This is a genomic window from Scytonema hankhaensis NUACC26, assembly GCF_045865695.1.
GTDB lineage: Bacteria > Cyanobacteriota > Cyanobacteriia > Cyanobacteriales > Nostocaceae > Scytonema.
The window spans coordinates 1-115,343 of the sequence record NZ_BAACAP010000237.1 but is presented as its reverse complement, the minus strand read 5'-3'; the positions used below and the strand labels follow the sequence as shown (position 1 = coordinate 115,343).

At 40.9% G+C, this 115,343-nt stretch carries 101 protein-coding genes and 12 pseudogenes (1 of these 113 running past the window's edge); 56 read left to right on the top strand and 57 right to left on the bottom strand.

The genetic code is table 11. The features are described from left to right. Nucleotides 1-409 carry the 3' portion of a 4Fe-4S single cluster domain-containing protein gene (locus tag ACKTT2_RS38870; protein WP_407896506.1) on the top strand. 215 nt of this gene lie to the left of the window's left edge, so the window shows 409 of its 624 coding nt (coding positions 216-624); its start codon lies off the left edge, out of view; it ends in the stop codon at nucleotides 407-409. A 245-nt stretch (nucleotides 410-654) separates the two neighbouring features. Here the strand turns inward: ACKTT2_RS38870 and ACKTT2_RS38865 are convergent, their stop codons facing one another. Beyond that, nucleotides 655-807, bottom strand: a complete 153-nt coding sequence (locus ACKTT2_RS38865; protein WP_407883979.1) for a hypothetical protein — start codon at nucleotides 805-807, stop codon at nucleotides 655-657. Between the two features lie 29 nt (nucleotides 808-836). Between ACKTT2_RS38865 and ACKTT2_RS38860 the strand changes: the two are divergent. Continuing rightward, nucleotides 837-2,178 (top strand): annotated as a pseudogene (locus ACKTT2_RS38860) (transposase). Between the two features lie 213 nt (nucleotides 2,179-2,391). After that, on the top strand, nucleotides 2,392-2,604 hold the full coding sequence (locus ACKTT2_RS38855) for a hypothetical protein (protein ID WP_407896504.1): 213 nt from the start codon (nucleotides 2,392-2,394) through the stop codon (nucleotides 2,602-2,604). A gap of 103 nt (nucleotides 2,605-2,707) precedes the next feature. Here the strand turns inward: ACKTT2_RS38855 and ACKTT2_RS38850 are convergent, their stop codons facing one another. The 4 genes and pseudogenes from ACKTT2_RS38850 to ACKTT2_RS38835 form a co-directional block, all read right to left on the bottom strand. Further along, a complete protein-coding gene (locus tag ACKTT2_RS38850; RefSeq protein WP_407896502.1) occupies nucleotides 2,708-3,274 on the bottom strand; it encodes a PIN domain-containing protein in 567 nt (188 codons plus the stop codon). After that, nucleotides 3,271-3,741, bottom strand: a complete 471-nt coding sequence (locus ACKTT2_RS38845; protein ID WP_407896500.1) for a helix-turn-helix domain-containing protein — start codon at nucleotides 3,739-3,741, stop codon at nucleotides 3,271-3,273. The genes ACKTT2_RS38850 and ACKTT2_RS38845 overlap by 4 nt, the downstream gene beginning before the upstream one ends. 725 nt (nucleotides 3,742-4,466) lie before the next feature. After that, nucleotides 4,467-4,670 (bottom strand): putative nitrogen fixation protein NifT, encoded by a 204-nt coding sequence (gene nifT, locus ACKTT2_RS38840; RefSeq protein WP_407896498.1) that lies wholly within the window; start codon nucleotides 4,668-4,670, stop codon nucleotides 4,467-4,469. After that, nucleotides 4,667-4,843, bottom strand: a pseudogene (locus tag ACKTT2_RS38835) (nitrogen fixation protein NifZ); the annotation flags it as partial. The gene nifT and the pseudogene ACKTT2_RS38835, both read right to left, overlap by 4 nt. A 184-nt stretch (nucleotides 4,844-5,027) precedes the next feature. Between ACKTT2_RS38835 and ACKTT2_RS38830 the strand changes: the two are divergent. Continuing rightward, nucleotides 5,028-5,156 (top strand): annotated as a pseudogene (locus tag ACKTT2_RS38830) (nitrogenase component 1); the annotation flags it as partial. Continuing rightward, nucleotides 5,152-5,316: pseudogene (locus ACKTT2_RS38825) on the top strand (4Fe-4S binding protein); the annotation flags it as partial. The pseudogenes ACKTT2_RS38830 and ACKTT2_RS38825, both read left to right, overlap by 5 nt. A gap of 208 nt (nucleotides 5,317-5,524) precedes the next feature. On the opposite strand, the gene ACKTT2_RS38820 reads toward ACKTT2_RS38825, so the two are convergent. The 4 genes and pseudogenes from ACKTT2_RS38820 to ACKTT2_RS38805 all read right to left on the bottom strand — a co-directional run. Continuing rightward, entirely contained in the window at nucleotides 5,525-5,749 is a 225-nt protein-coding gene (locus tag ACKTT2_RS38820; RefSeq protein WP_407896496.1) for a hypothetical protein, read from the bottom strand. Nucleotides 5,750-6,110: 361 nt separating this feature from the next. Next, nucleotides 6,111-6,326: pseudogene (locus ACKTT2_RS38815) on the bottom strand (phytanoyl-CoA dioxygenase); the annotation flags it as partial. A gap of 448 nt (nucleotides 6,327-6,774) precedes the next feature. After that, nucleotides 6,775-6,966, bottom strand: a pseudogene (locus ACKTT2_RS38810) (hydrogenase expression/formation protein HypE); the annotation flags it as partial. 17 nt (nucleotides 6,967-6,983) lie between these two features. Next, nucleotides 6,984-7,131: pseudogene (locus ACKTT2_RS38805) on the bottom strand (AIR synthase related protein); the annotation flags it as partial. Nucleotides 7,132-7,222: 91 nt separating this feature from the next. Between ACKTT2_RS38805 and ACKTT2_RS38800 the strand changes: the two are divergent. Further along, nucleotides 7,223-7,913 (top strand): IS1 family transposase gene (locus tag ACKTT2_RS38800; RefSeq protein WP_407896494.1). Its coding sequence is split into 2 segments (ribosomal slippage): nucleotides 7,223-7,555 and nucleotides 7,557-7,913, totalling 690 coding nucleotides; the frame shifts between segments, so codons are not numbered across the junction. Between the two features lie 23 nt (nucleotides 7,914-7,936). Here ACKTT2_RS38800 and ACKTT2_RS38795 read toward each other — a convergent pair. After that, nucleotides 7,937-8,985, bottom strand: a pseudogene (locus ACKTT2_RS38795) (NADH:flavin oxidoreductase/NADH oxidase); the annotation flags it as partial. A gap of 718 nt (nucleotides 8,986-9,703) precedes the next feature. On the opposite strand from ACKTT2_RS38795, the gene ACKTT2_RS38790 reads away from it, so the two are divergent. The 3 genes from ACKTT2_RS38790 to ACKTT2_RS38780 all read left to right on the top strand — a co-directional run bounded on the left by ACKTT2_RS38790 (nucleotide 9,704) and on the right by ACKTT2_RS38780 (nucleotide 14,400). After that, on the top strand, nucleotides 9,704-11,176 hold the full coding sequence (locus ACKTT2_RS38790; RefSeq protein WP_407896492.1) for an amidohydrolase family protein: 1,473 nt from the start codon (nucleotides 9,704-9,706) through the stop codon (nucleotides 11,174-11,176). A gap of 202 nt (nucleotides 11,177-11,378) precedes the next feature. Further along, nucleotides 11,379-12,866, top strand: a complete 1,488-nt coding sequence (locus ACKTT2_RS38785) for an amidohydrolase family protein (protein ID WP_407896490.1) — start codon at nucleotides 11,379-11,381, stop codon at nucleotides 12,864-12,866. Between the two features lie 217 nt (nucleotides 12,867-13,083). Next, entirely contained in the window at nucleotides 13,084-14,400 is a 1,317-nt protein-coding gene (locus ACKTT2_RS38780; RefSeq protein ID WP_407896488.1) for an MFS transporter, read from the top strand. 158 nt (nucleotides 14,401-14,558) lie between these two features. Here the strand turns inward: ACKTT2_RS38780 and ACKTT2_RS38775 are convergent, their stop codons facing one another. Continuing rightward, nucleotides 14,559-15,602 (bottom strand): BMP family protein, encoded by a 1,044-nt coding sequence (locus ACKTT2_RS38775; protein WP_407896486.1) that lies wholly within the window; start codon nucleotides 15,600-15,602, stop codon nucleotides 14,559-14,561. Nucleotides 15,603-15,677: 75 nt separating this feature from the next. Between ACKTT2_RS38775 and ACKTT2_RS38770 the strand changes: the two genes are divergently transcribed. Next, nucleotides 15,678-16,172, top strand: a complete 495-nt coding sequence (locus ACKTT2_RS38770; protein WP_407896484.1) for an ureidoglycolate lyase — start codon at nucleotides 15,678-15,680, stop codon at nucleotides 16,170-16,172. A 50-nt stretch (nucleotides 16,173-16,222) separates the two neighbouring features. Here the strand turns inward: ACKTT2_RS38770 and ACKTT2_RS38765 are convergent, their stop codons facing one another. Continuing rightward, a complete protein-coding gene (locus tag ACKTT2_RS38765) occupies nucleotides 16,223-17,203 on the bottom strand; it encodes a CHAD domain-containing protein (protein ID WP_407896482.1) in 981 nt (326 codons plus the stop codon). A 395-nt stretch (nucleotides 17,204-17,598) separates the two neighbouring features. Between ACKTT2_RS38765 and ACKTT2_RS38760 the strand changes: the two genes are divergently transcribed. Then, the gene (locus ACKTT2_RS38760; RefSeq protein ID WP_407896480.1) at nucleotides 17,599-18,681 is read left to right on the top strand and encodes a DUF3616 domain-containing protein; all 1,083 of its coding nucleotides are present in this window, start codon (nucleotides 17,599-17,601) and stop codon (nucleotides 18,679-18,681) included. On the opposite strand, the gene ACKTT2_RS38755 is transcribed toward ACKTT2_RS38760, so the two are convergent. After that, entirely contained in the window at nucleotides 18,671-19,075 is a 405-nt protein-coding gene (locus ACKTT2_RS38755; protein ID WP_407896478.1) for an NIL domain-containing protein, read from the bottom strand. The genes ACKTT2_RS38760 and ACKTT2_RS38755 overlap by 11 nt on opposite strands. Before the next feature lie 154 nt (nucleotides 19,076-19,229). Here ACKTT2_RS38755 and ACKTT2_RS38750 point away from each other — a divergent pair, with 154 nt between their 5' ends. Continuing rightward, nucleotides 19,230-19,820: a thioredoxin family protein gene (locus tag ACKTT2_RS38750; RefSeq protein WP_407896476.1), complete on the top strand. Its 591-nt coding sequence runs from the start codon at nucleotides 19,230-19,232 to the stop codon at nucleotides 19,818-19,820. A 361-nt stretch (nucleotides 19,821-20,181) separates the two neighbouring features. Here ACKTT2_RS38750 and ACKTT2_RS38745 read toward each other — a convergent pair whose 3' ends face one another. Both ACKTT2_RS38745 and ACKTT2_RS38740 read right to left on the bottom strand, forming a co-directional pair. Next, nucleotides 20,182-22,980 carry an MHYT domain-containing protein gene (locus ACKTT2_RS38745; protein ID WP_407896474.1) on the bottom strand — a complete coding sequence of 933 codons (2,799 nt, stop codon included), beginning with the start codon at nucleotides 22,978-22,980 and terminating at the stop codon, nucleotides 20,182-20,184. Nucleotides 22,981-23,540: 560 nt separating this feature from the next. After that, nucleotides 23,541-26,237 (bottom strand): MHYT domain-containing protein, encoded by a 2,697-nt coding sequence (locus ACKTT2_RS38740; protein WP_407896472.1) that lies wholly within the window; start codon nucleotides 26,235-26,237, stop codon nucleotides 23,541-23,543. Between the two features lie 658 nt (nucleotides 26,238-26,895). Here ACKTT2_RS38740 and ACKTT2_RS38735 point away from each other — a divergent pair. The 6 genes and pseudogenes from ACKTT2_RS38735 (at nucleotide 26,896) to ACKTT2_RS38710 (ending at nucleotide 32,927) form a co-directional block, all read left to right on the top strand. Beyond that, nucleotides 26,896-28,284, top strand: coding sequence for a 3' terminal RNA ribose 2'-O-methyltransferase Hen1 (locus tag ACKTT2_RS38735; RefSeq protein WP_407896470.1), 1,389 nt, complete (start codon nucleotides 26,896-26,898; stop codon nucleotides 28,282-28,284). A gap of 78 nt (nucleotides 28,285-28,362) precedes the next feature. Then, nucleotides 28,363-29,127, top strand: a complete 765-nt coding sequence (locus ACKTT2_RS38730) for a tRNA(His) guanylyltransferase Thg1 family protein (protein WP_407896468.1) — start codon at nucleotides 28,363-28,365, stop codon at nucleotides 29,125-29,127. 220 nt (nucleotides 29,128-29,347) lie between these two features. Further along, nucleotides 29,348-30,394, top strand: a complete 1,047-nt coding sequence (locus tag ACKTT2_RS38725; RefSeq protein WP_407896466.1) for an RpnC/YadD family protein — start codon at nucleotides 29,348-29,350, stop codon at nucleotides 30,392-30,394. 35 nt (nucleotides 30,395-30,429) lie between these two features. Beyond that, entirely contained in the window at nucleotides 30,430-30,681 is a 252-nt protein-coding gene (locus tag ACKTT2_RS38720) for a hypothetical protein (RefSeq protein ID WP_407896464.1), read from the top strand. Between the two features lie 198 nt (nucleotides 30,682-30,879). After that, nucleotides 30,880-31,572, top strand: a pseudogene (locus ACKTT2_RS38715) (AAA family ATPase); the annotation flags it as partial. Between the two features lie 77 nt (nucleotides 31,573-31,649). Further along, nucleotides 31,650-32,927, top strand: coding sequence for a tyrosine-type recombinase/integrase (locus tag ACKTT2_RS38710; RefSeq protein ID WP_407896462.1), 1,278 nt, complete (start codon nucleotides 31,650-31,652; stop codon nucleotides 32,925-32,927). 437 nt (nucleotides 32,928-33,364) lie between these two features. Here ACKTT2_RS38710 and ACKTT2_RS38705 read toward each other — a convergent pair whose 3' ends face one another. The 11 genes from ACKTT2_RS38705 to ACKTT2_RS38655 form a co-directional block, all read right to left on the bottom strand. Beyond that, complete coding sequence (locus ACKTT2_RS38705; RefSeq protein WP_407896460.1) at nucleotides 33,365-33,976, bottom strand: SprT-like domain-containing protein; 612 nt, start codon at nucleotides 33,974-33,976, stop codon at nucleotides 33,365-33,367. Between the two features lie 441 nt (nucleotides 33,977-34,417). After that, nucleotides 34,418-35,251, bottom strand: a complete 834-nt coding sequence (locus ACKTT2_RS38700) for an adenine nucleotide alpha hydrolase family protein (RefSeq protein WP_407896458.1) — start codon at nucleotides 35,249-35,251, stop codon at nucleotides 34,418-34,420. Between the two features lie 61 nt (nucleotides 35,252-35,312). Beyond that, complete coding sequence (locus ACKTT2_RS38695) at nucleotides 35,313-35,534, bottom strand: hypothetical protein (protein ID WP_407896456.1); 222 nt, start codon at nucleotides 35,532-35,534, stop codon at nucleotides 35,313-35,315. Nucleotides 35,535-35,619: 85 nt separating this feature from the next. After that, complete coding sequence (locus ACKTT2_RS38690) at nucleotides 35,620-36,087, bottom strand: hypothetical protein (RefSeq protein ID WP_407896454.1); 468 nt, start codon at nucleotides 36,085-36,087, stop codon at nucleotides 35,620-35,622. Next, on the bottom strand, nucleotides 36,084-36,236 hold the full coding sequence (locus ACKTT2_RS38685; RefSeq protein ID WP_407896452.1) for a hypothetical protein: 153 nt from the start codon (nucleotides 36,234-36,236) through the stop codon (nucleotides 36,084-36,086). The genes ACKTT2_RS38690 and ACKTT2_RS38685 overlap by 4 nt, the downstream gene beginning before the upstream one ends. A 102-nt stretch (nucleotides 36,237-36,338) precedes the next feature. Beyond that, nucleotides 36,339-37,388, bottom strand: coding sequence for a hypothetical protein (locus tag ACKTT2_RS38680; protein WP_407896450.1), 1,050 nt, complete (start codon nucleotides 37,386-37,388; stop codon nucleotides 36,339-36,341). Between the two features lie 51 nt (nucleotides 37,389-37,439). Then, entirely contained in the window at nucleotides 37,440-37,748 is a 309-nt protein-coding gene (locus tag ACKTT2_RS38675; protein WP_407896448.1) for a hypothetical protein, read from the bottom strand. A gap of 6 nt (nucleotides 37,749-37,754) precedes the next feature. Further along, entirely contained in the window at nucleotides 37,755-39,626 is a 1,872-nt protein-coding gene (locus ACKTT2_RS38670; RefSeq protein ID WP_407896446.1) for a hypothetical protein, read from the bottom strand. A 284-nt stretch (nucleotides 39,627-39,910) separates the two neighbouring features. Further along, entirely contained in the window at nucleotides 39,911-41,164 is a 1,254-nt protein-coding gene (locus ACKTT2_RS38665) for a hypothetical protein (RefSeq protein WP_407896444.1), read from the bottom strand. 30 nt (nucleotides 41,165-41,194) lie between these two features. Further along, nucleotides 41,195-42,007 carry a hypothetical protein gene (locus ACKTT2_RS38660; RefSeq protein ID WP_407896442.1) on the bottom strand — a complete coding sequence of 271 codons (813 nt, stop codon included), beginning with the start codon at nucleotides 42,005-42,007 and terminating at the stop codon, nucleotides 41,195-41,197. Between the two features lie 24 nt (nucleotides 42,008-42,031). After that, nucleotides 42,032-42,535, bottom strand: coding sequence for a hypothetical protein (locus ACKTT2_RS38655; protein ID WP_407896440.1), 504 nt, complete (start codon nucleotides 42,533-42,535; stop codon nucleotides 42,032-42,034). 196 nt (nucleotides 42,536-42,731) lie between these two features. Between ACKTT2_RS38655 and ACKTT2_RS38650 the strand changes: the two genes are divergently transcribed. From ACKTT2_RS38650 to ACKTT2_RS38565, 18 genes are all read left to right on the top strand, one after another. Next, nucleotides 42,732-43,382, top strand: a complete 651-nt coding sequence (locus ACKTT2_RS38650) for a hypothetical protein (RefSeq protein WP_407896438.1) — start codon at nucleotides 42,732-42,734, stop codon at nucleotides 43,380-43,382. A 56-nt stretch (nucleotides 43,383-43,438) separates the two neighbouring features. Then, a complete protein-coding gene (locus tag ACKTT2_RS38645) occupies nucleotides 43,439-43,687 on the top strand; it encodes a hypothetical protein (protein ID WP_407896436.1) in 249 nt (82 codons plus the stop codon). Next, on the top strand, nucleotides 43,669-44,055 hold the full coding sequence (locus tag ACKTT2_RS38640; RefSeq protein WP_407896434.1) for a hypothetical protein: 387 nt from the start codon (nucleotides 43,669-43,671) through the stop codon (nucleotides 44,053-44,055). The genes ACKTT2_RS38645 and ACKTT2_RS38640 overlap by 19 nt, the downstream gene beginning before the upstream one ends. Next, nucleotides 44,052-44,786 (top strand): hypothetical protein, encoded by a 735-nt coding sequence (locus ACKTT2_RS38635; protein ID WP_407896432.1) that lies wholly within the window; start codon nucleotides 44,052-44,054, stop codon nucleotides 44,784-44,786. Before ACKTT2_RS38640 ends, ACKTT2_RS38635 begins: the two co-directional genes overlap by 4 nt. Nucleotides 44,787-45,278: 492 nt before the next feature. Beyond that, a complete protein-coding gene (locus ACKTT2_RS38630; protein WP_407896430.1) occupies nucleotides 45,279-45,887 on the top strand; it encodes a hypothetical protein in 609 nt (202 codons plus the stop codon). Further along, nucleotides 45,842-46,264, top strand: coding sequence for a hypothetical protein (locus ACKTT2_RS38625; RefSeq protein WP_407896428.1), 423 nt, complete (start codon nucleotides 45,842-45,844; stop codon nucleotides 46,262-46,264). The genes ACKTT2_RS38630 and ACKTT2_RS38625 overlap by 46 nt, the downstream gene beginning before the upstream one ends. 51 nt (nucleotides 46,265-46,315) lie before the next feature. Then, nucleotides 46,316-47,044 carry a hypothetical protein gene (locus tag ACKTT2_RS38620; protein WP_407896426.1) on the top strand — a complete coding sequence of 243 codons (729 nt, stop codon included), beginning with the start codon at nucleotides 46,316-46,318 and terminating at the stop codon, nucleotides 47,042-47,044. Continuing rightward, nucleotides 47,041-48,306, top strand: coding sequence for a hypothetical protein (locus ACKTT2_RS38615; protein ID WP_407896424.1), 1,266 nt, complete (start codon nucleotides 47,041-47,043; stop codon nucleotides 48,304-48,306). Before ACKTT2_RS38620 ends, ACKTT2_RS38615 begins: the two co-directional genes overlap by 4 nt. Then, on the top strand, nucleotides 48,291-48,641 hold the full coding sequence (locus tag ACKTT2_RS38610; RefSeq protein ID WP_407896422.1) for a hypothetical protein: 351 nt from the start codon (nucleotides 48,291-48,293) through the stop codon (nucleotides 48,639-48,641). The genes ACKTT2_RS38615 and ACKTT2_RS38610 overlap by 16 nt, the downstream gene beginning before the upstream one ends. Next, complete coding sequence (locus ACKTT2_RS38605; protein ID WP_407896420.1) at nucleotides 48,632-48,907, top strand: hypothetical protein; 276 nt, start codon at nucleotides 48,632-48,634, stop codon at nucleotides 48,905-48,907. Before ACKTT2_RS38610 ends, ACKTT2_RS38605 begins: the two co-directional genes overlap by 10 nt. Before the next feature lie 59 nt (nucleotides 48,908-48,966). Next, nucleotides 48,967-49,239, top strand: coding sequence for a hypothetical protein (locus tag ACKTT2_RS38600; protein ID WP_407896418.1), 273 nt, complete (start codon nucleotides 48,967-48,969; stop codon nucleotides 49,237-49,239). Continuing rightward, complete coding sequence (locus tag ACKTT2_RS38595; protein WP_407896416.1) at nucleotides 49,232-49,519, top strand: hypothetical protein; 288 nt, start codon at nucleotides 49,232-49,234, stop codon at nucleotides 49,517-49,519. The genes ACKTT2_RS38600 and ACKTT2_RS38595 overlap by 8 nt, the downstream gene beginning before the upstream one ends. Nucleotide 49,520: 1 nt before the next feature. Continuing rightward, the gene (locus tag ACKTT2_RS38590; RefSeq protein WP_407896413.1) at nucleotides 49,521-49,877 is read left to right on the top strand and encodes a hypothetical protein; all 357 of its coding nucleotides are present in this window, start codon (nucleotides 49,521-49,523) and stop codon (nucleotides 49,875-49,877) included. Further along, on the top strand, nucleotides 49,874-50,224 hold the full coding sequence (locus ACKTT2_RS38585) for a hypothetical protein (RefSeq protein WP_407896411.1): 351 nt from the start codon (nucleotides 49,874-49,876) through the stop codon (nucleotides 50,222-50,224). Before ACKTT2_RS38590 ends, ACKTT2_RS38585 begins: the two co-directional genes overlap by 4 nt. Continuing rightward, complete coding sequence (locus tag ACKTT2_RS38580) at nucleotides 50,221-50,814, top strand: hypothetical protein (RefSeq protein ID WP_407896409.1); 594 nt, start codon at nucleotides 50,221-50,223, stop codon at nucleotides 50,812-50,814. Before ACKTT2_RS38585 ends, ACKTT2_RS38580 begins: the two co-directional genes overlap by 4 nt. A gap of 226 nt (nucleotides 50,815-51,040) precedes the next feature. Then, entirely contained in the window at nucleotides 51,041-51,292 is a 252-nt protein-coding gene (locus tag ACKTT2_RS38575; RefSeq protein ID WP_407896407.1) for a hypothetical protein, read from the top strand. Between the two features lie 13 nt (nucleotides 51,293-51,305). Further along, nucleotides 51,306-52,052, top strand: coding sequence for a hypothetical protein (locus ACKTT2_RS38570; protein ID WP_407896405.1), 747 nt, complete (start codon nucleotides 51,306-51,308; stop codon nucleotides 52,050-52,052). Between the two features lie 38 nt (nucleotides 52,053-52,090). Next, complete coding sequence (locus tag ACKTT2_RS38565) at nucleotides 52,091-52,555, top strand: nucleoside triphosphate pyrophosphohydrolase family protein (protein WP_407896403.1); 465 nt, start codon at nucleotides 52,091-52,093, stop codon at nucleotides 52,553-52,555. Between the two features lie 32 nt (nucleotides 52,556-52,587). Here ACKTT2_RS38565 and ACKTT2_RS38560 read toward each other — a convergent pair whose 3' ends face one another. Then, a complete protein-coding gene (locus ACKTT2_RS38560) occupies nucleotides 52,588-52,791 on the bottom strand; it encodes a hypothetical protein (RefSeq protein ID WP_407896401.1) in 204 nt (67 codons plus the stop codon). Nucleotides 52,792-52,844: 53 nt separating this feature from the next. Between ACKTT2_RS38560 and ACKTT2_RS38555 the strand changes: the two genes are divergently transcribed. Next, complete coding sequence (locus ACKTT2_RS38555) at nucleotides 52,845-53,141, top strand: hypothetical protein (protein ID WP_407896399.1); 297 nt, start codon at nucleotides 52,845-52,847, stop codon at nucleotides 53,139-53,141. Between the two features lie 405 nt (nucleotides 53,142-53,546). Continuing rightward, nucleotides 53,547-55,397 (top strand): polynucleotide kinase-phosphatase, encoded by a 1,851-nt coding sequence (locus tag ACKTT2_RS38550; RefSeq protein WP_407896397.1) that lies wholly within the window; start codon nucleotides 53,547-53,549, stop codon nucleotides 55,395-55,397. 129 nt (nucleotides 55,398-55,526) lie between these two features. On the opposite strand, the gene ACKTT2_RS38545 is transcribed toward ACKTT2_RS38550, so the two are convergent. After that, a complete protein-coding gene (locus tag ACKTT2_RS38545) occupies nucleotides 55,527-56,159 on the bottom strand; it encodes a restriction endonuclease subunit R (protein WP_407896395.1) in 633 nt (210 codons plus the stop codon). Between the two features lie 300 nt (nucleotides 56,160-56,459). Between ACKTT2_RS38545 and ACKTT2_RS38540 the strand changes: the two genes are divergently transcribed. Beyond that, nucleotides 56,460-57,551, top strand: a complete 1,092-nt coding sequence (locus tag ACKTT2_RS38540) for a nucleotidyltransferase domain-containing protein (protein WP_407896393.1) — start codon at nucleotides 56,460-56,462, stop codon at nucleotides 57,549-57,551. 199 nt (nucleotides 57,552-57,750) lie between these two features. Here the strand turns inward: ACKTT2_RS38540 and ACKTT2_RS38535 are convergent, their stop codons facing one another. The 4 genes from ACKTT2_RS38535 to ACKTT2_RS38520 all read right to left on the bottom strand — a co-directional run bounded on the left by ACKTT2_RS38535 (nucleotide 57,751) and on the right by ACKTT2_RS38520 (nucleotide 60,161). Continuing rightward, entirely contained in the window at nucleotides 57,751-58,056 is a 306-nt protein-coding gene (locus ACKTT2_RS38535; protein ID WP_407896390.1) for an antibiotic biosynthesis monooxygenase family protein, read from the bottom strand. 27 nt (nucleotides 58,057-58,083) lie between these two features. Beyond that, nucleotides 58,084-58,827 carry an SDR family oxidoreductase gene (locus ACKTT2_RS38530; RefSeq protein WP_407896388.1) on the bottom strand — a complete coding sequence of 248 codons (744 nt, stop codon included), beginning with the start codon at nucleotides 58,825-58,827 and terminating at the stop codon, nucleotides 58,084-58,086. A gap of 185 nt (nucleotides 58,828-59,012) precedes the next feature. Next, a complete protein-coding gene (locus ACKTT2_RS38525; RefSeq protein ID WP_407896386.1) occupies nucleotides 59,013-59,915 on the bottom strand; it encodes an AraC family transcriptional regulator in 903 nt (300 codons plus the stop codon). 51 nt (nucleotides 59,916-59,966) lie between these two features. Further along, the gene (locus tag ACKTT2_RS38520; RefSeq protein ID WP_407896384.1) at nucleotides 59,967-60,161 is read right to left on the bottom strand and encodes a DUF433 domain-containing protein; all 195 of its coding nucleotides are present in this window, start codon (nucleotides 60,159-60,161) and stop codon (nucleotides 59,967-59,969) included. Nucleotides 60,162-60,445: 284 nt separating this feature from the next. On the opposite strand from ACKTT2_RS38520, the gene ACKTT2_RS38515 reads away from it, so the two are divergent. Together ACKTT2_RS38515 and ACKTT2_RS38510 are read left to right on the top strand one after the other, a co-directional pair. Next, nucleotides 60,446-60,649 carry a hypothetical protein gene (locus tag ACKTT2_RS38515; protein WP_407896382.1) on the top strand — a complete coding sequence of 68 codons (204 nt, stop codon included), beginning with the start codon at nucleotides 60,446-60,448 and terminating at the stop codon, nucleotides 60,647-60,649. After that, on the top strand, nucleotides 60,646-60,909 hold the full coding sequence (locus tag ACKTT2_RS38510; RefSeq protein ID WP_407896380.1) for a type II toxin-antitoxin system RelE family toxin: 264 nt from the start codon (nucleotides 60,646-60,648) through the stop codon (nucleotides 60,907-60,909). The genes ACKTT2_RS38515 and ACKTT2_RS38510 overlap by 4 nt, the downstream gene beginning before the upstream one ends. Nucleotides 60,910-61,073: 164 nt before the next feature. On the opposite strand, the gene ACKTT2_RS38505 is transcribed toward ACKTT2_RS38510, so the two are convergent. After that, nucleotides 61,074-61,349 carry a MoaD/ThiS family protein gene (locus ACKTT2_RS38505; protein ID WP_407896378.1) on the bottom strand — a complete coding sequence of 92 codons (276 nt, stop codon included), beginning with the start codon at nucleotides 61,347-61,349 and terminating at the stop codon, nucleotides 61,074-61,076. 256 nt (nucleotides 61,350-61,605) lie between these two features. On the opposite strand from ACKTT2_RS38505, the gene ACKTT2_RS38500 reads away from it, so the two are divergent. After that, the gene (locus ACKTT2_RS38500) at nucleotides 61,606-66,252 is read left to right on the top strand and encodes an ATP-binding protein (protein WP_500691416.1); all 4,647 of its coding nucleotides are present in this window, start codon (nucleotides 61,606-61,608) and stop codon (nucleotides 66,250-66,252) included. 191 nt (nucleotides 66,253-66,443) lie between these two features. On the opposite strand, the gene ACKTT2_RS38495 is transcribed toward ACKTT2_RS38500, so the two are convergent. The 3 genes from ACKTT2_RS38495 to iscB all read right to left on the bottom strand — a co-directional run bounded on the left by ACKTT2_RS38495 (nucleotide 66,444) and on the right by iscB (nucleotide 69,989). Beyond that, on the bottom strand, nucleotides 66,444-66,719 hold the full coding sequence (locus tag ACKTT2_RS38495) for a MoaD/ThiS family protein (protein WP_155749320.1): 276 nt from the start codon (nucleotides 66,717-66,719) through the stop codon (nucleotides 66,444-66,446). 154 nt (nucleotides 66,720-66,873) lie between these two features. Beyond that, nucleotides 66,874-68,178 carry a threonine synthase gene (thrC, locus tag ACKTT2_RS38490; RefSeq protein WP_407896373.1) on the bottom strand — a complete coding sequence of 435 codons (1,305 nt, stop codon included), beginning with the start codon at nucleotides 68,176-68,178 and terminating at the stop codon, nucleotides 66,874-66,876. A gap of 494 nt (nucleotides 68,179-68,672) precedes the next feature. Beyond that, entirely contained in the window at nucleotides 68,673-69,989 is a 1,317-nt protein-coding gene (iscB, locus tag ACKTT2_RS38485) for an RNA-guided endonuclease IscB (protein WP_407896371.1), read from the bottom strand. 201 nt (nucleotides 69,990-70,190) lie between these two features. Between iscB and ACKTT2_RS38480 the strand changes: the two genes are divergently transcribed. Beyond that, nucleotides 70,191-70,379 carry a hypothetical protein gene (locus ACKTT2_RS38480; protein ID WP_407896369.1) on the top strand — a complete coding sequence of 63 codons (189 nt, stop codon included), beginning with the start codon at nucleotides 70,191-70,193 and terminating at the stop codon, nucleotides 70,377-70,379. 1 nt (nucleotide 70,380) lies between these two features. Here ACKTT2_RS38480 and ACKTT2_RS38475 read toward each other — a convergent pair whose 3' ends face one another. Further along, nucleotides 70,381-70,605, bottom strand: coding sequence for an addiction module protein (locus ACKTT2_RS38475; RefSeq protein WP_407896367.1), 225 nt, complete (start codon nucleotides 70,603-70,605; stop codon nucleotides 70,381-70,383). Between the two features lie 641 nt (nucleotides 70,606-71,246). On the opposite strand from ACKTT2_RS38475, the gene ACKTT2_RS38470 reads away from it, so the two are divergent. The 6 genes and pseudogenes from ACKTT2_RS38470 to ACKTT2_RS38445 all read left to right on the top strand — a co-directional run. After that, nucleotides 71,247-73,802, top strand: coding sequence for a DUF7925 domain-containing protein (locus ACKTT2_RS38470; RefSeq protein ID WP_407896365.1), 2,556 nt, complete (start codon nucleotides 71,247-71,249; stop codon nucleotides 73,800-73,802). A gap of 121 nt (nucleotides 73,803-73,923) precedes the next feature. After that, a complete protein-coding gene (locus ACKTT2_RS38465; protein ID WP_407896363.1) occupies nucleotides 73,924-74,469 on the top strand; it encodes a hypothetical protein in 546 nt (181 codons plus the stop codon). A 165-nt stretch (nucleotides 74,470-74,634) separates the two neighbouring features. Further along, a complete protein-coding gene (locus ACKTT2_RS38460) occupies nucleotides 74,635-76,041 on the top strand; it encodes a hypothetical protein (RefSeq protein ID WP_407896516.1) in 1,407 nt (468 codons plus the stop codon). Beyond that, a complete protein-coding gene (locus ACKTT2_RS38455) occupies nucleotides 76,038-79,613 on the top strand; it encodes a TonB-dependent receptor (RefSeq protein WP_407896361.1) in 3,576 nt (1,191 codons plus the stop codon). Before ACKTT2_RS38460 ends, ACKTT2_RS38455 begins: the two co-directional genes overlap by 4 nt. Next, nucleotides 79,610-82,354, top strand: coding sequence for an isopeptide-forming domain-containing fimbrial protein (locus tag ACKTT2_RS38450; RefSeq protein WP_407896359.1), 2,745 nt, complete (start codon nucleotides 79,610-79,612; stop codon nucleotides 82,352-82,354). Before ACKTT2_RS38455 ends, ACKTT2_RS38450 begins: the two co-directional genes overlap by 4 nt. 22 nt (nucleotides 82,355-82,376) lie before the next feature. After that, nucleotides 82,377-82,526, top strand: a pseudogene (locus ACKTT2_RS38445) (element excision factor XisI family protein); the annotation flags it as partial. A gap of 50 nt (nucleotides 82,527-82,576) precedes the next feature. On the opposite strand, the gene pbpC reads toward ACKTT2_RS38445, so the two are convergent. Continuing rightward, nucleotides 82,577-85,003, bottom strand: a complete 2,427-nt coding sequence (pbpC, locus tag ACKTT2_RS38440; RefSeq protein WP_407896514.1) for a penicillin-binding protein 1C — start codon at nucleotides 85,001-85,003, stop codon at nucleotides 82,577-82,579. A gap of 100 nt (nucleotides 85,004-85,103) precedes the next feature. Here pbpC and ACKTT2_RS38435 point away from each other — a divergent pair, with 100 nt between their 5' ends. Together ACKTT2_RS38435 and ACKTT2_RS38430 are read left to right on the top strand one after the other, a co-directional pair. Further along, nucleotides 85,104-85,607, top strand: coding sequence for a tetratricopeptide repeat protein (locus ACKTT2_RS38435; RefSeq protein WP_407896357.1), 504 nt, complete (start codon nucleotides 85,104-85,106; stop codon nucleotides 85,605-85,607). Nucleotides 85,608-85,679: 72 nt separating this feature from the next. Next, nucleotides 85,680-85,757 (top strand): annotated as a pseudogene (locus tag ACKTT2_RS38430) (Uma2 family endonuclease); the annotation flags it as partial. Here the strand turns inward: ACKTT2_RS38430 and ACKTT2_RS38425 are convergent. The 3 genes and pseudogenes from ACKTT2_RS38425 to ACKTT2_RS38415 form a co-directional block, all read right to left on the bottom strand. Continuing rightward, nucleotides 85,747-87,369: pseudogene (locus tag ACKTT2_RS38425) on the bottom strand (efflux RND transporter permease subunit); the annotation flags it as partial. The pseudogenes ACKTT2_RS38430 and ACKTT2_RS38425 overlap by 11 nt on opposite strands. A 24-nt stretch (nucleotides 87,370-87,393) precedes the next feature. Then, nucleotides 87,394-89,073, bottom strand: a complete 1,680-nt coding sequence (locus ACKTT2_RS38420; RefSeq protein WP_407896355.1) for an efflux RND transporter periplasmic adaptor subunit — start codon at nucleotides 89,071-89,073, stop codon at nucleotides 87,394-87,396. Nucleotides 89,074-89,209: 136 nt separating this feature from the next. After that, nucleotides 89,210-89,929 carry a DUF305 domain-containing protein gene (locus ACKTT2_RS38415; protein WP_407896512.1) on the bottom strand — a complete coding sequence of 240 codons (720 nt, stop codon included), beginning with the start codon at nucleotides 89,927-89,929 and terminating at the stop codon, nucleotides 89,210-89,212. 618 nt (nucleotides 89,930-90,547) lie between these two features. On the opposite strand from ACKTT2_RS38415, the gene ACKTT2_RS38410 reads away from it, so the two are divergent. Further along, complete coding sequence (locus ACKTT2_RS38410) at nucleotides 90,548-96,283, top strand: alpha-2-macroglobulin family protein (RefSeq protein ID WP_407896353.1); 5,736 nt, start codon at nucleotides 90,548-90,550, stop codon at nucleotides 96,281-96,283. 43 nt (nucleotides 96,284-96,326) lie between these two features. On the opposite strand, the gene ACKTT2_RS38405 is transcribed toward ACKTT2_RS38410, so the two are convergent. Further along, nucleotides 96,327-96,494, bottom strand: coding sequence for a hypothetical protein (locus ACKTT2_RS38405; protein ID WP_407896351.1), 168 nt, complete (start codon nucleotides 96,492-96,494; stop codon nucleotides 96,327-96,329). Nucleotides 96,495-96,583: 89 nt separating this feature from the next. After that, nucleotides 96,584-96,820 (bottom strand): hypothetical protein, encoded by a 237-nt coding sequence (locus tag ACKTT2_RS38400; RefSeq protein WP_407896349.1) that lies wholly within the window; start codon nucleotides 96,818-96,820, stop codon nucleotides 96,584-96,586. A 273-nt stretch (nucleotides 96,821-97,093) separates the two neighbouring features. On the opposite strand from ACKTT2_RS38400, the gene ACKTT2_RS38395 reads away from it, so the two are divergent. Beyond that, a complete protein-coding gene (locus ACKTT2_RS38395; protein WP_407896347.1) occupies nucleotides 97,094-97,444 on the top strand; it encodes an ArsR/SmtB family transcription factor in 351 nt (116 codons plus the stop codon). Between the two features lie 33 nt (nucleotides 97,445-97,477). Beyond that, on the top strand, nucleotides 97,478-98,455 hold the full coding sequence (locus ACKTT2_RS38390; RefSeq protein ID WP_407896345.1) for an SRPBCC family protein: 978 nt from the start codon (nucleotides 97,478-97,480) through the stop codon (nucleotides 98,453-98,455). Nucleotides 98,456-98,653: 198 nt separating this feature from the next. Here the strand turns inward: ACKTT2_RS38390 and ACKTT2_RS38385 are convergent, their stop codons facing one another. The 3 genes from ACKTT2_RS38385 to ACKTT2_RS38375 all read right to left on the bottom strand — a co-directional run bounded on the left by ACKTT2_RS38385 (nucleotide 98,654) and on the right by ACKTT2_RS38375 (nucleotide 101,375). Beyond that, a complete protein-coding gene (locus tag ACKTT2_RS38385) occupies nucleotides 98,654-99,451 on the bottom strand; it encodes an ABC transporter permease (RefSeq protein WP_407896343.1) in 798 nt (265 codons plus the stop codon). A gap of 117 nt (nucleotides 99,452-99,568) precedes the next feature. Further along, nucleotides 99,569-100,357, bottom strand: a complete 789-nt coding sequence (locus ACKTT2_RS38380) for an ABC-2 family transporter protein (protein ID WP_407896341.1) — start codon at nucleotides 100,355-100,357, stop codon at nucleotides 99,569-99,571. 64 nt (nucleotides 100,358-100,421) lie between these two features. Further along, a complete protein-coding gene (locus ACKTT2_RS38375; RefSeq protein ID WP_407896339.1) occupies nucleotides 100,422-101,375 on the bottom strand; it encodes an ABC transporter ATP-binding protein in 954 nt (317 codons plus the stop codon). 380 nt (nucleotides 101,376-101,755) lie between these two features. On the opposite strand from ACKTT2_RS38375, the gene aspS reads away from it, so the two are divergent. Continuing rightward, nucleotides 101,756-103,054: an aspartate--tRNA(Asn) ligase gene (gene aspS / locus ACKTT2_RS38370; RefSeq protein ID WP_407896337.1), complete on the top strand. Its 1,299-nt coding sequence runs from the start codon at nucleotides 101,756-101,758 to the stop codon at nucleotides 103,052-103,054. Between the two features lie 320 nt (nucleotides 103,055-103,374). Next, nucleotides 103,375-105,303: an iron uptake porin gene (locus ACKTT2_RS38365; protein WP_407896335.1), complete on the top strand. Its 1,929-nt coding sequence runs from the start codon at nucleotides 103,375-103,377 to the stop codon at nucleotides 105,301-105,303. A 238-nt stretch (nucleotides 105,304-105,541) separates the two neighbouring features. On the opposite strand, the gene ACKTT2_RS38360 is transcribed toward ACKTT2_RS38365, so the two are convergent. From ACKTT2_RS38360 to ACKTT2_RS38310, 11 genes are all read right to left on the bottom strand, one after another. Beyond that, on the bottom strand, nucleotides 105,542-105,739 hold the full coding sequence (locus ACKTT2_RS38360) for a hypothetical protein (protein ID WP_407896333.1): 198 nt from the start codon (nucleotides 105,737-105,739) through the stop codon (nucleotides 105,542-105,544). Nucleotides 105,740-106,108: 369 nt separating this feature from the next. After that, nucleotides 106,109-106,381 (bottom strand): hypothetical protein, encoded by a 273-nt coding sequence (locus ACKTT2_RS38355; protein WP_407896331.1) that lies wholly within the window; start codon nucleotides 106,379-106,381, stop codon nucleotides 106,109-106,111. Nucleotides 106,382-106,663: 282 nt separating this feature from the next. Then, nucleotides 106,664-107,266: a cytochrome c oxidase subunit 3 gene (locus tag ACKTT2_RS38350; RefSeq protein WP_407896329.1), complete on the bottom strand. Its 603-nt coding sequence runs from the start codon at nucleotides 107,264-107,266 to the stop codon at nucleotides 106,664-106,666. Between the two features lie 143 nt (nucleotides 107,267-107,409). Further along, complete coding sequence (gene ctaD, locus ACKTT2_RS38345; RefSeq protein WP_407896327.1) at nucleotides 107,410-109,068, bottom strand: cytochrome c oxidase subunit I; 1,659 nt, start codon at nucleotides 109,066-109,068, stop codon at nucleotides 107,410-107,412. A 65-nt stretch (nucleotides 109,069-109,133) separates the two neighbouring features. Beyond that, nucleotides 109,134-110,057 carry a cytochrome c oxidase subunit II gene (locus ACKTT2_RS38340; RefSeq protein ID WP_407896325.1) on the bottom strand — a complete coding sequence of 308 codons (924 nt, stop codon included), beginning with the start codon at nucleotides 110,055-110,057 and terminating at the stop codon, nucleotides 109,134-109,136. Nucleotides 110,058-110,159: 102 nt separating this feature from the next. Then, nucleotides 110,160-110,765, bottom strand: coding sequence for a DUF2231 domain-containing protein (locus ACKTT2_RS38335; RefSeq protein ID WP_407896323.1), 606 nt, complete (start codon nucleotides 110,763-110,765; stop codon nucleotides 110,160-110,162). Next, nucleotides 110,762-111,262 carry a DUF2231 domain-containing protein gene (locus ACKTT2_RS38330; protein WP_407896321.1) on the bottom strand — a complete coding sequence of 167 codons (501 nt, stop codon included), beginning with the start codon at nucleotides 111,260-111,262 and terminating at the stop codon, nucleotides 110,762-110,764. Before ACKTT2_RS38330 ends, ACKTT2_RS38335 begins: the two co-directional genes overlap by 4 nt. A 501-nt stretch (nucleotides 111,263-111,763) precedes the next feature. Next, nucleotides 111,764-112,558 carry an amidohydrolase family protein gene (locus ACKTT2_RS38325; RefSeq protein ID WP_407896318.1) on the bottom strand — a complete coding sequence of 265 codons (795 nt, stop codon included), beginning with the start codon at nucleotides 112,556-112,558 and terminating at the stop codon, nucleotides 111,764-111,766. Further along, the gene (locus tag ACKTT2_RS38320) at nucleotides 112,462-113,598 is read right to left on the bottom strand and encodes an amidohydrolase family protein (RefSeq protein ID WP_407896316.1); all 1,137 of its coding nucleotides are present in this window, start codon (nucleotides 113,596-113,598) and stop codon (nucleotides 112,462-112,464) included. Before ACKTT2_RS38320 ends, ACKTT2_RS38325 begins: the two co-directional genes overlap by 97 nt. Before the next feature lie 13 nt (nucleotides 113,599-113,611). Then, a complete protein-coding gene (gene ycaC, locus ACKTT2_RS38315; RefSeq protein ID WP_407896314.1) occupies nucleotides 113,612-114,241 on the bottom strand; it encodes an isochorismate family cysteine hydrolase YcaC in 630 nt (209 codons plus the stop codon). Between the two features lie 199 nt (nucleotides 114,242-114,440). Continuing rightward, nucleotides 114,441-115,049 (bottom strand): Crp/Fnr family transcriptional regulator, encoded by a 609-nt coding sequence (locus tag ACKTT2_RS38310; RefSeq protein ID WP_407896312.1) that lies wholly within the window; start codon nucleotides 115,047-115,049, stop codon nucleotides 114,441-114,443. Nucleotides 115,050-115,343: the final 294 nt, after the last annotated feature.

Genomic DNA, 115,343 nt, shown 5'->3' with positions numbered 1-115,343 from the left:
TGAAAACATTCTCAGCAATCCCCGTAACACGGGTGTAACTTTCTCTGGGGGCGAACCATTTTGGCAAGCACCTGCACTAGCAGACTTAGCTCGTCAAGTTAAAGCTGCTGGGTTAAATGTCATGTCTTTTAGTGGCTTCACTCTTGAACAACTACAGTCTGAATCTGCACCGCCCGGTTCGCAAGTATTGTTAGAACAACTAGATATCCTGATTGACGGGCCTTTTGTGCAATCTCTGGCAATTAATTCTCCTGATTCCCCAGTAGCTTCAAGCAATCAAAAGGTTCGTGTATTTAACTCAACTTTGCAAGACCAGATTACTTGGGCCAGCAATCAGATAGAAGTTCATATCCTCAAAGATGGTAGCCGCATTGTTACTGGCTATCAAGGTGGATTGAAATTAGTATAAGTTAACTTAGATAACAATACCTTTGCCAATTGTGAAGAGAGGTGGTGGTAGAGAAGTGAAGTTAAAGAATCTAAGAAGTCTAGTACTAGAACATCGATTCAGTAACAGGCGATCGTAAGGTAAGTCAGTCAGCCCAGTCAAAAAAGTTGGTAAGTAATAGTTGTATGAACGAATCCAAAAGCAAAGGTAAGTTGAAGAGAATGAAAATCACATAGCTGGGTGAAGGGGGTCGAGACAATTTGCTATCAACCACCTGTTGGGGCGATAAGTTGGGTACGGCTTGCGGCTAAGCGATCGCACTTACCTGACGAGCGCTTGTGACTGAATCGGTGTTCTAGGTGAAGTGAGAAAACCTGAAAAAAGAAGAGGGCAATAGTAGTAGAGTTGTTGTTTACCACAACGACAACTCAGAAAGCAATTTTAGCCCATGTTAGAAATTCTAGCACTTTTACAATGCCTACAACCTCATGTCAAGTCAAAAACAGTGCGTCAATTGAACCAGATCGTGCAAGCAATGCTTGCGATGACAGGACTCTTAACGATGTTAGGTATTTCTCGTTGGACGGTTCAAGGCGGGAGTTACCGAAGTCTCTGCAGATTTTTGGCGACAGTGCTACCGTGGTCAATGCTGTTTTGGGCTTTTTTTCGGCAACATTTGTGGAGTCAAAATGATATTTATTTGTGAGCAGGAGATGAAGTAATTGTGACAAAAGCGGGTCAAGAAACTTCTGGGTTGGATAAATTTTTTTCCAGCTTAGTAAATCAACCTGTATCAGGGCTATCTTTCTTTACATTGTCATTAGTCAGTGTTCAGAAAAGACCTTCATTTCCCATTCTCTTAGAACAAGTGATAAAGAGCAATATAGAAAAAATTGCTCTCGCATCAAACCCAGAAGTAAAACCTCAAGAAAACCGAGGACGTGGACGACCAAAAGGTAGTAAAAATAGAAACAAAACTCAGGTGATATTTACACCGGAATTCCGGCGAATTCAGAAAATGATTCAGGCATTATTGAAGTTAATAGCAGGCTTTATGCCTCTAACCTACTTAGTGTTAGATGGTCATTTTGGTAAGAAGAATGCCCTGCAAATGACTCGCTCTGTTAACTTGCACCTAATTTCCAAGTTACGCCACGATTCAGCATTGTATATCCCCTATCAAAAAACTAACCCCAACGAGCGCTCTCGTCGTAAATACGGTGATAAAATTAATGTCCGTAACATTCCACAGGAATATTTGCGTCAAAGTCGTGTTGATGAAGATATTCAATCCGATATTTATCAAGCCACTTGACTTCATAAAGAATTTGCCCAGTCTCTCAATGTAGTTATTTTAGTGAAAACTAATCTCAAAACTCATGCCCGGAGTCATGTCATTCTATTTTCTAGCGAGCTAAATTTGGATTATAACAAAATCATAGACTACTATAGTCTCCGCTAGAAAATAGAATTTAACTTCCGGGATGCCAAACAGTTTTGGGGATTGGAGGATTTTATGAACTTAACCCAAATTGCTGTGACTAATGCTGCTAACATGAGCATTGTTTATGGTCAACTTATCCTACTGTCTGTTAGCTCAATTTCGCTCCTGTCATCCTGGTTCTGGAATTGTTGACCTCAAGGCTTTCTATCGTGGTTTTCAATATGTCTGGGAAATGTTAAAAATGCTGCCCGTAAAACCAGAGCCTATAATATTCGCCCAAATTTTTGCCAAGCTTACCTCCTTGGGTCCTATTCATCCCCTTTCTACAGAAGTTGAACCCTCGTAAATTGGCGAAGGTATTATTTTGAATAAAAATATTTCTGATGTTTCCCGAACTAATGTGGATGTCACCAAAGATCCCGTCCTCTACCAGAATAAGCTGACGATTCGCCCCACAAACAAAGATTTGAACGTAATCTCACGAGAATGTCCGCACAAATATCGGCAGTCTTTAAGATGAAAGGAGGTCAAGGTTTATCCTGAACCAACAGATCCCGTGGTGGCGTTAGCGTTTAAGCTAATTGATAATGAGTTTGGTCAACTCACTTACACTCGCCTATATTCTGACACTCTCAAACAAGGCGATCGCCTTTACAATAGTCGCACAAAAAAGCTTCTCCGCATCAACCGACTCGTGCGGATTGAAGTGGATAAGCGACAGGAACTACAAACAGCATCATCAATGGAACAGAAAACCGGGATAAGAAAATAAAGTCAAAAATCTGGGCAAAATCCCTGTCATGTATATATATAGCTGAAAGCCTTGTTTTACGTTCTTTAAGAGGTTTTGAGTGCGGTAGAAATAAGTGCTTTGCTCATAATCCGCACTCCGTTTGTAGGTATGCAACGGTCTTTGATAAGCCGCAACGGATAAGCTTTTGCAGGAGCTCGGCCATCGTGCAAGGAGGCGAGCGTAAACTTTGATGCTGCTGTCTTAGTGCCGTGAGGCTTGAGGTAGGAGAATCCATAAAACATTGCAGGATGAAACTATCAGGATGCACTGCGGTTAATCTGTATGGAGCAAGGGCAGCATCGGGGAAGTCCTTTAGGTTAAAGGTGACGATCGCATCACAGTTGCCCGTTATAGCAGCCGCTACGATATGCCTATCATCCGCATCAGGAAGCGTGATACTGGGGATGTGGTGTTCAAAGTCTTTTACCAGTGCATCTGGATTACGAGCGTTCATTAGCTTGCTAGTACGCTCAAGGCGATCTAGCAAGAGATCGGGACGTGCCTCAAGGAGATTTTGAATCCACTCCTGATGAATCATCTCTGACCATTTTGGTGCATACACACCTTCTATGGCTAGCCACATCAGTAAATCTCGCAACGGTGCAGAATAGAGGACACACGCATCTAAAAGTGCCATAGGATAGGTCATGGTAGATCGTAGAGTCCCATATCTTGTGCTTCTTTGGTCAACTCGGACATGATGGCAGATTGTCGTTGTTTTTCAGTTTTTTGATAATGAAGCAGCTCTTGGAGCAGTACGCGGCGATAAATCCCTACTTTTCGTGAAGGAATCGTGCCTTCATCCAATAGTTTTATCAGATAGGGACGTGAGACTCTTAAAATATCCGCCGCTTCTTGGGTAGTGAGTTCGGCACTGTGAGGCAAGATAGTTACAGGCTCACCACGGCTTACCGATTGTAGTACATTGACCATCAATTGAAACATCCCGCTTGGGATGGTGATGCGGGTATCTTGCATATCAGAATCAAGGATTGCAAGGGTGATGGTATCGGGAGGATTGGCTATAAACGCCGAGATAGCTTCTAAGGCTTGGCTTGCAAGGGTAATTGCTTCAGAGGTAGGGGTATAGGGTTCGATGGGGCGATAGGTAGCCATACACATTTTCCTCCGCACACTGTGCGATCGTCATACTCTATTAAGTATATCGATATTCTCGAAACACTCGCAACAGTAAAAATAGTCGAAAAATTACAAAAAAAGGGAACAGGGAACAGGGTAGAAAACTTTAGTTCTGAGTTTAAAGCGAGCATCACAAAGGCACGTCCCAATCATCTAAAGTTACATCAGAGGTGCATAAATATCCCCTATATGTAGATAGAAATCCATGTCCTGAAAAGTAAAAAAGTGTATCACCTTTAAAGTCACTTGAAAGAAGTTTTTGATAAGATTCTCTTAATTTGGCTCTCGTAATAGGACTGCCGTTTTCCATTTTGTCTATTGCGCTTAACAGTGTGTTAAATTGATAAAGAAACTTGTTGGAGAAGCGCGAAAAAACGTTTGTAGAGACACGATGAATCGTATCTCTACATCCAAAATTTGGATCGCGAGCGAAGTGAATTTCAAAGTTTTGTTGGTGAATTGCTACTACTTGCAGTCATGCTTCTGCTGTTGCTCTCAGTTCGGTGGTTTCATCTCTAAACCTCCAAATTTTCTGATAAATGCACTTCTTCGCTAAATTCAGTTAGAAATAAAGAGAGAGTATCATAACCCCTTCTACTGGTGAGCTTTTATTTGTCAAGTAAATTCTAGCTCCATTCGTAAGATCGATAAGATTGAGAAAAGTCCCCGGCTTGTAGGCAAAGAACATCAGCAAGCCTATCCTAAGATAACCTTTTAGCCTCTATCGTTTGCGGTAATCGTAAAGGTTCTGGTAAATCTGGGATCGCGAGCTTCCAACCGTTTGCTAAGGTTAAAATTTTACCCTCACATCCTTCTGTTTGTTTTACTACTTCTTCCTCAAGATCTTTTTTAGCAAGATAGACTACTAGATGTCCCGCAGCATTCTGACGAAGCATGGCTTTCATTTGATTTCCTCAACAGTTTCTAGTTCTTTTTTGCGACAGCCGACGATAAAGCCCCGATCGATGAAATGCACTGCATATATATAGGAATTTTGCAAAAATGTCCCAATACTAACGACATAGCCGATTTCTCCCTTTTTTGCTAGTGTTGCCCCAATTTCGGTTCTTTCGTAGGTGTCGTGCTAAATGTTTAATTACAGTCGATAAATGTGCTTTAAAATCAAGGCTTACAGGTGCTTCTAGTCTAAATTTTCTCAATCTTGCCTACGAGACAGCTAATAATGGCTGTTAAGATTTTCCAGCATGGGTTTCAAGCTTATTTATTGACGAATTTAGCACGCGCTTTGTACGCAAGAACCGCTCAATGTCACGATCTGCTCCAAAGCCTTAATCAATGTGGCGAGAAAGATGGAAGAACGCTATGGTACCCCCTACATTGAAGAATCTTTCTACGGTGTAGAGGACATGAATCGCTGTTTGCGGAATATCGACACTCACTGGTTTAACTTTTAGGGATAAAGTCTGGACGCCCCAATTCGTTCAAGAAATTAACCAAGACAAATGCATTGGATGTGGCAGATGTTTTAAAGCGTGCGGTCGGAACGTGCTCATACTACAAGCATTGAATGAAAACGGAGAGTTTGTAGAAATTTTTATATGTCATTTCGCACGCTCATTTACAATAGTTTGCCCTCGTTAACGTGAACGAATGAGTTGGTTAGAGTTGATGTAACGCTCATCTCTAACCAGGTATCTGCACTCTTCATACTCCCCTAAGTGGGCAAGAAATGGGTTTAACTTAAGTTAACTAAAAATTCAGTTAACGAAAAAGAGTCAACTCAATCTGGAGTTCTCTCTTAATAACGCACATAGTAGCCAGGAACCCATATCCGACGGTTGTGCCTTCTCTCCCAATGCCCTGGAACCCACCGCCGTCTTTCAACTCGCCGACTGAGGACTACTGGGGCTGGAGATCTGTGAAAACGAGGTCTTGCACCAACCTCAAATGCAGATGCCTGTGTTGGTATAGAAGCGATTGCGAACGGTAGAGCAAGCAATGTACCTGCAATAATACGTTTCATCAACAAATCTCCTTTGGTTAATTATATGAAGTTCAGTTGGTAAAATTTTTATCCAACTTAATATCAATGATAGAAATTGAAGCCCTCCTTCAGTAGGGAAAAATGTAACACATTCAACCATAACTTTAGTAGGATTTATATTATGACTAATGTCATGCCTTTGGTAGCCCAAACATTTTTTGGGGATTTCTGTGTTTTTTATTATATAAATCTGTGAACCCAGACAAGCTAATAGGCACTGGTATTAACCCAGTCTAAACATCGATTTGGAGTCTAAGAGGTTGTTTGAAAAGTGGTTGGCTGTGATTTTAGGCACTTATCGATCCCCCCAGCCCCCCTTAAAAAGGGGGGAAAATACTTTTAAATAGATAATGATTTTAACCATGCGACGATCTTCAGCATCCAGATGCCATAATTCTGTTATCACAGGCTTCTCATTGGCAAAATCTCGACGTAAATGCACGCCTTGGAAAGCAATAGGAAGACCAATATAATTCTCTACAATATTGAGCAATCGCTCTTCGCTTCCCCATGTATAGAATTCAGGTAAATCTGTGACAGTAAAAATTTGAGGATAGGCTGGATTTTCTGGACTTCCAAAGTTCTGCCGCTCTACACGAGCAGATAAAACTGCCTCTATTGTTAATTTAACACTGCCAGCGCTTGTTGCAGAAATTGAGAAAATTTGAGAAACTTATCCTCGTCATCCCCATCAACAAGCCTTCGCAATTCCTGACTTACGTCAAGAACTCCTTGCTTATGTTCTTAGAAGAACTTCGAGTTGTTATGTCGTTGTTGATAATAGTAAGCAACCATCTATTAGTTTCAATTCTTTCCCTGATTCCGGAAAGAAAAGGTTATGTATACAAGCTCTAATTCATGAAGGAATTGAGCAAATTATTCAAAAAAATGCAGAACAGGTCAGTCACCAAATTCCCGCAGCAGTCGATCCAAACAGTGCTCCTTCTCATTGGTTTGGCTGATATCCTATCCTCAGAGCAAGTAGTTAGCGCGATCGCAGCTGTTTAGCATATCCGTGGTAGCTGTTCTCCACTTAACATATCAACGATGCGTTGAGCGCCAATTTTACTCTTCATCGTCACCAAACCAGATGTTTTTTCAGTCACATTGCCAATAATTTGAGCAAATTTTCCTAGAGGATGCGATCGCATAATTTCTATTGCTTTTTGAGCAAATTCTGGTGGGAGAAAAGCGATAAATCTGCCTTCATTCGCCACATAAAGCGGACGCGCTCCGCTCATGGCTAAATCATTGACAGTGCCGTTGACTGCTAGCATTCCGATATCGCCGCCAGGAAAGAACAGGGGTTGAACTACATAGGAATCGGTGGTAAAAGCAATTCTGCCACTTTTGAGGTGAATTTCGGCAGCATCGTGCGGCGGTCGCTCGCCGTAGCTAAACGTTGCCAAAAACGGCGTTGCATAATAGAGGGATGATTTGGGGTTTTCTACTGTGCAATGTCCATACTGTGAGTCTACTGAAATTCGGAAAAACGGTAAACGAAGAGGTAAACAAAACCACATTTGTGTCAATTGTGGTCGTCAATTTATAAATGTTTACAGTCCACTAAGAGGGTACTCAAATGAAATCAAAAAAGAATGTTTGAGATTATACTGTAATGGCATGGGATTTAGAGCAATAGAGCGAGATAAAGCGGTTCATCATACGACTGTAATTAACTGGGTTAAACAAATTGGTGAGCAACTTCCAGACGCACCCCAAGTTCAAGAGATACCAGAAGTGGGAGAATTAGACGAACTGGAAACCTTTATAGGCTCAAAAAAACAAAGTTTGGCTATGGACTGCAGTAAATCATTTTCGTGGGGGAATTTTGGCTTGGGTGGTAGGCGATCGCAGTAGCGAAACATTTAAATTCTTGTGGGAAATTGTTTCTTGTTGGGGTTGTTATTTTTACGTAACAGATGGTTGGAAAGTTTACCCTTGTTTTCTCTCACCAGGAGACCAGATCGTAAGCAAAACCTATATGACCAGGATTGAAGGCGAAAATACTCGCTTACGCCATTATCTGGCAAGATTGCACCGAAAAACACTGTGCTATTCAAAATCAGTGGATATGCTTAAACATTCAATTCGATTGTTACTTCATTATTTAAAGTATAGGGAAATACCTGTGTTAACCTAATTGATCCCGCATTTATGCAACGCCGGATTGCGTAAAAACTCTCTCCCTATTAAAACAATATCGGCTTGACCCGTGCGGATAATACGGTCGGCTTGTTCTGCTGTTGTAATCAAACCTACAGCCCCAGTTAAGATATTTGCTTCATTGCGGATTCTGGAAGCAAACTGAGTTTGATAACCAGGTTTAAGGGGGATTTTTACATTTGGTAAAGTACCGCCACTCGAGCAATCAATTAAGTCTACGCCTAGTGACTTAAGTTTGTCTGCAAGCGCAATACTTTGCTCGATCTCCCAACCATTCTCAACCCAATCAGTTGCTGATATTCGTACCCACAAAGGGTAACCTTCCGGTATAACTGCTCGTATCGTTCGCGAAGCGCAAGCCGTACCCGGCTTATCGCACAATGTCTCTCAGAAGACGAGTCCGGTTTTCAAAACTACCTCCATAGTCATCGTCGCGATGATTAGTCAGAGGTGAGAGGAACTGGTGCAAGAGGTAGCTGTGAGCAGCGTGAATTTCAATCACTTTGAATCCTGCTTCAATAGAACGTTTGGCGGCTTGTACAAAAGCTGTGGTAATTTCTTGAATGCCAACAGTATCTAAAGCTTCAGGAACGGGGTGATTTTCATTAAAAGCGATCGCGAAGCGCAAGCTGTACCCAGCTTATCGCACTACTAGAAACCACAGGACGCCAACCACCGTTTGATTCATCTAAAATTTTTCGCTCCAACCAAAGTGCTGCAGTACTCGCTTTTCTTCCTGCATGAGCGAGTTGAATGCCCGCGAGCGCACCCAAGTTATGAATCACTGTCACAATTTTAGCAAGCTCTTCAATATGTCCGTCAGACCAAATCCCTAAATCTCGTGGACTTATGCGTCGTCCGCGTGGTTCCACTGCTGCGGCTTCTGTCAAAACTATACCCGCACCACCAACTGCACGACTTGCCTGATGAACCAAATGCCAATCATTAGCATAACCATCTGTACTGGAATATTGACACATTGGCGAGACAGCAATGCGATTGCGAAAAGTGACTGTACCAATAGTGAGTGGTTCAAATAAATGTGCCATCTTTATCTTTCCTAACTATTTGCCCACATTGTTCATTTCTTTGAGGATAACTCTTACTGCACTTGGTTGGCGTTGCCCACAAGCGCCCTGTCTAGGTGGATGAAAACTTCAGAAAATTAATCGCTCTCTCACCTCTTACCTCTACGTACTCTACGCCTCTGTGGTTAAATAAATGACTTTTGAACCGCAGAGGACACTCCAGAGCGCAGAGAGTGAAGATGAGAAATTGCCGCCAGAATCCAAATTTTATGAGTGACCTTGACAGGGCTAGCATTGCCTACCCTACGTGTATTTTACACATCAAATAGGATAATTATATTTAGTATATCTAATTATTAGATATACATAGTTTTAGGTTTACATATATTTTGTTTACAAAGGGTTGTCTTTTACCCAAATGTTATATAACAATACTAAACAAATCACCTATTAGTCGGTCAATAAACAGTATTTTAAATCCAATTTGCAAACCCTTTGACAGATTTCACGTTCCGAAAGTAATACCAATTCAGAAAAAATGCAACAGATAGTTAGGTGAGAGTCAGTCTAAGTAAGGCTTTCTCAATCCAAAACCCAAAATGGTACAACCTTTGTACAGTTTAGTAATGGGAGTTTTGCCATAAGTATGTGCATTGGATGTCATTTGCTTCGATTTTGGGTATTCGACACCTAATAAATGGCGAATATTGATTCGTTACACAAACACAGGGAAATCATCATGACTATTGCACTAGAACGTCCCAAAAAGAAAACACGTTCAGCAGAGATTCGCGAACAACTTGGATACCCCATCATTGATACTGATGTACATACCCAAGAATTTCCACCCCTGTTCTTAGATTATTTAGAGCAAGTAGGCGGTACAGCAATTGCAGAACGTTTCCAAGAACATTTACCCGGTTCATCTCGCTCTAAGTGGTTCAAGCAAACGTGGGAAGAACGTCGAGCTTACCGTACCACACGTCCTCCCTTCTGGACTCGTCCTACTGATAGTGCTTTAAATTTAGCTACCATTAGCTTACCTAAGTTGTTGCACGAGCGTTTGCAAGAAGCAGGTACAGACTTTGCTGTCGTGTATCCTAACTTAGCAACTATGGGTCCTCATATTGGTCATGAAGAAATGCGACGGGCAGTATGTCGCGCCGCTAACACCTACCATGCAGAAATTTTCCGCCCCTATTCTGACCGATTAACACCAATTGCCACTATCCCGATGCACACCCCAGAAGAGGCAATTGAAGAGTTAGAATATGCAGTAAAAGTTCTAGGGCTGAAAGCAATTCAAATTCCCGGTCATATTCGCCGTTCAATTCCCGCCTTCGAGAAGTATGGTGAGGAAGTTGCTAATGAAGCCATCTGGATTGATACCTTTGGTTTAGATAGCAAATATGATTATGACCCGTTCTGGGCGAAGTGCGTAGAACTCAAAGTTGTACCCACGACTCATTCTAGTGGTATGGGTTGGATCAATCGCCGCTCCATTTCTAACTATCAATACAACCATATTGGTCACTTTGCAGCAGCAGGTGAAGCTCTCTGCAAATCGCTGTTCTTTGGAGGTGTGACTTACCGCTTCCCCACTTTGAAATTTGCTTTTTTAGAAGGTGGTTCGGCTTGGGGTGCAAGTCTATATGCGGATTTAATTTGGCATTGGGAAACTCGCAACAAAGACCACTTGTTAGAAAATAACGACCCTGCCAAAATCAATCGTGAAGAATTGTTAGAGTATTACATTCGCTACGGTGGCGAGTTAGTACACAATCGCTTAGATGGACTAGGCAGTGGTTTAGGTTTCCATGCTGACTTAATATCCCCTATCGATCCAGGCGAGCAAGATGAATTTGCCAAAGCTGGGGTTAAGACTCCAGAAGATGTGCGCTCGCGGTTCCTAAATCATTTCTATTTTGGCACGGAGTCGGATGATACCCGTGTAGCTCATGCTTTTAACCGCAAAGCTAATCCGTATGGCGTTCGTATTAAAGCCTTTTTGGGTTCTGATTCTGGCCATTGGGACGTACCCGATATTACTGCTGTAGCTGCCAACGCCTACTCTTTTGTCGAACGTGGCATTCTCACAGAAGAGGACTTACGCTATTTCTTATTTATTCACCCATTGGAGTTGTATACCAGCCTCAACCGTGACTTCTTCAAAGGTACGTCCGTGGAAAAATATTTAGGGACTGGGGACTAGGGACTGGGGACAAGGTAGACAAGGTAGACAAGGTAGAAATAACACTCTGTTCTTGATCCCCAATACCCAATGCCCAATGCCCAATGCCCAATGCCCAATGCCCATTACCCCTTATCCCCAGAGGGGACCCCACCTGCCCCTTATCCCCAAAGGGGGCCCCTACCTTCCCCAATGCCCAATCCCCAATCGAGGAGAAGATATCATGACCATTGCTTTAGACCGTCCGACGCAAAAAACCAAGTCAGCTCAGATTCGCGAACAATTAGGTTATCCGATTATTGATACCGATGTTCATACTCAAGAATTTGAACCAGCAGTTTTGGATTATTTAGAACAAGTTGCTGGAAGTGCAATTGTCGAACGTTTCAAAGAACATTTACCAGGCGCTTCTCGCTTTAAGTGGTACAAGCAAACTTGGGAAGAACGTTTTGCTTATCGTACTAACCGTCCTAACTGGTGGGGTCGTCCGACTAAAAATACCTTAAATTTGGCTACCATCAGCTTGCCGAAGTTGTTGCACGAACGCTTGCAACAATCAGGTACAGACTTTGCTGTTGTGTACCCCAACTTGGCAACTATGGCTCCAAATATCGGTAACGAAGAAATGCGTCGAGCTGTATGCCGAGCACTTAACATTTACCATGCTGACATTTTCCGTCCCTATGCCGATCGCCTCACACCAATTGCTGCAATTCCCATGCATACTCCCCAAGAGGCGATCGAAGAATTGGAATATGCAGTGAAGGTACTGGGACTAAAAACAATTCAAATCCCTGGTTATGTTCGCCGTCCTATTCCTGCTTTTGAGAAGTATGGCAAGGAAGTCACAAACGAGGTGGTTTGGATTGATAACTTTGGTATAGATAGCGAATATGACTATGACCCATTCTGGGCAAAGTGTGTAGAACTCAAAGTTGTACCCACTACCCACGCTTCTAGTCAAGGTTGGACGACTCAACGCTCAGTGACTAATGCTCAATACAATCATATTAATCACTTTGCCTTTGCAGCAGAAGCACTGTGCAAATCTCTATTCTTCGGTGGCGTTACCCGTCGCTTCCCTACCTTAAAATTTGCTTTTATGGAAGGTGGTGCAGCTTGGGGTGCGAGTCTTTATGCTGATATCCTTTGGCATTGGGAAACTCGTAACAAAGAACATTTGTTGAAAAATAATAACCCTGCTATTTTAGATCGAGAAGCACTCAAAGAACTCTACATTCGTTATGGTGGAGAACTAGTGCGCGATCGCTTGGATGGACTAGGTGATGGTCTGGGATTCCACAGCCAACATTTTGCTCCTCTCGATCCGGGCGAATTAGATGAATTTGCAGATGCAGGAATTGAGAAGCCAGAAGATGTGCGCGATCGCTTCCTGAATCATTTCTACTTTGGTACTGAATCAGATGATACCCGTGTAGCTCAAGCCTTTAACCGTGCAGCTCTTCCCTTTGGCGAGCGTGTCAAAGCTTTCTTAGGTTCTGATTCTGGTCACTGGGATGTACCTGATATCACCACCGTCACCGCCAACGCTTATGCCTTAGTAGAAGGGGAAATTATTACCGAAGACGATTTACGCTATTTCTTGTCAATTCACCCATTGGAATTATACACCAGTCTCAATCGTGACTTTTTCAAGGGTACAGCTATTGAGCAACAAGCAGAGGAATACTTAGCGAGTGTCGATCGCTAAAAGCATTCTATTTGCAAGAGCTTTCACTTCGCCAGAGCGATCGCATGACTGGTGCGATCGCGTTTTTTTAACCTAATGATAAGAATACTAAGTATTTGCTTCACTAACTTTACGTTCGACTAATATAGATCTAGAAGAGTTAACTGTAATGCTCAAGTCCGAGCGAACTTTTGACCGTTATAAAAAGATTGTAGACGTTTACAAAAGGAAGACACTGATGGAACAAAATCATAGAGAACATTTTGATGAAGACAAACTGAGATTAAGTTCTTTTCAAATGCCACCTGCTCTGAAATCTTTAAATGTTTGTTGTTTTGTTCTTGGAGAAAGTGTATCTTTTTTTGGTTCTTGGATGACCCAAATAGCCTTGGTATGGATGGTTTATCAATTAACAAATTCAGCCGTGTTAGTTGGTGTTGCTGGATTTACCAATCAAGCGATGGGTTTGATTATTACACCTTTGGTAGGAGTTTTATTGGATCGCTGGAATGTTCGATATGTATTACTGATAACTCAATTATTATCCATTCTTTTATCCTCTCTTCTGACTCTTCTAACTCTTAACGGTCATCTCAACGTTATATGGATTATTGTCATTGGTACTTTTCAGGGAACAATAAAAGCTTTCGATCTACCAGCCCGCTTGGTAACAATTCCCAGGCTTGTAGAAGATAAAGCAGAGACTTACAGCGCTATTTCCATCCATTCTTTCTCGATTAATACAGCTAAGTTTGCCAGCCCTATGATTGCAGGTATACTACTTGCAAGATCGGGAGCAGCAGCTTGTTTTTTAATAGATACTATTACTTATATACCCTTTATCTCTGCAATTTTAACAACTCAAATTAGAGCAGTTTCTAAAAATTCCTCATCTAAAAAAACTTCTTTTTTGAAGAATTTGAAAGAAGGATTTGTTTTTGCTTATGATTTTTTGCCTATAAGATATGCTTTTGTGTTACAGATCGTTATTTGCTTTATGGCAATGACTCATGTTAACCTAATGCCTATTTTTACTCAAAAAATATTGTCTGGTAATGCAGAAACTATGGGATTTTTGATGACAGCTTCAGCTTTAGGTTCTATAATTGCTGGTCTTTATCTTATTCTTCGCAAGCAAGTTATAGGTTTAGAAAAAGTTATAACACGTTCTACAGTAATTTTAGGCTTAGGCTTAATGCTTTTTTCTCGTTCTAACAGTATAGAAATTTGTCTGATTTTCATTTTTCTAGTAGGTATGAGTAATACTTTAACGCTAGCTGCAATTGGGAACTTTGTACAATCAATTTTACCAGACGAAGATAAACGAGGTAGGGTAACCAGTATATTTACAACAGGTTTTTTGGGAGTATTGCCTTTTGGTAATTTGTTTTTTGGTGGATTAACAAACCAAATTGGAGTTGCAAATGCTCTATTTTTTGGTGGGATGTGTTGTCTTTTAGGAGCTTTTTATTTTTCCAGACAAGAATCTAAAATGAGAAGTATATTACATTCAATATATGTAAAGATGGGATTAATAGTAACCAGTGACCAGTGAATAGCAGTCCGTGTAGAAGTTATCAATACCTCTCCCTTGTCTTCCTTATTCTGACACTATAAGTTGTTGTGTCAGTAGAGATGGCTTAACCCACTAAGTGATTTAGACCAAGCACGCCGTCAGTTCATCCATCTCTAATTCCATTACAAATTATGTTGTTATGTCCTTGCTTGTTTAACACATCGCGTATTCTTTCCGCCTTCCTGACATTTATCAAAAGTAATTTTTTTAGTAACAATTTCTTGTCTTATATTCAATACCTTCTCTTGAATTTGTTTGGGAACCATCGTTCCAAACTTTCCCAAGTTTAATATCTCTGGTTTTTCTAAACCTATTGTATAAATTTGACCTTTAATTTGATTTTGTTTTGCTAGTTCTGCTAAAAAAGCTATTGCTAAGTCAAGTCGTTTGACAGCACTCGTTAAAACAGCTTTAGGTGCGACTTCTAGCTGATCTAGAGTATTACCAAAAGCGTAAACTCCCTTTTCACTAGCTGTTTGCAAGACAGTAGGTGAGGCAGTATCCAACCACTGATAGATAACATCAGCACCGGAAGAAATAATGGCAACAGTTGCTTCTTTTGCTTTAGCAACATCATTCCAATCCCCTGTAAATGTGGAGCTAATTTTGATATCGGGCTTGATAGATTTTGCTCCTAATTCAAAACCACGCAATTCCTGTTGAGTTGCTTCAAATTCTTGTCCGGCAATGTATGCTAACTTATTAGATTTTGTCATTGATGCACCAATAATTCCACATAAGTAGCTTGCTTGCAGATGATCTATCCTCAAAGAAGCTATGTTAGTCCCACTGACTGCTCCATTAACACCAACAAAAAAAGTTTTAGGAAACTTGGGCGCAACCTGTTGAATTGCTGCATCAAATTGTCCTCCATGAGCAACAATTAGGTTATACCCCCGACGTGCAAAGTCTGAAAGTGCCTCCGTTTGGTCTGCTTGTGGAACTTGTTCGACATAAGCCGTTTCAGCACTCAGTTTTTGTTTGGCTAGCTGTAACCCTTCGTAACCCGATTGATTCCACGCTTTATCTGTAATAACGCCAGGAAGTGCGATCGCTATTTTAAATCCTCCACTATCTCCTGTCTTTACTGACTTATTACTGCAAGCTTTCAATAGTAAACTAGTACTTAAAGTAGCTGAACTATATAAAAGAAACTGACGCCTGCTAAAGTTTGCTGCCATATATAAGCCTTAAAAGGTATAAAGTATAAAGAATAAAGGATAAACTGATAATTTTCCATTTAAATGTAACGATCTATGACGATATCAAAGACAGTGCAGCAGTTACAGGCTCAATGGATAACCCCTGAGAACTTTCGCCGATACGGACAGGTAATTTTTTCCAGTCAAGACGGTAAATACTTTGATGGAGAAGATGCTCAATTGGTACTCAATAAAGGCACTCCACGCTTTTATATCATGCAACTACAAAGTAGAGGGCAGAAATTTCACAAAATTACCCGCCACGTGCAATGCACTCAGTGCTTGGGTTCCTTGGACGGAAAAGATTGGTTAATGGCAGTTTGTCCTCCTAAGAATGACTTGAATGAACCAGTATTAGAGGATATAGCAGCTTTTCGTATTCCAGGAAATTGCTTTATCAAGTTAGAAGTAGGGACTTGGCATGCTGGACCTTACTTTGAACACGAGGTTGTAGATTTTTACAATTTAGAATTGAGCGATACCAATGTTGTAGACCATTTCACTCACGATTTTCTCAAAAGTCATAATTTGGAGTTTGAGATGGTGTGACCATTACCAGTCCTGTAGTATTTAGTTGACCGCCTAGTATGCCTAAATCTCTACCCCCTATTCCCTGTATCTAACACCATAGAATGAAATTCGTGTCTAGTCTCAACTTTTAGATATCGCTCTTGTAAAGGTTGCCATTGCTGCCATAACTGATAACGATTTTCCGCTAGCAAAGTTGCTAGTGTGGGAAACTGAGTTTGAACATCTGATTTCAAAGCGTGAGTAAGCCATCCTGCCAAAACAACACTATCTTGCATTCCGCCCAAAATTTCTTGAATATTTTTGATTTCTTCTATGTAAGCTGTGTAAGGCTCGTCATAGATGTCAGAGAATAACTCCATCTGATAGCGCAGGCGTTTAGCTTGTTTCCGCAAACTATGAAGTGTTTCCCCTTTTTCTGACAATTGTTGCTCTACTTTTGCTGCTTTCCAGTTTTTGGAAATAACAATTTCTGTTTCCTGTAACTGAGTTCCAATAAGCCATCCTGGATGTAAAAAAAATTCACTAATTTCAGGTAAAAGCAAATCTGGTAACACTTGCTCAATTGCCATATTTCCAAGTGGTTGGTAGGTTGGTTCTTCTAACCACTCTTGCAATTTCCCTTTGAGAGATTTGTAACGCTCATTCTTTAATGTTGCTTTTACATCTGAGAGAGCATCTTCACGTTGTTCTTTCAAAACATCCAAAGCTACTTGCAATTGCTCCTGTTCTTTACGGGATAAACGCGGTCGGTAAATATTTTCCAAAGTTTCTTTAAGCACATCTAAATCTCTAAGATTACCCAAGCAACGTGCTATTTTTCCAATATTTTTATTACTAACTGCCTTTGGCAAATCTAAAGCCGGAGCAAAGCTTGTTACAGTGGTACGCAAGCGCCGCATTCCTACTCTCATTTGATGCAGTGCTTCGGGATCTTTATCTTTTTTGACTGCTGCTTCCCACTTTACCGTTTTCTTCAAATGTTTCTGAAGCGCTGAATGAGCACAATTTCCTAAAGTTTTTTTTTGCTTAGGTTTTGAAGCTAATGTCATAGTAATTGATACACCTATAATACCAAATATTTCATTGCACCAAGTTCTTGAATAGTATCATTTAGTGAAAAATGCACACAGTGTTTTGGTAGCTAATTACATTATTTCTTTATATTTTTTTACTTAAATTTAAGCTTTGTGTATTAATTTAGTAGATTTTTATATAAATTGTAATCATCCATATGAAAGATTTTTACTTAATCACACCTTACGGAAAATACTGATGCTATAGTTATATAGTAATTAGAAATGATTGGTGAAAATTTCTAAGTAGGGTAGGCATTGCCCACCAATAGAGTTTTGGTGGGCAATGCCCACCCTACTACTTATATTTCAAAAATCAAAGACGAGACATATAAGTAACAAAATACAATTAAAAATTGACTAAATTTATAATGAAAAATACAACTTCATTGATACAGCAGGTTTTACTTACATTCAGTGCTAGTGATTTTACAAAATATAGAGACGATCTTTCTGCAGTACTATTCACAAAAGAAAAATACCTGTGGTTGGGTTCAGATGAAACCTCAACTCTTGAACGCCTTTGTTTAATCGAAAATAATCAATTTGCAGAACACAAGCAATTTCATGTAGCAAATTTTATAAATTTACCGGCTCCAGAAGAAGAAGAGATCGATATAGAAGGACTTGCTCTTAACGAACATTATTTATGGATTGTTGGTTCTCACAGCTATAAACGGAAGAAAACTAAATCTAATAAATCGGATGAAAAAAATATTAAAAGACTAACAAAAGTGGAATCAGAACCAAATAGATATTTTATAGGACGTATTCCCTATGTAAATGGAGAATTATTTCCATCTTGTCCGCACCCTCAAAATTCCGATAAAGTTTTATCTGCAGCAAAATTGGAGGTAACCGACAATGGTAACTTGCTCATGGAGGCATTAGCAAATGACCCTCATTTGGGTGTTTTTGTGCAAGCAGAAATCCCAGGAAAAGACAATGGCTTTGATGTTGAGGGAATTACTATTCATCAAAACAGAATTTTTATGGGTTTGCGCGGTCCTGTTTTGCGGGGCTGGGCGATTGTACTAGAAATAGAATTAGAAGATTCTAGCCCTGGACTGATGAAATTAAGAGAAATTGGAGAAGAAGGACATAAGTATAAAAAGTATTTTCTTTCTTTAAATGGTTTGGGAATAAGAGATATATTTTTCACCGGTCAAGAGTTTATTATTCTAGCAGGACCTACTATGGATTTAGATGGTCCCGTACAAGTGTATAGTTTGAAAAATGATGGAAATTTGCAAGACAATATCTTGTATTATCCAAAGGTTGTACTCGACATTCCTTATGGCAATAAAGACGACCATGCAGAAGGAATAACTCCATACCAAGATATAACTGGGGTTCCTTCATTGTTGGTAGTTTATGATTCTCCCAGTAAGAAGAGACTAGTAGACGATACAGGTGTGATGGCAGATGTATTTCAGTTAGATGCTATAGGTTAGTGGATATTGCTTGTACCGGACACGTAGGAATACACTGTTCGCAGACAATACAGCGCGATCGCGTGAATGTCAGTTTGTAACTTTGGGGATCTAGGTTGAGGGCTTCTGTGGGACAGACTCCCGTACATAATCCGCAATGCACGCACAAGTCTTCATCAATCATGATTTCTCCTAAAGCCTGAGAAACATTGATATTTTGCGATCGCATCCACTCTATCGCTGCATCCAATTCATCAATATCGCCTGACAATTCTACCACCAATTTACCAATCTGATTGGGAGCTACTTGAGCGCGGATGATATTTGCTGCTACATTAAAGTCTCGCGCCAATCGGTAAGTCACAGGCATTTGAACAACTCGTCTGGGAAAAGACAGGGTAACTCGTTTTTTCACGTTTATACCATTTTGGATTTTAGATGCGTGGATGCGTGGATTAAGAAAACACTGCATCTACTCTATTGTATATATCCCGTTTTACTTGGTGAACGCGCCGAACAACAAGCTAAACTGAAGATACTAGCAATTAATATCTTTTAATAATTCTGTTATGAGTCCGGAATCACCTGTTAACTCAGAAGAAAAATCTGAATTCTCTGTAGTACCGCGCTTGAGAAACTTCTTAGTTGCAACAGTTGCGATCGCTCTTAGCGTTGCTCTATTTTTAGGGTTAAGGACAGACACAACGTCAGCCTCCCTAACTCAGTTAGACGAGCATTCAACACCATTGGAAGTCGCTTTAACCAATGATAAACCCTCATTCGTAGAATTTTATGCGAACTGGTGTACTGTTTGCCAAAAAATGGCACCAGACATTGCCCAACTAGAACAAGAGTACGCTAATAAAGTTAACTTTGTCATGTTGAATGTAGATAATACCAAGTGGTTGCCAGAAATGTTGAAGTATCGTGTGGATGGTATCCCTCACTTCGTGTATTTAAGTAAAAATGGCGAACCCATTACACAGGCAATTGGCGATCAACCTCGTACCGTCCTAGCAAGTAATTTAGAAGCTCTAGTTGTTGGTTCTCCTCTACCATATGCTCGAGCGAGTGGTAAAATTTCCCAATTTTCTGCACCAGTTGCACCAACAAACACTCAAGACGATCCCCGCAGTCACGGAAGTCAAGTTGTTAATTAAGTATCACTCCATTATACAATACAAACCCAAAATTACCCAAGGCGCTTACATTGTTCGTCATTAGTCTAGCTGAACTTTATTCCACTCCCAATACTACTCGGTTAAGTAGGGTGGGCAGTGCCCACCATTAGCTGTTGGTGGGCACTGCCCACCCTACTACGTATTTAGCAGAGGTTACTGGGGAGGAAAAAAGGCAAAACACGACAAGTATTTATTCCACTCCTGCATATAGGATGGGCTGTCTTCCCTACCTACACCCATAAGTAATCTCTTGTAGGTAGGGAAGACAGCCCATCCATTTAATGTTGGTGGGCACTGCCCACCCTACTGCCATTAACATGGGGGGACATCTTGCTAACGGTTACCGCTTCACAGAATGCTTGCCATTGCCATTACCAACCACTATAGAATCACCTACAGCATACTCGCGAGTATCAATCACCTCCATTGCCATAGGATTGTCAATAACATTTTCCTTCTTCTCCTCAGTCTTAAACACCGCAACAGAATTTTGCAATTGCTTTGCCACATCTACAGTTCGATCCAAAGAACTAGAAACCAAACGCGAAAATTCACTCGTATGGAAAGAATCATTAGCAATCTGCTTCATCAATGACGCCACTAACTCTGAAGTTTGCGCTTGGGATACCGTTGCATCAGAAATTAACTGCACTAACTTATCAATTTGACGGGACACATCTAAAATTTCCCCAAGTTGTATCTTCGTATCTCTCACCAAATCTGTCCCCTCTACCACTTGAATCATTCCCTCTTCCACAGCTTTCACTACATCCGTAGTTTCCACCTGAATATTATCGACAATTAGCTCAATTTCTTGAATCGCTTGTGTGGATTGAGCCGCTAATTGACTCACTTCTTCTGCTACCACAGCAAAAGCTCGACCTTCTGCACCCACCTTTGCTGCTTCAATACTCGTATTAATTGCAATAATATTGGTTTGCATAGCAATTTGCTTAATCAAAGCCACCACTCTGTAAATCTCTTGAGAAGATTCACCCAATCGCTTCACTTTCTTAGCGGCTTCTGACATGGTTAAACGCAAATTCGTAATGCTACTAACTGTCAGATCCATCGAATTCTTCCCAAGTTCAGCAGTTGTGGAAGCGGTACGAGCCATAATTGCAGCTTGGTAGGCGCTATCAGCCACAGCTTTAATGGAAAGCACCATTGCATCTAGAGACTGTAAAGTGTTAGTAATTTCCTCAGCTTGTTTCAAAGCATCATCTGCCAACAAACGTATTGCCTCTGAGTTTTCCCCAACATAAACATTCACCTGTTTGGCAGTGTGTTTCACCTGAACCACAATGTGCTGTAAATTTTCAATAATGGCATTGAAAAAGTCAGCGACAACCCCAATTTCCCCAGTAGAAATTTCTGCACGTACTGTCAAGTTACCTTTAGACACTTCCCGAACATCATTCAGCAATGCCACGACTTGCTGTTGCAACATTTCCTTACTACGTCGCAACATTTCTTGTGCCTGTGTCCGTTCCGTAATATCCGCTTGTACTCCAATAAAATGAATCACCCGTCCCGAAGCATCTCGTACTGGTGAAATCGACAACTGATTCCAAAAAGGAGTCCCATCTTTACGATAATTCTTAATTGCAACTTGGCAATCCCGCTCTTCCTTAATAGCGTCTTGCATCTCTTTCACTGTTACAGGATCTGTCTCAGACCCTTGTAAAAAACGGCAATTCTTCCCTACTACTTCCTCTTGGGTATAACCCGTTATTGCTTCAAATGCAGCATTGCAAAAAATAATCGGGTTATCTGGCTGACGCGGATCTGTAATCAGAATACCATTGCTAGCTGCAGCAACAGCGCGATCGCGCAACCGTAAAACTTCCTGTGCTTGCTGCAATTCGTGCAACAAACTCGCTTGTTCTAAAGCAATCCCTACCTGAATTGCCAATTGTCGGAATAACTCAACCTCCGTCTTTTGCCAAAGCCGAAAACCGCTACACTCGTGGCAAAACAGCAAACCTTCAAGTTGATTATTTTTTAAAATCGGTGCTGCCATATAAGCCTTAATTTGGAAAGATTCTAAAATCTCCAAATGTTCGCGAGCAAAACCCACATCGTAAATATTATTAGTCACCCAAATCCGATTGCCATAGTGAGTTTCAATATAACGTTCCCAAAAAGAATCATTTACTATATGCCCTAGAAGAGGATTCCAATGTGACGCTACCGTTTCAGCAATAATTGTGCCACTCCAGTCAGGATTGAAGCGGTAGATAACCACCCGGTCTGTACCCAAAGCTTGCTGCACTTCATTAACAGCCCTATTAAGCACATCATCCAACTTTAGAGAACGACGAATACGGAGAGTCATTTCTGTAAATTGTTGCGCCCGCAAAACTTCCGCTTCCTGCTGTCTCAACAGTATAGCTTGGGCTGACATCCGGCGATCGACAAAAGATGTCAGTAGCGTAAAACCCAAAATCATGACAGTAGAAGCCCCAATCCCAGTTGCGAGCCAGGTGAAAGATGAATTTGCCTGACTTGCCAACACCGAACCCACAATCTGAGTTGGCTTGAAAGAAGCTGCTGCCATTCCTGTGTAGTGCATACCAGCGATCGCACATCCCATGAGCAACGCACTTAATATCCGCGATGACCTTCCCGTGCGACTCGTTTGCATCCGGAAGTGAAAAGCAATCCATAAAGCGGCGATAGATGCAGCAATTGCAACAGCCACTGACAGTAAAAACAGCACGGGATCGTAATGAGTGCGAGCCTCCATCCGCATCGCCGCCATTCCAATGTAGTGCATGGCAGCAATCCCTATACCCATTAACACACCCCCAAACAGCAGGCGTTGCCAACTCAAAAATTTGCGACTTGCAAGAAAGAGTGCTCCTCCCGAAGCCAAGATAGCAGGTAGCGTTGATAAAATAACAGTCCCCACGTCATAGGCAATAGGCACTGGCAAATTAAAAGCTAGCATAGCGACAAAGTGCATCGACCAGATACCAATCCCCATCGTGATACTACCGCCAATCAACCAAGCCAGTCTAACCATTTTCTCAGCCGCTGTCACCCGCCCTGCTAAGTCTAGAGCCGTGTAAGATGATAGTATTGAGATCGCTACAGATAGCGCCACTAAGCCTTGGTCGTAGGTACTACTCATCATTGGTAAATTCCCCTGCTATTTTAAAACAAACTGTTTGAATAGTTTATTAAACTCTTATTCCTTGTATCTTTTATTATCAGTATTTTATCACCACAAACAGACACATAAATTTGGTAGTGCTTTCAGCAAGCAATGTCATTTTTCATAAGAGATATTTTGGCATAAAAAAAAATTCCATAAAAGCTCTTCCACATAATTTTTTTTTCAAACAATCAAAAATGAAAAAAATAAAAGCCACAAGCGCGAATATATCTTGCTTGCAGCTGAACCGCTATTATCCCCATTTGAACTCTCTATATCCTAGATTTTAAACCATAACTAAGAGATTTTTTAAGTAGGAAAAGTAGGATAGTTACTATATTTTCAAAAAAATTTAGGTTAAAAAGTAGGAAAAATATTAAAAAATAACATATTCTTATATATTTAACATTTATAGAAAATTGACTATTCCTGCCTGATATATAGGACTCCTATTTGATTCTTGAACTATACATAGGTAGGGCTTTAGCCCACCACATAAGGCTTTTGTGCGGCATAGCCCTACCTACAGTACTTAAAAACTAGTCACTGGTTACTGCTAAAACCTGCTCTGTTTTGAAAACACCAACAGAAGCCTGGAACTCTTGAGCCATCTCAACAGTTTGTAGTAAAGAAGTAGAAACCTGACGAGATAAATCGCTTGTATGCAAAGAACCTTCAGCAATTTGCTTCATCAAGCATACCACTGCTTGAGAAGTGGCTGCTTGAGAAACGGTAGTATCGGAAATAGAATGCAGTAAATTATCAATTCGGGACGAAAAATCTAATATCTCACCAAGCTGAATCTTGGCATCTCTAACACACTCAGTCCCATCTACAACTTGTGTCAATCCCTGTTCTACAGCTTTGATTGCGGCTCTTGCCTCTAACTGAATATTATCGACAATTTGTTCGATATCTTTCGTTGCTTGAGCGGCGCGAAGAGCTAATCCACCGACTTCTTCTGCAACTACGGCAAAGGCTTGACCTTCTGCACCAACTTTTGCGGCTTCAATACTCGTGTTAATGGAGAGGACGTTGGTTTGCAAGGCAATTTGGTTAATCAAGGACACGACTTTGGTAATTTCTTGAGATGCTTCACCCAATCTCTTAACTTTTTTGGCAGTCTCTGAAATGGTCAACCGCAAGTTCATAATACTATTAACAGTACGTTCCATAACATTTTTTCCTGCTTCGGCAGTTGTCGATGCACTGCGAGCCATCTCTGTTGCTTGATGAGCTTTATTTGCCACATCTTGAATTGACAGCGCCATAGAATCTAATGATTCTAAAATATAGTTAATCTCTTCGGCTTGTTCGAGTGCTTCATCTGCTAACTCGTGCATTGCTTCTGAATTGTTTCCAACTGAAACGTTTACTTGTTGGGCTGTATTTTTTACAGATATGACAATTTGTTGCAGGCTTCCAATGATGAGATTGAAAAAGTCGGCTATGACTCCGATTTCGCCTGTTGCGATTTCTGCACGCACGGTCAAATCGCCTTTACCAGCTTCTTGAACGTCATTGAGCAGTTCTACGACTTGTCTTTGCAAAGTCTCTTTACTGGATTGCAATTGTTCTTGTGCTTGCACTCTGTCTGTTATATCTGCTTGCACTCCAATGAAATGACTCACCTGTCCCGAAGCATCTTTCACTGGTGAAACTGTCAATTGATTCCAGAAGGATGTGCCATCTTTACGATAGTTCTTGATAATGACTTGGCAATCACGTCCTTGTTGTAAGGCATCGCGTATTTCTCGAATAGTATTGGGGTCTGTGTCTGTTCCTTGCAAAAAGCGACAATTGCGTCCTATAACTTCTTGGGGAGAATAGCCTGTAGTGGTTTCAAAAGCTGCATTGCAAAAGATGATGGGATTGTCTGATTGCCTTGCGTCGGTAATAATGATGGCATTACTTGCTGCAGCGATCGCGCGATCGCGCAACCACAAAACTTCTTGTGCCTCTCGCAATTCGTGTAACAGATTTGCATGTTCTATGGCGATACTGACTTGAATTGCTAACTGCCCGAACAAATCGACTTCCGACTGCTGCCAATTCCGAAATTTAGAACATTGATGACCGCACAATAAGCCAACAAGGCGATCGTTAAACACAATTGGTGCAACCACATTTGCCTTCACTTGAAGGTTTTCTAAAATTTCTCGGTGGCAATCTGTAAAACCTACTTCGTAAATGTTATTTGTTGCTCTCACTCTTCCATTTTTGTACAACTCCCTACAGTGTTCATTCATTGGATCGTTCAATGTCTTACCTAATGTTCGCATCCAAGTACCTACAACAGATTCGGCAATAATCGTGCCACTCCAATCAGGCTTGAAGCGATAAATGACAACACGATCTATATTTAATGCTTGACGAATCTCATTGACAGCCGTGTTGAGCACATCATCTAAACTCAACCATCGTCGGATTCGGAGAGTCATATCTGTAAATTGTTGCGATCGCAAAGCATCTGCTTGTTGCTGTTTAAGTATTTTGGTTTGAGTATATAAATGTCTATCTACCAGAGAAGTGAGTAGTGTAAAACCCAGGATGATAAAAGTTGCCAGTCCTAAACAAATGCCTAACAGACCATCATCTGTTTGAACTTCTTCTACAAAGGCAACTGTCTTGACTAACTTATTAGGTGTAAAAGAAGCAGCAGCCATACCCGTATAATGCATACCGGAAATAGCAATTCCCATTGCGATCGCACTAGAAATCTTCACAAAGCTGCTAGCCTTGGTTTTTCGGGTGTAAAAGCCCAGCCATAAGGCTGTAATTGAGGCAGCAACAGCGACAATTAAAGAACCTGCAAACCAAAAAGGATCGTACTGTGTCTTTGCTTCCATCTGCATTGCCCCCATACCCGCATAGTGCATAGAGGCAATACCCAAACCCATGAACACCCCTCCAATTAACAACCTCCCAAAGCCTAAAGCTGGGCTACTTACTAAGAAAAGTGCGGCTCCTGAAGCAATAATTGCAGGTAGGATTGAGAAAAGAACTTTACTGAAATCGTAGGAAACAGGTGTTGATAGGCTGAGGGCTAACATAGCAACAAAGTGCATCGACCAGATTCCAATGCCAATTGCGATTGCACCTCCAATTAACCAAGCCGTCCTAACTTTTTTACTGACAGCACTCATGTGTCCGGCTAAGTTTAACCCGGTATAAGAAGCAAAGATCGCGAGCGCTATTGATAATACCACTAAATTTGGGTTGTAGGTGCTATTCATTAATTTTCCCTGATAGTTGTTGGTGGTTAGTTGTTATTTGTTATTTGGAGCGTTAAGCCTTGTGCCTGTGTGTACAGCATTTTGCCGTCAATGAAATACACATTTAGCGAAATAAAACTTATGGAGTTGGCATCCTGACTGTCCTTCCGTTCCGCTAAATTTTCCTACCTCCGATATATTTTTTCTTTATGTCTTCCCCTATTAGGTAGATTATCTTTGAATTAAGTCTTTATAAAATTAAAATGATATTGGGTTAAATTCTGGATAAATGTCTTCCTCCATTCGGTAGAATTATATCTGAATTAAGTATTCATAAAGTTAAAATGATATTTGGTTAAATCTTAGATAAATTCTGAACTTAGCAGCATTAACTGTTGCAAGTAGCTGCTATTATTACATGAATATTTTTTGGTTAAAATAGATTTTTTTTTAATAGTTCAAAGACCTAAAAAATATATAATTTATCGAAAGAATAGATATACAGCATTTTTCAGGTAAGTGCAACAAAGCAAAATATATCTGGTGGTTCGGGAGCAGTATCTCATTTTCTCTACTGACAGCGATCGCATCTGTTAGTTATAACTGTGAAGTTATTTGATTTGTAGAGGTGTTTTGGAGTTTTTGTAGTATAATGTAATATAAGTTTTACTAAAAGAGAATGCTCCTGACCATCACCACTACGCACAACCCGACAACCGATCTAGGTTACCTACTACACAAACACCCAGATCGCTGCCAATCCTTCTCCCTTTCCTTTGGACAAGCACACATTTTTTACCCAGAGGTAAGGGAAGACAGATGCACGGCGGCGTTGTTATTGGATATCGACCCAGTAAAGTTGGTGCGGGGACGTGGTACAACTTTAGCGGAGTATGTGAGCGATCGCCCTTATGTAGCATCTTCGTTTTTTAGTGTTGCGATCGCACAAGTTTTCAGTACAGCCCTTGCAGGGCGGTGTAAAGAAAGACCAGAGATAGTACAAACACCCATACCCCTAGTCGCCAAACTCAGTGTCTTACCGTGTCGGGGTGGTGAAGTTTTTTTGCGACAGTTGTTTGAACCATTAGGTTATACTGTCGTTGCCGAAAGTCATCAATTAGATGAAGAATTCCCCGATTGGGGACAGAGCCGATATTACACCGTAAAATTGCAACATACTTTACCTCTGACCGATTTACTCAGTCATCTATACGTACTCATTCCTGTTTTAGACGATGAGAAACACTACTGGGTCAATGATGAAGAAGTAGAAAAACTGTTGCGTCATGGAGAAGGATGGTTAACAGCACATCCTGCAAGACAAGAAATTACCCGTCGCTACCTAAAACGACAGCACCGTCTCACCCGTTCTGCTTTAGCAAAATTAGCAGAAGAAGACCAACCCGATCCAGATTCCATCCAAGAAAGCCATGCTGAGGAAGAAGCAGAAGTAGAAAAGCCCATCAGTTTAAATCAGCAGAGGTTAAATGCAGTTGTAGCCGCTTTAAAAGAAAACAGTGCAAAGCGAGTTATCGATTTAGGCTGCGGTCAGGGCAGCTTAATGAGGGTACTACTTCAAGATAGCTTTTTTGAACAGATTACAGGTGTAGACGTATCCTATCGTTCCCTAGAGGTTGCACGAGAAAGATTAGACCGCTTGCGCCTACCAAGAAACCAGTGGAACCGGATGCAACTCTTTCAAAGTGCGCTGACTTACCAAGATAAGCGTTTTGTCGGATACGATGCAGCCACTGCGATCGAAGTCATAGAGCATCTCGATTTACCCCGTCTTGCAGCCTTTGAGCGATCGCTCTTCGAGTTTGCCCAACCAAAAATAGCTATAGTCACCACTCCCAATATTGAATACAACATCAAATTTGAGAACTTACCAGCAGGAAAACTACGCCATAAAGACCATCGTTTCGAGTGGACCCGTCAAGAATTTCAAACTTGGGCAAATTCCGTAGTAGAACGTTTTGGTTACACAGTGCAATTTCAATCAATTGGACTAGAAGATCCAGAAGTAGGTTCGCCCACACAAATGGCAGTGTTTAACAGTGACCAGTGACCAGTGACCAGTGACCAGTGAGCACCCAACTAACAGCTAATAACTAACGACTAACGACTAACAATTAACAATTAATAAATGAAATTTGATGAACTAGATAGCAAAATGCGGGTCTTTGAGACAGCACACGACCATTGTGTACTGCCCGGACTTTATATAGTAGCAAGATTAGATGGGCGTGGATTTACTCGCTTGACTAAGGAAGTTCATCAATTTGAAGCTCCTTATGATGAAAAATTTCGTGACATGATGCTAATAACAACTGAATATTTAATGAATTGTGGAATAGATATTATTTATGGCTATAACCAAAGTGATGAAATTTCTTTACTATTTGCTCGTAACGAAAGCACTTTTGGTCGCAAATTAAGGAAACTAAATTCGGTTTTAGCAGGAGAAGCAAGTGCCAAGTTTTCTTTACTTCTTGGCGATATTGGTGCTTTTGATTGCCGCATATCTCAACTTCCCAATATAGAAGAAGTTGTCAATTATTTTCGTTGGCGACATGAAGACGCTCATAGAAATTCCTTAAACTCCCATTGTTACTGGAGTTTGCGGCAGGATGGTCATAATGCTACTCAAGCTACCAAAAGACTTCAGAATATGTCTGTTGCGGATAAAAACGAACTTTTATTCCAGTACGGTATTAATTTTAATCAATTACCCAACTGGCAAAAACGAGGTGTGGGATTGTATTGGGAAGAATATGAAAAATTGGGTTACAATCCCATGATTGGTGAAGTTATTCCCACCACACGACGGCGTATTCACTATGATTTTAATTTGCTAATGAAGGATGAATATAGTGAGTTTTTACAAAAGTTGTTAATGGCTAATGGTTAATCTATATTTATGTACCCGTTTCCTGCGCTATCTTGAGGAACAGCAGATAGCATCTTCTCGCATTTATATAGCACGAGCGACAAAAACAATGCTGTGTGCGTTACATAAATATTGCATTTTAATGATTCTTGAAAAATCAAAAAAATGTATAAAGCTTAAATTTTTTACTACTATTTAATCGTATATTTAAATGAACGCTAAATAAAAATTTTTAACATCCATGACTGATAATAACGAAGCTAACAAAAATAATGAGAATAAATATAAAAAAACACAAACTAAATATGATTCTCCGTGGAAAGACATTTTACAAACATATTTTAAAGAATTCATGCAGTTCTTTTTCCCTGCTGCACACGACCTAATTGATTGGACAAAAAAAATTGAATTTCTTGACAAAGAACTGGAAGAAGTCACCAAAGACGCAGAAATCGGGCGTCGTTTTGCAGATAAGTTGGTAAAACTCTATTTAAAGAATGGTGAAGAAGAGTGGCTGTTAGTGCATGTCGAAGTTCAATCTCAAGAAGAGTCGGACTTCGCTGCACGGATATATACTTATAACTATCGAATCTATGATAGATATAAAAAGACAGTAGTCTCCCTGGCAATTCTTGGTGACAGCAACCCAAATTGGAAACCATCAGAGTTTGGTTACAGTTTATTTGGCTGTACATTGAATTTTCAATTCCCAGTTGTTAAATTAGTAGATTATCAGCAAAGATTATCCGAGTTGGAAAAAGACAACAATCCCTTTGCAACCGTAGTGATGGCACACCTGGCAGCACTCAATACTACCAGCAACCGTGACGAGCGGAAAGTACAAAAACTAGCATTGGTAAGGAGATTATACGAACAGGGGTTAAAAGAACAAGATGTGATTAATTTATTTGCTTTCATTGACTGGATGATGACGCTACCACCAAATTTGGAAGCAGAGTTTAATAGAGAAGTAAAACAACTGGAGGCAAGACAAACTATGAAATACATCACTTCTATAGAACGCAATGCAAGAGCAGAAGGCAAAGAGGAAGGTAAAAGGGAAGGCAAAGAGGAAGGTATAAAGGAAGGGAAAAAGGAAACCCTGCTCAAGGCTATATCTTTGGGATTAAGGCTGAAGTTTGGCAATAGTGGTCGAAATTTATTACCAGAAATTGAAGTTATCGAAGATATCAATATTTTAGATGCCATCTTAGAAGCGATAGAAACTACAGATACAATAGATGAATTGCGGTCCATCTACCAACTAACAAATGGAGATAAGACTTAGTATGAAATGAGTAACTTCTGGAGGCAAGACAAAGTATGAAATACATCACTTCCATTGAACGCAATGCAAGAGAAGAAGGTAAAGAAGAAGGGAAAAAGGAAGGCAAAGAGCAAGGGAAAAAGGAAACCCAGAACAAGGCTATATCTTTGGGATTAAGGCTGAAGTTTGGCAACAGCGGTCGAGATTTATTACCAGAAATTGAAGCTATTGAAGATGTTAATATTCTAGATGCCATCTTGGAAGCGATAGAAACTACAGATACAGTAGACGAATTGCGGCAAATCTAACAACCAACCAATGAAGGCAAGACTTAGCCTGAAATGCGTAACTTCTTTTAAGCAAAATGTAAGGACTCAGTAATTACTATTTGTGACAGTTGGGGTGCGGAATCGAGGTTAATAGCTAATGGCTAATTCTTACTTTAGTAGTAATGCCCACCTACTAACCAATCGCCAATCCCCAATCGCCAATCCCCAATCCCTAACATGAAAATAACACTCCCCGAATTATCTCTCGTCGTTCTTATCGGAGCTTCTGGTTCCGGTAAATCAACATTTGCTCGTAAAAACTTTCAGTCCTTTGAGATATTGTCTTCCGATTTTTGTCGTGGGCTAGTCTCTGATGATGAAAACAACCAAGCTGCAAGTTCTGATGCTTTTGATGTGTTGTACTATATTGCAGCTAAGCGCTTGGCTGTGGGTAAACTCACTGTTATAGATGCTACTAATGTTTACCCAGAAGACCGCAAAAAATTAGTTGCATTAGCACGAGAATATCACTTTTTATCTGTAGCGATCGCTTTCAATCTCCCAGAGGAACTTTGTCACCAACGCAACCAACAAAGACCAGATCGTCAGTTTGGTTTTCATGTCGTGCGCCGTCACACTCAGTTTCTCAAACGATCGCTAAGAGGTTTGGAAAAGGAGGGCTTCCGCTATGTTTATATTCTCGATTCTGTGGAGGAAATAGAATCTGCAGAAATTGAACGCCAACCACTTTGGAATAATCTCAAACACGAAGTCGGTCCTTTTGATATTATTGGCGATATTCACGGTTGCTGCGATGAGCTTGAAGCACTGTTACAAAAGTTGGGCTACGAGAAAGACTTGGGAGACTCCCCCACTTACTACCATCCTGAAGGACGCAAAGCAATTTTTCTAGGTGACCTTATAGACAGGGACGCAATAATATAATATTCTAGTGTTTCCAGAGTTATCAGATAACTCATTCCACAAATCTACTAGAGGTTTACTAGATGTACTCCAAACAACGTAATACCAATACTTCCAGCAAATTAGCCGATGTAAGAGTAGGTGTAGATAAAGGTTCCTTGCGGCTACAGTTCTCAACAAGGATAAGTAAGAAGTTTTACCAAAAACCTCAAAAGTACGTAGGATTAGGCAGAAGTGATACGCCCGAAAACAGGATATACGCTGAAACTATAGCAAGAAAGATACAGGCTGACATCGACTATCCCGATGGAGGAATGTTTGACCCTACGCTAACTAAGTATTTAGACGTTAAACCTGCGCTTGCATCTGTTACTATGCTGCCTACGGCTAAGCCGATACCTACGCTAGGTAAGTTATGGACAGATTATGCTGACTGGAAGTTTAAGACAGAACAAATAGGAGAAACAACTTATATAAAAAGATATCAAAAATCATATCCTAGAATGATGACTGATTTTCTGAGTCAATCTTTCGACAGAGAAACTGCTGATAAACTGATTGAGACTCTTGTTCAAAAGAAAAAATGCAAGTCAGAAGTCAAGCTTTTATTGAACATTTTTTCAGCTATGTGCCAATGGTATATTGGTAAAAAAATTCTGACAGAAGATTACTTTTCAGAAATTAAAAAATTTTACAAAGTACCTAAAAAAAGTAAGCAGCAATCGGAAGAAGAAAATTTTCAGGCATATACAATAGAACAGAGAGACTTAATAATTGAAGCTTTTAGGAATTGTTCTAGACCTAATACAAAGCATTTAAGTGATTTAATTGAATTTTTATTCCTTACAGGATGTAGGCATGGTGAAGCTTTTGCATTGAGATGGAAGAATATCAAATTTGATAAAGGCTGTATTGTTTTTGATGAAAGTTATGATACTAAAACAGGAATAACTAAAGATACTAAAACAGGAAATACTAGAATATTTAGATTAAAAGGGATGAATAGGTTAACAAACTTGTTAATCAAAATGCATGGTAATGGCAAGGATGATAATGAGTTAGTTTTTAAAACATTAACTGGTCAACAAACAAATAGCCGTGCAATAGGAACAAATTGGTGCAAAAGTTATTCAATCAAGAATGGTAAAACCTATATTTATGATGGTGTGGTAACAGAATTAGCTAAACAAGGATTAATACCATATCTCAAGCCATACGCTACACGACATACTTTTATCAGCATTCAAGCTAACAATGGATGTAACTTAAAATTATTAGCCGATATGTGTGGTAACAGTGTAGATATAATCATGGAACACTATCTACAGCTAGATGATTCGGTAATGATGAAAGACATTTAGTTAGCACACCTACAAAACACATATTATGAAAGCTAGGTTAACAGCCTAGTTTTTTTGTTGGTAGTATGGACACTCTTTAGCGTATATTTCAAAAAAGTCTTCCATAGAATACCTATGAAACGATTTCTTCTCTAACTTATTTGGGTTGCCGTCTTCAAATAACGAGTCTCCTGCATATGGACATTCTAGATAAACTTTGTATGGGTTGTTTTCACGATAATAACATTTAAAATAAACGCACTTTTTGCAATTCTTCTCTGACATATGCTTATCAGTATAATTCACTATTATAATACAAGCTAAGTTAAACTAGTTGACAAATCAACGCATAGTAATTAGTATATAAACTAGGTGTAATAGCCTAGCTTTTTATTGAAAAATAGAGTAGAGTGAAAAAAAGAATAAATAATATATATATATATATATATAATAAATAACTATTCTTCTGGTTTCATAATAAATGGCTGCAACCAGTCAGGTATATCACCAATACAATTACCACAAATACTAATTATTCCAGGTTTACTTTTAATGCTGGTACTGCACTGTGGACAAGTGTAAGTAACTAACTTAGTTTTAGGTTTCTCTTCTAATTGATAAGCATAATCGGAAGGAATATCAATTGACGTAACATCTATATTTTTGCTAACTTCCATAAATTTACCATCCTGAGTAATTTCTTGTTCGCTTGAGTATTCATCTGGAATAATCAAACCTAGTGTTTCTGCTTTAAGTCTAAACTCTTTATTGTGTTTGTGCTTAGGTGGTTTAGATTCACCATACTTGTACTGCCAAAAATGAATCATACCATGCACAAGCATTGCCAACCAAGTTTCTTTTGGTTCAACTAATAATTTTTCGTTAATCAATATTTCAGAATCAGGGGGATGCCCTACGCCATTCCATTTATGGTGAACAAAACTGATGTTAGTTTTGCGAAGTGGCGCAACTTTTACTTGTATGTCGGAACCAAGCTTACCATCAAACAACTTTTCGTCTAGCTCATGGTAAATCTTGAATAGTTCACCTGCTTGAGTTATAGCTTTCATATGCCAATTTTGAAACACGTTGTTTAAATTATAGTGACAAAAATCGGAAATATATTTCCGAAAAAATATGAGTCCGGCAAAGACTCAAAATAAGGTACGTGTTTCAAATGATTTGTGTTCATTGTAAGATAGTTTTCACAAAAAAAACCGGAAGTATATTTCCGATTTTTACGCAAGAATCAGCATTTCAGCCATAAAAGTTGGAAAGTGCATTCCATTTTCGGAAATATATTTCCGATTTTCAATTAACGGTATCCACGAATATATGTTGCATATAGTGTATTGTTCAGATTTATCAGATAAAGTTATCCGATAACTCAGAAAACTATTGTTATCAATACTTTACGGCATTAAAAAAGCTAGCTCATATTTACTCGGCTAGCAATTATCCAATAACCCCTAAATTTAAAAACAGCTACAACACTTACTACATAAAAGATATCAAGTATTGCATACCCCTTGGCATTCATCTGCCCACAAGTCAGGTTCACCCTTAAATTGCACTTCCCGCAATGGAGCACATGAGCGATGAAGGTAGCACTGTGCGGTAGGTTGATTTCCCTCTGCTCTGTCTCGCCAGAGCAGAGTATTACGTATGCGCTCATCTTGCTGACAAGCTAATTCAAAATCGCCTGGGTGCTTGTACTTTAGTTCTAGCCATTGGGCATCCCCTTGATATGGGCATAGATAACACCTGGATTTAGTTGGAGTCCAGTTATGTTGCTTGCAGTAGTCCACACAATCATCCCGTGACATTCCCAATTCAATTAATGGATAGCGTGTAACGAAACCAGTGCCTTCACTGGTCTTGACTCGTTCCGGTTCATCGGTGCTAATTCCTAACCATTGGGATATGGTTGGGTACTTTAGTTTTTTGCGGGTTAAGTGGAACGCCTCGCGGCAAGCCTTCTGCACTGCACGAATCTTAAATTCACTGGTACATTGGCGTTTAGCCATGGAAAGTTTACCGTCAGGTTGCTTAATGTAAAACGGATAAAGTGGATTGTAATCACCGGAACCATAACAGTGATTAAGTATGCTGCCATTGGACACTATTTGAATTTCAAAGTGTAATGACTTGAAGCCCATCATATGCACGAGTGCCTTGTAAGTGGATGCGGTCTCAGCGCCGGTGTCAGCAAAAAATACTTTATCTGGCAGTTCGCCCATTGCTTCTAATAACTTGCGCGGCTCGTGCATGAGCATTAAATAGATAGCTGAAGACTGAACACCGCCGCCGAATGAAAAAGCACAGTATGGTAATTGACCTAGCATAAATAATAAAAAAAGCACTAATGATAGTGCTTTGCTCTCTGTTGTACAACTCCGTCTTAATTTAACTATCGGCTTTTGTAAAGTCAAGATAATATTCCTTGCCTATTTCAAAGTAGCCAGTAGCAGAGCCACCATTAATGAACATTTCAAGATTGCCGTTAGGTGTTGACTTGTAAAATTGCTCATTTTCAAAACTACCAGTTAATACAGGTGACATAATAATTTTCTTGCCTGCAATGTTGGCATATTCAGTAATTGAAGCAACAGTAAATTTAGCTCGCATATTCTTCTAAGTTGTTGGATAAAGTTATCTGATAAAAATGGATATTACATAATATCCACTTTTTACATGAGTGTGTTGTTTAAGTTTAACCACGACTGTAGTTAACTAGCAAGGGAATTTGCTTAATTCCTCTTTCGCGTTGTGATTTTATAGCTTGTCTAAATTTCTGCCAGTGAGCATTCACTACACCAATACATCCAGCAGTACCGGGGGCATTAGCGTCACGATGAATTTCAATGAGCGAGCGTTTAATTCCATTAACTATAAACTCTCTTGGTAACACATTAAAGTATTCACCTTCTATGCCTTTTAAATTAGTTGAAAGTTCAACAGTATTCACAGCATAATGGTCAAGTCCAGCCATACTAGCTTCTGGTATTCCACCACGTGCAACCACATCTAAATCATCTACAGTTTGATGCCCAATAGCACCGCTACAAGCTTCCACTTCACAAATAATTTTGGTAGCATCAGTGTCAATCAATAGTAATCTACCAGTTAACAAGTTACTGGATTTTCTTAGTTGACAGTGATAAAAAAGTAATGGTTTCATAATTCACAACTCCGATGTACGTTATTCCGAACTTGCTTAGTAATAGCAGTATTCTTTTCAATTTCTCGTTTGTGGAGAAACATTATCCACATTTGTACTAATTGAGATAGTGCTATCATTAGTTCAATAGCTTTTAATTCTTGTTCCATAATATCGACCCTCTACATTTATAAGTGTAGAGGGTATTTCTTTTTATACTCTATGTACTAGTACTGTACTAACTATGTTCATTTAGAAGTTTTACAATTGCTTTAATCTTTCTTTGTATTTGTACTCTTCTTTTCTGGATGCCTGTTATTGTTACCCTTGCCTTTTTTAGATTGAGAATCTCCTTGTTTGTCTATATCGTTGTCATCATCATTAAATAAAAGCTGAACTTCAACAGGCTGTCCTAACACTTGACGTTGCATGAGTGAATAAGCAGCTAGCTGTGAATCTAAATTATTAGCAACAATATATCCAGCCTCCATACAACTGTCACCAAATTCTTCTAATGCATTCTCAAGAAAAGATTTCCATCCAGGGTCTTTAATTTTTTCTATCCTTTTCTCAATAATGTCTTGCTGAATTGTGAATGACTTACGGTTAGATTCGCCCCAATGCTTCCAATTGTCTTCACCAATCATTGCTCGTACAAATTGACTGAATGGATTGTCAGGATTCTTTTTTAAAAACCGGCGAGTGCTCATAAACTTATTCGTAAGTTCAGCATTAATTAAAGTTTGAAAAGCTGTCCGCGCTATACCGTTGACGTGTCCCAATATCTCGCTCTTAGCTTCATCGTCTAAATCTTTCATAACAGCCGCGCCGACTGCTGGATTAAATGCAAAAGCCATTGCACCTGGAATAGCACCGCATACTAAATATCCAGTAGCAGATCCAACAGTAGTGCCAAGTAAACCGTAGAATGATTTAATTCGATTTTCTAGTGCTTCGTATAATTCATTATCAGATTGATTAATATTAAAGTTAAGAATAAAATGTGTAGTCGATATTGCTATCGTCCAAATAGTTGTGAGTAAACCTCCAACGAATCCAGCTAATATCATTCCAGCAGTAAGAAAGCCAGCTATCCGCATTCCAAGGAATCGTCTAAATCCTATTTTTTTTGAACCTGACTTAATAACGTTTACGCTCGCTTTTCCAGCTTTACGAAAGCCAAGTTTTAATCCTGTACGAGCTATTAACTTTCCAACTTTCTTGACTGCAAATCTACCAACAGTTCGCTTACCTATTTCCCAAGCTACTTCAACAGCAATAAGTCGAGCGGCTGCAATTATAATTGGTAATACAAATATCATATATTCTCCATAATAAAAGTTATTAGACAAAATTATCCAATAACTTACGGTTTATACAACTCTATCTCTATTATTTGGATCGACTACTACAGCACGTCTAATTTTAATGTCTTTTCGACCTTTATAATTGACTATTTCCTCTGTGCGTTCGCACCAATCATCAAACTTTTTAAATTTTTTAAACCTGATTGCATTGCCCTTAACAACACTTTTTTCAAGTTCCTCTTGCTTAGCTAGCTTTTTACCCAGGCTACCGCCTAGTTTTTTACGGTTAGCCAAAATATCTGATAGCTCAATGATATTTTCAACTTTGTTAGTCAATCTTCTTTTAGTCACTTCTTCCGGTGGTTGTTTAGCCATTTTTATTCAATCCTTATCTACACGTTGGTACATTATTGCTCTTAGTATACTTGCCATTTGCAGCAAGTCTACTAACTGGTCATGTAATGAGTTCTTGCCATTCCAGTCTTCATAAACAAATCTAGAAGTTCCATTTTGTAAATATTTTATAGCATCTTCTTTTTCCTCTTCCTTAGCTTCTTGGTTGTCGCCATAATCAGCAAATCCGTCAATGCCTTCTAAAACTCCAATTCCATTACCTAAATTCTTGCGCTTAACCATTCCAGGAACATTGATTGCAACATCTATATCCTGACTCTTGGTAACTGTTGGGTAATCTAGATAATCTTGAATATCTTCTGTAATAGCTACATTCCTGCATACCTGAGTCTTAGTTTGAGCTATTTCAGTCAACACTCTATAAATGGCTTCGGTAATAATGTTTATTTGCTTGGCAGCTTGAGCATTAATTACAATTAACTCTTTCAGTGTTTCCGATATATTAGGTAACACAATCACTTCTTTTTCTTCTCCTTCTTTTTCTTCATATTCAATAACTTGATGAAAATGACCAATTAATGCACTATCCGCTTGTACTTTCCATGCCAGGAATTCTGTTAGTGTTTTTAATTTTTTTTCTTTATCCTTTGGGATAAAACCGTATAGCTCATCAAAACCATCTTCATGATGTGGGTCAACTAAAGTTTCTGGTACGGTTACAGGAAAGTTAGCAATACCAATAATGCGATTAGCTATTTCAACTCTGTCAGTTGTTAGCTTGTTTGATTCAAATAAAGTTTGTGGAGTTTTTTTAGCCTGCTGACTACCTTCTCTATCAAGGTCTTCATCAAATATTATTATTTCTTTAGGTGTGCCTATTCTCTTTAGAATAAGTCTAAGTAATTGTTCTATGTTATTGTTATTTGGACAGCAACTCATATTTTTACAGCATTCATCTAATGGTGGTGGTATTGTTGGATTCCAATTGCCACAAGTTACAATTGATTTCCAAATTTCAATTTTACGGTAATAGCTTTCTCTGTTTAATCTTTCATAAAATTCATTTTTTACTTTTATGCTACTGTTGTAAGCATAATTAATACCTCTTTCTTTCCATTGTTCAACCCAATCGTAATCAAAAGCGACTAATACAGAAACGTGTAATTGTGGTTGCGGATATGGTAACTCAGCCCATAATTCACCGTAAGGTCTTCCTGATAAAGGATGCCCTAGGTAAGGATAAAGCAGTTGTGGGCTATTGTAATGAACATAAAGTTCGCAAATTTCTTCATAAAATTTATGTGTTTGCGCTTCTAATGATTCGCTAACGTTCCCACCGTGATACTGTAAAAAAGGAATATTTTGAGTTATTTCAAGACTGGCTTTAAATGTTAAACGTACTGCGGGATTACCGTTAACTTGCAATGGATATTCAATATTAATTAATTGTCGTTTCCACACCATTAATCTTTTACATAGACCATAATTTGAATCATGTTCTTCATAACGTTCATCATATTCTCTGTAAACAATACAGCAAGGAAAAACACATTCTGTTGGCTTATCTGGAAAATTTAATGGTTCTATTTGTGGTGTCTCTGGCTTGGAAGGCATTAATACACATTCCGGATTCCTCCATACAAATGTTGAAATTAAAGTTTTAATTTGGTTATTCATGTTAAGCAACCCACGCCTAACAAAATAAACTTTGGTTACTCTATTACATTCATCACCTGACGTTTCAGTTTCATAAGTCCCTGTTGGGCTAATGATGTCATTGTCTGACATTTCAATATCAGGAGTAAACATATCCCATATGTGAAGTGCTAATCCTCCAAGGTTTCCACCCGGTGGTGAAGGATAACTTGATGGTGAATCTGTTCTAACTTGTCTAACCATATTTATCAGATAAATTTATGTGATAACTTTTTAGAATGTCCATGTATATCTAACTATTAATCCTCTGTTTCTGTTATTCAATCTCATGTACTTCTGCTGCATGATTTCAAGTTCAGTTTTAGTTGGGTACTTGGTTGGACATTTAAAATCAGCAATGTCATTAATGTAAGTAGCCATAAAGTAGTAGTTAAGTAACAAATGAGTAGCAAGGTTATTTCAGCTTTTCAACCTGTTGCCTAATGAAAGCTATTTGTACAACTGGAGAATGTTGGCTAAAGGATTAGTTAGTAAACTTTAAAAGTTTGATTGGCAGCATCGCTAATCGCTTTAATTTCTGTGTCGGTTATATCTCCAGAATACAAAGCAAGCAAGGGCATCCATCCGGAGTATCTAAATCCGGCGTTAGCTCCTATATAAGTGTTGTCACTGTTAATAGGTTTATTGCTAGTGCTTACTATCACTTTATTGCCGTTCATCCATAAAGAATTTTCGCGGCTATTGACGCTAAATGTCCAAATTCTGGTCAATGGATTGGAAGCGTCATACGCAGGAACGGTAAAAGCTGTCGTAATGTTTCGACTTCTACCATAAAAAGTAGTACCACTAGTTCCATAACTCATTTCAAAACCATTCGCGCCAGTAGTTCCAATTCCAATACAACATAATCCTGTTGCGCCAGAGTTACGCCTTTCAACAACACATCCAGTGATATAACCTTCATTACTCCAACCAAGATTCGCTTGGAACCATTGAGAGCCATTAAAAAGTACTCCAGGTATTGTGTTATTACCAAATATACTCGTCTGTAAGGTTGGTCTAGTAGCCGAGCCTCCACTAGCATTTAAATTGCTTATTGTATCAATCCAGGTTTGGATTGTTCCCCCATTAGCAATGCCTGAAATATTGCCAGAATAAAATAATTGCTTTAATTTATTTGTTGGCAATGATAAAGGTTGAATTTTACTAAATGCGGACGAAGGAAAGCTTAACCATCCTATTGTTGAATCAATAAATATTAATTTTGTAGTTGACGCTTGTGTTAAAGCATCATCAAAAAACAATAAATCATTTAAGTTAACAGAATATCCATTTATTTTTGATATCCCTGTTATTCTGCAATAGTTAGAAGCAAATATTTTTTTGATTTCAAACTCTTGATTGTTAGTAACGTTAGTGGGTACAGATAATATCAAATCTCCATTACTCGTGTCTACTAAAGTTTTCAAGACCATCTCACTATTTGCATTCCTTCTAGTCCATTGAAGACTTAGGCTTTGTGATAATCCTGTAATATCAGCAGGCAAGTGAGTATGCCCAACTTCTGATTTGTTAGCAATTTGACCCTGTAAGTTAGTGTCTGTTTGCTGCAACCCACTTACTGTGTTGGCTATATCCAATGAATTAGCTTTGGCATTTATTTGGTTTTGCAACCCACTCACTGTAGTAGCTGTGTTACTAAGTTGTGATTGTAAACTCTCTATCTCAGCTTCCAGCACAGAAGTATCAACCAAGTTAGATGAAACATTGCGTATTGTCATAAGTTATCCCACAAATTTATCCAATAAAAATCAATAAGTACATTCCATGCCTGTTAGTGTTGCTGGTTCTTCTGAGATTGCTGATATTGCTCCCTTCCATACCCCCGAACTAATATCCATCTCAAAAGAACTTCCGAACGTGCTAAGGAGTATACCTTTACCCAATTGTGCAGTATTACCCAAACTGAGATAAATAGGCTTGCTACCAGAATTAACAAGGGCAATCCGACCCCTAGTGCTATTCGCTGGAAGTATAACTTGGCTCGTGCTGCTAATGTTCCAAGATTCGTCTGTACATAGCGTAAGTTCTGACCCTTCATATCCTACCCATTCCTGTGTGTAACTTCCGTGTATTGTAATAAAGTCGTTGCCTTGTAGCACACCGTGACCTACGTCTACAACTTGAACGCCTAATTTACCGTTCTCTCCAAGTTCAATTGCAAGATTAGGCGTGTACAAATCTTGTAAGTTGTAAATCCTATATGGGTAACCTGATGGGTTAAGCAGCGAAATAGCTCCTACTTTTTGCCAAGGCTGTCCAGTTACCCCTATAAATAGGTCAAGCTGTTTTCTAGCTGAACCCCATTCAATATCTAACATTTTGTAGGTTTTGTCAGATTCGCTATCCTCCAATGTGTAATTTGGAAGTCGCACGGGCGCTAAACTTTGAATGATTGCAAATGCTCGAAAATTTTTGATAAACACATTCAAATTTAACTTAGTACTACCGGGAACAGTCGGTAAATTATTGTTAGCTTGAAATACTGTAATTACACCTGGATTGCTTGTACTGTCTAGCCTATGACTTATTGTTCCTACAAATGAATGTTCTATTTTTTTCATTTATCGCACAAATTTATCTGATAACTACGAGAGATACTCTTTTGCACTAAATACAGTATTGCCATTGCCATCAATGGTCATTAATACAGGTAAGTTGTTCACTGTTCCGCTATATGTCATTGCATCAGTATCAATGCTCGCTGTTACAATGCTATTGCCAGATAAATTTTTTGTTGGGTCATTTTCTCTGGTTTGGATGTATGTAATTATTTCAATTAAATATTGTGCTGGATTTGTAGACTTAAAAGTTCCACTAGAACCAGGGTCAAAACCAGAGGTAACCAAATATTCTTTTGCAACTAGCGTAAGCTCGCCATTGCTACCAATAGTTTGGGTAACAGGTATGTTGAACGTACCATTAAAAGCAAAAGTATTAAAGTTAAAATTTCCCTGTATATAATCTTTGCCAGATGGGTTAACCGTTGTATCGACCTCTTTTACTTGCAAAAATGCCATTAACTCTAATAATTGCCCTTCTACTGTTGTAGTTTTTAATGTTCCGTTATTACCTGGAATAATTGTTGTCATTGAGTTTTAACTTGTTAATAAATAAGTTATTAGATAACCAAGCGGTTTAATGACACAGTTATAGCAAGTAAACAATTTTGTGTAAACCCTTTAAGGTTTTTGACTAGCATACAAAAACACAAAGCACCTACACAATAAGCAATTTATACGCTAGTGTTGAACCACAGTAATTTATTGCGAAACTAGGTAAATTTTTATGCCACGTCGTAAACCAAGGTTTTCACAACTGGAAAGACAGTACAGAGATTCCGGCGGCACTGCTGAAGCTGGTAGTAGACTTGCTGGTTACATTAAATTCAAAAAGGGTGAAACTAAAATTACAGTTGAGAAAAAACTTACTTCTGCTCAGCGAAAGCGTTATGCATGGGCAATATTGCCTTTTGGTGTATCTCCTGCATCCACTCCTACTGCTGCTGATAGATATGCGGCTCCAATCACAGCATATTCTAATGCTGCAAGAGCCGATTTAGGATTAACTAATACTGAATGTGGTTATGAAACTGTTGATGCTGCTACTAATAGGGATGACAATTTTTATTCAGCAGTAATGAGGGTTTTCGTTGGTACTGGTGGTGCTCCTACAACTCCAAAATCCGGAGTTACGGGAAAAGATTATACTAGAATTCCTGGTAATACTTATAGCTTTCCATTTGGTCGTGTTTTGTCTGGTACAAAAGACAAAAAAACTGCTGCTACCGAAACAGCGTTAGACGCGGTTGATGAAGAAGATGTAAAAGCTAAATTATCTACCCTTGTTAAATCTAAGCCTAATGTCAGGTCAGTTTCTTTTTTAGCTGAAGAATTTAAGGTTGGTAAACCTGATTTAGTATCACCTCCTAGCACCTAATATATTTTAAGATTTATTGGATAACTTTATCTGATAAATCTTGCTAACACAAACATATGATAACTGATTTGTTTTTACGTAGAGAGTTACACAGTTGTACTAATTTAATCATTCCTATTTGCGACACTGATGAAGAATTCAATCAATTAATGTCAGACGCTCACAAAGTACAACAAGCTACAACTAAAATGCTAAATGGTGAAATCAGTTTATGGGAATTGATGGAAGCTATAGAACCGTTTGTACCAGATATTGATGATTACTGTGATGAAGTTGAAAAAAATATATGTCAATTGATGGAATAGGCAATTGGGAGATACTAGGAACTATTACACCTAACGACAATTGGCAGTTGTTGAATTCATCAATAGTAGATTCCGGAGAAGTTGTACTACGCTTCTCTTTTTCTGTTGATTGGTTTGAATGGAAGGATTATGTAGGCAATAGGTCATATGGATTGCTACGTTTTTACTATCCTACAGCAGAACAATCTGTAAGCAGAGGATTTAAACTATATCTCACAGAAGAGAAATTAATCAGAACATACAATGATATTGATACTACTGCTGTAAAAGACATCGGCATTAAACGAGTGCATTATCCAAAATTTAAAGGTTATTATTCAGCTATACCCTTAAACTGGACTGTTACAGTAGAGCATTTATTATCATGACTGAATATTTTTTAAGTGGGAATGAGGAAACCTTAAAACCAATAATTACAATGCTTGTTAGTATTCATCAAATGATAGAAGACAAGGATATTGGTCAGTTTTTAGGTGAACCTATTGAAGACCATGCTCGTGTTACACCACATACGCTTAAGCTTACTTTAATTTATTATTCAGTTAATGAACCGCCGTGGAAAAGCGATAAACCAGGAAAGAAATTAATAAAAGCTACTTATAATATTCCAGATGTTGATAAACGTAAGATGAATTGGAAAAATATCAAAGAAACCGCAGGTGGAAAAAACGGATATATGTGGGGGCGCTTTGTATGTACTATTTCTCTCAGCAATGGTAGGCAGATTCAAGCCTATGGAGCAACAGAGAAAGAAGCTGAAGAACAGGCAAGGGCATTTTTAACTTTAAGTAAAGCTAAGCTTGCTGGAATTTCTATTAGCGACCAAAAAAATGAAGGTGCAAAAGCTAAGGGGACTGGACTGTACAAGGAACCTACTAGAATTTATCCTGCGTTCTTCTCTATTATTAATTCACAAAGAATATTGCATGAGCAGAATAAAGCGCTTAAGAGAGAAAAGAGTACACGACGGAGAAGTAAGCTATCAGGAAATTATATTGAATACGGCTCGGGACGTATACCATTATGGGTTAGCAAAGAACCAAGTGTAGCCAAGGTAATGATACAACGAGCGTTACAACCTATAAGCAATGATGACTAATAGGGTTTTTGTATTTATCAGACAATTTTATCTAATAAATATCAACATATAAGTCATAGTTAATTCTATGGCTTTTTATTGTGCGTGAGTATTTGTTCCTAAGCGCATATACGGAATAACTTTTTTTGCTTACTTTTGTAAATACGTATTGACGTAGATGTTTTTTTTTTTACAAAGGATAAAGTCATTATCAGATAATTATCTGATGAGTACTAAAATCAATGCATTCTTTGCAATGCAATCATTTTCAGGCACAAAATACAAAAAGCAAACTACTAAACGTAGTAGGGGTAAATATGGAAGTCCAAAAAATCCATTGGATGGATATGCTAGGTAATCCTTACAGGTACGGCTTAATGCCGCAAATGTTACAAGAAGGAGGATATCAACACAAATGCGCTGTTAGGGTCAGGGGGCAATCCAAAAAAGAAGACCCTAAGCCAGTAATTATTCAATTTGATGAAGAATACGTCCGTTCATACATAGTGCAATATGTCTTTAGTAAACTTCAACTACGACCAAAGGACTACAACAGTTTCCAAAAAATCTACGCTAAAGCGTGGAAGCAATACCAGGAAAGCCAAAAGTAAAGGTAGTAGTCCATTTTGGATTGACCCAATTACTGCTAGAACTTGGAACGTCAAAAAAGAGTTAGAAGATTTATCACAGGATGTGAAAGATAGGTTGGAGTATTGGGATAGCGTACTGGAATGGAAAATTTACCAGGCTATTTGCAAAGTTGCTCCGGAAGATAAAGTTATCAGGCATCCAGGGCTAGACATACTGCCAAAAACAAACCAGTTTCCAGCATGGAAATGGAATGTTGATTTTGGCGTTGATTGTGGTGATGAAGATTTACCAGTGTTAATTGAAGCTAAAGGCTTATGGTTGTTAAATGATGACTGCGAACGACGTGTATTTATTCAGACTATGCGTTTACTTTCAATTACCAATCATGAACAATTTGAACGAGTGCTGTTAATTGGTGATAGCACTTGGAATATTCCTAGTACTGGTTTAGTAGTACATGATTACAACGAATTACCTGATTTGTTATGGCAATACAGAATCCAAGAGTTAAACCAAGATACCAATTTGTAGGAATTAGAGAACAAATTTATTTCCTTCATGTTTCTAGAAGTGAAATTAAAATTGTAAGTGACGTAGAAGTCGTAAAAAATTTATTTCATTTCTATCAAATCAACAAACACGTTCTCAATTTTACGAAATATCCCCAAAGAGGCGATGAAGCTTATGTTCTTTGGATGCCTACCAATAATAAAGAACCGTTAGCTATTTTGAATAAAATTCCGATTATAGCTAATGAGTTTTTTGTAGCTAAAGTAGACACTTTTAAAGGTATTCCCGATATCAGATGGGAAGCATTACAAGGATTTTCATGGATGCAGGTTGCCGCTAAATTAGACTTGCTGACTATTCCTGACATACATAGTCTTTCAATCAAAGTAATCCTTTAAGTTGTTGGATAAATTTATCCAATAAATATCAACATATACAGGAGTGACATCATGCCATTTTGGTACAACGCACCAGCCAAAGATTCCAAGTTTGCTACAATTTCTGCAAGCAAATGGTCAGAAGCTAACACTAAACTTACTTTTGGTGAATTAGCAATTAAAGAAGATGACACATATTACCATTTATTTGGGCAATGTTTGGACGCAACAGACGTTATTAACGCTAAAGAAAGAGGCTGGAAATTTGAACCACAATTACTTCAAGTTAAGATTGCTAAAAAAGAATATCAAAAGTGGAATTCTACAGAAAAAAAAAATGAGACTGTTCAGCAATCAATAGTTGAATCTTTTTTTGCTACTTGCTTTTCACAATTAGATTTAACCAAGGTTTACCAAGGTAAAGTCATACTCCAATCAATTCCACAAATGGAAATGATATTTGAGCAAAAAGAATCTGACCCTGATATGAGTCAAAAAGTATTAGAGATGACTGCTAAGTCAATGTGTACTTTAGTGGAGTGCTTAGAGCCAACCATCATTAAACTTGATGAAATTACTATACCTACTAAATCTAATAATGGATTTGGTGGAGGAAGCAAGGCACAGTCGGAATCTGACAGGCTGATTGACAGGATGCGCTTTATTAAAGAACAAGTCAAACTTGCATTACCTGATGTTGAAATTAACAGCACTGCTGACTTAGTTGCTGCTTTTGAAAATCCTGTAACAGCATCTAAGATTAGCACAGTTTACTCATTTATCAAGGATGTGTTGGCATGACTTTAGAACCAATTGTAACTGAAACAATTGTAGCCAATAAAAAGAAACCTAAGTACGTTAATCCATCTGAATTTTATGCTAACGAGATGGATAGCTGGACGCTGTTATGGGATGAAGATAAATCTCTTTATGAGAATATCCATGACTTAGTAGCCGGTTCAGTTTTCTTGCCTAATCCAGCAATACTAAATCCACTAGTTACAACTTATATTCTTATGCCTAGCAAATGGGCAAGAATAGCGGGCGTTATGTTTTCATTTGGTGATGAAGGTAGTGGAAAGTCAACTATTGCTAAATTAGCTAACAAAATACATGGACTTAAAGCCACATTTTCACCTACTGACACTTTTGCATCTATCAGGAATGCACTTGATAAAATGAGATGGGTTGATAGCTTTACTAAAGAATTTGAAAAAGAAGGTAGCATTCTGTGTTGGGATAATTTACACATTGAAACTTTGAAGCGCGACTTAAAAATTTATCAGCTATTGCTGTCAGGTTATGACCGAGCAACTGATAGAATGCAAACTGCTAGTAGCAATGGAGAGAACAAAGAATACTATGTGTTCTGTCCTAAGATAATTAGCAGTGTAGAACCAATACATCTCTATCATGAATTTGCTGAATTACGTAGACGTTTGATTGTTGTTCCACACAAAAAATTTGAAAAATTTAGCCCAGAAGAACGTAAGTATTATCAGGATGTTGATATTGCCCATGACCGTATTGACTTAGATTCATTCAGCTGGAAGGGAATAGAAAATAAGTACTTTGATTTTTGGGCTGATGAAAAACATTACAGCACTTACGTTGGTTGGAGGAAAATATTAACTCAGCGAGGCAAGAAAAGCTTTAAAATTCCATCTCATGTAACCAGTCCTAAATGGACAATTACTATTGATTTGGTTGCTACTGGTTTAACTGTTGGTGCATGGTCGGATATGCAAGATGCAATTGATTTTTTTGGTAATTATTGGCGCTACAGCGATGACTGTGTGTATGGTCAGTTTAGTGCTACGCTTGAACACTTGCGACAATTTGTAGATGAAGAAACGGAACAAGCAAAGAAAGTAAATGAAGCAATAGTAGAAGCCGGTGGACGTGCAGTGCCAATAATTATTAATCCTAAAAAATTGAAAGATAGATTGGCATTCTTGCAAGCTGAAGGCAGTTTAGATATTACTCCTAAAACAGCCGACATAACTAGTTTGATGTGGCAGATGGGATACAAGTTGACAACTAAAGGATGGCTAGAAAGATGAATGATGATTGTTCAATTATTATCATCAAAGACAAACTTGAGTTAATGCCTGTGACAGGAAAAATAAACACTAAAAATTTAGCTGAGCTAATGGGTTACAAAAATCCTGTTTATATAAGGAATGAGTTTTCAAATAGCAAAACTATCATTATGACTCAAGTTCAAGATGACCAGCCTTATGTAGCTATTACTCGTAAGGGAAGGGGAATATCAGGAAGTTGCGCTATTTTTTCAATGTTTCAGACTGATGATTACTCAATTCATTTTTATGGAATGAGTGAAGAGAGAATTCAAGTAACTTTAGGTGAATTAAAACTGGTAACGGTATGCAAGTAGAAGACAAATACATGGCACAAGTCCAAGCAATGGATTGGTTTTTTTTGGATGAAGATTTCAAGGATAAATATGGAATTAGTAGTGAAACTGAAGTGCATAGCATGGAATGCATTGGATGTGAATGGATTGATGGAATAGATGAATGGAAAGTGGATTACATAGTTAATCTACATTGCGGTGTCCAATATGATTTACAGATGACTGTTCCATATGATACAGAGTACAGCATTGAATATCTTGAAGACACTAAGTTAGTAATAATGTAGTTTCTCGCTAGTTATTGGATAAATTTGTCTGATAACTAGCAAATATCTAACATACAAGCATGAAACTAAGAAAACAACCTTGCAAAAGTTGTCCTTTTTTCTGTGATGGACTAAAGTTAGACCCTGATTACATGATGAAGGTTTACTCTTATTTAGCTGAAGGAACAAATCATATTTGTCATTCAGGTAATCAGCACATATGTTATGGCGGTAGGCAATGGCAACTGAATGTATTTTGCTCACAAGGTTTGATTGAAGCACCTACCAATGAATCATTGTTTGAAGCAATGCGTAAACAGGGAATAGAACCAACACACAAAGATTATGAATGATAGATGGTCATTATTTAGATTAACTTGCTTTGGTTTTTACCATTTAACTTGGCATGACAATGTAGAAGAAGCAATTTTAGCAATTTTTGAAGCTGGAAATTTCAGTCCAAATGAATTTAATCATCTTTTTAATGATTTAAAAAAATCAACATTAGAGCATTCTGTACTATCACATACACCTGAGCCAGATAAGAATCCATTATGGATGTTAGTACATGAATCACGTTTTGATGAAGCAATTGAATTAATTTTGAGAGACCACGGTGCAATAGGAATATAAAATGTCTGAAATTATTTGTTTTAAACAACCATTCAGAATGTCAATTATTGAAGTGCTAGAAGGTGAATTATCTCTACAACTTATCAAGCAACACATAGGTAATTCTGATGGTATGTCGTTTATGGAATGCGTTTATAATGTCATTCCTAGTATGCAATCTGTTGTTTTAGTCTGTGCTGAAGATGGAAAGTTGAGAGGACTACGCATAACTTTAATTTTAGAAGGCGATGACATAGCAGGTGACTGTTTCTTGTGTAAACGTGCCATCAATAAATACGGTGAAGGAATACTTGTTGGGCTTGACTCCGAGCAACGTATAGAAATTTTTTCAAAATTCTTTTTAGAGAGAGGAAAATGAAAAGAGTAATTAAATTTAGACATGACAAGTTTGCAGGAATTAAACTTGAAAGCATTGATGTAAAAGATGAAGCATTGTCAACGGAATTTTTGCATTGTAATATTGGTTGGTCAGATAACACATCTTTTGCTAAACAAGTGTTTCTTGCTCCTAATGTGGTATTGATATGCGACCAACGAGGGCAAGAAAAGCAAATGCAACGAACGTTGGTTGTTAACACAAAAATAGAAACAGTTACTATTTATGGTGACTGCTTGGTATGTTTTTTTGATGGTGCTAACCATTATGGTTTTGATGCCAAAGAATTTGATGAATTATACCCATTATTTGAGGCGATGAAGGGATGAAAGTACTGTACTTAACCAGAATAGATAAACTCACGATAGTCAAGGATGAAAATAACAAGTATTTTACTTATTTGTGCGAAGTAGCAAGAATGCTTGATGTTGACTATAGTATCTTGGCACATTACTTGAAAACAAAACTTCTAACGTGTCTTAACGCCCCTGCTTGGAAAACTAGGACTCTTAACAACAGAAGAATGATTAGCGTTGTAGCTGCTAGCAGTTTTATTTTTCATCAATCGAGTAAAGGGAATGTACGCGCAGGTACAATTCGAGCTTTACTGCTGAAAGAGCCATTAGTTGATAAATGTGAGGAATTGTTTGAGTTATCGGATAATTTTATCCAACAAAATCAAGGAATGTCAAAACGAGATGAAATAATTAACTTCTTTTTAAAGAACAAAAATAAATGGTTTTTTGTTTCTGACATAGCCAAGGCTTGCAACTGCGCTATCAGTACAGCTAGACATTGTGTTAAGGATTTAGTAGATGAAGAATACACAATTAATGGCTGTCAAATCATTGGACAGAGAACAGCATTTAGAAGACGCTGTTGGTATGCCTGTACTTTTAGAGGAACAAATGAAGCATGAAGCTAACTAAATTAGACAGAATGATTAACTTTTTTTTTGAAAATCAGGATAAATGGTTTACTTGTAGATGTTTAGCTAACTATGTTGGTTGTTCAATGGGTACTGCCAACACTTACGCTAATGATTTAGTTAGGAATTACCCTAGTAATTATTATCATGTAATTACGCAAGTAAATCACAGAACGGGAATTAAGGAATACTGTTGCGTGAGAAGGTAGAACAATGAATGGACAGATACCAAGCACAGTTAATGGCATTTGATGGATTTTGGGATGAGGAAGGAAATGAAGAAATAGAGGTACTAAAATTTAAAACAACATCATGTACCCTTAATTATGCTGGTGGTACACCTTACTGGGTGATTGAATTCAAAGTATTCATAGAACTCAAGCCTGTAATTGTGTGCATTGACTCTATATCTGATATCTGTGATTACAAGCTTCATTACCCTACCAATTACCAGTGTCATTTAATTTAAAGAGGATAGCATCATGAATGCGATTAAAGCTAAGCCAGTAACAGTACCATTCGGTGGTATTGACTTGAATGGGTATGTGTTACCCAATGGAACTTATGCATTAAGTCAGTCACAGGTTGCAGAAGCTATTGAAGTTAGTCCAGTTTACGCATTACGTTTTTTGGAGTTAAAACAGCTAGAATCTTCACCGGGTCAGGATTATACGGATTACAAAATCGAAGTTGAAAATAACGGGCAAGGCAAACGTGGTAGTACCCGAATCAAAATTATCCCTACAAAATATGCAGCATTATTCTGGATGCAACAAGCAATCAAGGGTAACGTCAAGGCACAGGCATTAGCTAGTGCTGCATTAGAAGAATCCCTAGATACCCGTTTCGATAAAGTGTTGAAAATAGAACGCTTGCAGGAATACTACGATGCAAAGCTTACTAGTAGTGCAGATTGGTTTCAGTCCAGACAATTTTTAGAGGATGCTCACATTTTATTCCAAACCAAATGTGAAGCTATTCGTGCATATGGTGGCACTGCTCACGATATGTTGACTATGGCAATTACTGGTTTAAAAGCTAGCGAACACAGGATGCTTGATATTGCCGTACCAGGTGAGGATGAGAGCATAGGGTTGAATCATATTTCATCTACGCCTACGCTACGCCGAATAGCATATTGTAAGTTAATGTTTGCTAGAACTAAAAAAGGTACTGTGCAGGAACGCATTAAAAAAGCAGTATCTAGAACTTACCGTGCTGGATATTAACAAAGTTGTCGCATAATTTTATCTGATAAAATAGAACTATGAATCATTATTCTTTTGCAGAATATTCAGCAGATATCGAACGCAGTCTTGCAGGTAAGCACAGTACAACTGCTTACAAGTGTCTAGGATTAATTGGTGAATTAGGCGAACTTGTGACTGAGCTTATTGACACCGTAATATCTGATGCAACATCAGAAATTGAAGTCGAAGTATTGGCTAAATTAGAAGCATTCGTGCAGCTTGCATCTCAAATAGAAAAACTAAAGAAACAAATCAGGTCTAACCAAGTTGAAATATTTGTTGATGAAATCATTCCACAAAATGGTCACAACGCCGAAAAGCTTAAAGAGGAATTAGGCGGAGTGCTATGGTACTTGGATACACTAGCGTCACTTTTAAAAACTTCTCTAGGTCAGGTGGCTTACGAAAATCAAGAGTTACTACAACGTCGATTTTCTCTCAATCCTAATTGGATAGTTGATAACTCAAAAGTTGTTGAATAACTTTATCTGATAAATATAAGTAATATCAGGACTCAAGTATCATTGCTTGAGTTTTTCTGTTTATCTAGCTTTTCTTGGATGGCATCGCGTACAAACTTGCCTGGATTATCCTGACCCTTCACTTCGTTATACATAGTCTCGGTGAGTTTTACTGTAAATGGCTTGCTTAATGGTTTTTCACCCTCAGGCTGAAAACTATGTTCTTTTATTTTGGGATTACCGCGTTTAGGTGCCATTGATAAAACTTAATTTTGGTTATAAATTACTGGTAAACCTGTTATTCTAAAAATTGGCGGTTAAAAGCAACTACCAATCGCTAACCGCCAACCATCCCATAACATCAGTTAAAGGACATATACAGTATATGACAGGTTTTGAATGCCCGGATGACCTAGTTACCTGGTTTCAGGATAACGCCAACCATGCTTTCCAGCTTGCACTAAAGTATTCTCACAATCGGCTACTGTTTAGGGAATACATGGCACGGTACGAAACTTGGAAGCTAGCAGCTAAAGCAGCGATTGAGCTTAGCGATTACCAGACAACGCACTTTACACCACCTACCGTTAACCGTTATCGCAACTAATCCCCTTTTATTTTAATCCCATCACTCGTAATGCACTCTAGATATAGCTTCTAGGGTGCTTTTCTTTTATGGGCTAACGCTATTTTACCTAATATGGCGTTGCTCATTGCCTAGCCTATGCTATTTTGTACTGCTGTAATGCTTATGATTGTGTATCTCGTAAGTTGTTGGATAATTTTATGCGATAAATCTCAGGTATATAGCTATTGCAATTGCTGATTTTTTTGATGCCGTTCGGATGCCGGAGAAGTGAGAAATTTACTAGACGCAAAACTAACCAAAATGACCCTCAAGCTACCTGATTAGTGCTTGACCAATGGAAAATTACTAGAAAAACTAGATACATAGTCTGAAAGTATTATTATTACGTAGTTAAGTGACCTTATAGACAGGGGACATCGGATCTTGGATACGGTAAAACTCGTGCGGAGTATGGTTGTAGCGGGAACGGGTTTTTGTACTCTTGGTAATCATGAAAACAAATTATTGCGGAAATTACGGGGTAAAAATGTTAAGGTAAATCACGGATTGGAGCAAACTTTGGCAGAAATTGAGGCTTTGCCAGAAGATGTGCGTCAACCTTTTACAAAACAGTTGTGTGAGTTTCTTGATTCCCTGATAAGTCATTATGTTTTGGACAAGGGACAACTGGTGGTAGCTCATGCAGGATTAAAACAGGAAATGCACGGACGGGGTTCTGGGGCTGTACGGGAGTTTGCGATATATGGTGAAACGACTGGAGAAATTGATGAGTTTGGTTTGCCCGTTCGTTACAATTGGGCGGCGGATTATCGCGGTGAGGCGATAGTTGTTTACGGGCATACTCCTGTTCCAGAAGCTGAATGGTTGAATAATACTATTGATATTGATACGGGTTGCGTGTTTGGTGGAAAACTAACTGCATTGCGATATCCAGAAAAGGAACTGGTTAGCGTTCCTGCTTTTCACACTTATTGCGAACCTATCAAACCAATTGGAGCGCGAAATGGTGCATCTTTGCAGCAGGAATATGATGATGTGCTTAATATTGAGGATGTTCTTGGCAAGCGCCTCATCAATACTCAACTTAAAGCTAAGATTACTATTCGGGAGGAAAATGCGATCGCAGCCCTGGAGGTGATGAGCCGTTTTGCTGCTAATCCCAAATGGCTGATTTACTTACCACCCACCATGTCCCCTGTAGAAACATCTGAAGAACTGGGTTATTTAGAACATCCGGTGCAAGCTTTTGCTTACTATCAAAGCAGGGGAATTACGGAAGTTCTTTGTGAAGAGAAGCATATGGGGTCTCGGGCGATCGCGATCGTCTGTCGAGATGAGATAGCAGCGAGAAAACGATTTGGTGTCGTCAATGAAGGCATTGGAATTTGCTATACCCGCACGGGAAGAAAATTTTTCGATAATTCACAGCTAGAGACAGAATTTTTGACTCGGTTAAATGCTGCCCTTTCTGACAGTGGCTTTTGGGAAACATTTAATACAGAATGGGTTTGCTTGGATTGCGAATTGATGCCCTGGTCTGCCAAAGCCCAAGTCTTACTACAGCAACAATATGCACCTGTTGGAATTGCATCGCGCCTTTCTTTAACTGATGCTGTAGCAGCGTTACAACAAGCAAGTCAACGAGGTGTAGATGTTAGCAACCAACTCAGTTCTTACCAAGAACGAGTCACGATGGCACATCAGTATGTCAATGCCTACCGCCGTTATTGCTGGCCAGTCAGCGATATTTCTCACCTCAAACTCGCCCCCTTCCACATCTTAGCAACAGAGGGAGCAGCTCATACCGATAAAGACCATCTCTGGCACATGGAACAAATCGCCAAAATTTGTCAGTCCGATCCTGACTTGCTTCTTGCAACCAATTATAAGGCGATCGATTTAACTGACCCCAACAGCCAAGCAGAGGGAGTGCGTTGGTGGGAAGAACTGACAAATGCAGGAGGTGAAGGTATGGTCGTCAAGCCGATGCAATTTATAGTTAAAGGAAATCGCGATATCGTGCAGCCTGCAATTAAGTGTCGCGGACAGGAATATTTACGGATTATCTACGGTCCTGAGTATTCAAAAACTGAAAACTTAGCACGCTTGCGTCACCGGGGACTTTCCCTGAAACGTTCCCTTGCTATGCGGGAATTTGCCCTAGGTGTTGAAGCATTGGAGCGATTTGTAGCTCATGCGCCCCTACGCCGCGTTCATGAATGCGTTTTTGGTATTTTAGCTCTAGAGAGTGAGCCAATCGATCCGCGATTGTAAAAATTAGGAATAAGGACTTTCACTAATAAAGAATTAAAGTTTTGAAACCCACGTAGGTGGGTTTTGCCTGTATAGCCGCGAATTCCATTCGCCAAGGCAAGTACGAATTGAGATTTTACAAACATCCTCTCATGTACTAATCACTAATTGACTGAGGCGTTTTAAAATCCGCAAGACAGTGTACAAGTCATTTCCACGATTGCGAATATCAAAAACATTAGATGTGCCGTACTGTCGTATTTCTCCTTTCACTAATTTGATAAAGATGAAACTTCCTCCAGTCGTAATCATGCCATAGCTTGGTTTATCTGAATAAGGAGTACCTAACATATAAGCAAGAATCTGTGCTAATCCTTCCTCAATAGAAAAAGCAGCTCTTTTTGACTCGATAACCATAACCCAGAATTGGTCTTTTAACACTAATGTGTCGATTCTTCCTTTGATAAGGACTTCTTTATCTTCTACCGCAATATTTACAGGTTCCTCAGATTTGACATAAAAAGGAGCTAAATAAAAATCTCCAATAAACAGGATGGGGTCAAGAATTGACATTCTGACAACATCTTCTAGTAGCGGTGGGTAGTTGAGGAGATTGAAATAACCCGCTTTCACTTTGTCTAAAAGAAGTTTATCTAAATCTGTGATTTCTGGTAAATTTTCTTGCCACTCCAGAAAGAATTGGTCATCTTGAACTAGCTGAAGACCAAAGTTATCGATGAGGTAGCGTAGGTCTATATCTTTTGCTTGAACTATTTGTACCATAGTAGGATTTGGAGTCGTCAGCAGTTCATTTTATCATTCATCACATGATATGCACTTTCCTTGGGGAAGAAGGTTTGGAATAAAGATAGATTCAGAAATATACTACAATATAATACAAAGAGCGCTTGCCGAAATGCGATACGGCAGTATAGCCGTTAAGCTTCGCTTATCGCTCTTAGTGCAAGCCGTACCAGGCTTATCGCATTTTCACTATCTATACCAAGTAAAAAAAGAATACGGCAACTAAGAGGGTAAAACTTACTTTGGGGCTTTTCCAATCCAAAATCCACGCATCCTAATATGAAAAGAACAGAAGTTGAAAAAAGAACAATTTTAATCGGGTTAGCAGGTAGCCACGGATATGGGTTAAATAGACCCGATTCAGATTATGACTATCGAGGTGTATTTGTAGCTACCAAAAATTACTATCTAGGATTTGACATCATTGAACAAAAAGATAGTGGATGGGATGAACCGGGAATCTTTCCCTTTTTAGATGGTAATAAAGATACCGTTATATATGAAATCCGAAAAATGATTCAGTTACTTGCAGGAGCAAATCCCAATATTTTGGAATTATTATGGTTGGAAAAATATCCTGTTTTAACAATTGTAGGTCAAGAGTTACTCAATAATAAAAAAATCTTTTTAACTAAGAAAGTCAAGCACACTTATTCTGGTTATGCCTTTGCCCAAATCAAGAAGATGGAAACTCATCGTAAGTGGCTGCTCAATCCACCACAAAAGAAACCATTACCATCTGATTATGGGATAGAAGGTGAAGCACCACTCACAAAAGACGAGCTACACGCTTTTCTAGAATATCTTTATCAATTAATTAGAGGAAAGATTGAATTCTTAGAAGAAGCAGAACAATTGTATAAGCTGCTAACAGCAGATATAGATTTTAAAGGTGTGCTCAAACAGTACCCCTTAGCTGAAGAAGCTATAGAATACACGCAAAAATTAACAAACAGTCATAAGGATTTTATTCGCTTATTGAAAAAAAGCCAAACTTATCAAGTCGCTTTAAGAGAATGGAAAGCTTACCTATCATGGCAGGAAAATCGAAATCCTGCTAGGGCAGAAATGGAAAGAAAATCGGGTTATGACCTCAAACATGGAATGCATTGTATTAGGTTGTTACGGAGTGGACTAGAAATTTTGCAGACAGGAGAGATAGTTGTAGATCGAAAAATTGCAGGTGATGCGGAGGATTTAAGAGCAATTCTTAGAGGCGATTATTCCTACGAACAAGTCATGAAAATGGCAGAAAATTTAGTTGCTCAAATGGACAAGGTGTACGAAGTGTCTGCTTTGCCCGAACGACCTAACTTACAACAAATTAATGAATTGTGTATGGAGCTTGTTGAAATGCAAGGATGGAGTTAGAGTTTCATTTAGATCCCCCTAAATCCCCCTTACAAAGGGGGACTTTAACTGCTTGAGTGAAGACATTTGAAGGTTCCCCCCTTTTTAAGGGGACGAGTGAAGGTTCCCCCCTTTTTAAGGGGGGCTAGGGGGGATCGGCTCAACGGCGAAGCTAAAGATAACTGTAACGACCTGATTATTTTTAGCAATTATTAGCAGATTATTCCCTTTGAAAATGAACTGCGACTTCATAGAGAGCCGGAATTTGCTCAAAGGGGACTTGTTTAGTTAGCTCTTGAGGCTGAAGCTTAGCGAATGCTGAGTGCCAAGATTCTTGATTTTCCCAATGAGCAACATTGATAAATTGAAACTGTGCATTGGGATCGAGGCTTCGATGTAGATTGGCATCAATGAAACCGGGTTCATTCTTAATAAATTCAAGTGCTTCAGTCCACATTTTGGCAAATTCTTCTTCTTTACCTTGTGGAACTGAAAACAGGTTGATTAACACAACAGGAACAGTCATTTATAACCTCCAGTTACTATGCCAAAATTATGCAAGTCCACCCGTTGCATGAAGCGTATGTCCAGTCACATATCCAGCATCATCGCTGACAAGGAACGCAACAGCATTAGCAATATCTTCAGGTTTTGCTAAGCGTTGTAGCGGAGCCATCTGTTTTAATTGGGTTTGTTCTTCAAGTGAAACCATACTACCAAATGATTCGGTTGTGGTCGGTCCTGGCATAATAGCATTGACGGTAATGCCTCGATTGCCCAATTCAAGTGCTAAAGCAAACGTAAATGCCTCGATCGCAGCTTTGCTACCTGCAATTACAGATAAGTTGGGTTGAGGCTGTACTGTATATGGAGTGGAAAACGTGACAATGCGCCCACCATCAGACATCTGCTTAGCCGCTTCTTGTAGTGCAAAGAAGTTTCCTTTGGCATTAAAGGTGAAAACAGAATCAAACTCTTCCTCTGTTGTTTCAGCAAGCGGTTTGACTAATCTAGGCGCACCGCCGCTAATGACGAGGATATCGAGCTTTCCAAATTGACTTATCGCCTTCTGGAACAAGCTTCGGATCTCATCAAGCTTGGAAAGATTTAGCTGAAGTGCAATTGCGTCCGATCCGTTTGCTTTAATGACCGAAACGACTTCTTCGGCTTTGTCTCGATTTCCAGCATAGGTGACAACAACCTTCGCACCATCACGCCCTAATCGTTCAGCAAGCGCTCGACCAATACCGCGAGACGAGCCGGTGACGATCGCGACTTTCCCTGAAAGAGATCCCATAATTCCCCTACTTCATTTCTAGAGTATCTGGAAAACTATATCAATATCCACTTTTAATTGACTTTGCAAAGCTTGCGAAACTGTTCTAATCTTGTAAAATGTTTAGTAGCTCGAGTGGTAGTGGTTCCACTGCTATCAGTTAGCTACGAGATTGGGAGAGAAGATTTATTCGTACCTACTTCACCCTAAAACTGATTGCGGTAAGTTTTAGGAGACATTCCTGTTAACTTGCGAAACAGTTTTGAGAAATGACTGTGGTTTTTACAGCCAACCTGACAGGCAATTTCCCCGATCGATAGCTCATTATCTTGTAAAAGCTGCTTGGCTCTCTCTATTCGGCAATGCAGAATATATTGATGAGGCGTGCGTCCAACGGATTGCTTGAATAATCGCTCAAAATAATATGGACTCATACCAAGCATCGCTGCAAGAACATTCAATGAGAGATCGAGATTGAGATTATCGCTTATATATTCAATCGTGCGTTTCAATTGATAAGGAGACAAACCACCTGAGTAGTGTTGAATTTTTGGCTCAAAGGCTGAATATTGCTTCAGCACTCTAAGCGCGATCGCATTGGTTAAAGATTCCCAAAAGTATTGACCATTAGGATTTTCCTCTTTTAATTCAGCTTCTAGGGCTAACCCAAGATGCCAAATTTGTGAGTCAAGTCTACCAGTACAACGGACGAGTTCAGTTTGATTTATATCATGTAATTCAATAGCGCACCTAGCGATTACAGCAGGTTTAAGGGTCAAAACCAAAATTTCAACATCTTTATCCCATCTACCCCAAAACCGAAACCCAGATGGAGCCAGAGTGACACTACCTACCCCTTTATGTATCTGTTTGAGTTGCCCTTCTTCCCAAGTTTCAAATAGATGCTGTGGACTGAGTTGCAGCGTTAGCAGATGATCGCAAACAATCACTTCAGGTGTTTCACAAGCTGGCATACAAAGGCGATCGATGTTTAATTCATTTAGGAACTGAAATGGATTCTTGGCTAGCAATGAAGTACCCGGAGTGACTGGCAACGGTACAATTTTATTGCTTCTAGTCTCGATAACCTTGATGTTTCCTTGAGCCATGTTTGGGCTGAACAGCGTTTACTTTATCAATTACTGACTGAAAAATTCAGTTTAAAATTGCTCGCGAACTAGTTTTAGAAACTTTACCGCATCTGTACGATTGACAGAAGGAAAATTCTCTAAAAACTCTGAAAGAGAAAATCCATCGTCTAAATACTCTAATAATGATTGGGCAGGAACTCTAGTATTTTTGAATACTAACGTGCCGCCTATAATTTCTGGATCTGAGCTTACTGGGTCATCCATATGTCCGCCCTGCAATTAGTTTCGTAATCTAGCAAAACACCTGTTTTGCCAGAAACAAGATGTATTAGATATAATAGCAGAACGTAATCTAGGACTCCTATTTGATTTTTGAAATCCATGTAGGGTGGATACTGCCCACGACGTAAAGCTTTTGTGCGGCATAGCCATACCTACAGCTACAGTACCTAGATTTTTGCACAAATCAGATAGGATTGCTATAGGCAGGCTTTATATTACCGTATAAGTAATTTTACTAATCCTAAAAATTGTTAAGAGGTGTAACAATGCAAACTACAACTAGAAAACAGCAGTTATTAAAAATAATTTATGAAAAATTAGAACAAGCTTATGAAGACACTTTAGAAGATGTTATAGAATTATTAGATATTCGTAAACAAGAAGATTTAGAAGATCTTCAAGCTTTTAAAGATGCTAAAAACGAGCCTAAAATCCCTTGGGAACAAGTACAAAAGGAATTAGGATTGTGACTTATCAGGTTGAATTTACTAGTAGAGCATCTAAACAATTAGCAAAACTATCAACAGATTTACAACAACGAATAAAAACCAAAATCTATGAACTAGCAGAAAATCCACGCCCTGCTGGGGTTATCAAGCTAGAGAACAGCGATCGATACCGTATTCGTATTGGTAGCTATCGTGTATTGTATGAAATTGAAGACTATTTATTAATAGTCACCGTTGTGAGAATTGGGCATCGTAGGGAAGTTTATAAAGATGAGAGTTAGGATAGGAGTAGGGCGAATGTATGCAACTATCTAGTGGTTACAAAACAAGCGGGCGAGGACGCCCGCACCACAAGAGTATGAATTTTTATGAAGGTAATATATTAAAATCTCCCTTAAATGACAAAGGGAGACTTTGAGGATTTCCTAGAAATCACAATTAGTCATCAACCACCAGCTACTGCAGGGACAATACTCACTTCATCACCATCTTTTAATGATGTAGATGTTCCATCCAAAAAGCGAATATCTTCGCTGTTGACGTATAAGTTCAAGAATCGGCGCGGTTGTCCGCTTTCATCACACAACCGAGATTTGATACCGGGACAGTTTTTTTCTAAAGAATCGAACAGTTCGGCAATGGTACTGCCATAACATTCTAAGGCAGCTTGGTTATTTGTAAATTTCTGAAGGGGAGTCGGAACTAAAACTTCGACAGACATAGGTGTAGAAAGTATGAAGTATGAAGTATAAGGTGGAAAGTACTAAGTTTTCATACTTACCAACGTACCGCCCATAACTTCTGGGTCGGAACTAACTGGGGCTTTGAACTCAGGTAATCATAATATTTGTTATCTTATGTTATTACGATTTTTCTTCTAGTATAGATGAGAGATAATTTATAAAGTAAACATTAAGATTTTGGAGGTTGGGGAGTAAATATGGTTGGGAGTAGGAACTGTAGCTCAAGAACCAGATATGGTCGATGAATTCAGCTTTGTTAACGACAGTGAGATGGGGGAACTCATCCGAGCGTTTGATTGGGCGACGACGACCGTGGGAAAAGTTGAAAGTTGGTCGTCTAGCTTGCGAATGGCAGTGAGCATCTGCCTGGAATCTGCTTTTCCCATGCTGATTTGTTGGGGAACAGAGTTGGTGCAGTTCTACAACGATCCCTATATACAAATTCTAGGGAGCAAACATCCGCAATCGTTAGGACAACGGATGCGCGATTGCTGGTCAGAAGTTTGGGAAACGCTCGACCCCATTGTTAGAAGTATTCAAGAGACGGGCAAAGCGGTCAAGTCTCTTGATATGCGGTTTATTATTCATCGCTACGGCTATGACGAGGAAACGTATTTCTCGGTTTCCTACAGTACCATTCGGGATGAAATCGGTCAGAGCGGTGGCATTCTTTGCACAGTCACAGAGACAACCGAAAGGGTTTTGGCCGAGCGCCGTCTCCGCACGCTACGCGAACTGGCAGTCAACACCACCTCAGCGCGAACCATTCAAGCGGCAGGGCAAGCGGCGCTCGACACCTTAGCCAGCAATGGCGCTGACATCCCATTTGCCCTGTTGTATCTGCTCAATACTCAGCAAACAATTGCCCAACGCTTAAGTGAGACGGGATTAGCAGCAGACTCTCTACTGAATTTAGCAACCGTTGATTGTCGTCAGGATGTCGTTGGTGTCTGGGCACTCGCTAAGGTGATGCAGACTCTTCAGCCACAATTTGTGAGCAATTTGCGCTCGGAGTTTGGGCTAGAGGCAGCGCAACCGGAATTACCTAATACTGCTCTAATTCTACCGATCGCTGCCCAAACGCAAGAAGGCATGACAGGATTTTTAGTGGTGGGTTTAAGTCCTTACCTACTGCTGAATGAGGAGTATCGCGGCTTTTTAGACCTCGTTGCAGGGCAGGTAGCCACCTCAATTGCCAACGCCCGCGCCTATGAAGAAGCAGCCTCGCGAGTAGAAGCACTGGCAGAACTGAATCGAGCAAAAACTACTTTTTTCAGCAACGTCAGCCACGAATTTCGCACACCCCTGACGCTGATGCTGTCGCCACTGGAGGAGACGCTGACAGAATTAGAGGGAATTTTACCAGCAAAAGCGCGATCGCAATTAGAGATGGTGCAGCGAAATGGAACGCGCCTGCTTAAGCTCGTTAATACCCTTTTAGATTTTTCGCGCATTGAAGCAGGAAGGACTCAAGCAAATTATGAACCAACCGATTTAGCTAAGTATACCGCAGAACTGGCGAGTATTTTTCGCTCTGCTGTTGAGCAAGCAGGACTGCAATTAACTATCGATTGTCCTCTTTTACCGTCACTCATTTACGTGGATCGCGAAATGTGGGAGAAGATTGTATTGAATCTGCTCTCGAATGCGTTTAAGTTCACGTTTGAAGGAGAAATTAATGTTTCTGTGCGTCCCTTTGGCGATCGCGTGGAACTAGTGGTGCGCGATACCGGGACTGGCATTCCAGCAGACGAAATTCCCCGGTTATTTGAGCGGTTTCATCGAGTCGCAGGCGCACGGGGACGTACCTTCGAGGGAACGGGCATTGGGCTATCGCTGGTTCAAGAATTAGTCCACCTGCATGGTGGGGCGATCGCCGTTGAAAGTACTCTAGATGAGGGCAGTGCCTTTACTGTCGGGTTGCCATCTGGAACGGCTCATTTGCCGAGCGAATGCCTACGGCAGGGCGAAGCCCAACGCATCAACAAAAGCCGCACTCAAACCTCCACCGTAAATGGTGCAATGTCTTATGTCGAGGAAGCTTTAGGTTGGCTACCGGAAGAAGGGACTAGGGATTGGGGACTAGGGAATAGGGAAGAATTGTTTCCTAGCCCCTCTTCTGCTAGGATTCTGCTGGTAGATGACAATGCTGATATGCGGAATTATCTGCACCGCATCCTCAGCCAGTTCTATGAAGTGGACGTGGTTTCAGATGGCGAAACCGCATTGGTATCAGCACATAAGCGTATGCCCGATTTGGTACTTAGCGATGTGATGATGCCAGGAATTGATGGCTTTGAGTTGCTACGCCAGTTGCGAGCCGATCCGAAAACTAGTGAGATTCCAATTTTGTTGCTGTCTGCCCGTGCTGGAGAAGAATCGGCAGTCGAAGGGCTGAAAACTGGAGCCGATGATTATTTGGTGAAACCCTTTAGCACCCGCGAACTGCTTGCCCGTGTTGCTGCAAATTTAGAACTTAGGCGATCGCGCCAAGCTGCCGCTCGTCATCGCATTGACAGCGATCGCAAACAAGCTGAAGTTGCCTTTCGCCGATCTGAGGAACGCTATCGAACTCTGTTTGAATCCATTGACGAAGGTTTTTGCGTCATCGAAATGCTGTTTGATGAAAACAACACGCCCCTCGATTACCGCTTTTTGGAAATCAATCCGGCATTTGAGAAACAAACGGGACTCGAACAAGCAGAGGGGAAAACGGCGCGTCAGCTAGCGCCGGATCTCGAAGATCATTGGTTTGAGATTTACGGCAAAGTCGCGCTAACGGGCGAACCCGTTCGCTTCGAGAATGGCTCCGAAGTGATGAACCGTTGGTTCGACGTTTATGCATTCCGTGTTGGGGAGCCTGAGAGCCGCAAAGTTGCAATACTTTTCAAAGATGTCACCGAACGCAAGCGCATTGAAGACGAACGCAAACAAGCAGAAGTTGCCCTGCGAGAAAGTGAAGAGCGGTTTCGCAACATGGCAGACAATGCTCCGTTCATGGTTTGGGTCACCGATCCAACTGGATACTGCACCTACCTCAGCCAAAGCTGGTATGACTTTACAGGTCAAACCGAGGAAACAGGGCTAGGATTGGGTTGGTTGGATGTTGTGCATCCAGAGGACTGCGAGTACTCTAGGAATATTTTCCTAGAAGCCAACAAGCGGGGCGATGCATTCAGACTGGAATACCGATTGCGGCGCAAGGATGGTGAGTATCGCTCTTGCATCGATGCTGGTAGTCCCTGGTTTGGGGGCGATGGTCAGTTCAAAGGATACATCGGCTCGGTGATTGACATCTCGGAGCGCAAACAAATGGAGGAAGCGTTGCAGCTCGGTCTAGATCGCCTTGATATTGTCATTGAAGGCGCTCAAGTCGGGTTGTGGTACTGTGACTTACCACTAGACAAATTAGTGTGGAATGACCAGTGCAAAACGCATTTTGGGCTGCCACCAGATACTGAGGTCTCAATCGACACCTTTTATGAGCAGCTTCATCCAGACGATCGCGAACGAGTACAACGTGTTGTTGGTGACGCCATTGAGGGGCGGGCTAATTACGACGTGGATTACCGCACTGTTGCTCCCAATGGACAAATGCGTTGGATTCGCGCTGTTGGACGAGTGACTTACGATGTTAATCAAATCCCAAAACGTTTTGATGGCATTACTATTGACATTACCGAGCACAAACGGCAGGTAGAAGAACGAGAACACCTGCTGCGACGGGAGCAATCTGCCCGCGAGCAAGCAGAATCGGCAAACCGCATCAAAGATGAATTTCTAGCAGTGCTGTCCCATGAGCTACGCACACCTCTTAATCCTATCTTGGGTTGGACTAGTTTTCTTCGCAAGGGATCCTTGGATGCGGCAAAAACCGCTTATGCATTGGAAACCATTGAGCGCAACGCCAAGCTACAGGTGCAACTGATTGAGGATTTGCTCGATATCTCTCGCATTCTACGCGGCAAACTCAGTTTGAATGTGATGCCTGTCGATCTGAGTGCAGCGATCTCAGCCGCCCTTGAAACCGTTCGATTAGCAGCACAAGCCAAGTCACTGCAAATTCAAACGACAATTTCACCTACGGTTGGAACGATTAGCGGAGATGCAGGGCGGTTGCAGCAGGTGTTGTGGAATCTTTTATCGAATGCAGTCAAATTCACTCCTCAAGGTGGTCAGATTACGATCGCATTAACAATCGCTGGAACTCATGCCCAAATTCAAGTGACCGACACGGGAATTGGCATTAATCCTGACTTTCTGCCTTATATCTTTGAACATTTCCGGCAAGAGGATGGCGCAACAACCCGGAAATTTGGCGGCTTGGGGTTGGGGCTGGCGATCGCTCGGCAAATTGTCGAAATGCATGGAGGTACGGTTCAAGCCGAGAGTCCCGGTGTTGGAAAGGGGGCAACATTTACTGTCAAGTTGCCGTTGTTAGGGAGTAGGGAATTGGGAGTAGGGAGTAGAGAAGACAACTCCGCCTCATTGCCGATTGCCCATTCCCCCCTTATGGGTCTTCGAGTGCTTGTTGTTGATGATGAGGTAGACACTCGCGAGTTAATTGCTTTTGTTTTAGAACAGGCAGGAGCGATTGTCACCTCTGTGCCGTCGGCTCTAGCTGCACTGGAAGTTATAGCCCAGTCCAAACCTGCTGTGCTCCTGAGTGACATCGGAATGCCAGAGATGGATGGCTATATGCTGATGCAACACATTCGAGCAATGTCACCCAGTCAGCAAATTTCAGCAATTGCCCTCACAGCCTTTGCTGGGGAGAGCGATCGGCAACTGGCACTCAGAGCTGGATTTCAGAAGCATATTTCTAAACCAATCGAGCCAGATATGCTTGTGCAAGCGATCGCGAGTTTAATTGGAAACTGACTTTTCACTCGATAGCCATTAGCTATAGCAATTCCCACATTCGTGAGGTATGTAAAGAAAGAATTAACCGCTGATGAACGCAGATGGACGAGGCAGTGCGTTGCGGGGGTTCCCCCCGTTGAAGCACCTGCCGTGCAGATAAATTTGTACCTCAGCAGATTAGGAAACGCTATCTTAGCATTTGTTAAGTATCAACCACCAGCAACTGCAGGCACAATACTGACTTCATCACCATCTTTTAATGGTGTGGATGTTCCATCCAAAAAGCGAATATCTTCGCTGTTAACGTATAGATTCAAGAATCGGCGCGGTTGTCCGCTTTCATCACACAACCGAGATTTGATACCAGGACAGTTTTTTTCTAAAGAATCGAACAGTTCGGCAACAGTACTGCCATGACAGTCTAAGGCAGCTTGGTTATTTGTAAATTTCTGAAGGGCAGTAGGAACTAAAACTTTTACAGACATGGTTAATTGTTAGTGGTTGGTGGTTAGTGGTGTAGGATAGGCGTCTCGCCTGTCATCGTTAGTTGTTAGTGGTGTAGGATAGGCGTCTCGCCTGTCATTGTTAGTAGTTAGTTGATGTTCTACTATTTACTAACCACTAACCACTAACTTATAACTAGACGAGGACTTGTTGCCATTCTAGGCGATCGAGGGTACGAGAACGCTCTAGTGCTCTTTCAAAGCTGTCGAGCTTCGCTTCAATGGTTAAGGGTTCTCCAATGTAGCCCTGTACGGCTTCTTGGGTTTTCAAACCATTTCCGGTAATGTATACCACGGTGGTTTCATCGGGGTCAATCTTGCCTGCTTCTACCAATTTCTTCAGCACGGCAACGGTTGTCCCTCCTGCTGTTTCTGTGAAAATACCTTCTGTCTCTGCAAGCAGCTTGATGCCTTCGATGATTTCGGTATCTGTCACAGACTCAATATTACCACCAGTTTTGTGCGCTATATCTATAGCATATACACCATCTGCTGGGTTGCCGATCGCAATGGATTTGGCTATGGTATTTGGTTTGACTGGTTTGATAAAGTCGCGTCCTTCTCTATATGCTTGAGCAATGGGCGAACATCCTTCTGCTTGTGCGCCGCTAAATTTAACGTTCTTGGCTTCTACCAAACCTAGTTCTACAAATTCTTGAAATCCTTTGTAAATTTTTGTATATAACGAACCAGATGCCAAAGGAGCAACGATGTGGTCTGGTAACTCCCAACCTAGTTGTTCTGCCACTTCAAAACCTAGTGTTTTGGAACCTTCGGAGTAGTAGGGGCGCAAGTTAATATTGACAAATCCCCAGCCATGTGTATTGGCTACTTCGGAACAGAGACGGTTCACTTGGTCGTAATTGCCTTTAACAGCCATGAGGGTTGGGCTGTAGATTAAGCTACCCAAAATCTTTCCGGCTTCCAAGTCAGCAGGAATGAATACACAGCAATCTAATCCTGCATGGGCTGCGATCGCTGCGGTAGAATTAGCCAAGTTTCCAGTACTAGCACAAGAAACTGTAGAGAAACCTAATTCCCGTGCTCTAGTGAGAGCAACCGACACCACCCTATCCTTAAAGCTGAGGGTGGGCATATTGACGGCATCATTTTTAATAAACAGTTTATTCAGACCAAGGCGACGTGCCAAGCGTTGAGACCGAACCAGTGGGGTCATACCAGTTCCCACATCAATGGGATTTTCACTCGACACAGGCAAAAAGTGACGGTAGCGCCAAATAGAGTTAGGACCGGATTGAATTGTTTCACGGGTGACCTTAGACCGAAAGGCGCTGTAGTCATAGGTGACTTCCAACGGACCGAAACAGAACTCGCACACGTGGAGGGCTTTGAGTTCGTACTCCGCACCACATTCCTTACACTTCAAAGACTTAAAAGTGCCTGTGTTCGCTTGGGTATGAGTAGTTGTCGCCTGTGTCATAAGTCCGCCTTCCCTAGATGTCCGTCAACTGTGGTTTTGATAGTAACACGCGCCAAAATACCCGTCAAACATACCCGACATTTTTTATCGGGATTAAAAAACTTAAGCGATATTGGCTCCATCACCCAGCATTAAGTCAGTACCCAGTAATTCTCATCTGAGTAGCCAAATAATGGAGTAAAGCGTAGCCAAACACCATATTTGTTCACTTTTTCAACTTCTCTGTAAAGCTAATAATTTTTTAACTTGCACAGCCGAGAGTCAGCCTAACTTTTGTGGGACGGGCGTCCTCGCCCGTTCTCGTCCATTCTTATAAGCGCAATAGCTTACTATTGCAATCGGCGACGCCACTTCTTAGGTTCTTGAGAACAGTGGGAAATGGCGTAGACAATGACTTCAACTTCATCTAAAAACCTTCGGGAGTGGGGAAACCTTGTAGCTTTAGCTCAAGGAGGAAGCACAACACATATCATTTTAATGGCAGTCTAACTTTTCTAAAATGCATAGCTATACCCATCCTTTGCGTGAATTCGTTTACAATATCTGTGAGAAATTCCTTGAACTAAACCAGTTTTAGTTGAGACATTGAAACTGCCAGTAGCGCGAGTTGCGATTCTGCCAACATATTGACCCATCTTTTTACTACTAGTGACGACTGCTTTAACAATGTCGCCAGTTTGAAAACCAAAGTGAAATTTAGTTCTGGAACAATGACGATTCGGGAATCCATATTTATCAGTGCGACATATTTGTCTTGTTCCGTGACCGTTGGCAGTAATGAACAAAGGTTTGAGTCTTTTGATATCTAGAATTGGGGTTGATTGACCGACACAAGCAGCGTCAAAATAATGAGTTTTGGGTAATCCTTGTTGGGTTCTATTAAACTTTGTCAATCCACCACTTCCTGTTTCTACTGGTAGTCCAGTGGCTTTTAAAATTTCTAGCAGTGCAAATCTAGTTGTGTTAACGGCTGTTGCATCCGCAAGTGGTTGTTTGACTTGTTTTAAGATTTTTTCTAATCTCGCGGAGTCTTTTTTGAGAAAGTCCTTAATATCCTTAGTCCCTTTTTTGAGATTACACTTTTCGCAACTTAAAGTTAAATTTGTTATTGAGTCACTTCCTCCTTTGGCTCGACAGTGAATGTGTTCTATTTGAAGTGGAACGTCTTTTGCATCACAGTAAGCGCATTGCCGATTCCACTTTTCTAGTAGATACTCTCTAGTTTCGTAACCGAAGAGTGTACCTTGCTGATATTCCTTCCCTTGAATATTTGGATGGCGAATTAATTGCATATCAAAGCGTACTAATTCTTGGCTAATTGCTTCAATTGGTGCAATTTTACGCAATCTTTCAACCCAAGTCTTGATATTGTCAACGCGACTTCGTAAACTAGGAGCCAACCAATTTTCTCGACGTTGCTTTGCACATGGTTGTTTGTTGCCTTTTCTGAACCATTCATGCTTGGGTGGTTGGCGATAGCGAGTTTTACGGTTTCTCCGACTTCGCCTAATTTGCTTTCTAGATGTTAAAGCATCTCTAATTTGAAAACCTTTGTGCTCAAGGTGGGCAGCAAATACAACTTCTCCTGTAGCATCGTTAACTAAAGCAATACCCGTTGTTTTTGAACCTGGGTCAATTTTAAATCTTAGGGGAGAGACAGAAATATCTGGTTTAGATTCTTCCAAAATAAGAGTAAAAGGGAATTTTTTATAAACTGCCGCTTTTTTGTTTCGTAATAACTGCCTCGCTTGTGCTGGATGTATTGGGTCTAGTGGTCGAAAGTTTGCGTCAATTAAAAATACTTTGGACATAAATGTCCCTCCTTTCGGGTGATGTTAGCCTCGCCAAAGTTATTGGTCGGTACTATTTGGACAGCACTGGCTTACCCCTTGTAAACCTGTTTAACCATCCAATTTCAGAGCTACAAACTGGCTACGCATCTGTAGGTGAGAACTTTAACTCTTGCCAATAACGTAGTACCTGAGTACTTAAGCTGGTCAACTAACTAAAGTTTGGAGGCACGAAGCCCCGTTACTTTAGTACGGGGTGCTGACGAACAATCTGGTACAGATTGGGGTTGCGTTGAATTGAGACAAGCATCAACACAGCGTAAAAAACTCAGATCCCAAACCAAGTTCACGCTCCTCGTACAAGTCGTAAGCCTCAATCATATCCTGCTCAGCAGCTGGAAGGATGGTTAACTTAAGAGTCATGCTGTTGAAGAATTCTTGCTTTTACGTCTTCCCAACTACTACCTATAGATGGATTTTGTAGGTATTCCGCTTTGCGGCGAGCTAACTCTTGTTTCTGCCAATCTAACACCGGAAGATCTGTGGGAGTATCGGCTATATCATCCCATAAATCCTCTACCAGTTGGAGTTTTTCTGCAATTGAAAGACGGTCGAGTTCAGGTAACATCGGATTCATAGTTTTCTTGTATTTCCTGCACTCCATATTAACGTAAGTTCAATGACTTTAGTGGGCTTTAGCGCTGTCAAGGTGGATAAAAACTTTAGAAAATTGATAGTCTCACTTATTACCTCTGCGTACTTTGCGTCTCGGCGGTTAAATAGATAATTTTTGAACCGTAGAGGGCGCACCAGAGTGCAGAGGTAAGAGGTGAAAAATTGCCCTATACTACTTAAAATATCTTTGTTATGCAATTTTGATGCTTTTGTGGAAAATACGGGTTAATACATACATTTTCCAACAACTTGTTTTCTATAAATTTTTCCATAAGTCCATACTTCTACTGAAGCTTAATGCAGGCATAAAAAGTTACATTTTTGTAAGCTCAATTTCTCTTGATGAGAATCTCCAGAGTCAATGAGCAACAATTTTATGAGGGATGAAGTGTGAAGGATAAAAGATAAATTTTTTATCCTTTACCCTTTATCCTTCATACTTTCTTTGGTCATTTGGGCAATCTACTAAAAATTTATACCTAGACTAAATCCTCAAAAACTTTAACTTTTGAGTGAAACGTACTTGGCAATTTTTCAATCGATAAATTCAGTTCTACCTTAAAACACTAGATTTAATCTAAATTTTCCATTTTCGGGTTCATCATGCCACAAACATATAAACTATTGTTAGGAAAAACCAAGCTCTATCTTTATTTAATTACCACGGGATTATTAGCTCATAGTCTTTTCCAATATGTCACCCCAGTCAAAGCTGAAGGTACAAATGCGGGTCAATCTATTAGCAATACGGCAACTGCTACCTATGAAGATCCTAATAATCCTGGAACCACAATTAACACGACTTCTAACACAGTCGTTGTGACCGTTGCTGAAGTTGCAGGCGTAACCGTAACTGGTTCTGGTACTTCATTTAAAACCGACCAAAATGGGGATAGCAAAATTGGTATAGGCGACTCCGTTTATTATACTTACAACGTCACTAACGTTGGTAACGACCCTACAAAATTTCGCATTCCCGACCAACCTACAGTTACCGGACCCGGACAACTTGATGGGGCAGTACAAATCAGCTACGATGGCGGTACAACTTGGCAAGACGTTGCTGCAGGTGGAACTTTAACTAACTCAATTACACCTGGTGGTTCTGTTTTAGTACGAGTTCCTGTTAAAGTTGCAGATGGTGCAACAAGCGGAAGCATTATATCTGTCAAATTAGGCGATACACCTAGCGATGCTCAAAACCAGCCACGAAGTGAAAATGGCGGTGACCTATATACTGTAGATAATCCTGATGGTACACCGGGTGAAGTTAATGGTGTACCTGTGAATGGGGTACGTGAAGCTAGCGCCACACAACAAGTCACGGTGGATTCAAACCTAAAAAATTACACTCTTGCAACAGTCCTCAAAACTCGCAGCAGTCAAACAAGTGCTGGTGTAGTGGGTCCTGGAGGCGATAATCTCAGCTACGACTTAAGCTTGCGAGTTGAAAACAACGACCCTACAGGTAACGGTATCAGCCCCGCCCCTCTCAATGGTACAACTATTCCCGGTCTTCCTGGTTCCAATATTTTGGTATCTGATGCCATTCCCGCAGGAACTAAATTAGTCAGTGTCAAAGCCCCATCTGGTTGGCAACCCGTTTATACAACCAGCGATGTCTCATCTTTTGATGCCAATCAAGCAACTTGGACAACCACTGCACCATCAGATTTAGCGACAGTCAGACGGATTGGTTTTGTAAGAACTGGAAGTATTGCCCCAGGTACGACAGTAACGGGCTTCCAAATTATTGTTGAAGTTCTTGGTACGCCTGAATCTGTTGTCATTGCTAATATTGCTCAATTGTTCGGTACAACACCTAGCGGATCTCCTGTATATGATGAATCAGGAGACCAAAATCCCAGTAATTTTGATGGTTCTAATCCCCCTGCTGGTACTGATACCAACGGCGATAAAATTCCCGATACCCTTCCTCCAGATAGTGTTGATGATGGTTCGATCGTTCCCACAGATTCCAATAACAATGGAATTCCTGACGAGTTGGAAGGACCGAATGGAACTGGAACTGATACCAATAACAATAATAGTGGTACTGGTCCAGGTGGAGAAGCGAATCTTGTCACCCTCACTGCTGCAGGAGGAACTTCTGTCTTAAACGGACCGAAGGATGCACCAGATGCTGTTGCGGAAAACGATAACAATAAAGATTTCACTAACAAATCTTCACTAGTCCCTGCAGGTACAATCCCCGGAACATTAATCGATCCCGATGGGGTTAGTTTTACCAACACTCTCAAGAATACTGGTACGGGTAGTGCTAACGTCTCGTTGATTCCAACACCTCCCACAAACGCAGGAGACTTACCCGTAAATACACTTGTGACTATCAGTTACGGCAGTTTATCTGCAACCTATAAATATGATGGGACAAATTTTGTGTTCCAGTCAGGGCAAGGACAGGTTAATAACCAAAATGTTAGTGCAACAAATCCTATCCGAATTGACGGAGTTGCAGTTAACGCAACAGCGAATTATGGTGTGGAAGTGAATTTGCCTTCTGGAACTCCACTTTCTACGGATATCAATCGTGGCTTCCCAGTTCCCATAACAGCGTATATTGATGATGCAACGCCAGGATTTCAAGGAACTGAACCCAGGAATATCACCATTGACCGCGTTTACACTGGTTTCTTGAAAATGGTGAAACTATCCCGCGTACTGCAAGGAACGGGTCCCGCAGTTGGTACGGGTCAAGATAATTTTGAGACAACACCTGGTGTTGGGGAGACTTCCAACGATGTCCTTAGAACTCCTGCTTCAGGAAACATCATTGAGTACCAAATTAGATACAAAAACGTTTCAGAACCTCAATCCGGTACGGGTAACATCGTCTTAAATGCTGGCAAGGTGGTTATTACTGAAGATGGCACGACTTGGGATGGAACGAAAGGTAATAACTGGGCTTTAGATAACGATAACAACAACATCATAGATACGAGTCATGTCGTTGGTTCTGCAAAAGATTCTGGTGCTGCAACGATTAACTTCTTTAGTGGTAAACCAGCAACGACTATAGCAGGCGACCAAACCGGGACAACGGTTAATAATGATGTGACTAAGTACGTCGATACTGTAACTGACTCGGTGACACCGGGACAAGAAAGAACATTTACTTTCCAACGTAAGGTGAACTAGGGGATTGGGTATTGGGGATTGGCGATTGGGATTGAACGTTTTAAATTTTCTGTTTATTCCCCTTGCCTTATTTTCCCAGTCCCTAGTCCCCAATCCCCAACAACACAAAGGAGATATTAAGATGAAACGTGTAATATTAGGAGCGATCGCATTCTTAGCGACTGTTCCTGTTCTGAATCAAACAAACTTTGGCTTAGAAACAGCCATTGCCCAAAACACGCAAACAAAGGGACAAGTGCAGTTGCGCTTGGATGCAGAAAAGAGAGTTATCCAGCAAGTACAGGGTCAGCAAACCTCAAGTTGGCAACCATTACAAGGAAAGGCTTTGGTAGAACCAGGAAATATTTTGCGTTACACGGTAACGGCTAATAACAACACTGACAGGAATATTAAAAATCTGATTGTCAATCAACCTATTCCTTTGGGAACCGTGTATGTACTGAATTCTGCTACAAGCAATGTTAATACTGGAGCCAAAATTACTTACAGTATTGATGGAGGACGTAGTTTTGCAGAAACCCCAAACGTTAAAGTTTCTCTGGCAAACGGCAAAGTTGAAACGAAACCTGCACCAGTTACAATGTATACTCACGTTCGTTGGAAGTTTGGGTCATCAATTCCTGCTAGGGGAAGTGTCAAAGGAATTTATCAAGTCAAGGTGCGGTGAGGATTTATGGAATTTGAACCGCACCCCGTAGCAGACGAACGCAGACGAACGCAAAGACTTTTCTATTTTATCCGCGTGTATCAGCGTGCATCTGCGGTTATAAATAAGAAACTCTGGTTGGGATGGTTCGCGATCGCCTATATATTCTGCAACCCAATCTCAGCAATGGCTCAGGCGAAGAACCTCATTAACCAAGCGACATATACTTATACAGATTCTCATAACAACTCTGAATTTCAAGGTATTTCCAGTCAAATTGATATTCAACCCATCCAATTAATTGACCCTCAAGGGCGAATTTTAGGCTGTGGCGGACAACCACTGTCTGATTACAATGGTTTTTCTGTTGGTTTATACGACACTAACCCTAACGATCGCACGGGAACGGAGTTGGGAAGATTGGTTTCTCTGACTCCCACAGAGTTCCCCGATCTTCCTAATAATAATGTTGCCAGAGGAGTACAACCAAATACTACAAACAGTAATCCATATATACTTAAAAATTCTTCTGAGGGTCAGTATAACTTTTTATTAGATCCCAGCAAGGGTCAAGTGACTCCTGGAAAAACTTATATTTTGGTAGTCAATCCCCCACAAAATTCTATCTACTCCCAACGACGAATTAAAATTTCTATTCTCGATAATGCAGGTAATACCCAAAATAATATTGTTCGCTATCTTGCGGCTTCCTTGGACGGTCAGCCTATTAGCATCACGGGAGAAACGAGTTACCAAGGAACTGTGGTTTTGATTCCCAACGCCGAACTGGTGGGACTCAATTTGTTTGCGTTTGAGTTTGACGTAGGAATGTGTCAAACGCAACAAGTACAAATTATTAAAACAGGCGATCGCGCAACGGCAGAACCTGGCGATACGGTCATTTACCGCTTGTCTATTAAAAACAAGAGCGATGTCGAACTCAATAACTTAGTCATTACTGATACCTTACCGCTCGGATTTAACTTTGTCTCTAAGTCTGTACGAGGTGAGTTTGAGGGTAAAGCAGTAACCGTAACCGTAGAAGGACAAGGCGCAACGATTATCTTACGAACCTCAGTACCTATTCCTCCAGGTAAAGTGCTTAATGTTGCCTATGGCGCTCAACTCTCACCCGATTCTGTACGCAGTTCGGGTCGAAATTCTGCGATCGTAAATGCCCAACGCATGGATAACAATTTTGCGGTTAAAGATGGACCCGCAACTCATCAATTAAAAGTCCGACCGGGGATTGTGTCTGACTGCGGCACGATTATTGGTCGAGTTTTTGTTGATAAGAACTTTGATGGCGAACAGCAAACAGGAGAACCAGGAGTTCCTAATGCAGTTATCTTCCTAGAAGATGGCAACCGTATAACTACGGATGTTAATGGTTTATTTTCTGTTGCTAATGTCCTACCAGGAAACCATACTGGAGTCCTAGACCTTAGCAGCCTTTCTGGTTACACCCTAGCCCCCAATCTTTACTTCCGCGAACGAAACAGCCAATCTCGCTTGGTGCGTCTAGAACCAGGTGGAATGGTACGAATGAACTTTGCAGTTACCCCCGCCTTCCATGAGGAGGTCAAAAAATGAAAAGACTGCATTACCGTACTCTTCTGCCATCTGCCCTTTGCCGTCTGCCTTATTCACAATTAATAGGTGTCGTGGCAGGAGCAAGTCTTGTTTTCTGTCCTATTATTGTTAAAGCACAAACATCTCCCCCTTCTCCTGTCTCTCCCTCTCCGACATCTTCCCTATCCTCAATCAAAATCCTCACTCCCACTCCCGATGCTGTTATCGATGTCCCGGCGACAACGATTGTTTTGCAGTTCTCCGTGGATGCGACTGTGGAATTGCGGGTAAATGGCGAGTTGGTAGACCCTTCTTTGGTTGGTCGTACAGAAACCGATTCAACAACCAATTTAGTCACACAAACATGGTATGGTGTTTCTTTGAAAGAAGGGCAAAACACGATCGCAGCGACTGTCCTTGGTGCTAAAGACTCTACAGCAACAATAGAAGTACAAGTTAAGGGAGCGCCAACTCAGATAAAATTAGAGACAGTAGAATCGCGGATTCCTGCTGATGGACGTTCTACAGCTACCATCCGGGGTAGATTGCTCGATGCTAATGGAAACCTGTCGAACCGCGATGCTGTTGTCACCTTAGTTTCAACAGTTGGTGAGTTTATTGGTGCTGACAGCAAATCCGACCAACCGGGATTTCAGGTAAAGGCGCGGAATGGGGAATTTACAGCAACTCTCAAATCTGGCTTGGACGCACAAACGGTACGAATTTTAGCCAAAGCAGGAGAGTTAGAAGCATATACCCAGTTGCAGTTTGAAACTGCATTGCGTCCGAGTATTGCTACTGGTGTTGTGGACGTGCGTCTGGGTGCGAGGGGTACTGATTATTATGGAAGATTCCGCGATTTCCTCCCTATTGATAAAGATAACAGTACTCAATTAAACGTGCGTTCTGCCGTCTTTGCAACTGGGGCAATAGGAGAATGGTTATTTACTGGAGCATATAATAGCGATCGCGCCCTCAATGAAGATTGTAACTGTGACAATCGCCTTTTTCGATCCTATCAATTTAGCGAGCAAGCCTATCCAGTTTATGGTGATAGTTCTCAAGTTGATGTCTTGACGCCTTCGGTTGATAGCTTTTATGTAAAGTTCGAGCGCTCGCCACGTATACCCAACGCTAACCCCGATTATGCCATGTGGGGTGACTATAACACTGAGGAATTTGCCCGTTCTTCCCAACAATTTACAGCCACAACACGTCAGCTTCACGGTTTTAAAGCAAATTATAACATAGGCAATCTTCAAGTTACGGGTTTTTACGGAAACAATGTTGAAGGATTTCAACGGGACACCTTACCTCCTGACGGAACAAGCGGTTATTACTTCCTTTCCAGAAGATTGCTGATACCAGGTAGCGAAAACGTCTTTGTAGAATTGGAAGAACTCAACCGTCCCGGTACTGTATTGGAACGCAAGCAGCTTTCTAGAGGTCCCGACTACGAAATCGACTACGATCGCGGGACATTATTATTCCGCCAACCCGTTTTGCGTACAGATGTAGATAACACGGGACAAGTTCTCGTCCGCCGGATTGTTGCGACTTATCAATATGATAGTCAAGACAGTAAAAGCAACATTTACGCGGGTCGCTTGCAATATAACTTGTCTCGCGAAATCAATCGGGAAAGTTGGGTAGGAACGAGCTATGTCAGAGAAAACCAGGGAGTGCGGGATTTTGAACTTTATGGTGCGGATGCACAGTTGGCTTTAGGTAGTAAAGGCAAGTTGATTGCAGAATATGCACATTCTACCAACAACACGGATGTTGCGGGAGCCGTGAGTGGATCGGCGGCGCGTGTGGAAGCTCAAGGACAAATTGTTAGGGGCTTATTTGGACGTGCTTATTACCGTTTTGCTGATGCGGGATTTGCCAACAACGCTACTACTAGCTTTGTTCCCGGTCAAACTCGATATGGAGCACAACTGACAAGTCAGGTTTCCCGAAGTACTAATGTGAGGGTACAATACGATCGCGAAGATAACTATGGAGTTGCGCCTCGACCGTTAGATACTTTTGAGGAATTGTTCTCCCCAAGAAGTCAAGCCGTTCCTGGAACTCAGGTAGATAACTCCCTCACAACCATTTCAGCCGGAATTCAACAAAGGATAGGCAAAGCAACTGTTGATGTCGATTGGTTACACAGGGATCGTAAAGACCGCTTGGCTATTAATGACCAGAATACCAAATCTGACCAATTGCGATCGCGTCTAACTCTACCCATAGCAAAAAACCTCACCTTCTTAGCACAGAACGAACTGACATTATCCTCAGATACTGACACTGTTTATCCAGATAGGACTATCTTGGGATTAAATTGGGCTGTGACTCCCGGCGTGAATGTGAGTTTAACTCAACAATTTTACACTCGCGGTCAATTTGAAGATAACTCCATCACCAACTTGAGTATTAACGGCGAACACAAACTTGGAAAAGACACTACCTTAACAGGACGTTACTCCATTTTAGGGGGTGCAAATGAAGTCACCATGCAAGGTGCGGTTGGATTAAACCATCGCTGGACAATTTCACCTGGATTGCGGTTAAACCTTGCATACGAACACGTCTTTGGTGATTTCTTTGGTCGTAACGGGGCGGGAGTGCAGTATGCTCAACCCTTTGCAGTCGGTCAAAGTGCATCTGCATTAGGCTTGTTAAGCGGAGATAGTTATAGTGTTGGTTTAGAATACACCGACAATCCCAAATTCCAAGCAAGCGCCCGGTACGAACACCGCACCTCCTCTAGCGGTTCCAACACCGTCATTTCTGCTGCTGCAGCAGGTAAACTTTCCCCCGCCCTGACAGCACTCTTCCGCTATCAACAAGCAAATTCTGCCAATCAAAAATTGATAGGGTTAGGAGATACAGCCAATTTGAGACTTGGTTTAGCGTATCGCGACCCCAACAACGACAAATTTAATGCTTTGTTGCGTTACGAATATCGTAAAAATCCATCAACAATTCCCGACTCAATTCTTTTAGGTAGCGGTACGGGAGCGGAAGACCACACCTTTGCTACAGAAGCGATATACGCGCCTAACTGGAGATGGGAATTTTACGGAAAGTATGCGCTTCGCAACAGTACTTCTTACCTAGCACAGGATTTGATTGGGGCGACGACAACAAATCTAGCACAGCTGCGGGCGACTTATCGACTGGGTTATAGTATGGACTTGGTAGGAGAAACTCGTTGGATTCATCAAAAGGATTACACGGAAACGGGCTTTGTTATAGAAACAGGCTATTACTTAACTCCCAACTTGCGGTTATCTGCAGGTTACGTGTTTGGCAATATTGATGACCGCGATTTTTCTGGAACTCGAAGTGCGGGAGGTCCTTATTTGGGTTTAACTTTAAAGTTGAACGAACTATTTGATGGTTTTGGCTTGCAAAAAGTCCCTCCTCGCCAAGATAAAGAATCTACAGTACAAACCGTTACCAACAAGCTGAAGAAAGCAAAAGCGGGAACAGTGCAAACCGTTACAAACAAGTTGAAGAAAGCAAAAGCGGGAACAGTACAAACCGTTACCAACAAGCTGAAGAAAGTAAAAGCGGGAATGGAGGGGAGAAGAATATGAAGAAAAGATCGCTTTTATTCTCGTGTTCGTTATTATATGGCTTATGCTTTGGAATACAACCAGCCCAAGCCGAAGGTTCCAAAGAGTTAGTCTCTCAAGGCGGACACAGACCTTATTTGGAATGGTCGCCAAATTTAAGCACTGCAAACATTAAGCGTATTACCTTGCTGAAAGTCTATGTTCAAGTCGGGGAGACTGTTAACCTTGGTTCTAGCGTGCATGAAAGTGACAAATCGTTTAATGGTCAAGATATTGTCTATCGCAGTCCTTCTGGACAAAAGGGATCTTGTGACATACTAAGTACGGGTTTTGGTTTTATAGATACGTTAAAAAAAGAGCAAGCAGGACCATTACCAAACGCTCAAGGTTATACTCCATGTAAGTTTGTCGCTACAGAAACAGGAGTGTATGAAGTCGAGTTTCATGCACCTGAATTAGGAAACGACCAAAAAAATCCTCCAGTTAAACCGACGGCAGGACTAAGCGCGGATTTTCCTACAGACAATACTCAAGCATCAACTGTCGCCGCCTGGGATATCACAGTCAGAGATTCTCAGGGAAACGTAAAACCGGGGCGAGTTTTTACCAATTACCTTGCTTTTAACCTTGGGTCAAACGGTTTGTCTCTGAACTCGGACTTCTTCATTCAAACAAAAGATGGTTACCTTTACCGAACAGCAATGAATAGGGTAGATCCATTTGGCTTTATTTTCTTTGCAAATAGTCGTGGATATAAAGATGGCGACAGTACGCTTTATCGTTCTACACGCGCTGCTGGTAATACTCTCGCTCCTTTTTTAGGAGGGGTAGAAGTACAGCGACCGGATGTACCCGATACCCCAACTGATATTACTCATTTAGTCTTTATCAATAAACCCGACTTTGCCACTCTTGCGTCTCTTGGTATTCCTAGTGCGCCATTAATCCCACCAAAACCGACTAACTTTAAATTTACTGGTAAGAATGGAGCGAGTGGAAATCAAACCTTTGTTGGGGCGGGAGGTCACTTTAGCTTTGATTCGAGCAGTTCGGGTAGTTACGAAATTATTATTGATACTGATAATAACAACATTTATGACCCCAGTGTAGATAGAGTCTTACAAAACGTATCTCTTCCTAGTAAGAGTGTTGTCTTATGGGATGGTAAGGATGCAAACGGTAACAACTTGCTTCCTCGTCCTAACAATGCTCCTTATAACGCCAGAATTAGGCTGCGTGCGGGAGAATACCACTTCCCCATGTTAGATGCTGAAAACAATCCTAGCGGATTTATTATTGAAATGACGAATGCGCCCGGTCCGTTTCCTGCAGGTATTGATAAGTATACTGTTTACTATAATGATGACAACTACAAAACTAAAAATGGAACTGATGTTGACTTAAGTGAACCTGGAACCTCAACAACTCCTCGAAATGCTAGCGTTGGGATCGACAGTACATCGGGACAGCATGAGTTTAGTGGTGGTTACGGAGATTTTAAAGGCATAGATACTTGGACTTACTATCCTGGTGAAGCTGTCGTTGCGGATTTAATTATTACAGCTCAAAATCAGGCGAACGTACAGGGTACAAAATCTGCACGGTTTTTAACTGATACGGATGGCAGTGGGAATGTTACGGTGGGCGATCGCATTCAATATACTATTACTTATTCTAACCTAGATCCAGCCAAGAGCGACGCGACTGATTTTGTCATCAGTGACTCATTACCAGCGCAGTTAACTTTTGTAAGTGCAGAAATAACATCTAAAACATCTGGTAATAATATTACCCTGAACTCGGCTTACAAGGGATCTGGTGCTTTAACGAATTCCGGTACTTTGCGAGTTGGGGATACTATTACCGTCACGGTGACTGTTACAATTAACAACCATAATAACGGAACTCCCATTAGCAACCAAGCGAGTGCTAGTTTTAAGACACCTGATAGTACCGCAACAATTGGAACTGTCTTCACCGATGCTAACTCACCCGGTGCAACAACTGACCCACCCACTGTTGGTAACCCATTCCCACAAAAATCAGATGATAGTGTCGAAACAGGTAATGACCCCACTAAGACGGGTGATGACGATCCCACCTTATTGACTGTTGTTCCTACTGTTCCCAAACCAAATATATTATTAGTTAAAAGAATTACAGCTATTAATGGTTCCACCACTTCCAAAGGAGGGGATAATTTAGGGGGTTATATTAATGAAGCGGCTAATCCTTACGATGACAACGATATAGAACCAAATCTCGCTCCCAAGCCTCCTCAGTATCCTACCGTCGATACGAATGCATGGCCAAACCCTAGTAGTTTCCTAATTGGCGGTGTCAATGGTGGAAACGTGAGTCCTAATAATGAATTGGAGTATACTATATATTTCCTGTCTGCTGGCAATTCACCCGCTCCGAAAGTCTTGCTGTGCGATCGCATTCCCGATAATACCACTTTCATCCCCACTGCTTTTAACAGCGTGTCTTCAGCACCTGGTGGTGTTACTGGTGCTGACAGAGGTATTGTGCTTTACCACAATGGGACAGCAGTTTCCCTGACAGATGTTAAAGATGGTGATGCCGGACAATACTTTCCACCAGGAGTAGACCCCAAAACCATGTATCCTAAGATTGAATGTGGAGGAGCTAATAGTAATGGTGCGATCGTCGTTAACTTAGGCGATGTACCCAATGCTACAGGTTCCGGTACGCCTCCTAGCTCCTTTGGTTATATCCGCTTCCGAGGAAAAGTTAAATAATTTTGTACGATAGAACTGTTATATAAAAAACCAGAAAATATGGCTTCAATATAACGGTACGGAAATTGACTTTGCAGAGGAATTAAGCAAACATGGCGTACCAAAAACAGATATTGTGATTGGATTTCATTCACCATTTATGCGAAAATTTACAGAATATGCCATTACTTAATAATTTCACAAATCATGCACTGTCCCTACCACCGATGTCATGCATTGGTATTATTTTACTGAAAATCCCCGATGTGTAGGCTTAAGATTGGCAAACTCCACTTGAAAATTTATGCGATCGCTCATTCCACCACTTCTTGCTTCTAACACCCATTGACCAGGACGTAAATTCCAAAAGACCGAACCAGAAGAATCCGTCGTTAGTTTTTCACCATTTAACCACCATTCTACAGGTACTTTTGGTGTCCCTGCTAATTTGAACTCTAGTTTTTGTTTTGCTTCATCACCTCGACTGAGCAAAAACAAATCGCCTTGATGGGGAGATACTATCTCGATCTGGCTTGAAGTCAATCCAGATTGCTCTTGCTTTGCCAACCAATCGTCATATTCATGAGATAATTGAAATTGATTTTGGTGTTGGTAATCTTGGATGTTTTCTGGATAAAAATATTCCTGTACTATCGAAGAACAATCTGGTGTTGGTTTTAGCCCAGAGACAGTACAAATAGGGAGTTGTATCATACCTTCTGGAGGAGTAAAACTAACAGGTTCGTGCTTCTCGTGTAAGTGCAACATAATTCGATTCCACAAAGGTGCTGCACCAGTCACACCAGACACTTGACGCATTGGATCGCCATCAAAATTGCCTACCCAAGTCGCCACAGTGTAGTCAGCCGTAAATCCAACCGTCCAAGTATCGCGAAAATTAGAGGAAGTCCCAGTTTTAACAGCAGTCGGAAACGGTAAATTCAGGACTGAATCTACACCAAATGCAATTGCGCGTGCATGGCGATCTCTTAACATATCCGTTATGAGTTGCCATGTTGTGGGATTGGGGATTGGTGATTGGGGAACTCGGGGTCCCCTCTGGGGATAAGGGGTAATGGCGATTGGGGAACTCGGGGTCCCCTCTGGGGATAAGGGGTAATGGCGATTGGGGATTGGGGGTTGGCGATTGGGGATTGAGGAATGAGAAACTGTAGTGAGTAGCTGCACGGCTTCCCCTTGTCGTGCCATAGTCAGGTAAGCACGGGCTAATTCCCACAAACTGACTTCGCCACTACCCAGAGTTAACCCTAGCCCATAGTATTCTGGTGACTGGGTGAGATGTTCAAAACCTAGTTGGTGAAGACGATCGAGAAAAGTAGGCACACCCACCTTTTCCAACACCCGTATCGCTGGAATATTCAAAGAATTTGCTAAAGCGACTCGCACCCGCACTGGTCCTAAAAAACTTTTGTTATAATCAGTGGGACTGTAAAGCTTTGCTCCAGGAATTGCGTAGTGAGTGGGTACATCTGCCAAGATAGTATTGGGACGGATGACACCTTTCTCCAAAGCCAACTCATACAAAAATGGTTTGAGGGTAGAACCTGGTTGACGGAGTGCTTGTACTCCATCATTGCGTCCTAGCTGAGCTTCATTAAAGTAGTCAGGCGAACCGACATAAGCTAAAACTTCTCCGGTATGGTTATCAATGACCAAAGCTGCTGCATGATGAACATTGTTTTTAGCAAGAGTCGAAATAAGCTGCTGTACCTGTGCTTCTACAAACTGCTGTAAAGGTAGGTCTATAGTTGTTAGGATTGGATTAGATTTCCACTCTGGCTTGTTCGAGTGCGAAGGGCGGAACTGAGCAGACAACCAAAACAGAAAGTGCGGTGCAGCAATAATTTCCCGTTGACGAGATTGAAACACAATTTCTTCAGAATCTGCAAGTTTTGCTCGAGCCGGAGTAATATGTTTGTCCTGTTCCAGACGCTCGAGGACATATTTTTGGCGCTGCTTCAAACGTGGATAGTGCTGAAGTGGATCGAAGTACGTGGGATTATTGGGAATAGCAGCTAGGAGGCTAGCTTGAGCAAGATTGATATCACTCGCTGGTATGGAAAAATAGGTACGAGCAGCTGCTTCCACACCATAGATGTTCCCTCCCATTGGGAGACGATTGATATATGCAGCAAGAATTTCGTCTTTACTCATTCCTGCTGCTAACCGCCAGGAAAGCCAAATTTCTTGAACTTTGCCTGATAAAGTGCGAGGAACAGGATGTAACATCCTTGCCAATTGCATGGTAATTGTGGAAGCACCTGAAACAATCTTTCTTGTGTATATTGCATCTTTAATTGCGCGGGCTGCGGCTTTTAAATCTAATGCTCCGTGATGATAAAAGTCTCCATCTTCTGCAGCTAAAATAGCTTGGATAAAAAGTGAAGAAACTTGATTCAATGGTACTACAGATGTGTGCTCTTGGTCGCGGGTTAGCAATGTTCCCAATGGTAGCCCATTCCGGTCTGTAAATTCCAGTGCCAGCTGTTGTTGAGCAATATCAACGGCGCGAATGGGTATCAAATATGGCAGTAGGCGCACTGTCATACATATCAGCAGCAACGCTAGGATAACTTTGCAAGTTCTGCGATTCCACTGATGCCACAGTTTCTTTTTAAAATAGATAAGCGATCGCGAAGCCAGTTTCATGACCAAGGAGAATCCTGACGAGTTAACTTTAATTGTGCCAACATACTCAGTACTGGTTGTGTTAACGTCGTGAATATTGGGCAACACAAGAGGAAATGCAGTGGGTTACTACGACTTTCACAAAAATTGTTGCATTGCGATGGCGATCGCAGGTCTGTCTGTACTCAGCAGTGGACTAACTCCACCTGTTTACGCACAACCGACTCGTACTTCTACTATACAAAGTAATCCTAAAAGCTCAGTTGACTTTCTCAATCGAGGGCGCGATCGATTTCAACGTAGAGACTATAAGGGGGCGATAGAGGACTTCGATCGGGCAATAATTCTCAATCCTAACGATGCCAACACCTATTATCATCGGGGTCTTCTTCTACACGAGCTAGGAGACAATTTGAACGCGGTGTTGAGCTTCGATCGCGCATTGCAACTTAATCCTCGCTATGCAGACGCTTACTTTCGCAGGGCGGGTGCTCGTTATAATATTGGAGATCGACCCGGAACAATTCAAGACTTACAACTAGCAGCTAAGTTCTTTCAATCACAAGGAAACACAAAGGGTTATCAGCAAGCACAGAATCTAATTAAGCGACTAAGCACCTGGTAGAATGCCTGAATGGTAGCCATGTTATGCTGAGAAATATTATAGAGCATTTTTTGCGATCGCGAAGGATACCTCATGGCTGTTGTCACCCCAAAACGGTTTACAATCGACGAATATCATCGATTAATCGAACTCGGTTTTTTGACGCAAGGCTAGCAGTCGCTACAACTAAAATAATCGCAGAACGACGCATTGAAAAAGTTAGCAGAGGACGATACAGCCCCTTAAAAAACCTTGCCACCCAAGGTTCGGTTTCAGGCAACCGACCATAAGGCAAAAGAATTGCACATAAAGCTGGAGTCACAGTTAATGCTGTGATGCTAGAAGCAATAACTGCAGCCATGTAGCCCAATCCCATTGGGATGAAAATGCTACCTTCAACCCCAGTCAAAGCAAAAACTGGAGAGAAAACGACTATTGTAATGATGGTGGCTCCAAAAACCGAATCGCGTACCTCCTGACAGCCGTCGAATACTACATCTAAAACTGGACGCGGGTTGGGGGAGTACTTATTTTCTCGCAGATTGCGGAAGACATTTTCGGCATCGACAATGGCATCATCAACAGCTGAACCAATGGCGACTGCCAATCCTCCCAAAGTCATTGTATTTAAACCTAGTCCCAACCAATTAAGTAGTAGCACTCCTACGAGTAAAGATAGGGGAAGAGCAGTTAAACAAATAGCCAAGTTGCGCCAATTCATCAAAAACGGAATCAGAATAAGCGCAACGATCGCACTACCTTCAACTAAAGCTTCTCTAACATTTTCAATAGAAGAATCAATATAATCTTCTTGACGAAACGTTACATGTACCTTAATATCTTTAGGTAAGCCCGCTTGGATCTCTCGCATTGCTGCCTCAACAGCGCGAGTGACAGTGGGAGTGTCAGCTTGTGGTTGCTTATTAACTGTGACAATAATGGCTTTTTTACTGTTGACACTACCATCGCCTCGTTTAATAGCTGCACCGATTTGAACATCAGCAACATCTTCTATCTTCACAGGTGTTCCATTACGTGCGGTGATGACTGATTGCTTCAAGTCTTCAATAGACTCAATCCGTCCAATGCCCCGAATTAACTTTTCTCGATCTGGGGTTATAAAATAACCACCAGGCGCATTGACATTTGCGCCAGATGCTGTTTCACTAACGTTTTGTAACTCAACGTTAAAGGCTTTCAGCTTTTGTGGGTCAACCAACACCTGGTATTGGCGTATATCTCCGCCAAATACCACCACTTGAGAGACACCCGGTACAGCCAAAATTCGATTTGTTATTTGCCAATCCACAATTCGCCGCACTTCCATTAAAGGGGTCGTTTCGGAAGTAAGGGCGTATTTGATCGCAGTGCCAACAGGGGAACTCGTAGGAGAAATCTGTGGTGTTTCTACCCCTTCAGGAAGCTTACTTTGTGCTTGTTGCAAGCGCTCTGTGACCAATTGCCTTGCTTGATAGATATCAGTTCCCCAGTTAAAAATGATTCTAACGACAGAAATACTCGCCGCACTTGATGACCGTACTGCTTGCACCCCAGGAGTTCCATTAATCGCACTTTCAATTGGTAAAGTTACCAGAGATTCGACTTCTTCAGGGGCGAGTCCTGGTGCTTCTGTTTGAATTTCGACCTGGGGAGGTGCAAAGCTGGGGAAAACATCCAAGGGCATCTGGATAATCGTGCGAAATATCCAAAACGTAAGGATAATTGTACCAAGAATGACGAGCCAACGACGAGCGAGCGCCCATTTAATGATGGCACTTAGCATTTTTATTATTTTTATTAACTGTCTTTATTTTTGATGAATCACTTTTGATTCCTGATGAGTAACGTGGTGGTTATCCTCCCAAGATGATGAGTCCGAGGATGTTGCAGAATCATTGAGAGATTCTTCTGGCAAAAAGGCAAATTCTACTGATGGTTGAGATTTTGTGCGACGACTAGACCAGAAAGCACCAGCCATGAAAGCAGCAGTAGCCAGCGCAGTTCCTCCTCCTGCTGCGATCGGCCATAGGGGTACTACCAAGTTAGACGTTTTAGCTTTAGTTGGTTGTGAGGGAGGTTGGGTGTGTTCGTCTTCTTTTGACTGGCTACCCCCCCGTAAAGACTGAGCATAAAGTTGAGGAGCACGCTGAGTGACGATCGTATCCCCCTCGAATAAACCAGTCTTGACCTCAACCAAATCTCCTGAAGTTTGACCTAAAGTGACTTCAACAGGCTGATAGGCATTCCCATTTTGTATGTAAACCTGTTTCTTGCCATTCGCCTCAACTATAGCCGAACTAGGAATAGCCAAGGTAGCGGTCGATGTTTGGTCTGTCAAAACTTCGAGTTCTGCAAACATCCCTGGCTTGAGAACCCCACCAGGGTTATCTATTGCGGCTTTCACAGGAACAACCCGCGTTTCATCTTCCACAACTGACCCAACTACGGTAATTCGTCCAGACAATGTGCGATTAGGCACAGAAGCCACCTTCAAGCTGACTCGTTGACCCGTCCTTACCTTTCCCAAATCTTTTTCATATATATTTGCAGTGGCATACACCCGACTGTCATTGACAATCGTCATCAGTTCGCCACCTGTATCTTCAAAGGATTGACCGAGAGTTGCTTCTCTGTCAGCAACCCGACCAGAAATCGGAGCACTCACAGTCACTAGTCCCTTGGTATTACCACTGTTTCCCAGTTGTTGTAAGCGAGTTTGATAAGTAGCATTACTAAGTTGAATACGTTTTTTTGCTACCTCAACAGAGGCTTGAGCGCGTTTGAGTTTATTTTCAGCATCAATCACGTCCCGACGGCTTGCAGTTTTGGTAAGTTCAGCTTTGGCTTCTGCTAGTTTGGTTTCGGATTCTAAAGCATCACGTCGCCGTAAAGCACCAGCATCAGCTAACTGCTTGTCTTTATCGTACTTCTCTTGAGCAAATGCCACTTGACTCCTTGCAGAAGCTATTTCCGCAACGGCTATTTGCTGATATTTTTCGTAGTTTTGTTGAGCCAGCCGTAAATCAGCTTCCGCTTGCTGCAAATCAGCCTGACCTTCAGCAAGTTTTTCTTGGGAGTTCACCCGCAGTTCTACTAAATCAGGACTGGTTACAACAGCAACTGGTTGGCCTTTTTTCACGACGGCACCAGGTTCTACCAACAACTCAACCACTTTCGCCTTAGAAATTGGGGTATTGACTTCCACTTTTTGGCTAGGCAGCGTTTCAATCTGCCCAGTGGTTTTAACACCAACAGCTAGTTGCTGACGTTTCACTGGCTCAATTTTAATTCCTAAACGTTTTGCAGTTTGGGCATCAACTTGAATAGAGCCAGTATTTTGAGAGGTTTCACTTGCTCCTTGAAATTCATTTCCGTGTCCGCCGTGAGCTAAAACATTTGAAGAATTAGCTAATAACAGCAGGCTTACAAGTGTACTAGAAACACAACGAATTGCTGTGAGTTGTTGAGAACGCAGAAGGTTTAGCATCGCGCTGAAAAAGTCCTTGAGTACTGGGGGCAGGGATCTGTAATCGCGTATTTGTGTTAGCGGGCGCTCTTAATGCACACACTTTTTAGTCTTACAGAAAGAAATGAAATTAGGATGAAATCGCGCTTGCTCTTGCTTACTGGTTGTACCAAGCTTGTCGCCATTGCTTCATCTGGTCAATCTCTTTCTGTTGAGAGGTGACAATATCTTTCGCGATGTTCTTGATTTCAGGGCGCTTGGACTTACTTAATGCATCTTGCGCCATTGTTATTGCCCCTTCATGGTGCGGAATCATTGCATTAATGAAACGCAGGTCGAACTCGGCATTAGCTGCTCCTAAGTCCATGTCCATTCGCATCGCTTTAGACTGCTCAGGAGACATTTCCATCATGTGATTCATCTGGGTATTCCAAGCCATTGCCGTGCTGGGTGCTTTGGGATACCATGCTGTGCGCCACTGTTTCAATTCAGCAATTTCTTTGTTTTGAGCTTTGATGATTGCGCCAGCCAGTTTTTTGATTTCGGGACGTTTTGATTTCTGTTGGGCTTCTTTTGCCATCTGGGTAGCACCTTGATGGTGTGGGATCATCGCATCAATAAACCGCAAATCGTAGTTAGCATCCGCTGGACCTAAATCCATTGCCATGCTGTGGTTCATACCACTATCATGATGCATACCACTGCCGTGGTTCATCTGCTGCTTGTCACTAGTCTCAGTTGCGGTGGTACTTTGGGTTTGGTGGGTTTCGTTTTGGGAAGTCGTTGTGGAACAGGCTGTCAGCACAGTGCTTGTTAAAGAAGTGAGTGTTATGAAAGCAATCGTAAAAAAACCACTTTTCCAAGAAATACGTTCCATAGAATTGAAATTGCGATCGTTAGTTTCTTCTATTTTGAACTCTCCAGTTAGCTGGAGTGTCAACTACTATTTTCCAATGAGGGTAGAATAGCTAGTTTGTTATGGAAGCAATAAAACTGCATTAATTGTTTAAAGCAATTATGCATAGATAAATGAAATTAGGGTGAAATCAGCATTCGCCTTCTTAACGGTGTTTGGAACATAATTGCCTCCTAATCGTCATTAATCATGCGTCATTAGTCATTCGTTGTTGGTAAAGTTTTTAGATCGATTTTCATTTTATAATTATGATTCGGTTTATTTCCACCTAATTACTTAGATACGAAAACTTTCTACTATCTAAAAATTAATTAAGAATTGTATTAATTTTATGGAAACAACGGAGAAAATCAGTTATCTATAGGAATCCTATTTCATTTTTGAAATTTTTTAAATCTACCTAATGTACTGATTTTCATTATTGTTAATAAGTAACTATTCGATGACTACTCATACCATTTCCTAATCTGCTAAGGTACAAATTTATCTGCGTCCATCTGCGGTTAATTTCTTCTTATTGTACGGGCGCAATGCCTTGCGCCCCTACTAATAACTAACAACTAACTAACCACTCACTGTATGTTCCAAAGAATTTTGCTCTACTTTCTGCTTACTCTAACACTTATAGTAGGAATAGTAGGGTGTGGCTTAATCGACATCACCCCAAGAAAAGAGAAGCTTCCTGCAGTTTTCGCACTCAACCCACCACAGTTACCAGATTGGATAGAACAGATAAGCCCATTATCTGATAGCGAACCTCTTAACCAAATCCGCATCCGGTTTAAAGAGGCTTTAATTCCAATTGAGAGTCTTGACAGCCCAGAACAACAAGGTTTATTACAAAAGTTTGAAATCGTACCATCCATACCCGGTCATTTTCGATTTTTGACACCACGCATGGTGGGATTTCAACTTGAAGAAGCACTTCCAAAAGCAACACGATTTCAAGTGACACTCAAAGCAGGTTTGGTAGATTTAAAAAAACACTATCTCAGTAAAGATTTGTCTTGGACTTTCAATACCCAACTTATCAAACTCATCAGGTTACCTGGTAAAAATCCGATTGAAAAGGATGAAATCGAACCAATAGATGTACAACAGAAATTACAATTCACTTCTAATACGGAATTAAATTTAGCTTCTGTGCGAGACCATTTACAACTTCTTGTAGATGGCAAAAATAAGAATGTACGTTTTAAAGTAGAATTGGCGAAAGAAGAAAAACTCTCAGAACCTCAAGACCCCTTAGAAAAATTTGACCCTTCATCTCGTCAATGGATTTATAATTTTATTCCTCAAGAAAGTTTACAAAAAGCAACTAATTATCGTCTGGAATTTTCTCCAGGTTTACTTCCTGCTTATGGCAATTTACCAAGCGAACAAGCATTTGCAAGCAAGATATCAACTTATTCTCCCTTAGAATTTAAGGGAATTCAGTTTTACGGTCAACCAGATGCTGGCGGAACTTATGGTAGATTTGTTCGAGGTGCTCCCCAACTTGTATTTAATAATGGATTAGCAGCAAGTTCAGTTATTGAAAATATTAAAATTAATCCCGCACCAAAAGCTATTCCTCGACTCATCCAAGCTAACGACCAAGAAAAAGTTATTAATATCAATCCTTATGCTTTCACACCTTCAACAACTTATACCATAACTCTTGGTGAAAATATTAAAGATAAATTTGGGCAAACTCTAGGTAAGCCTGTTACAGTGAAGTATGAAACAGGAGATTTAGCAGGAGATTTATGGGTTCCTGACGGTTTAAATATTTTTCCTTCAGGTAAGAATTTACAACTAAATATTTCTACAATTAATCTGCCAGACTCTAATTATAAAGCAGCATATCGAGTTGTTCAACCAACCGATTTGGTTTATTTTAATTCGGCTTATCCTAAAGGTGAAGGTAACGATCTATTACCTAAACTCTCTGAATGGAAAAGCTTTAAGGTATCAAGTCAAAAAAATCAGTCCTTGGAAGTGAATATTCCTATACGAGAAAAACTGGGTACTGCTACGGGAATATTAGCTTATGGGGTACAAGCACGCACAAATACGTATAAGGAAAATGGCAAGGAACTTTGGCGAGAACCTACGACTTATGGTATGGTTCAAATGACTAATTTGGGTGTTTTTACACAGTGGTTTCCAGAGTCTGGTTTAATTCGCGTTCATCATCTTTCTGATGGCTCATCTGTAAAAGCATCTGATGTAGAAATTTATCAATCAAAGTTAGAAGCAAAATCTCGCCCTCAACCCGTACCTTGTGCGTCTAGAAAAACTGATGAAAATGGAACTTTGCGTCTTACCCGCGAGAATTTACGTGAATGTTTTGCCAATTCTCAGAGTTCTACTAAAGAACCTTTATTACTCGTTATTGCACGAGAAAATCGAGATTGGGCTTTTGCTCGTACTGAAGAATATAGCGGTGCGTATGGCTACGGAATTGATGCAAGTTGGGAGGATGGCAAAGTTTTATCTCGTGGCATTATCTTTTCCGATAGACAGTTATATCAACCTGGAGAAAAGGCTTGGTTGACTGGTTTTGCTAATTACGTACAAAATGGCGAAATCAAACAAGATAAAAATGCTGTTTACCAATTAACTCTTATAGACCCTGATGGAAAAAAGACAAATTTAGGAACCAAAACTACAAATGAGTTTGGTACATTTTCTCTAGAGTTAGCGATCGCAAAAACTCAACGCTTGGGCTACTATACAATCCAAGCCAAAGGAAAAAACGAACAAGAAATTTCTGGAGAGTTTCGCGTTGCCGAGTTCAATCCGCCTAATTTCAAAGTAGACCTGAATTTAGATAAAGAATTTGCTTTTCTTGATGATACAGTAGAAGCTCAATCTACAAGTCAATATTTATTCGGTTCTCCTGTAGAAGGAGGACAAGCAAAATATTTTGTCACTCGTCAGCAAACAAATTTTGTGCCTAAAGGTTGGGAAGAATTTACTTTTGGCAGACAGTGGTTTTGGCCAGAGGAACCTCCTTCTTTATCTAGCGATGTTTTGCAAACAAATACAACACTCGATCCTAACGGAAAAAGCAGTCAAACGGTGACAGCAAAAGATTTGCCTTATCCAACGATCTACCGGGTGGATGTACAAGTGTCAGATGTTTCCAATCTATCAGTGGCAAATTCCAAAACATTTACAGCATTACCAAGCCGTCAACTCATCGGGTTAAAAAGCAATTTTGTTGGTGAAGCTGGTAAGGATTTTCCTTTTGAAGTTATTGTGACTGACTATACTGGAAAACCACGAGAAGGTCAACGTGTAGTTTTGGAACTTCAACAAATGAAGTATAGCAGCGTGACTCAATTAGTAGAAGGAAGTGCGACAGGGAAAAATCAAGTTGAATATAAGACAGTAGAAAAAGCAGAAATTACATCAACAAACAAACCACTATCCGTAACGCTAAAACCGAATGAATCTGGTTCTTATCGCATTAGAGCAAATTTTAGCGATGCAAAAAATGATGTCAGCGCAACGGATATCCAAATTTGGGTGACAGGAGATAATCCAGTATTTTGGGGGAATAGAGAAAAAGATCTGCTGGAAATTAAACTGGATAAAACAACTTTTAAATTAGGTGAAATGGCGACTGCACTGATTCAGTCTCCTTATTCAGAAGGAGAATTGTATTTTGCTGTCATTAAAGATAAGCCTCTCTATCAGCAAATTACCAAAGTTAAAGGAGGCGCACCACAAATTCAATTTCAAGTCACGCCAGAAATGTTACCCAATGCAGCTATCGAAGCTATATTGGTACGACAGGGTAAGCCGCTTAACCAAGTAGAACCAGGAAGTCTCAATAATTTAGCTAGGATTGGTTTTGCTCCTTTTAAAGTTAACTTGGATGATAAGTATTTAAAAGTACAAGCAACTCCAGTACAGGCATCTCTCGAACCTGGTAGAGAACAAACAGTAAAACTGGAACTGAAAGATAATCGAGGAAATCCCATCAAAGGTCAGTTCACTGTTATGGTGGTGAATGAGGCAGTACTTCAGCTTTCTGGTTATCGTCCGCCGGATTTAGTGACTACAGTGTATGCCGAACAACCGATATCGACTCGCTTTAATGATAACCGCCAAAATGTGGTGGTCGCACAACAAACATTAACTGAACCTAAAGGCTGGGGTTATGGCGGTGGTTTATCAGCAAGTGCAGCAAATACGCGCATTCGTAAGGACTTTCAAGCTTTAGCTTACTATAATGGATCTGCGATCGCTGATTCCAACGGTCAAGCACAAGTCACCTTCAAAGTACCAGATAACTTGACGACATGGCGAGTCATGGTTGTGGCGACTGACGAAAATCTCCGTTTTGGTAATTCAGAAGCAACGTTTGTTACTACAAAGCCATTAGTCACTAATGCAATACTGCCACAGTTTGCTCGTCCTGGCGATCGCTTTCAAGCTGGTTTATCAGTGACTAACAATACTGGGATGAAAGGAACCTTAAATATTAATGGTGAAGTCGGCGGTACAGTTCGCTTTGCTGAAAATAACCCCACATCAACTGCTTTGCAAACCCAAAGTGATGCTACTACCCGTGCTTATCGCTTTCCCATGGTTGCAAGTGGAGTGGGAGAAGGTAAAGTTCGCTTTAACACTCAACTCAATGGGACATCAGCAGATGCTTTTGAAGTTCCTCTGGCGATTCAGCCGTTAGAAATGACGGAACAAGTGGTAGAAACGGGTGTAATTCCATCTCGGAAGAATGAGGTGAAGATTCCTCTTAATATTGAGAAAAAGACTTTTCCTGATGGAGGCGGTTTAGATATCGAGATAGCGAGTACTCTCATCCCAGAAATTAAAGCACCAACACAGCAAGTTTGGGAAAATGATGACTTTCCTTTTGCAGAACCAACCGCGAGTCAACTTTTAATTGCTGCTGGTTTACAAACTTTGTCTGAGAAATACAGTCAGACATTTGCTGAGTTTAATCCTAACAAACGAGCTTCCCAAGCGCTTGAGAGATTGCAAACACTCCAACTTGCAGATGGTGGCTTTGCTGCTTTCCCAGGAGAAAAAAAATCTGACCCTTGGGTTTCTTCCTATGCTGCTGAATCTCTTGCAAAAGCAGATAAAGCTTTCCCAAGTTTGGTAGATTCAAAAATGGTGTCTCGTCTCAAGAGTTATTTACAGAAAATTCTGGCAAACCCAGGACAGTATGATTTTTGCAAAAAACAACCGTGTAAAAGTCAGTTGCAACTCAATGCTTTGATGGCTTTGGCAGAATTAGGAGATAAGCGCAATACTTTCCTCGCTGATATTTATCGTCAGCACAACGCTTTTGATTTATCGACTCAAATGAAGCTGACAAGGTATTTATCTCAATTTCCAGAATGGCAGAAAGAATCCGAACAACTGTTGAGCAAGTTGCAACAGAATGTTTACTATACAAGTCGTGCAGCCGTTATCAGTTTACCTCGTTCCTGGGGATGGATGAATTCACCAACGGCTATACAAGCACAAGCTTTGCGGTTGTTTATTGCTCAGCAGTATAAACCAGATGCGATCGCTAAATTATTACAAAGTTTGTTGGCGTTACGTCGCAATGGGACATGGCAAACTCAGTATGACAATGCTCAAGCGCTGACAGCTTTGGTGGAGTACAGTCAACTGCAACCAACACCGCCCAATTTTGTTGCTACAGTGCAATTAGCAGGTAAGAAATTGGGACAACAAAAATTTGCAGGTTACCGCAATCCGAGTTTGGCTGTGAAAGTTCCAATGGCTGAGTTACCTCGCGGGCGTCACGATTTACAACTGAAAAAATCTGGACAAGGAACATTGCACTATTTGGTTGCTTATCGCTATCGCTTGCAAGGAAATCAAGCAGGAAGGTTTAATGGTTTGCGGGTGACTAGGGAAATTCGTCCCGTGAATCAAGATAAAGTCTTGCAAAAAGTAGGATTGTATGATAGGGATAAACCATTGACTGTCCCGACTGGTCAAGTCTTTGATATTGGGTTGGAGATCATTACAGATCGGGCTGTGAATCATTTGGCAATAACTGACCCCTTACCAGCAGGTTTTGAAGCAGTGGATGAGAGTTTTCAAACGGCTACATCTGCATTACAAGCCAAAGCTGATGATTGGCAACTTGGGTTCAAGACTATTCATCGCGATCGCGTGGTAGCATATGCAGATAGTTTGGAACCAGGTGTTTATCAGCTTCATTACTTAGTGCGTTCTGTGACACCTGGTACATTTCTCTATCCTGGGGCGCAGGTGTACCTCCAATATCAGCCAGAAGAGTTTGGACGGACCGCTGATTCTACATTAGTGCTTCAGTAATTCTTGGACGGGCGGGACGCCCGTTCCACAAGAGTAAGTGAATTTACAACATAATTGGTAATCCCTGGTGAATGTTTTGGTAAACTAATTCCTGCAAGATATTCGCTTTTTGATTTGTGATGGAAGTATGGAGGCTTTGAAGAGTCATTCGCACTAGCAAATTCTTTTGATGAGGTTGAATACCCAAACGTTGAATTGCAAATGTTAGCACACAAACTTTTTTTACTGATTTGATGAAGTGGTATCGATTGGGACATTTCCCTTGTGGTTGGGAGGGAAAATATCCAGAAGGTAAACTTATTATCTACTAGCGCTCTTGATGCCAGTCTTTGCTTTTGCTATACCTGTTTTACCACTGGCAATCAAATCGGCAGATGCTTGTACAGTTTGCATAACGTTAATAGCCAGATTAACCTTGTTGAGTAGCGGCAACAAAGTACTTTGCTCGGGAAGCTTGTATAATATGGGAATGCGAGACACGTTAGGTCCAGCCCCAGCAGCGGCAATTCGTGAAAGATTGAGCAAAGACGTTTCCATATCTCTTGCTTCCACAATAAGTGATTCAAAGTCAGGGTCTGCATAAGACTCACCTTCAGAAACTTAACTCCACCTTAGATCTTAGAGTGCGCTCTAAGTCAAGCAATTTTGGTAAAAACTTTTTTCTTAGCTTAGGAAAGTATGACTCTCGTTGCAAGCCAATAACCAATGACCAATGACAATTGACCAATGACAAATTAACCCTTGACATTTTTTACTAGTACATTTAACCTAGTAGTTAATTAACCAAGTGTTTAAATATCTCTATCCTAAATGTCCACTGACCAATTGAGCGTCACCTTTGCCGCCCTTGCCGATCCCACTCGGCGTGCCATCTTGGCTCTTCTTGCTAAGGGGGAAACATCGGTGACTGAACTAGCTAAACCGTTTGAGATGAGCTTACCTGCTATTTCTAAACATCTCAAAGTGCTAGAGCGTGCCGGATTGATTGTACGCACTCGAGACGCTCAGTGGCGACCCTGTAGGTTAGAGGCAGAACCGCTCAAGGATGCAGCAGATTGGATCGATGGATATCGCCAGTTCTGGGAACAGAATTTAGATCGCCTTGACGAGTATTTACAAGAATTGCAAGCAGAGGAAAAGAAATCCGATCGCGAAACATAATCTGCCATCGTTTCATCTTTAAGGAGAAACAAAATGTTGAAACAAAATGACTCCAGTGAAACTGAACGCGAAATTAAAATCGTTCGTATGTTTAAGGCTCCACGAGAACTCGTGTTTAAGGTATGGACAGAGCCAAAACATATCGAGCAGTGGTGGGGACCGAAAGGCTTTACAACCCGCGTAACTGAAATGGATTTTCGTCCGGGTGGTCAATGGCGCTATGTTATGGTTGGCCCAGATGGCAAGGAGTACCCCACCAAAGGTGTTTTCCGCGAAATCGTGGCTCCAGAAAGAATTGTCGCGAGCGATGAATTCGACGAAGGCTTTGAACAAGTTATGAATATGGACTTGCCACAAGGAATTGTGACAACAGCCATATTTGAAGAGTTAGACGGTCAGACTAAACTCACTCTCCAGATACTCCACGCATCGGCTAGCGATCGCCGCAAGCACGAAGAAATGGGAGTTGTTGATGGGTGGAATTCTACCCTCGATTGCCTCGACGAATTCCTAGCAAAGCAAATCAAACATCAGCAAAATGGTTTCGCGGTGACCTTACCATCAGATCGCGAGCTCCTCATCACTCGTGTCTTCAATGCTCCGCGCCAGCTCGTCTTCAAGGCATGGACTCAACCAGAGCACGTCAAACGCTGGTTTGGAGGTTGTACAAACACGACCATGACTGTTTGCGAAATCGATCTGCGTGTAGGCGGTCAATGGCGGTATGTCCTGCATGATTCTAGCAATGGTGTTGACCACGGGTTTTCAGGCGAATATCGCGAGATCGTATCACCAGAACGGTTAGTAGCTACCGAACGTTACGAACCCGTTCCCAACAGCGACCATCTGAACACGCTAACCCTTACAGAGCAAGATGGGAAAACAACACTACAAATTCTCATTCTGCATTCGTCAGTTGAGCAGCGAGACGGACATCTCCAATCAGGAATGGAGACAGGGTTGAACGAGAGTCTAAATCGTCTCGAACAACTCCTCGAATCAATAGCATGAACGCAAACCAGATACCTCATTAATAGAACTATTCTATTTCATCTGCGTGCATCTGCTACAGGCTGCGGTTAATAATTCTTCCCATACCTCATAAAGCGCGAGAATTGTCCAAAAGACTTTGTAACCTTTGTTAAAAATTTGCTTAAACAAGGGACGGGCGGGACGCCCGTTCCACAAAAGTTGACTTCTTGGAAATGTTTAACCACGCATATCCATTAAATTTCCAGAAGAGTAGCGCCGTACTCCGTAATAAAATACACCTACTCCTATAAATAAGACTAAACTAGAGCCGAAGACTGCTAGTAAAGTCTGTATCAGAGAAACTTTCTGCAAAGCTGCAACAGGTAAATAACTAACAAAACCAGCAGGAATCAAAGTATACAGTAGTACTTTGACCCAGCCCTCGAATAGAGTTGGTGGGTAAGTACTGAAGGTAATCAAAGAATTTCTCCATTGTTGGGTCAGCCCTTCAGAATTACCTAAATAAAAACTTAGGCTTCCTGTCAGAACACTAAAACCTACAAACAATGCTGCTGTTGAAATTGTCAGGACAGCAAACGTTCCAAAATGTACGATATCTGGCTTGACAAAAAATACATACACTCCATACCCAAATAATAAATCTCCCCAAGATGTAGCGTTCATCTGACCTAAGAGCAAATGTGGTAAAAGAGTACGGGGATATGACATCCACACATCCAATTGTCCAAGGACAATCAAATTAGTGAGCGACCAAGCATTGCCATAAATAGCATGGGCTAAACCAAAACCTGCTGATGTTATTGCCCAAAGTGTGATTACATCTTGTATTGTCCAACCTCGTAGTACTGGAAACCGAGTGAAGAATAAGCACCAAAATACTATCCATATGGTGTTATTCAAAATCATTGCTCCAACTTGGGTAATAAATGCCCCACGGTACTCTAAATGGGCATTTAGGTTTAGGCGAACATATGCTACTGCTAATTGTAAGTAGGAAAGTATATTTGATAACATCTCGCCTCACGTTTTTAATTTTTGGAACCGCAGCCTGTAGCAGATGCACGCTGATAGAAGAAATAAACATCCGCGTTCGTCCGCGTGCATCTGCGGTTAAATATTGAAAATATAAAATCATCCTCCATTGGCATGGATGCGTTTTACTGCCGTGCTATATACACAAGCTACGAAGAAACTTAGTACACCTATGGCTATACCTTGTTTGAGGAATAGTTCACTAGCAAAAGCTAAGTCAGGATTTACAAATAAACGAGCGGGACCGTATAAAATACTGGCAAAAGGTAGAGCTTTTAATAGTGGTTGCCATTCATCAGGTAATAAATCTAGGGGCAGAAGCATACCACCTAAAATCATCATGATTCGACCGTAAATCAGCATTAGCCCTGAAGTATTTTCTAGCCAAAAAGCTGCTAAGCCAACTAAAAAAACTCCCAAGAAATCTAAGACAAATGCTAATGGTAGTGCTATTAGAAATAACAGTAAACTTGTGAAACTTATGGGAATTAATCCGACAAATAACAGTACGAGACCTACTGTTACCGTTATATTCAAACTAAAGCGGACGATGCGATCGCCCAAAGCTGTCCATAAGCGATATAAAGGGTAAGATACGGGACGTATCAGTTGTACTGCTAGCGCTCCTGTCCTAACGTCATGGTCTACTTCTTGAGCAATTGGTGGATTTGAAAGCACAATAGATTCAGTGATACCTAAGTACCATATCATCTGAGAGAGTGTTAATCCTCCTAATTGTTCGGCGTTTGTTTCTGCATAAGTTACGCGCCATAATTGCAGGAAAATATAGAGTATGACAAAGAGGAAAATTCCTCTTGATGCGACTTCTCCGATGTAGGCAAGGTTGGAACGCGCTGCTGTTAAGCAAATCCATATGTATTTTGTCATTGGTCATTGGTCTTTTATGAAGCAACTCGATTAAATGTTGGGTTTCGTTCCTCAACCCAACCTACTAAAATTCTTGAGCGTAAATATGAGCGATCGCTTCTTCTAAAGGAGGGTCTTCAATCGCAATATCGGCTACGGAGCCTGCTTGCAGAATTTGGCTCATTACTGTTTCTATTGGGATGATACGGGTGTTAACTTCTAGCTTGAGGGCATACTCACTTTTTTGAATGAGGGTGATTCCTGGTAGAGTTAGATCGGGTATTGAGTTATGAAATCTCACGCTGAGAATTTTGGACTCAAGGTACTGACGGCGCATAGCTGTCACGTCATCATCTAGTACGACTCGCCCGTGGTTGATAACGACAACTCGTTGTGCAACTCGTTCAATGTCACCTGTATCGTGACTGGTGAGGAATACGGTTAAACCTTCATTGCGGTTCCACTCGCGGATCAAATCCCGCAATTCCTGACGCGCTATGACATCAAGACCAATGGTAGGTTCGTCAAGGAACAACAATCGTGGTGAGTGAAGTAAGCTAGCGGCAACTTCTGCTCGCATCCTCTGACCTAATGAGAGTTTGCGTACTGGGATGTTCCAAAATGGCGACAGGTCAAAACGTTGAACGAGTACGTCTCGACGTTTTATGTACTCGTGGCGATCTATATTATAAATTCTTGCTAATAACTCCAGAGTGTCGCGGGGCGGAAGGTGATACCATAATTGCGATCGCTGTCCAAAGACTACCCCTATCTGATAAGCAAGTTCGCGGCGATTGCGCCAAGGGTTGAGACCTAACAATCTTGCTGTTCCAGATGTAGGGCGTAAAATACCCGTCAACATCTTGATGGTGGTGGATTTTCCCGCGCCATTGGGACCAATGAATGCGATCGCTTGACCTACAGGAACGCTTAAACTGATATCATCGACTGCAATAATCTCCTTACGAACTTTGTTAAGTCCCCAACCACGAGTTAGGGTAAAGGTTTTGCGTAAATTTTTTAATTCTACTGCTGCCATCTGCGATAAACCTCTTCCGGCGGCTTTGTGCTACAATTATAATACAAACATAATTAATTTAATTTCGGAATATGAACAGCAGCACATAGCAAAAAAATTTGCTAAAATTCATCCAACTCGACCGAAGACGACAGACCCGTCTGAGAGGTTTGCTCGAACAGGAAATCTCCAATTTATGAAACACTAATTGGGATAGGCATTAGTAGGGCAAAACGTCACTGCAACGACACTGCAGCAATTAAGTGCCACGCTCTTGTGCTGAAAAGCTAAAAAATTGAGTTTGTGGAAGCTGGATGGTACCGCCTTTGATATGGTTCCAGCAATTAAACAATACAAACCTCATTTGATGGTCATTTGTAGTTTCTTGCGGACTATAGCATATGGTAAATACTGAACGGGTACTTATTGCTTCTCTTCACCCATCACTGTCAGAACAGGTTTTAATTCGGGGATGGATATACCGTCTTCGGGAACTTGCGAAAACAACATTTATTGTTCTTAAGGACTGTAGCGGTGAAATTCAGTGTGTCGCCGATCCAACAAACACGCGATCGCTCTTATTAAAACTGGATGAACCATTAGAAATTAAAGGCTGGGTCAAACCGGATTCTCGTTCTCGTAGCGGCTTCGAGATAGAAGTCACTGATATACGTGTTTTAAATCGAGTTTCTCATCTTCTTCCCTTTAATTGTTCCTCAGACATTTCTGAAATCGGTATCGACACTGTTTTAGCTTATCGCCCCCTATCGCTCCGCAATCCTAGCGTTGGCGATATTTTTAAGATACAAGCAGCAATTCTGCATTATTTTCGTCAATTTTTGTGGGAAAAGCACTTCACAGAAATTGTCACTTCTAAAATAGTCTCTAGTGGGACAGAGGGAGGGACGAATTTATTTGAAATTAAATATTTTGAACGCTCTGCTTATCTAGCTCAAAGCCCCCAATTCTATAAAGAGCAAGGAGTAGCCGGGTTGGAAAGAGTCTTTGAAACAGGTCATGTTTACCGTGCTGAACCCCACGCAAGTAGCCGTCATCTCACAGAATATTATTCTTTAGATCTTGAACTAGGCTTCATTGAGCAACCTGAAGAGGTTATTCAATTGGAGAAAGAACTCTTGACGTACATTTTTGAGATGCTGAATGAGAATTACGCGGATATTATCGCAAGATATCGCACTAAGCCTTTGCCAAACATAATAAATGTCCCTATTTGGGAATTTCAAGAATGTCTTGAGAGACTGAAGAAATCTTGCGATCGCACTGACCTTGTAGACGATTTAGACCCGGAAGCTGAACGCCAACTTTGCCAACTTGCGGAATCTGAAACTGACATAAGCGCTCTTTTTGTGATTGGATTTCCACTGTCAGCCCGTCCATTTTATACTTACCCTAGAGGGAATAATGATGCATCACAAAGCTTTGACCTTCTATTTGAGGGTATTGAAATTACAACTGGAGGGCAAAGACTTCACAAACGCGAGGATTTAGAACAAGCACTCCACAAGCGTGCGATCGATCCCATATCTTTTGAAAATCATTTACAGATGTTTGACATGGGAATGCCACCTCATGGTGGATTGGCTATTGGTTTGGAAAGACTGACTTCACGAATTTTGAATCTTCCTAATATAAGGCAAGCAACTCTTTATCCCAGAGACCGATATCGCATCTCACCCTAGATGTTTGTTGAAATATACAGCAGATTGCAACTAAATGAGGTACAGATTGTTGTAAGGGCGCAATGCTTTGCGCCCCTACCTATGTACTTCATTTACCTGAAAAAACTGTACTTAATGATTTCTCTATTTAAAGGAAATGCCAAAATGAACTAGTACGTCGCAGTGAACTTTAGTTTAGAGATTTCTTTTTTTTTATACAGTTGATAAGAAAAATGAAGTAATTTTAGTCACTTTCTATTGTAATATACTCAATAAGTTTAAATGATTAATTGTTTGTAAAAATTACAGTTAAGTTTTAACTGTAACTGTGAGGAGTTCTGATGAAAAAATACTTGCTAGTTTGCGGTAGTGGAGTGACTTTTTTGTGTCTGTTCGCTAAAGTTTTACCCGTACAAGCTACGGTTAGTTATAAAATAGCTGACGACAAACAGCCTTTGATAGATACAGAGAAATTAGAGTATATTAACAGGAGTCGCACATTTAACGCAAGCGATTTTGTTAATGAAAATATTATATCCAACGTCACTCAGGCAGAATTTATTTTATCTCAACAACAAAATTTGCCTGTTGTCAATCAGCAGCAAGAAAGTAAAAATTTAGGGCAGACCATTGCTCCTAGTTCTTCAGTTGTACCCGTCTCAAAATCTTCTCAGGGGTCTAGTACTGCACAAGTTACATCCGTATCTCAGCTGTCTGATGTGAGTCCTACAGACTGGGCATTTCAAGCATTACAGTCTTTAGTTGAGCGCTATGGTTGTATTGCTGGTTATCCAAATGGCACTTATCGGGGTAACCGTGCTTTGACTCGTTATGAATTTGCGGCTGGTTTGAATGCTTGCTTGGATCGAGTCAATGAACTGATTGCTACAGCAACTGCTGATTTGGTCAGAAAAGAAGATTTAGTGACTTTGCAGAAATTACAAGAAGAATTTGCTGCGGAACTGGCAACGCTGCGAGGTCGGGTAGATGCTGTAGAAGCTCGTGCTGCTGAATTGGAAGCAAATCAGTTTTCTACAACAACGAAACTCAATGGTGAGGCTATTGTTGCAGGGATTGGTGCGACAGGAGGTGCTCCTGGCAGAGACGACCCTAATATTATACTGGTTAATAGAGTGCGGTTAAACCTCAACACCAGTTTCACGGGCAAAGACTTATTGATTACTGGTTTGCAAGCTTATAACTTCTTAGGTGGTGTAACTGGTAGTGGTAGCCTTCAACAATCTTTGGGCTTGAGTTCAAATCTACTGAGTGCTAGTAGCGCACGTACAAGTTTTGAACCTCAGTTTCCCGGTGTTGATGTTAAGACGTTAACCCCTACTGGTACCAACGATATTGAGCTTTACAAACTGCTTTATATCTTTCCTGTCGCCAAACAATTAACTTTGTTTGCCGGTCCTGCAGCAGAAGTATCAGATGCATTTCCTACAGTTACACCTTTTTACGGTGAAGGGCAAGAGGCAATTTCCCGCTTTGCAAGCTTGAATCCTGTAGTACGTGTTTCTGGTGGAACTTCTGGTTCTGGTTTAGCATCAGCAGCTGGATTTATTTTTAACCTTTCAAAGCAGTTGGATTTAAGAGCTTTGTACGGTAGTGTAAACGCTAACATTCCTCGTTCGGCTGCGGATATTTTGCCAGGAGTTTCTGGCACGCCCTTGGGTGCAGGAGTGTTTGGAGGCAGTAGTGTTGTGGCGGCACAATTGACTTTTAGACCAAGTAGTTCCCTTGATTTTGCTCTAAACTATGCCAACAGTTATCACGAAATCAATATCTTGGGTACGGGCTTGACTAGTAGTGATATTGGTGCTTTGGCTAATGTTCCTTTAGGAATACCAGTCAAACTGAACTCTGTAGGTGGTACGGTCACTTGGCGGTTGTCCCCAAAACTTGCTTTTTCTGGGTATGGTGCAGCCATATTTGTTGACGATTCTTCTGGTCGTGTGGATGCTTCCACCACTTTCACAAGTTGGATGGCGGGGGTTCACTTTAGCGATTTATTTGGCAAAGGGAATAATGCAGGGATTATTTTTGGACAGCCACTTTATCGGACCTCTGCTGATGGTGATGCTAGGCTTACCACTACAAATGATGTAGATCGTGCTGTTCCTTATCATTTAGAAGCATATTACCGCTTCAAAGTTAGTGACAATATTAGCATTACCCCAGGTGCGTTTGTTCTGTTTAATCCGGAAGGCGATAGTCGAAACGATACAACAACTGTAGGCGTACTTCGTACTACTTTCACATTTTAGTAGTTACAGCCATTTTCAGGTAAATAGACCACTTGATTGTGGTACGGGCGAGGACTCCCGTACCACAAGAGCATAGTGTGGTTCATTTAGGTGAAAACTGCTGTAAGTTAAATATCTGAAGACGCGCTATAGCGCGTCTTTCCACGATCCAAACGCAAAAAAGTTATATGTTAAATTCAAACAGTAAGAAACAAGGAAAGATATCTATTGTCAGCATGATAATGAGAATATAATTCGGTTAACCCTGTAAGTCATATAAAGGAATCTCATCAGGATTGCCAATCAAGTGCCAGAAAAGGGCAATGTCACCAGCGGCACTAGCGATAAACTCTAGTTGTTCGAGTGTGGCACCGTTTTCCATTTCTGCCAAAAAGTTTTTTGCAGCCAGGATGGTGTTTTCATGAGCCAATGCTTGGCGACTATGCCGTCTAACCATTTTTGTTTCACTCAAAAGCATTTAATTCAAATCTTAATTTGTATAACGGTTAAATTTCGTTTTACCATGCATTAATCCTGGGTACAATACCCGTAGGTCTGAGCCTTACAGAATTTACATGAACTTTTTACGCATCTCCTTTGACATAGTGTTTTTCTGATTAGGCGGGTAATGCCCACCCAACACCCTATTCCTAAGCTAGATAGAACGGAAACACTTACTGTTTGCGTTGAGATCGATCCAGAAGCACTCTAAATGGGTTCATCTATAGCAATCCTATTTGATTTATAAAGTACAAGTAGGTAGGGCTATGCCCTACCTACTTGTTTAGGTAATCATCTGACGGGAAGGGAGTAGCTCGAGAACATTTTAAGATTCATTCTCCTTAATAAGATACGCAAGACGAGAAAAAGCCTTGTGTGTTGCTTCTCCACACTGTTGGTGTTCTGGACTATTTAAATAATCATTGGCTACAGCATCTAGAAATGAGGAGACAACCAACAGTTTTTCCTTGTCTGTAGGAACTGATTGAAATTGTTCTACAAATGTTGCTACCTCTTTTGCTGTTAATAGCTGTTCGGGAAGAAAGCGCTTTCCACCTTCCCTCCTATCTTGTCCTCTATATGGCTTTTTTACAGTCATAATGCACCCTTGGTCATAGTTTAAGTAGATATTACCCAATTTATGTCATTTACTATCGGTGTTAGCGATCGCTCTTGATTTTTGTTAAGTTTTCTTGAAGAATAAGTGAATTCATGTATTAGTAAAAATCGAAGAGAAATCTATCAGTAAATTTTCTTCAAGTTCTTCTTTAAATGAGAAGATTTTACAAACTCGACTGCATTAATTTGGAGAGATAAGTTTGCTCAGATACCCGACTTTCTGAAAAAGTCAGGTATCTTGCAGCCGCCCAAGTTAACAAAATTATTGCCAGAGGTAAATAAGAATAAACAAAACAATCCAAATGACATCAACAAAGTGCCAAAATAATGAAGTGGCATTGACACCAAAATGTCCTGAATCGTAGTTACCTGGAAGAAAAGAGCGACCAAAAACAATCAATTGTAACAGAATGCCAGTGAAAACATGCAAACCGTGGAAGCCAGTTAAGAGGTAGAACATTCCACCAAAAACTCCTGTCGTAAAACCAAAGGAGAGATGACTCCATTCAATCGCTTGTCCTATAAGAAAGTAAGTTCCCATTGCGATCGTTAGCAAAAGAAACAGGCGAAATTTTGTGAGATCGTGACGTTGAAGAGCGCGTTCTGCCAAGTAAATGACAAAGCTACTAGAAACAAGAACAACTGTGTTAATTGCAGGTTCTTTAATTTCTAACCCCGATACACCAGGAGGTAACCATTCTATGGCAGTTGTTTTGTAAATAGCATATCCGGCAAAAAAACTGAGGAAAATAAAAGTCTCTGAGATCAAAAACACAATGAAGCCAAACATTTTGTTGCCTTCTTCATCGTGAATATGCCCGTGCGCGGCATGATGTAACTTTTCTGCAACGATAGAACTGTCCATTTAATCAACTCTCCTTCAAAGTTTAGTGGTGAGTGGTTAGAGCCGTCATATAAGACCCCCCTGTAGTCCCCCCTTGCTAAGGGGGGACGGCGTTAGCCGGGGGGGAAATTACATTGCAACTTCATAAAGAAACGGTGTAACAATTAGCGATTCGCAACTAATGGTTCAGATTTGCCGTAGCCGTAGGGTCCTGACACCACAACTGGAAGTTCTTCAAAATTCTCTACAGGAGGTGGTGAAGACACTAACCACTCTAATCCAATTGCTCGCCAAGGATTATTAGGCGCTTTTGGACCGTGCATCCAAGCCGCTATCATATTGATAATGAAGGGTAAAGTAGACATACCTAAAAGAAAAGCTCCAAGACTCGCAATTTCATTCCACATCTGATACTCTGGAGCATAAGAAGAAACTCGACGTAACATTCCTTGCAATCCTAATGGATGCATGGGGAAAAAGTTAAGATTGGTTCCAATGAAGGCAAGCCAGAAGTGAAGCTTACCCCAGCCTTCATAATACATACGTCCGGTCATTTTCGGGAACCAATAGTAAATAGCTGCATATAATCCCATAGTTACCGTGCCGTACAAGACGTAATGGAAATGACCTACCACATAGTACGTATTGTTAACATGCACGTCAATTGGAACTGAAGAAAGGGTAATGCCAGTGATACCAGCAAAAACAAACAATATCAATGCACCAAACGCAAACAGCATTGGTGTATCGAACCGGAGTTTACCGCCCCAAATTGTTGCAGTCCAGGCGAACACTTTAACACCAGTTGGTACAGACACAAACATTGTTGTCAACATGAAAAACAACCTCATCCAAGCAGGAGTTCCACTAACAAACAAATGGTGTACCCAAACTATACCGCTAACTCCAGCGATAACAAGGGATGAAATAGCTACAACTCTATAACCAAATAAGGGTTTGCGAGAAAAAGTTGCAAAGATTTCTGAAAAAATACCAAAAACTGGCAGGATGATGACGTAAACAGCAGGATGGGAGTAAAACCAGAAGAAGTGTTGGAAAAGAACTGGATCTCCTCCTTTAACTGGATTGAAAAAGCTCGTTCCAACTGTTAAGTCAAATAAAAGCATGACTGCACCTGCTGTCAATACAGGCAATCCAAAGAGTTGGATAATCTGAGCGCTTAATACAGTCCAAACAAAAATAGGCATGCGGAAAAATGTCATCCCTGGTGCCCGCATCTTAAAAATTGTAGTGACAAAGTTAACTGCCCCCATAATTGAGGACACACCTGACACGGCTACTGCTAACAACCAGATAAATTCACCATTGATGAGATGACCAGTTGGGTTTTGCAAACTGATAGGAGGATAAGACCACCAACCTGCTTGCGCGGGTCCACCTGGTACTAAAAAACTCAACATTAAGAGAATAGCAGCCACTGGTACCATCCAAAAGGCAACAGCATTTAGTCTTGGAAACGCCATATCTTGCGCCCCAATCATCAAAGGAACAAGATAGTTAGCAAAACCTGCTAAAACTGGAAATGTCCAACCAAACAGCATGACTGTACCGTGCATGGTAAACATGGCGTTATAAACAGTCCGGTCAATAAGGTCTGATTCTGGGGTAATTAATTCCCCACGAATGACCATTGCAAATATGCCACCTATCAAAAAGAGGAAGAAGGCTGTGACAATGTACTGAATTCCAATGACTTTATGGTCAGTACTAAAGCTAAAATATCGCTTCCAATCTGATGCAGCAGCTTCATGGTGAGAAATCTCACCAGTTACGCTAATATCGTTTACAGAAATATTTGTCATTTGTTATTTGTCCTTTGTCATTGGTCACTGTTATGTTGGGTTTCGTTCCTCAACCCAACCTACGGTCACTGGTCACTGTAATTAACTAGAGGGGGTTGTGCAGGAGCTATTGTTTCCCAACCCGCTTTCACTGGCTCTTTTAGTGCTTGAGCATACTCAAATGCTGCTTGGTTTTTTGCCGGAGATGGCTTGTGCATTGCTGAAGAAGCAAGCCACTTTTTGTAGTCTTCGGAAGATTCAACCACGACATTTGCTTGCATAGTTGCAAAGTATGTACCGCTAAATTCGGAATCGGTCAAGCTGTATTTACCAGGACGGATGGGTGTAAATTCAAAATCTATTTTGCGTTGGGGAATAATATCTTGCTTGACTCGAAAAGCAGGAATATAAAAGCCGTGGAGAACATCTTGCGATCGCATTGCTAAACGTATGCGATGATTTACGGGTAAGTGCAGTTCGGTACTCGTGACGCCTGTTTCTGGATACCGGAAAACCCAAGCCCACTGTTTAGCATCGACTTCAATGTCTTCAACTGGTACCGCATTTGTATTTTTTGCGTCCTTGTTGAGTGGTGCAGCATATGCTGATTCTATCCCCATTGGCATATGCACGTGAACTGCTTCCATGGGTCCTTGAATTCCCATTTGTTCGTAAATTTTATAGCTGTATCCAGCAATCCAAATGACTAGCAAGACAGGAATTACCGTCCAAACAACTTCCAACGGTACATTTCCTTCAATATCGGGACCGTCGCTTGTATCATACTTCCCGGCTCTATGGAAAACAACTGAATACATCAGCGTACCTGTGACTCCAAGGAAAATAAATGCTCCTAATGTTACCAAGAAGCTAAATAATTCATCAAAGAGTCGCGATTCAGCCGCGCCTTGGGGGGGTAGCCAGGAATATGCTTGTTGTCCTATCCAAAGACTAGCAGCAGTTAAGACGAGAGCACACGCACTCAAAATCAATATATTTCGGGTTTTCATGGTGACAAAACTGTTGATTGTTAGTTGTTAGTTGTTAGTTGTTAGTTGTTAGTTGTTGATGTTTCCACTAACTAATAACTACTAACTACTAACCAACATCTATTACTTGAGAAGTAAGTTAGGGTCTTTGCCCAATCGCAATAACATATCGGCGGTATTGTGTACCCCAAACTCAGCAGCTAGATGTGCTCCTAGCGTACCGTGAACGTACATAATGGACATGAGGAACAGCCCAGAGAGTATATATGTCCATTGCACTTCTTGACTATTATCCTTACGCCAAACGAAGCGCTGATATCCTCTCCAAATAGTCATACCAACAATGAGTGAGAGAAGAAAAACACCACCTATACCATGCCAAAGCATGGTGTCTATTGCTTGTAATCCCCAAGCACTTTTCACATCAGTAGCTGGTTCTGCCAGCATCATTTCATAAAAACCTGCTGCAACTGTAAAAAATGTGATGACTGCTGAAGCCAGCATATTGTACCAACCAGCATCAAAGAAGTTGGAACGGATGACAGGAATTGCCAAGAACTTGAAGATTGGTTTTTGGAAAGGAAACAACACGCCAATGAAATCAAAGGCTACTCCAAGGATGAACAAACCCAGAGTGAGATGAACTAAGTTTGGATGAATGGGTATGGCATAAGGTAAACCATTTGCCCCAAGTTGAGTTTTTAATTGGTCAATGACTTCAGGATTCATTGCAATAAGCCCTCCTTCATGGCTTCAACAACTGGTACAGTATGTAGCCCATAAACCCACACCAGTTCATCTCCGAAAAATACTTGTACGCTAACTAAGATAGTTAACAGCAAAGCTGCTGTTAAATAATAAATTGACACTTTTTGTGGAGTGCGAGCGCGAATAACATAACGCCAAGCTGTAATAGCAGCAAGAATTCCAGAAAGCGACCAACCAATAAAGGTATGTATATTTAAGACCGATCGCGCTGCAATATAAGGTTCTGCTAAACCTGCTTCAAACTGACCAAAAATGATAGCAACAAAGACAGAAATTGTAGCGAAAAACATATTCCACCAACTTACCTCAAAAAGACGGTAGTTGCGGGTAAAGTATCCAATGACATCGCATATGAAGGCAAACAACACCATCGCAATTACGAAGTGGACAACGATGGGATGCATCGTATCGGGATACGGTAAATTGTGGTCATTCAAAATTGGAAGATACGCAAGCATGGTATTGTCCTTAATGGTTAGGGATTAGTAGTTATTGATTTACTCACATCGGACTTCACACCTGTCCAAATAGCAGCACCATGCCAGACGAGTCTATTAAGTTAGTAGTAAACTCTTTTCTTAGAGGTATTTACCACTGTTAACTATCTTAAACTTATGTAAATAAATTTTGTGTATCTCATGATATTTTTAGAATTTTTTTATTATGTTATAATTGCAAGATAAATTTGGTTCGCGATTATCTTTGCATTGAATAATGTAAGGTATTCTCGATCGTTATTTCAGTAGAGCTTGAGCCAACCTACGGATTCCTTCCTGTAATTGCTGCTCCGTCAGTTCAGCATAACCGGCGTCACCAGGACAAGTTTGATACATTCGCTTGAGTGATTGGCAAGTTCTTCCACCACTAAGCCAAATTCATCGACTGCAATAGGTAAAAGCCCTCGCACCTTGTGCTGTAAAAATTTGCCGTGCTGCTCTATAAAAAAAATTCAACCCGACTCAAAATGCGAAACAGTCACATCCCGTTGCTCCCCACAGTGCCGATAAATCACCGACTTGATTGAGATTGAGCGATCTACAACGAGGCTGATGAAAACAACATCCGAGATGTAATGGTTTGTGTGCATCAAGCGAAGTGCTATTTGCAGCATTGACGGGTTGACGAGCATAGCCGCCGTATTTGGCAACTGGCGACCACTCTGGCAGTATCGGTAGTGGCGGTGGAGCTAGGTTACTAAACTCTTCAGCCGCATAAACGATTTTACCTCCTACTATTGTTAGTACCGATGTCAAACTCTTAATCCGTTCTTCGGGTATGGAGAAATAATCGTCTGAAAGCACGGCCAAATCTGCCAATTGTCCAGAAGAGATCGCTCCCTTTTTACCCTCTTCTGACGAAAACCAACTGCTGCCAACAGTGTAGAGCCGCAATGCTTCCATTCGCTCCATCCGGTTACCCTTTGGGTAGAGCAATTTACCACCAACAGTTTTGCCGCTGACTAACCAGTAAAGACCAACGAAAGGATTGTAACTTGCCACTCGCGTTGCGTCTGTTCCCGCACCAACAGGGACTCCTATGGACAACATCCGCGCTATCGGCGGCGTCCCTTCTGCTGCCTTGGTTCCGTAGCGATCGATGAAGTATTCTCCTTGGTATGCCATGCGGTGCTGAATCGCAATCCCACCCCCTAACGCTTTCACTCGCTCGATGTTGCGAGCGCTAATTGTCTCAGCATGGTCAAACATCCAGTGCAGTCCATCAAACGGCACTTCAAGGTTAACTTTCTCAAACACTTGTAAAAATCGTGAAATTGACTCATTGTATGTGGCGTGGAGGCGGAAGGGCGGTAAAAGTCGTCGCCTTGACCTGGACGCACCATTCGCGCCCAACCTCGAAAATCTTCTAACTCCTGCTTGGGGCGTTGCGTAAATAAATTGTAGGCAATGCGAACAGTTAACTCTCCACGTTTGTGCAACTCGTTAATCACTTGATAATCGTCTGGGTAATTCTGATAACCTCCACCCGCATCAATTACGCTGGTAATACCCAATCGATTCAATTCACGCATGAAGTGGCGGGTAGAATTGACCTGATACTCGTATGGCAACTTCGGTCCTTTCGCCAATGTGGAGTAAAGAATCGTGGCGTTGGGTCTAGCAATCAACAGTCCGGTAGGATTGCCATTGCCATCGCGCTGGATCTCCCCTCCAGGCGGTAATGGTGTATTTTTGGTGTATCCCACTGCCCGTAGTGCTGCACGATTGAGAAAGGCGCGATCGTACAAGTGTAGGATAAACACTGGAGTATTAGGAGCGACTTGGTTAATTTCATCCAGCGTCGGCAGCCGCCGTTCGGCAAACTGAAATTCGTTCCAGCCGCCGACGACACGTACCCATTGTCCTGGTGGCGTGCGTCTAGCTTGTTCTCGCAGCATTCGCAATCCATCAGCTAGAGTTGGTACGCCATCCCAACGCAATTCCAGATTATAGTTGAGTCCGCCGCGAATCAAATGGATATGAGAGTCATTGAGTCCAGGAATGACAGTCCGTTTTTTCAGGTCAATGACTTGGGTATTCTTGCCTTTTGTTGCCATCACCTCTGCTTGGGTTCCTACAACCAAAAACCGACCATCCTTAATTGCAACCGCATTGGCAAAGGAGCGACGACGATCTTGAGTGGCGATTCGACCATTCAAGAGAATAACGTCCGCGTTTGTGCTATTATCAGCTGTACTAGCAGCCGTCCGGTTGGTTCCTAAAAGGTAAGAAGAAGCTCCAGCCGCAGCTGCAAGTTGCAAAAATCGCCTGCGGCTTGCTTGAGAAAAATTGCTCATATTTTCGTTAGTATCACTTTTTGGCGATCGCAAGGTAGCTGGTAATCAAGTTTCTGTAGGCAGGAATATGATTGGAGAGAAGATTGCCCAATCCTTCAATGTCATTACGCCAGTCACGATGAAGCTCACAAGCTACACTAAACCAATTCATCATTTGAGCTCCAGCATTAGACATGCGCGACCAAGCAGCGTAGCGAACTTCCTCGTTGAAAGTACCAGAAGCATCAGTGACTACAAATACCTCATAACCTGCCTCTAAAGCTGAGAGTGCAACAAAGGCAACACAAACATCGGTGACTACCCCAGCAATAATCAGTTGTTTGCGACCCGTGTTCTCAACCGCTTTAACAAAATCTTCATTATCCCAGGCGTTGATTTGTCCGGGGCGGGGAATATACGGAGTATCTGGAAATATTTCCTTTAACTCTGGTACGAGCGGTCCATTGGGTCCATTCTCAAAGCTTGTTGTCAAAACAGTTGGAAGATTGAAAAACTTCGCAACATTGGCAAGTGCGAGAATGTTGTTCTTAAACTCACCAGGTGGATAATCCTGCACTAGGGAAATGAGTCCTGATTGATGATCCACAAGAAGCATGGCTGCATCATCTTTGGACAGCCGACGATACTCATAAGGGGCGTTCATGGTTACCTTCCCTGGTTACTAAAGTTAAAACGACAACAGTGTGGGAAAAATATCGCGCTCACGTGCAAGGTTGCAACTAAAGCATTCAGCGAGGAAAGGCTACGAGTGCAATCGGATGTTTCAACAATGTCATACGTTGCTTGTTAATTTTTCTAAGATAGAACATACACCGAAAGCTACGTCAAGCATATGATTTGAATCATGTTGGCGGCGTGCGGAGTATAATCTGTCCTCTAGCGCGAGTAAGAATGCCTTCCCTTTCCATCTGGGCTAGGGTTCGATATAGCACCTCTGGGCTAAGTCCCAGTTCACTCGCAACATTCTTAAGCGGTCGGTCAAAGGTTAAAGTTGTCGCACTAGGTCGAGCTAAAGTCAGTAAGTATTGCAGTATGCGTTCGCGGGCGGAACGGATGCTTCGCAGCTCTATGAGGCTTTTTAACCACTGGATTTTGCGCTCAAATCGTTCCATAAAGCTGATGGCAAGATCTGGTCGCTCTTGCAGGACGCTGAGTAAAACCTGCTTGGGATAGGCGATCGCACGCGATGGAACCTCTGCTATTGCATTACAGTTGTAGGTATCCAAGAAAAGTGCTGACTCACCAAAGCTCTCAGCAGCGCGGACCACCTGAAAAATTACCAGTTGTCCTTCACTCGTATAACGCACGAGCCTAAATCTGCCGACTGCAACAGCGAAAATAGCTTGTGCTGGCTCTCTTTCGTGAAATAACACTTGTCCGGCTACTAGGTTTTGGAACGTTGCTGCACTTTGTAAAGCAGTCGGCAGACTATCTAAGTTTGAGAGATCCATATACTTGATGCAAAGTTAGCAGCACCACGTTCTTGAGTATGTCGCACGAGCGTCATCTTTAATATCTCCTAATTCACTGAGAGTAAATCTTTTGCAGGAACACTATTATTATGAATTGCCTCTCAATAAAAGACAATATACTATTTTAGAAACTGATTGTCTCTAATTTTTCTACAATCTCTCAGCTATGGATAAGTTTGATAGTATCTGTGCCTTCACTCAAGTAGTCACTTCTGGTGGATTTGCGGCGGCGGCAAGAAAAATGGGGCTTTCCCGATCGGCAGTTAATAAGCT

What these genes read in the sequence shown, in the direction of transcription:
- ACKTT2_RS38375 (WP_407896339.1), bottom strand. Translation starts at nt 101,375, where the DNA reads ATGGCAGCAGTAGAATTAAAAAATTTACGCAAAACCTTTACCCTAACT.
- ycaC (WP_407896314.1), bottom strand. Translation starts at nt 114,241, where the DNA reads ATGAACGCCCCTTATGAGTATCGTCGGCTGTCCAAAGATGATGCAGCC.
- aspS (WP_407896337.1), top strand. Translation starts at nt 101,756, where the DNA reads ATGGTAAATACTGAACGGGTACTTATTGCTTCTCTTCACCCATCACTG.
- ACKTT2_RS38515 (WP_407896382.1), top strand. Translation starts at nt 60,446, where the DNA reads ATGCAAACTACAACTAGAAAACAGCAGTTATTAAAAATAATTTATGAA.
- ACKTT2_RS38680 (WP_407896450.1), bottom strand. Translation starts at nt 37,388, where the DNA reads ATGATATTTGTATTACCAATTATAATTGCAGCCGCTCGACTTATTGCT.
- ACKTT2_RS38685 (WP_407896452.1), bottom strand. Translation starts at nt 36,236, where the DNA reads ATGGAACAAGAATTAAAAGCTATTGAACTAATGATAGCACTATCTCAA.
- ACKTT2_RS38415 (WP_407896512.1), bottom strand. Translation starts at nt 89,929, where the DNA reads ATGGAACGTATTTCTTGGAAAAGTGGTTTTTTTACGATTGCTTTCATA.
- ACKTT2_RS38495 (WP_155749320.1), bottom strand. Translation starts at nt 66,719, where the DNA reads ATGTCTGTAAAAGTTTTAGTTCCTACTGCCCTTCAGAAATTTACAAAT.
- ACKTT2_RS38730 (WP_407896468.1), top strand. Translation starts at nt 28,363, where the DNA reads ATGAAATTTGATGAACTAGATAGCAAAATGCGGGTCTTTGAGACAGCA.
- ACKTT2_RS38535 (WP_407896390.1), bottom strand. Translation starts at nt 58,056, where the DNA reads ATGACTGTTCCTGTTGTGTTAATCAACCTGTTTTCAGTTCCACAAGGT.
- ACKTT2_RS38330 (WP_407896321.1), bottom strand. Translation starts at nt 111,262, where the DNA reads ATGCTTGCGTATCTTCCAATTTTGAATGACCACAATTTACCGTATCCC.
- ACKTT2_RS38355 (WP_407896331.1), bottom strand. Translation starts at nt 106,381, where the DNA reads ATGACTGTAAAAAAGCCATATAGAGGACAAGATAGGAGGGAAGGTGGA.
- ACKTT2_RS38640 (WP_407896434.1), top strand. Translation starts at nt 43,669, where the DNA reads ATGTCAATTGATGGAATAGGCAATTGGGAGATACTAGGAACTATTACA.
- ACKTT2_RS38380 (WP_407896341.1), bottom strand. Translation starts at nt 100,357, where the DNA reads ATGACAAAATACATATGGATTTGCTTAACAGCAGCGCGTTCCAACCTT.
- ACKTT2_RS38565 (WP_407896403.1), top strand. Translation starts at nt 52,091, where the DNA reads ATGAATCATTATTCTTTTGCAGAATATTCAGCAGATATCGAACGCAGT.
- ACKTT2_RS38580 (WP_407896409.1), top strand. Translation starts at nt 50,221, where the DNA reads ATGAAAGTACTGTACTTAACCAGAATAGATAAACTCACGATAGTCAAG.
- ACKTT2_RS38365 (WP_407896335.1), top strand. Translation starts at nt 103,375, where the DNA reads ATGAAAAAATACTTGCTAGTTTGCGGTAGTGGAGTGACTTTTTTGTGT.
- ACKTT2_RS38585 (WP_407896411.1), top strand. Translation starts at nt 49,874, where the DNA reads ATGAAAAGAGTAATTAAATTTAGACATGACAAGTTTGCAGGAATTAAA.
- ACKTT2_RS38340 (WP_407896325.1), bottom strand. Translation starts at nt 110,057, where the DNA reads ATGAAAACCCGAAATATATTGATTTTGAGTGCGTGTGCTCTCGTCTTA.
- ACKTT2_RS38525 (WP_407896386.1), bottom strand. Translation starts at nt 59,915, where the DNA reads ATGGCTCAAGGAAACATCAAGGTTATCGAGACTAGAAGCAATAAAATT.
- ACKTT2_RS38570 (WP_407896405.1), top strand. Translation starts at nt 51,306, where the DNA reads ATGAATGCGATTAAAGCTAAGCCAGTAACAGTACCATTCGGTGGTATT.
- ACKTT2_RS38615 (WP_407896424.1), top strand. Translation starts at nt 47,041, where the DNA reads ATGACTTTAGAACCAATTGTAACTGAAACAATTGTAGCCAATAAAAAG.
- ACKTT2_RS38780 (WP_407896488.1), top strand. Translation starts at nt 13,084, where the DNA reads ATGGAACAAAATCATAGAGAACATTTTGATGAAGACAAACTGAGATTA.
- ACKTT2_RS38610 (WP_407896422.1), top strand. Translation starts at nt 48,291, where the DNA reads ATGGCTAGAAAGATGAATGATGATTGTTCAATTATTATCATCAAAGAC.
- ACKTT2_RS38395 (WP_407896347.1), top strand. Translation starts at nt 97,094, where the DNA reads ATGTCCACTGACCAATTGAGCGTCACCTTTGCCGCCCTTGCCGATCCC.
- ACKTT2_RS38605 (WP_407896420.1), top strand. Translation starts at nt 48,632, where the DNA reads ATGCAAGTAGAAGACAAATACATGGCACAAGTCCAAGCAATGGATTGG.
- ACKTT2_RS38635 (WP_407896432.1), top strand. Translation starts at nt 44,052, where the DNA reads ATGACTGAATATTTTTTAAGTGGGAATGAGGAAACCTTAAAACCAATA.
- ACKTT2_RS38775 (WP_407896486.1), bottom strand. Translation starts at nt 15,602, where the DNA reads ATGGCAGCAAACTTTAGCAGGCGTCAGTTTCTTTTATATAGTTCAGCT.
- ACKTT2_RS38720 (WP_407896464.1), top strand. Translation starts at nt 30,430, where the DNA reads ATGAAATACATCACTTCCATTGAACGCAATGCAAGAGAAGAAGGTAAA.
- ACKTT2_RS38460 (WP_407896516.1), top strand. Translation starts at nt 74,635, where the DNA reads ATGGCTCAGGCGAAGAACCTCATTAACCAAGCGACATATACTTATACA.
- ACKTT2_RS38765 (WP_407896482.1), bottom strand. Translation starts at nt 17,203, where the DNA reads ATGACATTAGCTTCAAAACCTAAGCAAAAAAAAACTTTAGGAAATTGT.
- ACKTT2_RS38505 (WP_407896378.1), bottom strand. Translation starts at nt 61,349, where the DNA reads ATGTCTGTCGAAGTTTTAGTTCCGACTCCCCTTCAGAAATTTACAAAT.
- ACKTT2_RS38740 (WP_407896472.1), bottom strand. Translation starts at nt 26,237, where the DNA reads ATGAATAGCACCTACAACCCAAATTTAGTGGTATTATCAATAGCGCTC.
- iscB (WP_407896371.1), bottom strand. Translation starts at nt 69,989, where the DNA reads ATGTCCAAAGTATTTTTAATTGACGCAAACTTTCGACCACTAGACCCA.
- ACKTT2_RS38400 (WP_407896349.1), bottom strand. Translation starts at nt 96,820, where the DNA reads ATGGAAACGTCTTTGCTCAATCTTTCACGAATTGCCGCTGCTGGGGCT.
- ACKTT2_RS38650 (WP_407896438.1), top strand. Translation starts at nt 42,732, where the DNA reads ATGCCACGTCGTAAACCAAGGTTTTCACAACTGGAAAGACAGTACAGA.
- ACKTT2_RS38360 (WP_407896333.1), bottom strand. Translation starts at nt 105,739, where the DNA reads ATGGTTAGACGGCATAGTCGCCAAGCATTGGCTCATGAAAACACCATC.
- ACKTT2_RS38665 (WP_407896444.1), bottom strand. Translation starts at nt 41,164, where the DNA reads ATGACAATACGCAATGTTTCATCTAACTTGGTTGATACTTCTGTGCTG.
- ACKTT2_RS38310 (WP_407896312.1), bottom strand. Translation starts at nt 115,049, where the DNA reads ATGGATCTCTCAAACTTAGATAGTCTGCCGACTGCTTTACAAAGTGCA.
- ACKTT2_RS38470 (WP_407896365.1), top strand. Translation starts at nt 71,247, where the DNA reads ATGCCACAAACATATAAACTATTGTTAGGAAAAACCAAGCTCTATCTT.
- ACKTT2_RS38520 (WP_407896384.1), bottom strand. Translation starts at nt 60,161, where the DNA reads ATGGATGACCCAGTAAGCTCAGATCCAGAAATTATAGGCGGCACGTTA.
- ctaD (WP_407896327.1), bottom strand. Translation starts at nt 109,068, where the DNA reads ATGACAAATATTTCTGTAAACGATATTAGCGTAACTGGTGAGATTTCT.
- ACKTT2_RS38660 (WP_407896442.1), bottom strand. Translation starts at nt 42,007, where the DNA reads ATGAAAAAAATAGAACATTCATTTGTAGGAACAATAAGTCATAGGCTA.
- ACKTT2_RS38700 (WP_407896458.1), bottom strand. Translation starts at nt 35,251, where the DNA reads ATGCTAGGTCAATTACCATACTGTGCTTTTTCATTCGGCGGCGGTGTT.
- nifT (WP_407896498.1), bottom strand. Translation starts at nt 4,670, where the DNA reads ATGAAAGCCATGCTTCGTCAGAATGCTGCGGGACATCTAGTAGTCTAT.
- ACKTT2_RS38750 (WP_407896476.1), top strand. Translation starts at nt 19,230, where the DNA reads ATGAGTCCGGAATCACCTGTTAACTCAGAAGAAAAATCTGAATTCTCT.
- ACKTT2_RS38735 (WP_407896470.1), top strand. Translation starts at nt 26,896, where the DNA reads ATGCTCCTGACCATCACCACTACGCACAACCCGACAACCGATCTAGGT.
- ACKTT2_RS38670 (WP_407896446.1), bottom strand. Translation starts at nt 39,626, where the DNA reads ATGGTTAGACAAGTTAGAACAGATTCACCATCAAGTTATCCTTCACCA.
- ACKTT2_RS38320 (WP_407896316.1), bottom strand. Translation starts at nt 113,598, where the DNA reads ATGAGCAATTTTTCTCAAGCAAGCCGCAGGCGATTTTTGCAACTTGCA.
- ACKTT2_RS38420 (WP_407896355.1), bottom strand. Translation starts at nt 89,073, where the DNA reads ATGCTAAACCTTCTGCGTTCTCAACAACTCACAGCAATTCGTTGTGTT.
- ACKTT2_RS38410 (WP_407896353.1), top strand. Translation starts at nt 90,548, where the DNA reads ATGTTCCAAAGAATTTTGCTCTACTTTCTGCTTACTCTAACACTTATA.
- ACKTT2_RS38625 (WP_407896428.1), top strand. Translation starts at nt 45,842, where the DNA reads ATGGCAATACAGAATCCAAGAGTTAAACCAAGATACCAATTTGTAGGA.
- ACKTT2_RS38575 (WP_407896407.1), top strand. Translation starts at nt 51,041, where the DNA reads ATGGACAGATACCAAGCACAGTTAATGGCATTTGATGGATTTTGGGAT.
- ACKTT2_RS38560 (WP_407896401.1), bottom strand. Translation starts at nt 52,791, where the DNA reads ATGGCACCTAAACGCGGTAATCCCAAAATAAAAGAACATAGTTTTCAG.
- ACKTT2_RS38530 (WP_407896388.1), bottom strand. Translation starts at nt 58,827, where the DNA reads ATGGGATCTCTTTCAGGGAAAGTCGCGATCGTCACCGGCTCGTCTCGC.
- ACKTT2_RS38455 (WP_407896361.1), top strand. Translation starts at nt 76,038, where the DNA reads ATGAAAAGACTGCATTACCGTACTCTTCTGCCATCTGCCCTTTGCCGT.
- ACKTT2_RS38620 (WP_407896426.1), top strand. Translation starts at nt 46,316, where the DNA reads ATGCCATTTTGGTACAACGCACCAGCCAAAGATTCCAAGTTTGCTACA.
- ACKTT2_RS38850 (WP_407896502.1), bottom strand. Translation starts at nt 3,274, where the DNA reads ATGACCTATCCTATGGCACTTTTAGATGCGTGTGTCCTCTATTCTGCA.
- ACKTT2_RS38705 (WP_407896460.1), bottom strand. Translation starts at nt 33,976, where the DNA reads ATGAAAGCTATAACTCAAGCAGGTGAACTATTCAAGATTTACCATGAG.
- ACKTT2_RS38820 (WP_407896496.1), bottom strand. Translation starts at nt 5,749, where the DNA reads ATGAAACGTATTATTGCAGGTACATTGCTTGCTCTACCGTTCGCAATC.
- ACKTT2_RS38600 (WP_407896418.1), top strand. Translation starts at nt 48,967, where the DNA reads ATGAAACTAAGAAAACAACCTTGCAAAAGTTGTCCTTTTTTCTGTGAT.
- ACKTT2_RS38695 (WP_407896456.1), bottom strand. Translation starts at nt 35,534, where the DNA reads ATGCGAGCTAAATTTACTGTTGCTTCAATTACTGAATATGCCAACATT.
- ACKTT2_RS38545 (WP_407896395.1), bottom strand. Translation starts at nt 56,159, where the DNA reads ATGGTACAAATAGTTCAAGCAAAAGATATAGACCTACGCTACCTCATC.
- ACKTT2_RS38540 (WP_407896393.1), top strand. Translation starts at nt 56,460, where the DNA reads ATGAAAAGAACAGAAGTTGAAAAAAGAACAATTTTAATCGGGTTAGCA.
- ACKTT2_RS38500 (WP_500691416.1), top strand. Translation starts at nt 61,606, where the DNA reads ATGGTCGATGAATTCAGCTTTGTTAACGACAGTGAGATGGGGGAACTC.
- ACKTT2_RS38590 (WP_407896413.1), top strand. Translation starts at nt 49,521, where the DNA reads ATGTCTGAAATTATTTGTTTTAAACAACCATTCAGAATGTCAATTATT.
- ACKTT2_RS38335 (WP_407896323.1), bottom strand. Translation starts at nt 110,765, where the DNA reads ATGAATCCTGAAGTCATTGACCAATTAAAAACTCAACTTGGGGCAAAT.
- ACKTT2_RS38645 (WP_407896436.1), top strand. Translation starts at nt 43,439, where the DNA reads ATGATAACTGATTTGTTTTTACGTAGAGAGTTACACAGTTGTACTAAT.
- ACKTT2_RS38475 (WP_407896367.1), bottom strand. Translation starts at nt 70,605, where the DNA reads ATGAATCCGATGTTACCTGAACTCGACCGTCTTTCAATTGCAGAAAAA.
- ACKTT2_RS38385 (WP_407896343.1), bottom strand. Translation starts at nt 99,451, where the DNA reads ATGTTATCAAATATACTTTCCTACTTACAATTAGCAGTAGCATATGTT.
- ACKTT2_RS38710 (WP_407896462.1), top strand. Translation starts at nt 31,650, where the DNA reads ATGTACTCCAAACAACGTAATACCAATACTTCCAGCAAATTAGCCGAT.
- thrC (WP_407896373.1), bottom strand. Translation starts at nt 68,178, where the DNA reads ATGACACAGGCGACAACTACTCATACCCAAGCGAACACAGGCACTTTT.
- ACKTT2_RS38655 (WP_407896440.1), bottom strand. Translation starts at nt 42,535, where the DNA reads ATGACAACAATTATTCCAGGTAATAACGGAACATTAAAAACTACAACA.
- ACKTT2_RS38770 (WP_407896484.1), top strand. Translation starts at nt 15,678, where the DNA reads ATGACGATATCAAAGACAGTGCAGCAGTTACAGGCTCAATGGATAACC.
- ACKTT2_RS38450 (WP_407896359.1), top strand. Translation starts at nt 79,610, where the DNA reads ATGAAGAAAAGATCGCTTTTATTCTCGTGTTCGTTATTATATGGCTTA.
- ACKTT2_RS38675 (WP_407896448.1), bottom strand. Translation starts at nt 37,748, where the DNA reads ATGGCTAAACAACCACCGGAAGAAGTGACTAAAAGAAGATTGACTAAC.
- ACKTT2_RS38785 (WP_407896490.1), top strand. Translation starts at nt 11,379, where the DNA reads ATGACCATTGCTTTAGACCGTCCGACGCAAAAAACCAAGTCAGCTCAG.
- ACKTT2_RS38350 (WP_407896329.1), bottom strand. Translation starts at nt 107,266, where the DNA reads ATGGACAGTTCTATCGTTGCAGAAAAGTTACATCATGCCGCGCACGGG.
- ACKTT2_RS38745 (WP_407896474.1), bottom strand. Translation starts at nt 22,980, where the DNA reads ATGATGAGTAGTACCTACGACCAAGGCTTAGTGGCGCTATCTGTAGCG.
- ACKTT2_RS38595 (WP_407896416.1), top strand. Translation starts at nt 49,232, where the DNA reads ATGAATGATAGATGGTCATTATTTAGATTAACTTGCTTTGGTTTTTAC.
- ACKTT2_RS38760 (WP_407896480.1), top strand. Translation starts at nt 17,599, where the DNA reads ATGAAAAATACAACTTCATTGATACAGCAGGTTTTACTTACATTCAGT.
- pbpC (WP_407896514.1), bottom strand. Translation starts at nt 85,003, where the DNA reads ATGAAACTGGCTTCGCGATCGCTTATCTATTTTAAAAAGAAACTGTGG.
- ACKTT2_RS38845 (WP_407896500.1), bottom strand. Translation starts at nt 3,741, where the DNA reads ATGGCTACCTATCGCCCCATCGAACCCTATACCCCTACCTCTGAAGCA.
- ACKTT2_RS38725 (WP_407896466.1), top strand. Translation starts at nt 29,348, where the DNA reads ATGACTGATAATAACGAAGCTAACAAAAATAATGAGAATAAATATAAA.
- ACKTT2_RS38390 (WP_407896345.1), top strand. Translation starts at nt 97,478, where the DNA reads ATGTTGAAACAAAATGACTCCAGTGAAACTGAACGCGAAATTAAAATC.
- ACKTT2_RS38465 (WP_407896363.1), top strand. Translation starts at nt 73,924, where the DNA reads ATGAAACGTGTAATATTAGGAGCGATCGCATTCTTAGCGACTGTTCCT.
- ACKTT2_RS38790 (WP_407896492.1), top strand. Translation starts at nt 9,704, where the DNA reads ATGACTATTGCACTAGAACGTCCCAAAAAGAAAACACGTTCAGCAGAG.
- ACKTT2_RS38630 (WP_407896430.1), top strand. Translation starts at nt 45,279, where the DNA reads ATGTCTTTAGTAAACTTCAACTACGACCAAAGGACTACAACAGTTTCC.
- ACKTT2_RS38690 (WP_407896454.1), bottom strand. Translation starts at nt 36,087, where the DNA reads ATGAAACCATTACTTTTTTATCACTGTCAACTAAGAAAATCCAGTAAC.